The 111,788-nt window shown below is 73.1% G+C and carries 118 protein-coding genes (1 of these 118 running past the window's edge); 73 read left to right on the top strand and 45 right to left on the bottom strand.

Annotated elements, in window-relative coordinates; all coding sequences use genetic code 11:
• Both WBN91_RS06560 and WBN91_RS06555 read right to left on the bottom strand, forming a co-directional pair.
• Window positions 1–1,325, bottom strand: the 5' portion of a protein-coding gene (locus tag WBN91_RS06560) for an MFS transporter (protein WP_337722223.1). It extends 73 nt beyond the left edge of the window; only the first 1,325 of its 1,398 coding nucleotides appear in the window; it begins with the start codon at window positions 1,323–1,325; its stop codon lies off the left edge, out of view.
• 64 nt (window positions 1,326–1,389) lie between these two features.
• Entirely contained in the window at window positions 1,390–2,166 is a 777-nt protein-coding gene (locus tag WBN91_RS06555) for a glycerophosphodiester phosphodiesterase family protein (protein ID WP_337722222.1), read from the bottom strand.
• A gap of 69 nt (window positions 2,167–2,235) precedes the next feature.
• Here WBN91_RS06555 and WBN91_RS06550 point away from each other — a divergent pair, with 69 nt between their 5' ends.
• Entirely contained in the window at window positions 2,236–2,595 is a 360-nt protein-coding gene (locus WBN91_RS06550; protein ID WP_337722221.1) for a hypothetical protein, read from the top strand.
• Window positions 2,596–2,625: 30 nt separating this feature from the next.
• Here the strand turns inward: WBN91_RS06550 and WBN91_RS06545 are convergent, their stop codons facing one another.
• On the bottom strand, window positions 2,626–2,775 hold the full coding sequence (locus tag WBN91_RS06545) for a hypothetical protein (protein WP_337722220.1): 150 nt from the start codon (window positions 2,773–2,775) through the stop codon (window positions 2,626–2,628).
• Between the two features lie 53 nt (window positions 2,776–2,828).
• The gene (locus tag WBN91_RS06540; protein WP_337722219.1) at window positions 2,829–3,740 is read right to left on the bottom strand and encodes a S66 peptidase family protein; all 912 of its coding nucleotides are present in this window, start codon (window positions 3,738–3,740) and stop codon (window positions 2,829–2,831) included.
• A gap of 148 nt (window positions 3,741–3,888) precedes the next feature.
• Between WBN91_RS06540 and WBN91_RS06535 the strand changes: the two genes are divergently transcribed.
• Window positions 3,889–4,176 carry a hypothetical protein gene (locus tag WBN91_RS06535; RefSeq protein WP_337722218.1) on the top strand — a complete coding sequence of 96 codons (288 nt, stop codon included), beginning with the start codon at window positions 3,889–3,891 and terminating at the stop codon, window positions 4,174–4,176.
• A gap of 67 nt (window positions 4,177–4,243) precedes the next feature.
• On the opposite strand, the gene WBN91_RS06530 is transcribed toward WBN91_RS06535, so the two are convergent.
• Complete coding sequence (locus WBN91_RS06530; RefSeq protein ID WP_337722217.1) at window positions 4,244–6,169, bottom strand: S9 family peptidase; 1,926 nt, start codon at window positions 6,167–6,169, stop codon at window positions 4,244–4,246.
• A 130-nt stretch (window positions 6,170–6,299) separates the two neighbouring features.
• Between WBN91_RS06530 and WBN91_RS06525 the strand changes: the two genes are divergently transcribed.
• The 8 genes from WBN91_RS06525 (at window position 6,300) to WBN91_RS06490 (ending at window position 13,010) form a co-directional block, all read left to right on the top strand.
• The gene (locus WBN91_RS06525) at window positions 6,300–6,866 is read left to right on the top strand and encodes a DUF3090 domain-containing protein (RefSeq protein ID WP_121217561.1); all 567 of its coding nucleotides are present in this window, start codon (window positions 6,300–6,302) and stop codon (window positions 6,864–6,866) included.
• A 9-nt stretch (window positions 6,867–6,875) separates the two neighbouring features.
• Entirely contained in the window at window positions 6,876–7,670 is a 795-nt protein-coding gene (locus WBN91_RS06520) for an SCO1664 family protein (protein WP_337722216.1), read from the top strand.
• A gap of 70 nt (window positions 7,671–7,740) precedes the next feature.
• Window positions 7,741–8,193: a GNAT family N-acetyltransferase gene (locus WBN91_RS06515; RefSeq protein WP_337722215.1), complete on the top strand. Its 453-nt coding sequence runs from the start codon at window positions 7,741–7,743 to the stop codon at window positions 8,191–8,193.
• 18 nt (window positions 8,194–8,211) lie between these two features.
• Window positions 8,212–8,949: an aminoglycoside phosphotransferase family protein gene (locus tag WBN91_RS06510; protein WP_337722214.1), complete on the top strand. Its 738-nt coding sequence runs from the start codon at window positions 8,212–8,214 to the stop codon at window positions 8,947–8,949.
• 465 nt (window positions 8,950–9,414) lie between these two features.
• Entirely contained in the window at window positions 9,415–10,236 is an 822-nt protein-coding gene (locus WBN91_RS06505; protein ID WP_337722213.1) for a DUF3097 domain-containing protein, read from the top strand.
• 40 nt (window positions 10,237–10,276) lie between these two features.
• The gene (locus WBN91_RS06500) at window positions 10,277–10,699 is read left to right on the top strand and encodes an NfeD family protein (RefSeq protein ID WP_337722212.1); all 423 of its coding nucleotides are present in this window, start codon (window positions 10,277–10,279) and stop codon (window positions 10,697–10,699) included.
• A 12-nt stretch (window positions 10,700–10,711) separates the two neighbouring features.
• Window positions 10,712–11,932, top strand: coding sequence for an SPFH domain-containing protein (locus WBN91_RS06495; RefSeq protein ID WP_337722211.1), 1,221 nt, complete (start codon window positions 10,712–10,714; stop codon window positions 11,930–11,932).
• 214 nt (window positions 11,933–12,146) lie between these two features.
• Window positions 12,147–13,010: a hypothetical protein gene (locus WBN91_RS06490; RefSeq protein ID WP_337722210.1), complete on the top strand. Its 864-nt coding sequence runs from the start codon at window positions 12,147–12,149 to the stop codon at window positions 13,008–13,010.
• Window positions 13,011–13,014: 4 nt separating this feature from the next.
• On the opposite strand, the gene WBN91_RS06485 is transcribed toward WBN91_RS06490, so the two are convergent.
• The 3 genes from WBN91_RS06485 to WBN91_RS06475 are packed head-to-tail and all read right to left on the bottom strand — an operon-like array spanning window position 13,015 to window position 15,301.
• A complete protein-coding gene (locus WBN91_RS06485) occupies window positions 13,015–13,431 on the bottom strand; it encodes a hypothetical protein (RefSeq protein ID WP_337722209.1) in 417 nt (138 codons plus the stop codon).
• A 57-nt stretch (window positions 13,432–13,488) separates the two neighbouring features.
• Window positions 13,489–14,862: an amidase family protein gene (locus tag WBN91_RS06480; protein ID WP_337722208.1), complete on the bottom strand. Its 1,374-nt coding sequence runs from the start codon at window positions 14,860–14,862 to the stop codon at window positions 13,489–13,491.
• Between the two features lie 37 nt (window positions 14,863–14,899).
• The gene (locus WBN91_RS06475) at window positions 14,900–15,301 is read right to left on the bottom strand and encodes a DUF1707 SHOCT-like domain-containing protein (protein WP_337722207.1); all 402 of its coding nucleotides are present in this window, start codon (window positions 15,299–15,301) and stop codon (window positions 14,900–14,902) included.
• 101 nt (window positions 15,302–15,402) lie between these two features.
• Here WBN91_RS06475 and WBN91_RS06470 point away from each other — a divergent pair, with 101 nt between their 5' ends.
• Complete coding sequence (locus tag WBN91_RS06470) at window positions 15,403–16,278, top strand: pentapeptide repeat-containing protein (RefSeq protein ID WP_337722206.1); 876 nt, start codon at window positions 15,403–15,405, stop codon at window positions 16,276–16,278.
• Between the two features lie 194 nt (window positions 16,279–16,472).
• Here WBN91_RS06470 and WBN91_RS06465 read toward each other — a convergent pair whose 3' ends face one another.
• A complete protein-coding gene (locus WBN91_RS06465) occupies window positions 16,473–16,985 on the bottom strand; it encodes a CGNR zinc finger domain-containing protein (RefSeq protein ID WP_337722205.1) in 513 nt (170 codons plus the stop codon).
• Between the two features lie 26 nt (window positions 16,986–17,011).
• Here WBN91_RS06465 and WBN91_RS06460 point away from each other — a divergent pair, with 26 nt between their 5' ends.
• Window positions 17,012–17,188: a hypothetical protein gene (locus tag WBN91_RS06460; protein ID WP_337722204.1), complete on the top strand. Its 177-nt coding sequence runs from the start codon at window positions 17,012–17,014 to the stop codon at window positions 17,186–17,188.
• A complete protein-coding gene (locus WBN91_RS06455) occupies window positions 17,185–17,856 on the top strand; it encodes a TetR/AcrR family transcriptional regulator (protein WP_337722203.1) in 672 nt (223 codons plus the stop codon). Before WBN91_RS06460 ends, WBN91_RS06455 begins: the two co-directional genes overlap by 4 nt.
• Here WBN91_RS06455 and WBN91_RS06450 read toward each other — a convergent pair.
• A complete protein-coding gene (locus WBN91_RS06450; protein ID WP_337722202.1) occupies window positions 17,761–18,645 on the bottom strand; it encodes a sucrase ferredoxin in 885 nt (294 codons plus the stop codon). The two genes, WBN91_RS06455 and WBN91_RS06450, sit on opposite strands and share 96 nt — an antisense overlap.
• A gap of 117 nt (window positions 18,646–18,762) precedes the next feature.
• Here WBN91_RS06450 and WBN91_RS06445 point away from each other — a divergent pair, with 117 nt between their 5' ends.
• Window positions 18,763–19,455 carry an alpha/beta fold hydrolase gene (locus WBN91_RS06445; RefSeq protein WP_337722201.1) on the top strand — a complete coding sequence of 231 codons (693 nt, stop codon included), beginning with the start codon at window positions 18,763–18,765 and terminating at the stop codon, window positions 19,453–19,455.
• Window positions 19,440–20,174 carry an SDR family oxidoreductase gene (locus tag WBN91_RS06440; protein WP_337722200.1) on the top strand — a complete coding sequence of 245 codons (735 nt, stop codon included), beginning with the start codon at window positions 19,440–19,442 and terminating at the stop codon, window positions 20,172–20,174. Before WBN91_RS06445 ends, WBN91_RS06440 begins: the two co-directional genes overlap by 16 nt.
• A gap of 4 nt (window positions 20,175–20,178) precedes the next feature.
• Here WBN91_RS06440 and map read toward each other — a convergent pair whose 3' ends face one another.
• Window positions 20,179–20,970, bottom strand: a complete 792-nt coding sequence (map, locus tag WBN91_RS06435; RefSeq protein WP_337722199.1) for a type I methionyl aminopeptidase — start codon at window positions 20,968–20,970, stop codon at window positions 20,179–20,181.
• Between the two features lie 74 nt (window positions 20,971–21,044).
• Here map and WBN91_RS06430 point away from each other — a divergent pair, with 74 nt between their 5' ends.
• From WBN91_RS06430 to WBN91_RS06420, 3 genes are read left to right on the top strand one after another with little or no spacing between them, the layout of a single operon-like run.
• Window positions 21,045–21,302 (top strand): helix-turn-helix domain-containing protein, encoded by a 258-nt coding sequence (locus tag WBN91_RS06430; RefSeq protein WP_337722198.1) that lies wholly within the window; start codon window positions 21,045–21,047, stop codon window positions 21,300–21,302.
• Window positions 21,303–21,902, top strand: coding sequence for a class I SAM-dependent methyltransferase (locus tag WBN91_RS06425; RefSeq protein ID WP_337722197.1), 600 nt, complete (start codon window positions 21,303–21,305; stop codon window positions 21,900–21,902).
• 48 nt (window positions 21,903–21,950) lie between these two features.
• Window positions 21,951–22,715 carry a class I SAM-dependent methyltransferase gene (locus tag WBN91_RS06420; RefSeq protein WP_337722196.1) on the top strand — a complete coding sequence of 255 codons (765 nt, stop codon included), beginning with the start codon at window positions 21,951–21,953 and terminating at the stop codon, window positions 22,713–22,715.
• A 60-nt stretch (window positions 22,716–22,775) separates the two neighbouring features.
• Here WBN91_RS06420 and pip read toward each other — a convergent pair whose 3' ends face one another.
• Window positions 22,776–23,726 carry a prolyl aminopeptidase gene (gene pip / locus WBN91_RS06415; RefSeq protein ID WP_443217669.1) on the bottom strand — a complete coding sequence of 317 codons (951 nt, stop codon included), beginning with the start codon at window positions 23,724–23,726 and terminating at the stop codon, window positions 22,776–22,778.
• A 45-nt stretch (window positions 23,727–23,771) separates the two neighbouring features.
• Here pip and WBN91_RS06410 point away from each other — a divergent pair, with 45 nt between their 5' ends.
• Entirely contained in the window at window positions 23,772–24,251 is a 480-nt protein-coding gene (locus WBN91_RS06410; RefSeq protein WP_337722194.1) for a MarR family winged helix-turn-helix transcriptional regulator, read from the top strand.
• On the opposite strand, the gene WBN91_RS06405 is transcribed toward WBN91_RS06410, so the two are convergent.
• Window positions 24,239–25,180, bottom strand: a complete 942-nt coding sequence (locus WBN91_RS06405; RefSeq protein ID WP_337722193.1) for a helix-turn-helix transcriptional regulator — start codon at window positions 25,178–25,180, stop codon at window positions 24,239–24,241. The genes WBN91_RS06410 and WBN91_RS06405 overlap by 13 nt on opposite strands.
• A gap of 749 nt (window positions 25,181–25,929) precedes the next feature.
• On the opposite strand from WBN91_RS06405, the gene WBN91_RS06400 reads away from it, so the two are divergent.
• On the top strand, window positions 25,930–26,913 hold the full coding sequence (locus tag WBN91_RS06400) for a tyrosine-type recombinase/integrase (RefSeq protein ID WP_337722192.1): 984 nt from the start codon (window positions 25,930–25,932) through the stop codon (window positions 26,911–26,913).
• A gap of 28 nt (window positions 26,914–26,941) precedes the next feature.
• On the opposite strand, the gene WBN91_RS06395 is transcribed toward WBN91_RS06400, so the two are convergent.
• Window positions 26,942–27,844, bottom strand: coding sequence for a hypothetical protein (locus WBN91_RS06395; protein ID WP_337722191.1), 903 nt, complete (start codon window positions 27,842–27,844; stop codon window positions 26,942–26,944).
• Here WBN91_RS06395 and ku (WBN91_RS06390) point away from each other — a divergent pair.
• The 6 genes from ku (WBN91_RS06390) (at window position 27,843) to WBN91_RS06365 (ending at window position 35,795) form a co-directional block, all read left to right on the top strand.
• Complete coding sequence (ku, locus tag WBN91_RS06390; RefSeq protein WP_337722288.1) at window positions 27,843–28,655, top strand: non-homologous end joining protein Ku; 813 nt, start codon at window positions 27,843–27,845, stop codon at window positions 28,653–28,655. The two genes, WBN91_RS06395 and ku (WBN91_RS06390), sit on opposite strands and share 2 nt — an antisense overlap.
• A 42-nt stretch (window positions 28,656–28,697) precedes the next feature.
• Window positions 28,698–29,693: a non-homologous end joining protein Ku gene (ku, locus tag WBN91_RS06385; protein WP_337722190.1), complete on the top strand. Its 996-nt coding sequence runs from the start codon at window positions 28,698–28,700 to the stop codon at window positions 29,691–29,693.
• 10 nt (window positions 29,694–29,703) lie between these two features.
• Window positions 29,704–31,152, top strand: a complete 1,449-nt coding sequence (ligD, locus tag WBN91_RS06380; RefSeq protein WP_337722189.1) for a non-homologous end-joining DNA ligase — start codon at window positions 29,704–29,706, stop codon at window positions 31,150–31,152.
• The gene (ligD, locus tag WBN91_RS06375) at window positions 31,145–32,050 is read left to right on the top strand and encodes a non-homologous end-joining DNA ligase (protein ID WP_337722188.1); all 906 of its coding nucleotides are present in this window, start codon (window positions 31,145–31,147) and stop codon (window positions 32,048–32,050) included. Before ligD (WBN91_RS06380) ends, ligD (WBN91_RS06375) begins: the two co-directional genes overlap by 8 nt.
• 44 nt (window positions 32,051–32,094) lie before the next feature.
• Window positions 32,095–32,655 carry a GrpB family protein gene (locus WBN91_RS06370; protein ID WP_337722187.1) on the top strand — a complete coding sequence of 187 codons (561 nt, stop codon included), beginning with the start codon at window positions 32,095–32,097 and terminating at the stop codon, window positions 32,653–32,655.
• A gap of 104 nt (window positions 32,656–32,759) precedes the next feature.
• Window positions 32,760–35,795 carry a BTAD domain-containing putative transcriptional regulator gene (locus tag WBN91_RS06365; protein ID WP_337722186.1) on the top strand — a complete coding sequence of 1,012 codons (3,036 nt, stop codon included), beginning with the start codon at window positions 32,760–32,762 and terminating at the stop codon, window positions 35,793–35,795.
• A 15-nt stretch (window positions 35,796–35,810) separates the two neighbouring features.
• Here WBN91_RS06365 and WBN91_RS06360 read toward each other — a convergent pair whose 3' ends face one another.
• Complete coding sequence (locus WBN91_RS06360) at window positions 35,811–36,650, bottom strand: alpha/beta fold hydrolase (protein WP_337722287.1); 840 nt, start codon at window positions 36,648–36,650, stop codon at window positions 35,811–35,813.
• 27 nt (window positions 36,651–36,677) lie between these two features.
• Between WBN91_RS06360 and WBN91_RS06355 the strand changes: the two genes are divergently transcribed.
• The gene (locus WBN91_RS06355; RefSeq protein WP_337722185.1) at window positions 36,678–37,139 is read left to right on the top strand and encodes a PPOX class F420-dependent oxidoreductase; all 462 of its coding nucleotides are present in this window, start codon (window positions 36,678–36,680) and stop codon (window positions 37,137–37,139) included.
• Here WBN91_RS06355 and WBN91_RS06350 read toward each other — a convergent pair.
• The gene (locus tag WBN91_RS06350; RefSeq protein ID WP_337722184.1) at window positions 37,129–37,770 is read right to left on the bottom strand and encodes a VOC family protein; all 642 of its coding nucleotides are present in this window, start codon (window positions 37,768–37,770) and stop codon (window positions 37,129–37,131) included. The two genes, WBN91_RS06355 and WBN91_RS06350, sit on opposite strands and share 11 nt — an antisense overlap.
• Before the next feature lie 28 nt (window positions 37,771–37,798).
• Window positions 37,799–39,829, bottom strand: a complete 2,031-nt coding sequence (locus WBN91_RS06345) for a putative bifunctional diguanylate cyclase/phosphodiesterase (RefSeq protein WP_337722183.1) — start codon at window positions 39,827–39,829, stop codon at window positions 37,799–37,801.
• Window positions 39,830–40,018: 189 nt separating this feature from the next.
• Here WBN91_RS06345 and WBN91_RS06340 point away from each other — a divergent pair, with 189 nt between their 5' ends.
• From WBN91_RS06340 to WBN91_RS06325, 4 genes are read left to right on the top strand one after another with little or no spacing between them, the layout of a single operon-like run.
• Complete coding sequence (locus WBN91_RS06340; RefSeq protein ID WP_337722182.1) at window positions 40,019–40,528, top strand: DUF6886 family protein; 510 nt, start codon at window positions 40,019–40,021, stop codon at window positions 40,526–40,528.
• Window positions 40,529–40,573: 45 nt separating this feature from the next.
• On the top strand, window positions 40,574–41,236 hold the full coding sequence (locus WBN91_RS06335; RefSeq protein WP_337722181.1) for an HAD family hydrolase: 663 nt from the start codon (window positions 40,574–40,576) through the stop codon (window positions 41,234–41,236).
• Entirely contained in the window at window positions 41,233–42,237 is a 1,005-nt protein-coding gene (locus WBN91_RS06330) for a phosphotransferase family protein (protein WP_337722180.1), read from the top strand. Before WBN91_RS06335 ends, WBN91_RS06330 begins: the two co-directional genes overlap by 4 nt.
• Window positions 42,237–43,448: an acyl-CoA dehydrogenase family protein gene (locus tag WBN91_RS06325; RefSeq protein ID WP_337722179.1), complete on the top strand. Its 1,212-nt coding sequence runs from the start codon at window positions 42,237–42,239 to the stop codon at window positions 43,446–43,448. Before WBN91_RS06330 ends, WBN91_RS06325 begins: the two co-directional genes overlap by 1 nt.
• A gap of 48 nt (window positions 43,449–43,496) precedes the next feature.
• On the opposite strand, the gene WBN91_RS06320 is transcribed toward WBN91_RS06325, so the two are convergent.
• The 3 genes from WBN91_RS06320 to WBN91_RS06310 all read right to left on the bottom strand — a co-directional run bounded on the left by WBN91_RS06320 (window position 43,497) and on the right by WBN91_RS06310 (window position 45,901).
• Entirely contained in the window at window positions 43,497–44,075 is a 579-nt protein-coding gene (locus WBN91_RS06320) for a dihydrofolate reductase family protein (RefSeq protein ID WP_337722178.1), read from the bottom strand.
• 69 nt (window positions 44,076–44,144) lie between these two features.
• Window positions 44,145–44,966 carry a helix-turn-helix domain-containing protein gene (locus tag WBN91_RS06315; RefSeq protein WP_337722286.1) on the bottom strand — a complete coding sequence of 274 codons (822 nt, stop codon included), beginning with the start codon at window positions 44,964–44,966 and terminating at the stop codon, window positions 44,145–44,147.
• Window positions 44,967–45,055: 89 nt separating this feature from the next.
• Window positions 45,056–45,901 (bottom strand): helix-turn-helix domain-containing protein, encoded by an 846-nt coding sequence (locus WBN91_RS06310; RefSeq protein WP_337722177.1) that lies wholly within the window; start codon window positions 45,899–45,901, stop codon window positions 45,056–45,058.
• A 62-nt stretch (window positions 45,902–45,963) separates the two neighbouring features.
• Between WBN91_RS06310 and glyA the strand changes: the two genes are divergently transcribed.
• On the top strand, window positions 45,964–47,307 hold the full coding sequence (glyA, locus tag WBN91_RS06305) for a serine hydroxymethyltransferase (protein ID WP_337722176.1): 1,344 nt from the start codon (window positions 45,964–45,966) through the stop codon (window positions 47,305–47,307).
• On the opposite strand, the gene WBN91_RS06300 is transcribed toward glyA, so the two are convergent.
• On the bottom strand, window positions 47,294–48,250 hold the full coding sequence (locus WBN91_RS06300; protein ID WP_337722175.1) for a helix-turn-helix transcriptional regulator: 957 nt from the start codon (window positions 48,248–48,250) through the stop codon (window positions 47,294–47,296). The two genes, glyA and WBN91_RS06300, sit on opposite strands and share 14 nt — an antisense overlap.
• A 64-nt stretch (window positions 48,251–48,314) precedes the next feature.
• On the opposite strand from WBN91_RS06300, the gene WBN91_RS06295 reads away from it, so the two are divergent.
• Genes WBN91_RS06295 through WBN91_RS06280 form a run of 4 tightly spaced genes read left to right on the top strand, consistent with a single transcriptional unit; the run spans window position 48,315 to window position 52,157 of the window.
• Window positions 48,315–49,403 (top strand): epoxide hydrolase family protein, encoded by a 1,089-nt coding sequence (locus tag WBN91_RS06295; RefSeq protein ID WP_337722174.1) that lies wholly within the window; start codon window positions 48,315–48,317, stop codon window positions 49,401–49,403.
• Window positions 49,400–50,455 (top strand): winged helix DNA-binding domain-containing protein, encoded by a 1,056-nt coding sequence (locus WBN91_RS06290; RefSeq protein WP_337722173.1) that lies wholly within the window; start codon window positions 49,400–49,402, stop codon window positions 50,453–50,455. The genes WBN91_RS06295 and WBN91_RS06290 overlap by 4 nt, the downstream gene beginning before the upstream one ends.
• A gap of 53 nt (window positions 50,456–50,508) precedes the next feature.
• Window positions 50,509–51,030: a TetR family transcriptional regulator gene (locus WBN91_RS06285; protein ID WP_337722172.1), complete on the top strand. Its 522-nt coding sequence runs from the start codon at window positions 50,509–50,511 to the stop codon at window positions 51,028–51,030.
• Window positions 51,027–52,157, top strand: coding sequence for an FAD-dependent monooxygenase (locus WBN91_RS06280; protein WP_337722171.1), 1,131 nt, complete (start codon window positions 51,027–51,029; stop codon window positions 52,155–52,157). Before WBN91_RS06285 ends, WBN91_RS06280 begins: the two co-directional genes overlap by 4 nt.
• A gap of 16 nt (window positions 52,158–52,173) precedes the next feature.
• Here the strand turns inward: WBN91_RS06280 and WBN91_RS06275 are convergent, their stop codons facing one another.
• The 3 genes from WBN91_RS06275 to WBN91_RS06265 form a co-directional block, all read right to left on the bottom strand.
• Window positions 52,174–53,409, bottom strand: coding sequence for a hypothetical protein (locus WBN91_RS06275; protein ID WP_337722170.1), 1,236 nt, complete (start codon window positions 53,407–53,409; stop codon window positions 52,174–52,176).
• Between the two features lie 104 nt (window positions 53,410–53,513).
• Window positions 53,514–54,383: a hypothetical protein gene (locus tag WBN91_RS06270; protein WP_337722169.1), complete on the bottom strand. Its 870-nt coding sequence runs from the start codon at window positions 54,381–54,383 to the stop codon at window positions 53,514–53,516.
• A gap of 8 nt (window positions 54,384–54,391) precedes the next feature.
• Window positions 54,392–54,811, bottom strand: a complete 420-nt coding sequence (locus tag WBN91_RS06265; RefSeq protein ID WP_337722168.1) for a hypothetical protein — start codon at window positions 54,809–54,811, stop codon at window positions 54,392–54,394.
• Between the two features lie 218 nt (window positions 54,812–55,029).
• Between WBN91_RS06265 and WBN91_RS06260 the strand changes: the two genes are divergently transcribed.
• Window positions 55,030–56,430, top strand: coding sequence for a helix-turn-helix domain-containing protein (locus tag WBN91_RS06260; protein WP_337722167.1), 1,401 nt, complete (start codon window positions 55,030–55,032; stop codon window positions 56,428–56,430).
• Between the two features lie 11 nt (window positions 56,431–56,441).
• Here the strand turns inward: WBN91_RS06260 and WBN91_RS06255 are convergent, their stop codons facing one another.
• Both WBN91_RS06255 and WBN91_RS06250 read right to left on the bottom strand, forming a co-directional pair.
• Window positions 56,442–57,104 (bottom strand): response regulator transcription factor, encoded by a 663-nt coding sequence (locus tag WBN91_RS06255; protein ID WP_337722166.1) that lies wholly within the window; start codon window positions 57,102–57,104, stop codon window positions 56,442–56,444.
• A gap of 52 nt (window positions 57,105–57,156) precedes the next feature.
• On the bottom strand, window positions 57,157–58,380 hold the full coding sequence (locus WBN91_RS06250) for a sensor histidine kinase (protein WP_337722165.1): 1,224 nt from the start codon (window positions 58,378–58,380) through the stop codon (window positions 57,157–57,159).
• Window positions 58,381–58,591: 211 nt separating this feature from the next.
• On the opposite strand from WBN91_RS06250, the gene WBN91_RS06245 reads away from it, so the two are divergent.
• Window positions 58,592–59,305: a hypothetical protein gene (locus tag WBN91_RS06245; protein WP_337729364.1), complete on the top strand. Its 714-nt coding sequence runs from the start codon at window positions 58,592–58,594 to the stop codon at window positions 59,303–59,305.
• Here the strand turns inward: WBN91_RS06245 and WBN91_RS06240 are convergent.
• Window positions 59,302–59,883, bottom strand: coding sequence for a helix-turn-helix domain-containing protein (locus tag WBN91_RS06240; protein ID WP_443217666.1), 582 nt, complete (start codon window positions 59,881–59,883; stop codon window positions 59,302–59,304). The two genes, WBN91_RS06245 and WBN91_RS06240, sit on opposite strands and share 4 nt — an antisense overlap.
• Before the next feature lie 83 nt (window positions 59,884–59,966).
• Between WBN91_RS06240 and WBN91_RS06235 the strand changes: the two genes are divergently transcribed.
• Complete coding sequence (locus WBN91_RS06235; RefSeq protein WP_337722163.1) at window positions 59,967–60,437, top strand: DinB family protein; 471 nt, start codon at window positions 59,967–59,969, stop codon at window positions 60,435–60,437.
• A gap of 52 nt (window positions 60,438–60,489) precedes the next feature.
• Here WBN91_RS06235 and WBN91_RS06230 read toward each other — a convergent pair whose 3' ends face one another.
• Window positions 60,490–61,563 (bottom strand): DUF5937 family protein, encoded by a 1,074-nt coding sequence (locus WBN91_RS06230; protein ID WP_337722162.1) that lies wholly within the window; start codon window positions 61,561–61,563, stop codon window positions 60,490–60,492.
• A gap of 100 nt (window positions 61,564–61,663) precedes the next feature.
• Here WBN91_RS06230 and WBN91_RS06225 point away from each other — a divergent pair, with 100 nt between their 5' ends.
• Window positions 61,664–62,932, top strand: coding sequence for an MFS transporter (locus tag WBN91_RS06225; RefSeq protein WP_337722161.1), 1,269 nt, complete (start codon window positions 61,664–61,666; stop codon window positions 62,930–62,932).
• Here the strand turns inward: WBN91_RS06225 and WBN91_RS06220 are convergent.
• Window positions 62,916–63,800 (bottom strand): LysR family transcriptional regulator, encoded by an 885-nt coding sequence (locus WBN91_RS06220; RefSeq protein ID WP_337722160.1) that lies wholly within the window; start codon window positions 63,798–63,800, stop codon window positions 62,916–62,918. The genes WBN91_RS06225 and WBN91_RS06220 overlap by 17 nt on opposite strands.
• A gap of 88 nt (window positions 63,801–63,888) precedes the next feature.
• Here WBN91_RS06220 and WBN91_RS06215 point away from each other — a divergent pair, with 88 nt between their 5' ends.
• A complete protein-coding gene (locus WBN91_RS06215; protein WP_337722159.1) occupies window positions 63,889–65,136 on the top strand; it encodes an MFS transporter in 1,248 nt (415 codons plus the stop codon).
• On the opposite strand, the gene fxsT is transcribed toward WBN91_RS06215, so the two are convergent.
• Together fxsT and WBN91_RS06205 are read right to left on the bottom strand one after the other, a co-directional pair.
• Window positions 65,084–67,279, bottom strand: a complete 2,196-nt coding sequence (fxsT, locus tag WBN91_RS06210) for an FxSxx-COOH system tetratricopeptide repeat protein (protein WP_337722158.1) — start codon at window positions 67,277–67,279, stop codon at window positions 65,084–65,086. The genes WBN91_RS06215 and fxsT overlap by 53 nt on opposite strands.
• A complete protein-coding gene (locus WBN91_RS06205) occupies window positions 67,276–67,773 on the bottom strand; it encodes a hypothetical protein (protein WP_337722157.1) in 498 nt (165 codons plus the stop codon). Before WBN91_RS06205 ends, fxsT begins: the two co-directional genes overlap by 4 nt.
• 251 nt (window positions 67,774–68,024) lie before the next feature.
• Between WBN91_RS06205 and WBN91_RS06200 the strand changes: the two genes are divergently transcribed.
• From WBN91_RS06200 to WBN91_RS06170, 7 genes are all read left to right on the top strand, one after another.
• Entirely contained in the window at window positions 68,025–68,891 is an 867-nt protein-coding gene (locus WBN91_RS06200) for a helix-turn-helix domain-containing protein (protein ID WP_337722156.1), read from the top strand.
• On the top strand, window positions 68,888–69,100 hold the full coding sequence (locus tag WBN91_RS06195; protein ID WP_337722155.1) for a DUF397 domain-containing protein: 213 nt from the start codon (window positions 68,888–68,890) through the stop codon (window positions 69,098–69,100). Before WBN91_RS06200 ends, WBN91_RS06195 begins: the two co-directional genes overlap by 4 nt.
• Window positions 69,101–69,177: 77 nt before the next feature.
• The gene (locus tag WBN91_RS06190; protein WP_337722154.1) at window positions 69,178–69,726 is read left to right on the top strand and encodes an NUDIX hydrolase; all 549 of its coding nucleotides are present in this window, start codon (window positions 69,178–69,180) and stop codon (window positions 69,724–69,726) included.
• Window positions 69,727–69,883: 157 nt separating this feature from the next.
• The gene (locus tag WBN91_RS06185) at window positions 69,884–70,693 is read left to right on the top strand and encodes a nitroreductase/quinone reductase family protein (RefSeq protein ID WP_337722153.1); all 810 of its coding nucleotides are present in this window, start codon (window positions 69,884–69,886) and stop codon (window positions 70,691–70,693) included.
• Window positions 70,690–71,142: a GNAT family N-acetyltransferase gene (locus WBN91_RS06180; RefSeq protein WP_337722152.1), complete on the top strand. Its 453-nt coding sequence runs from the start codon at window positions 70,690–70,692 to the stop codon at window positions 71,140–71,142. Before WBN91_RS06185 ends, WBN91_RS06180 begins: the two co-directional genes overlap by 4 nt.
• A gap of 67 nt (window positions 71,143–71,209) precedes the next feature.
• Window positions 71,210–72,289, top strand: a complete 1,080-nt coding sequence (locus tag WBN91_RS06175; RefSeq protein ID WP_337722151.1) for an epoxide hydrolase family protein — start codon at window positions 71,210–71,212, stop codon at window positions 72,287–72,289.
• 5 nt (window positions 72,290–72,294) lie between these two features.
• Window positions 72,295–73,371, top strand: coding sequence for a winged helix DNA-binding domain-containing protein (locus tag WBN91_RS06170; protein WP_337722150.1), 1,077 nt, complete (start codon window positions 72,295–72,297; stop codon window positions 73,369–73,371).
• A gap of 18 nt (window positions 73,372–73,389) precedes the next feature.
• Here the strand turns inward: WBN91_RS06170 and WBN91_RS06165 are convergent, their stop codons facing one another.
• A complete protein-coding gene (locus WBN91_RS06165; RefSeq protein ID WP_337722149.1) occupies window positions 73,390–74,538 on the bottom strand; it encodes an MFS transporter in 1,149 nt (382 codons plus the stop codon).
• Between the two features lie 97 nt (window positions 74,539–74,635).
• Here WBN91_RS06165 and WBN91_RS06160 point away from each other — a divergent pair, with 97 nt between their 5' ends.
• From WBN91_RS06160 to WBN91_RS06145, 4 genes are all read left to right on the top strand, one after another.
• Window positions 74,636–75,070: a MarR family winged helix-turn-helix transcriptional regulator gene (locus tag WBN91_RS06160; RefSeq protein WP_337722284.1), complete on the top strand. Its 435-nt coding sequence runs from the start codon at window positions 74,636–74,638 to the stop codon at window positions 75,068–75,070.
• Window positions 75,067–76,029 (top strand): zinc-binding dehydrogenase, encoded by a 963-nt coding sequence (locus WBN91_RS06155; protein WP_337722148.1) that lies wholly within the window; start codon window positions 75,067–75,069, stop codon window positions 76,027–76,029. The genes WBN91_RS06160 and WBN91_RS06155 overlap by 4 nt, the downstream gene beginning before the upstream one ends.
• Window positions 76,030–76,107: 78 nt before the next feature.
• The gene (locus tag WBN91_RS06150; RefSeq protein WP_337722147.1) at window positions 76,108–76,461 is read left to right on the top strand and encodes a YciI family protein; all 354 of its coding nucleotides are present in this window, start codon (window positions 76,108–76,110) and stop codon (window positions 76,459–76,461) included.
• Window positions 76,461–77,723: an RNA polymerase sigma factor gene (locus tag WBN91_RS06145; protein ID WP_337722146.1), complete on the top strand. Its 1,263-nt coding sequence runs from the start codon at window positions 76,461–76,463 to the stop codon at window positions 77,721–77,723. Before WBN91_RS06150 ends, WBN91_RS06145 begins: the two co-directional genes overlap by 1 nt.
• Here the strand turns inward: WBN91_RS06145 and WBN91_RS06140 are convergent.
• Window positions 77,680–78,720: a threonine aldolase family protein gene (locus WBN91_RS06140; protein WP_337722145.1), complete on the bottom strand. Its 1,041-nt coding sequence runs from the start codon at window positions 78,718–78,720 to the stop codon at window positions 77,680–77,682. The genes WBN91_RS06145 and WBN91_RS06140 overlap by 44 nt on opposite strands.
• Window positions 78,721–78,817: 97 nt before the next feature.
• On the opposite strand from WBN91_RS06140, the gene WBN91_RS06135 reads away from it, so the two are divergent.
• Window positions 78,818–79,363 (top strand): antibiotic biosynthesis monooxygenase, encoded by a 546-nt coding sequence (locus tag WBN91_RS06135; RefSeq protein ID WP_337722144.1) that lies wholly within the window; start codon window positions 78,818–78,820, stop codon window positions 79,361–79,363.
• On the top strand, window positions 79,347–79,925 hold the full coding sequence (locus tag WBN91_RS06130; protein ID WP_337722143.1) for a pyridoxamine 5'-phosphate oxidase family protein: 579 nt from the start codon (window positions 79,347–79,349) through the stop codon (window positions 79,923–79,925). Before WBN91_RS06135 ends, WBN91_RS06130 begins: the two co-directional genes overlap by 17 nt.
• 3 nt (window positions 79,926–79,928) lie before the next feature.
• On the opposite strand, the gene WBN91_RS06125 is transcribed toward WBN91_RS06130, so the two are convergent.
• The gene (locus WBN91_RS06125; RefSeq protein ID WP_337722283.1) at window positions 79,929–80,864 is read right to left on the bottom strand and encodes an NADP-dependent oxidoreductase; all 936 of its coding nucleotides are present in this window, start codon (window positions 80,862–80,864) and stop codon (window positions 79,929–79,931) included.
• A 74-nt stretch (window positions 80,865–80,938) separates the two neighbouring features.
• The gene (locus tag WBN91_RS06120; protein ID WP_337722142.1) at window positions 80,939–81,670 is read right to left on the bottom strand and encodes a metallophosphoesterase; all 732 of its coding nucleotides are present in this window, start codon (window positions 81,668–81,670) and stop codon (window positions 80,939–80,941) included.
• A 103-nt stretch (window positions 81,671–81,773) separates the two neighbouring features.
• On the opposite strand from WBN91_RS06120, the gene WBN91_RS06115 reads away from it, so the two are divergent.
• The 7 genes from WBN91_RS06115 (at window position 81,774) to WBN91_RS06085 (ending at window position 90,712) form a co-directional block, all read left to right on the top strand.
• Window positions 81,774–83,030 carry a hypothetical protein gene (locus WBN91_RS06115; protein WP_337722141.1) on the top strand — a complete coding sequence of 419 codons (1,257 nt, stop codon included), beginning with the start codon at window positions 81,774–81,776 and terminating at the stop codon, window positions 83,028–83,030.
• Entirely contained in the window at window positions 83,027–83,998 is a 972-nt protein-coding gene (locus WBN91_RS06110; protein WP_337722140.1) for a glutamate ABC transporter substrate-binding protein, read from the top strand. The genes WBN91_RS06115 and WBN91_RS06110 overlap by 4 nt, the downstream gene beginning before the upstream one ends.
• Window position 83,999: 1 nt before the next feature.
• A complete protein-coding gene (locus tag WBN91_RS06105) occupies window positions 84,000–85,076 on the top strand; it encodes a hypothetical protein (protein WP_337722139.1) in 1,077 nt (358 codons plus the stop codon).
• Window positions 85,077–85,116: 40 nt separating this feature from the next.
• Entirely contained in the window at window positions 85,117–87,486 is a 2,370-nt protein-coding gene (locus WBN91_RS06100) for a serine/threonine-protein kinase (protein ID WP_337722138.1), read from the top strand.
• Between the two features lie 77 nt (window positions 87,487–87,563).
• On the top strand, window positions 87,564–88,532 hold the full coding sequence (locus tag WBN91_RS06095; RefSeq protein ID WP_337722137.1) for a PP2C family serine/threonine-protein phosphatase: 969 nt from the start codon (window positions 87,564–87,566) through the stop codon (window positions 88,530–88,532).
• Window positions 88,522–89,805 (top strand): vWA domain-containing protein, encoded by a 1,284-nt coding sequence (locus tag WBN91_RS06090; protein ID WP_337722136.1) that lies wholly within the window; start codon window positions 88,522–88,524, stop codon window positions 89,803–89,805. Before WBN91_RS06095 ends, WBN91_RS06090 begins: the two co-directional genes overlap by 11 nt.
• A 4-nt stretch (window positions 89,806–89,809) precedes the next feature.
• A complete protein-coding gene (locus tag WBN91_RS06085) occupies window positions 89,810–90,712 on the top strand; it encodes an FHA domain-containing protein (RefSeq protein ID WP_337722135.1) in 903 nt (300 codons plus the stop codon).
• A 5-nt stretch (window positions 90,713–90,717) separates the two neighbouring features.
• Here WBN91_RS06085 and WBN91_RS06080 read toward each other — a convergent pair whose 3' ends face one another.
• Complete coding sequence (locus WBN91_RS06080; protein ID WP_337722134.1) at window positions 90,718–91,578, bottom strand: SDR family oxidoreductase; 861 nt, start codon at window positions 91,576–91,578, stop codon at window positions 90,718–90,720.
• Window positions 91,575–92,393 (bottom strand): NAD(P)H-binding protein, encoded by an 819-nt coding sequence (locus tag WBN91_RS06075; protein ID WP_337722133.1) that lies wholly within the window; start codon window positions 92,391–92,393, stop codon window positions 91,575–91,577. Before WBN91_RS06075 ends, WBN91_RS06080 begins: the two co-directional genes overlap by 4 nt.
• A gap of 55 nt (window positions 92,394–92,448) precedes the next feature.
• Here WBN91_RS06075 and WBN91_RS06070 point away from each other — a divergent pair, with 55 nt between their 5' ends.
• Complete coding sequence (locus WBN91_RS06070) at window positions 92,449–92,928, top strand: MarR family winged helix-turn-helix transcriptional regulator (RefSeq protein ID WP_337722132.1); 480 nt, start codon at window positions 92,449–92,451, stop codon at window positions 92,926–92,928.
• Window positions 92,929–93,049: 121 nt separating this feature from the next.
• Here the strand turns inward: WBN91_RS06070 and hrpA are convergent, their stop codons facing one another.
• Together hrpA and WBN91_RS06060 are read right to left on the bottom strand one after the other, a co-directional pair.
• Window positions 93,050–96,952 (bottom strand): ATP-dependent RNA helicase HrpA, encoded by a 3,903-nt coding sequence (gene hrpA, locus WBN91_RS06065; RefSeq protein ID WP_337722131.1) that lies wholly within the window; start codon window positions 96,950–96,952, stop codon window positions 93,050–93,052.
• An 82-nt stretch (window positions 96,953–97,034) separates the two neighbouring features.
• A complete protein-coding gene (locus WBN91_RS06060; protein ID WP_337722130.1) occupies window positions 97,035–97,778 on the bottom strand; it encodes an isocitrate lyase/PEP mutase family protein in 744 nt (247 codons plus the stop codon).
• 47 nt (window positions 97,779–97,825) lie between these two features.
• Here WBN91_RS06060 and pdxR point away from each other — a divergent pair, with 47 nt between their 5' ends.
• Complete coding sequence (gene pdxR / locus WBN91_RS06055) at window positions 97,826–99,178, top strand: MocR-like pyridoxine biosynthesis transcription factor PdxR (RefSeq protein WP_337722129.1); 1,353 nt, start codon at window positions 97,826–97,828, stop codon at window positions 99,176–99,178.
• Here pdxR and WBN91_RS06050 read toward each other — a convergent pair.
• Complete coding sequence (locus WBN91_RS06050; protein WP_337722128.1) at window positions 99,168–99,602, bottom strand: YybH family protein; 435 nt, start codon at window positions 99,600–99,602, stop codon at window positions 99,168–99,170. The two genes, pdxR and WBN91_RS06050, sit on opposite strands and share 11 nt — an antisense overlap.
• A 96-nt stretch (window positions 99,603–99,698) precedes the next feature.
• Between WBN91_RS06050 and WBN91_RS06045 the strand changes: the two genes are divergently transcribed.
• Window positions 99,699–100,070: a YciI family protein gene (locus WBN91_RS06045; protein ID WP_337722127.1), complete on the top strand. Its 372-nt coding sequence runs from the start codon at window positions 99,699–99,701 to the stop codon at window positions 100,068–100,070.
• Window positions 100,067–101,239: an RNA polymerase sigma factor gene (locus WBN91_RS06040; RefSeq protein ID WP_337722126.1), complete on the top strand. Its 1,173-nt coding sequence runs from the start codon at window positions 100,067–100,069 to the stop codon at window positions 101,237–101,239. Before WBN91_RS06045 ends, WBN91_RS06040 begins: the two co-directional genes overlap by 4 nt.
• Before the next feature lie 192 nt (window positions 101,240–101,431).
• On the opposite strand, the gene WBN91_RS06035 is transcribed toward WBN91_RS06040, so the two are convergent.
• Window positions 101,432–101,839 carry a VOC family protein gene (locus tag WBN91_RS06035; protein ID WP_337722125.1) on the bottom strand — a complete coding sequence of 136 codons (408 nt, stop codon included), beginning with the start codon at window positions 101,837–101,839 and terminating at the stop codon, window positions 101,432–101,434.
• 154 nt (window positions 101,840–101,993) lie between these two features.
• Between WBN91_RS06035 and WBN91_RS06030 the strand changes: the two genes are divergently transcribed.
• The 5 genes from WBN91_RS06030 to WBN91_RS06010 all read left to right on the top strand — a co-directional run bounded on the left by WBN91_RS06030 (window position 101,994) and on the right by WBN91_RS06010 (window position 105,256).
• Window positions 101,994–102,968 (top strand): hypothetical protein, encoded by a 975-nt coding sequence (locus WBN91_RS06030; protein WP_337722124.1) that lies wholly within the window; start codon window positions 101,994–101,996, stop codon window positions 102,966–102,968.
• Window positions 102,969–103,003: 35 nt separating this feature from the next.
• The gene (locus WBN91_RS06025; protein WP_337722123.1) at window positions 103,004–103,726 is read left to right on the top strand and encodes an MBL fold metallo-hydrolase; all 723 of its coding nucleotides are present in this window, start codon (window positions 103,004–103,006) and stop codon (window positions 103,724–103,726) included.
• A gap of 37 nt (window positions 103,727–103,763) precedes the next feature.
• A complete protein-coding gene (locus WBN91_RS06020; RefSeq protein WP_443217664.1) occupies window positions 103,764–104,129 on the top strand; it encodes a VOC family protein in 366 nt (121 codons plus the stop codon).
• A 66-nt stretch (window positions 104,130–104,195) separates the two neighbouring features.
• Window positions 104,196–104,690: an RNA polymerase sigma factor gene (locus WBN91_RS06015; RefSeq protein ID WP_337722122.1), complete on the top strand. Its 495-nt coding sequence runs from the start codon at window positions 104,196–104,198 to the stop codon at window positions 104,688–104,690.
• Window positions 104,691–104,887: 197 nt separating this feature from the next.
• Complete coding sequence (locus tag WBN91_RS06010) at window positions 104,888–105,256, top strand: hypothetical protein (RefSeq protein WP_337722121.1); 369 nt, start codon at window positions 104,888–104,890, stop codon at window positions 105,254–105,256.
• A 3-nt stretch (window positions 105,257–105,259) separates the two neighbouring features.
• Here the strand turns inward: WBN91_RS06010 and WBN91_RS06005 are convergent, their stop codons facing one another.
• Window positions 105,260–105,577 carry an ArsR/SmtB family transcription factor gene (locus WBN91_RS06005; protein ID WP_337722120.1) on the bottom strand — a complete coding sequence of 106 codons (318 nt, stop codon included), beginning with the start codon at window positions 105,575–105,577 and terminating at the stop codon, window positions 105,260–105,262.
• An 87-nt stretch (window positions 105,578–105,664) separates the two neighbouring features.
• Here WBN91_RS06005 and WBN91_RS06000 point away from each other — a divergent pair, with 87 nt between their 5' ends.
• The gene (locus WBN91_RS06000) at window positions 105,665–106,819 is read left to right on the top strand and encodes a site-specific integrase (protein WP_337722119.1); all 1,155 of its coding nucleotides are present in this window, start codon (window positions 105,665–105,667) and stop codon (window positions 106,817–106,819) included.
• A gap of 376 nt (window positions 106,820–107,195) precedes the next feature.
• On the opposite strand, the gene WBN91_RS05995 is transcribed toward WBN91_RS06000, so the two are convergent.
• Genes WBN91_RS05995 through WBN91_RS05985 form a run of 3 tightly spaced genes read right to left on the bottom strand, consistent with a single transcriptional unit; the run spans window position 107,196 to window position 109,766 of the window.
• Entirely contained in the window at window positions 107,196–107,885 is a 690-nt protein-coding gene (locus tag WBN91_RS05995) for a histidine phosphatase family protein (RefSeq protein WP_337722118.1), read from the bottom strand.
• A gap of 10 nt (window positions 107,886–107,895) precedes the next feature.
• On the bottom strand, window positions 107,896–108,720 hold the full coding sequence (locus WBN91_RS05990) for an undecaprenyl-diphosphate phosphatase (RefSeq protein ID WP_337722117.1): 825 nt from the start codon (window positions 108,718–108,720) through the stop codon (window positions 107,896–107,898).
• Complete coding sequence (locus tag WBN91_RS05985; protein ID WP_337722116.1) at window positions 108,717–109,766, bottom strand: LLM class F420-dependent oxidoreductase; 1,050 nt, start codon at window positions 109,764–109,766, stop codon at window positions 108,717–108,719. Before WBN91_RS05985 ends, WBN91_RS05990 begins: the two co-directional genes overlap by 4 nt.
• Window positions 109,767–109,883: 117 nt before the next feature.
• Between WBN91_RS05985 and WBN91_RS05980 the strand changes: the two genes are divergently transcribed.
• Complete coding sequence (locus tag WBN91_RS05980; RefSeq protein ID WP_337722115.1) at window positions 109,884–110,849, top strand: aldo/keto reductase; 966 nt, start codon at window positions 109,884–109,886, stop codon at window positions 110,847–110,849.
• Window positions 110,850–110,952: 103 nt separating this feature from the next.
• Window positions 110,953–111,672, top strand: coding sequence for a carbonic anhydrase (locus WBN91_RS05975; RefSeq protein ID WP_337722114.1), 720 nt, complete (start codon window positions 110,953–110,955; stop codon window positions 111,670–111,672).
• The last annotated feature ends 116 nt before the right edge of the window (window positions 111,673–111,788 follow it).

Genomic DNA, 111,788 nt, shown 5'->3' with positions numbered 1-111,788 from the left:
AAGCCGATGACGAAGAAGATCACCAGGCTGATGATGGCGAGGCGGAAGGAGCCGGTGGCCTGGCCGACGCCGGCGAACACCAGGGGGCCGAGCCAGGAGGTGGAGCGCTCGCCGACCTCGTAGAGGCTGAAGTACTGGGCTTCGCGGCCGGGCGGGATCATCTGGGAGAACAGGGAGCGGGACAGGGCGTTGGTGCCGCCGAGCACGATGCCGATGCCGACCGCGAGCGCGTAGAACTGGAACTGCTGGCCCTGCTGGACGAAGTAGGCGGCGGCCAGGACGACGATCCACACCACCAGGCTGATCATGATGGTGCGCTTGGCGCCCCAGCGCTTGGCCATCCAGCCGTGCAGCATCGCGCCGCCGAAGGCGACGAACTGGACGATGAGGATGGTGGCGATCAGGACGGTCTCGTCGAGCTTGAGTTCCTCGCGGCCGTACTGGGCGGAGACGTTGGCGACGGTGGCGATGCCGTCGGTGTAGATGAGGTAGGTGCCCAGGAACGCGAGGGTGAGGGGGAAGCCCAGGGCCAGGCGCATGGTCTGGCGGAGTTCCTTGAACCCGGCGGTGATGACCGAGGCACCGGATTCGCCGCCGTGGGGTTGCTGGTGGCGCTTGAGGCGGGTCAGCGGGATGAAGGTGAAGGCGGCCCACCAGATGCCCGAGAGGACGAAGGCGACGCGGACGGCGGCGGCTTCGGACAGGCCGAGGGCGTCGTGGCCGAGGAACAGTCCGAGGTGGACGGCCAGGGCGAGGCCGCCGCCGAGGTAGCCGAAGGCCCAGCCGCGGCTGGAGACGGCGTCGCGTTCGTCGGCGGTGGCGATCTCGGGCAGGAAGGCGTAGTAGACGACGATCGAGGCGCCGTAGCAGATGTTGGCGAGGATGAACAGGACGACGCCGAGCTGCCAGTTGCTGCCGGCGACGAAGGCGAGGGCGGCGGTGGCGGCGGCGCCGGTGAAGGCGAGGCCGCCGAGCATGGCGCGCTTGTTCTGGGTGCGGTCGGCGATGGCGCCCATGACGGGCAGGACGACGACCTGGACGACGGTGGCGATGGACAGCAGGAATCCCCACAGGGAGCCGGCGGGGAAGTGCGTGCCGAAGGCGGAGATGTCGCAGTTGGTCAGCGAGCTGGTGGCGCAGGCGTCGGGGCCGTTGTGGGCGGTGTCCTCGCGGGCGGCCTGCTTGGCCACGGCCGTGAGGTAGCCGGAGAGGAACACCGTCGTGACGGAGGTCGTGAAGACCTGGTTCGCCCAGTCGTACCAGACCCATCCGCGTTGTTCCCGTTTGCGGTCGATCGCGGGTGCTGGGGTGTCGGCCACGCTCATGGGGGCGGACTGTACTTCCCCGCATCGCCGGTTGTGGTGATCACGTCCCAACCTGTTGTGAAGTTCAGGTGGACGGCCACTGGTCGCGGGCGCGCAGGACGTCGCGGAGGCGGTCGGGGCGGTCGGTGACCAGGCCGTCGACGCCCATGTCGAGCAGGCGGGTCATGTCGTTCTCGTCGTCGATGGTCCAGACGTGGACTTCGAGGTGGCGGCGGTGGGCGGCGCGGACGAAGCGGGGGTCGACGACGACGAGGCGGCCCTGGGTGGCGGGGACTTGGGCGATGAGGCCGGCGACGGGGAGGCCGATGAGGGGTACGCGGCCGGCGGCCCAGAGGGCGCCTGCGGAGCGGGGTCCCATGCTGGTCATGAGCTGGGGGCCGGCGAGGCGGCGCAGGCGGGCGAGGCGTTTGTCGCTGAAGGAGGCGAGGCAGACGCGGTGGAGGCTGTTGGTGCGGCGCAGGAGGGTGATGACGGGGTCGACGGCGTGGTCGGATTTGACGTCGATGTTGAGCTTGGCGTCGGGGAGTTCCTCGAGGAGGTCTTCCAGGCGGGTGATGGGTTCGCGTCCGCCGACGTTGGCCTTCTTGACGGTGGACCAGGGTTGGGTGGCGACGGGGCCGGTGGCGTCGGTGGTGCGGTCGAGGACGTCGTCGTGGTGGACCACGACCACCCCGTCGGAGGTGGCGTGCACGTCGGTCTCCAGGTAGTGGAAGCCTTCGGCGGCGGCGCGGCGGAACGCGGCGAGGGAGTTCTCCATGCCGGTGAGGTCGTCGAGGTGCCAGCCGCGGTGGGCGAAGGCCCGGGGGTGGGGTCCGGAGAGGTAGGGGTGGTTCGTGGTCACAGCGGGAGAGTGTGCCTTGGCGGCGTGGCGCGGGGGTGACCGGTGGGTAGCGGGATACGGTCGCGCGTCATGGAGTTGGTGACCGGGGAGGCTGTTTCGCCGCGCCGGGAGGAGGCCAGGCATTGTGCCTGGTGTGGTCGTCGGCTGCCGGACAGCGGCCGGATCGGCCGGCCTCGGCGGTATTGCGCGCAGCCGTGTCGGCAGCGGGCGTACGAGCGTCGGGCGGCGGTGCAGCGGGGTGGGTTGCCGGAGGACGCGGTGGTGTTGTCCTCGGGTGAGTTGGGGGACCTCCAGGACCGGTTGTTCCAGGTGCGGTGCGCGGCGGAGGACGTGGCGACGGCGGCGTCGGACGGTGCGGGGCGGGCGGAGTTGCGGCGGTTGGCGGAGGAGTTGGTGGAGGCGGCGCGGAGTCTGGAGCGCATCCGCTAGGCGGTGGGACGAACGTCCACCCGGGTCCGGTCACTCCTGGTCGTCGGGGTCCTCGGTCGCCGCGTTCTGCGCCTCGCGCTCGTCGACCGAGGCGAGCGGTCCCTCGGGCACTGGAGGGTTGGGCGCGTCGGACCACTTGGTCAGCGCGTCGAACACCGATTCCAGGAACTCGAAGACCACGCGCACCACCCCCTGACGGCGATTGTGCCCGAACCCGGCGTTGCTGCGGCTCGCTAGGCGGTGGTGACGGTGCCGTTGTCGAGGTGGACGGTGGCGCCCAGGGGGATGGTGCGTTGGGCGGCGCAGTGTCCGAAGGGGATGTCGGCGGCGATGGGGACGCCGAGGTGCGCGAGGCGGTCGTGCAGGACGGCGTGGACGTCGGCGTGGTCGCCGCAGTCGGTGAAGGAGCCCAGGACGATGCCGGCGACGTCGGCGAACCAGTCGCGGCGCAGCAGCGCGGTGAGCAGGCGGTCGAGGCGGTAGGGCTTCTCGTCGACGTCTTCGATCCAGACGATCGCGCCGGACGGCGGTGGGGCGTCCAGGAGGCTGAGGGTGCCGCCGGTGGCCGGTCCGGTGGCGGTGCCGGGGACCAGGGTGGTGCCGCGCAGGGGGCCGGGGTCGCCGGTGAACAGGGCTTTGCGCAGGTGGTCGCGGGCGGGTCCGTCGTGGACGAACGCGCGGGTGGCGGGCATGGGGCCGAACCAGGTGCGCAGGCCCCGGCGGTTGAGCCGGTCGTGCAGGGTCGTGGTGTCGCTGGAGCCGACGAACACCTTGGGGCCGGTGGCGGCGAGGGCGTCCCAGTCGACCAGGTCGAGGATGCGTTGGGTGCCGTAGCCGCCGCGGGCGGCGAAGACGGCGGTGATGGACGGGTCGGTCCAGGCGTCGGTGAGGTCGGCGGCGCGGTCGGCGTCGGTGCCGGCGAGGTGGGGCAGGGTGGGGTGGGTGTCGGTGACGTGCTTGCCGTGCACGACTTCCAGTCCCCAGGCTTCGAGCCAGGCGGTGCCGGCGCGGAGCATGCCGGGGGCGACGGGGCCTGCGGGTGCGACGAGGGCGACTCGGTCGCCGGCGCGCAGGAGGCCGTCGCCGGGGGTGGCGGCTTGGGTGCTGGGTTCGGGGTGGGTGGGTGCGGAGTGGACCAGTCGCAAGGCGCGCTCCCCCGACGGCTCTGTGGTGCGGTCGCGGTGGCCTCCGGCCCCCGACACCATTCTCCCACGCGGGTACGACAGCGGTGGGCGTGCGGCGGGGTGAGGAGTTGGCGGGGTCTCGGGCTGCGGCGGGGCTGCGGTTGGCGGCGTGGTGGTCCCGGTCGGCTGGGCGGTGGTCGTGGCCAGCCGTGCGGTGGCCACGATCGGCTGGGCGGTGGTCGTGGCGGGCCGGGCGTCGGTGGCGATCGGCTGCGCAGTGGTCGTGGCAGGCCGGGCGTCGGTGGCGATCGGCTGCACAGTGGTTGTGGCCGGCTGGGCGCTGGTTGCCGCCGGTTGGGCGGTGGGTTCGGGCTCTCGTGCGGTGGGAGCGGCCGGCTTGGTGGCGCTCGCGGGAGTGCGAGCGGTCGGTTGGGCGGCTGTGGGCGCGGGGGTCTGAGTGGTCGGGGTGGGGTGTGGTGCGCCCGCCGGGGTCGGGGCGGCGGGCGTCTTCGGGGTGGGTGGGGTCACCGGCGCAGGGGCAGGACGGGGACGTCGGGCGGGGTGAAGCCGAGGACCTGGCCGTAGAAGGACAGTTCGGCCTCCAGTGCGGCGATGATGGACTCCGCCTTGCGGAACCCGTGCTGCTCGCCCTCGAAGGTCAGGTAGGCGTGCTGGATGCCGGTGCCGTCCAGTGCCGCGACGAACCGGTCGGCCTGCTCGGGTGGGCAGATCTCGTCCTCCAGGCCCTGGAGCAGCAGCACCGGTCCGGCCAGGCGGTCGACGCGGTGGGAGGGGGAGCGTTCGGCGTACAGGTCCGCCGCCTGGGGCCAGGGGCCGACGAGGCCTTCGACGTACTGGGACTCGAAGTCGTGGGTTTCGCCGCCGTCGCCGGTCCAGCCGCGCAGGTCCAGGATCGGGAAGGCGACCATGCCGCACCGGTAGGTCTTGACCGAGGTCATGGACGCGGCGGAGGTCCAGCCGCCGGCGCTGCCGCCGCGGATGCCCAGGCGTGCCGGGTCGGCGGTGCCCTCGTCGGCGAGGGCTTGGGCGACGGCGGCGCAGTCGTTGACGTCCACGACGCCCCACTGGCCGCGCAGGCGTTCGCGGAAGGCGCGGCCGTAGCCGGTGGAGCCGCCGTAGTTGACGGCGACGACGCCGATGCCGCGGCTGGTGAAGTAGGCGATGTCGATGTCGAGGACGGGGGCGCTGCGGCCGGTGGGTCCGCCGTGGACGTGCACCACGTACGGCGGGCGCTCGTCGTCGGGACCGGCGAAGTCGGGGTTGGTGGGCGGGTAGACGTAGGCGGGGACGTCCTGTCCGTCGGGGCCGGTGAAGACGCGTTCGGTCGGCACGGGCAGGTAGTCGGCGGGCGGGAGGGTGGCGGGGGCGTCGGTGAGGCGGGTCAGGTCGCCGGTGGACAGGTCCAGGCGGACCACGGCGGCTTCCTCGCGGGGTCCGGCGGCGCTGCTGACCACGATGCCGTCGTGCGTGGCCAGGTGCGCGCCCCACACGGGCAGGTCGTTGTCGACGTCGGTAACGGTGCGGGTGCGTTCGTCGAGGACGGCCAGGGCGCCGGAGCGCAGCACGAGGTGGCGTCCGCCGCCGAGGGTGGCGAACCAGCGGTTGCCCAGCCGCCACATGGGGCCGCCCAGTTCCTCCTCGCACGGCGCGAGGTTGGTCCGGGTGCCGTCGGGGGTGATGCGGAACAGGTTCCACCAGCCGTCGGGGTCGGTGAGGGCGAGCAGGTCGGGTCCGTCCCACTCGACCTGGCACACGGCCTCCTGGGGGCCGCCGGCGACGACCTGGTGCTCGCTCGACCCCACCGCGGCGACGCACAGCTGGGTGCCGTCCCACGGCATGTTGGGGTGGTCCCAGCCGATCCAGGCGAACCGGGTGCCGTCGGGGGACAGGCGCGGGCCGGTCATGAAGTGGTGGCTGGCGGCCAGCACGCGGGGCTGCGAGCCGTCCAGGGGGATGGCGACCAGGTCGCGGCGGATGTCGGTGCGCTTGTCGCCGGTGACGGTTTCCCGCACGCACCACACCTCGGCGTCGCCGGGGCCTGCGGTCAGGTCGGCGTAGCGGACACCGTGGTGGCGGGCGGGCGCGTCGGTGATGGGCACCGGGGCGGGTTCGGCGGCGTCGGGGTCGAACAGGTAGACGCGCTGGTCGTCCCAGTTGGTGAAGGCCACGCGGGGACCGTCGGCGGTGTCGAGCACCACCCAGGGCCGGCCGCCGTACTCGTGGACGCGGTTGCGCACGTTCCACGGCGGCGGCAGCAGGTCCCGCCCCTCGCGCACCAGCGCCACCCGGCCGCCCTCGGCGGGTCGTCCCTCCGCCCACCAGGCCGAACCCGCGTGCAGGTCCACCCAGTGCAGGCCGCCTCCGGCCGCGGCGGCGTCGGCCGCGGCGATGGGCGATGTCCACGTTCCGTACGGTGCGATCTTCACCACGCCCGCGACCTTAGCGGGGCGCCCGTCGCGCCGGTCAGCACCGATCGGGCGCGGCGGGCACTCCACAGATGACGGAAAACCCGGGGGAGGGCTGCCGATCTTGGCGCGGTGGCCTAGGGTCGTGGGTGTCATGGCACGCGTCATCCACGTATTCCGCCAACCCGACCGGTTCGTAGCCGGGACCGTCGGGCAGCCTGGCGAGCGCACGTTCTACTTGCAGGCGGCCGAAGAGGCGCGCCTGGTGAGCGTGGCGCTGGAGAAGCAACAGGTCGCCGTCCTCGCCGAGCGCATCGGGTCGCTGCTGGAGGAGGTGCACCGGCGGTTCGGGGCGGAAGTGCCCGAGTCGGTGCCCGAGGACCTCCGGGACACCGAACCGCTGTCGGTGCCGGTGGAGGAGGAGTTCAAGGTCGGCACGATGGGGCTGGGGTGGGACGCGGAGTCCCGCGCGGTGGTCATCGAACTGCTGGCGATGACCGAGGAGGAGGTCGACGAGGCGGTGGTCCTCGACGACACCGAGGAGGGTCCGGACGCGGTGCGGGTGTTCCTGAGCCCGTTGGAGGCGCGGGCGTTCGCCGAGCGCGCCGACCGGGTGGTGCGGGCGGGCCGCAAGCCGTGCCCGCTGTGCTCGGAGCCGCTGGACCCCGACGGTCACGTGTGCCCGCGGCAGAACGGCTACCGGCGCTCGGACGAAGGCTGACCGGCAGCCGTGCGGCCGGGTGACGACGGGGTGCTCGACCTGCTCACGCGCGGGCGGATCGAGGTCGAGGGCAGGCTGGTCGACGCGTCCAACGCGACGCTGTTCTGCGCGATCAGCCTGGACGGGGTGAACGCGCAGTGCGTGTACAAGTCGGTGCGCGGGGAGCGCCCGCTGTGGGACTTCCCCGACGGCACGCTCGCCGGCCGCGAGGTGGCCACCTACCTGGTGTCGCAGGCGGCGGGGTTCGGGCTGGTGCCGCCCACGGTGCTGCGGCCGGGTCCGTTCGGGCCGGGCATGGTGCAGCTGTGGGTGGACACCCGTGAGGACGACGACCTGGTCGACATCGTCGCCGTGGACGAGGTCCGCCCCGGGTGGCGGGCGGTGCTGCGCGCCCACGACCGGCACGGCGACCCGGCGGTGCTGGTGCACGCCGACCACCCGCGGGTGCGGCTGATGGCGGCGTTCGACGCGGTGGTCAACAACGCCGACCGCAAGGGCGGGCACGTCCTGCACGCCGACGACGGCGCGGTCTACGGCGTGGACCACGGCATCTGCCTGCACAGCGACGACAAGCTGCGCACCGTCCTGTGGGGTTTCCTGGGCGAGCCGCTGCCCGAGCCGGCGGTGGAGGGGTTGCGGCGGGTGCGCGAGCAGCTGTCGGGACCGTTGGGCGAGGCGCTGCACGAGCACCTGACCCGGGCCGAGATCGCGGCGCTGGCCGAGCGGGCGGACAAGCTGCTGGCCGCCGGCGTCTACCCCGAGCCCTCCGACGACTGGCCCGCGATCCCCTGGCCCGCTTTCTGAGGCGGTCCTGCGGCGTCGGGGTCGTCGATGGGGTGTAATCGGGCGGGTGAGCGGCGTTCACCTTCGCGATGTGACCGAGGCCGACGTGCTGGTGTTCTTCGAGCACCAACTCGACCCCGAGGCCAACCACATGGCGGCCTTCGGCGCGGCGGACCCCACCGACCGGGCCGCGTTCCTGGTGCGGTGGGCGCGGATCCTGGCCGACGACACCGTGGTCGTCAAGACCATCGAGTTCGACGGCCGGGTCGTCGGCCACATAGGGCGGTTCACCCAGTTCGGTGAACCCGAGGTGACGTACTGGATCGACCGCGAGTACTGGGGGATGGGCCTGGCCACCGCCGCGCTGGACGAGTTCCTCGAGCTCGACCCGACCCGTCCCCTGTACGCGCGGGCCGCGGTGGACAACCTGGGTTCGCTGCGCGTGCTGGACAAGTGCGGTTTCGTCGCCGTGGGCGAGGACGTCGGCTACGCCGAGGGCCGCGGCGAGGACGTGGAGGAATTCATTTTGCGGCTCGACGCCTGACCGGGAGAGGCTGGCGCGGTGACCGCGAAGCTGATCACCCGTTTCGGCCCCGGCGTGCAGGAGTGGATCGACGCCCTGCCCGCCCTGGTCGACACCCTCACCGGCCGCTGGGACCTGGAACCGGTCCGGCAGCTGTCCGGCGGCACCTCCCACACCCTGCTGTGCCGCCGCGCCGGCGACCCGGTGGTGCTCAAACTGACCCCCGACCCGGACATCGCCCGCCAGGAACTGGACGCCCTGCGCGCCTGGGAACCGTCCCCGCGCATGGTGCGCGTCCTGTCCGCGGACGTCGAGCGCGGCGCACTGCTGCTGGAAGGCCTCGACCCCGGCACCCCGGCCACCTACGACCCACCCCGCATGGCGGAACTGCTGGACGCCCTGCACATCCCGCCCCGAGGCGACTTCCCCACCCTGGCCGACAGGGTCGATTTCGTCTTCACCCTCCTGGCCCGCCGCCGCCCCGGCGACTACTCCGCCGGCCACGCGGCAGCCGCCGCCCTGGCCCGCGACAAGGTCGAGGCGACCCTGCTGCACGGCGACCTGCACCTGGAGAACGTCCTGGACGCCGGCAACCGGGGCCTGGTCGCCATCGACCCGAGACCCTGCATCGGCGACCCGGCCAGCGACGCCATCGACTTCGCCTACTCCGCCCCGGACCTGGCCACCGGCATCGAGGCCCTGTCGGGAGTCGTGGACGGCGACCGCCTGGCCGCCTGGTGCCAAGCCTTCGCCGACTTCTTCCCCAACCACCACTGACACCCTGCTAGCCGCACCACGCGGGGCCACCGGCGCGTGTCTTGCCCCCGGGTCCGCGCTGCACAGGCCACGGTCGTGAAGCTGGGCAGCGGCCGGGCCGCGACTGGGTTGCGAACGGGCACCGGGCTGGGCGTCGGTTCGGTTGGGCCGTCGTGAGTTCGGCCAGCGTGGGTGCGGGTGGGGTGCGCTGGGCTCGCGTGGTGTGGGCCGGTGTCGCTCGGGGCAGGTGCAAGGGTTTGTGTGGTCGGGCGTGGCCTCCGGCCCCCGAATCGATCATCGCACGAGCCACCGACATTCCCAGGCGTCGTGCCGGGCGGAGCGTTCCTCGGCACCCTGGGCAACTGCTCGGCGCGGGGCCGGACATTCGCTCGGCGAGGCGTCGGAAAGCTGCTCGGCGCGGGGATCGGGGGGTGTTCGGCGTGGCAGGGGGTCATGCGGTCGGGTGACGGGATAGCGTCGCCGGTCGTGCGATCACAGGACTACGGGCGGGACGTGCTGGCGGGGACCAGGAAGCGCAAGGTGCCCGAGGTGGTGGCCGAGGTCGGGGTGGTCGCCGAGGATCCCGCCTCCGGGTTTTGCGGTGCCGTCGTCCGGTTCGAGCACGGGCAGGTCGTGTTGGAGGACCGGCACGGTCGGGAGCGGCTGTTCCCGCTGCGTCCCGCCGGGTTCCTCGTCGACGGACGGCCGGTGACGCTCGTGCGTCCCGCGCCCGCGCCCGTCGCGCCGGTGCGGTCGGCGTCGGGCTCGGTCCGTGTCGAAGGGCTCAAGGCGCGCACCGCCCGAGACTCCCGCATCTGGGTCGAAGGCCTGCACGACGCCGAGCTGGTCGAACGCGTCTGGGGGCACGACCTGCGCGTGGAAGGCGTCGTGGTGGAGCCGCTGGACGGCGTGGACGTCCTGGCCGACCGGGTCGCCGAGTTCGGCACCGGGCCCGGCCGCCGACTGGGCGTCCTGGTCGACCACCTCGTGCCGGGCAGCAAGGAGTCCCGGCTGGTTGCCGCCATCCGTGACGAGCACGTCCTGGTCACCGGTCACCCGTACGTGGACGTGTGGCAGGCGGTGAAACCGGCGTCGGTCGGGATCGCCGCCTGGCCGGTCGTGCCGCGTGGTGTGCCGTGGAAGGAAGGCGTGTGCGCGGCGCTGGGCTGGGGTGAACCGGCGGCCGGGTGGCGGCGTGTGCTGGCCGGTGTGCGGGGGTTCCGAGACCTGGAGACGCCGTTGCTGGGCGCGGTCGAGCGGCTGATCGACTTCGTCACCGAGGGGCAGGGCGACGAGCAGGACGGGTGAACCGGTCACGCCGGGTGCCCGCAGGTGCGAGGATGGCACCGTGGCCGCGTTGATCTGGTTGATCGTCGGTGTCGCCCTGGTGGCGGCCGAGATCCTCTCCGGCGACTTCGTCCTGGTCATGCTCGGCGCGGCGGCGTTGGGCGCGGCCGGGGTGTCGGCGTTGGGGGCGGGTGAGCTGGTCAGCGCGGTGGTGTTCGCGGTGCTCGCGCTGGGGTTGGTCGTCGGGGCGCGGCCGGCGCTCAAGCGCAGGCTCACCTCGGGGCCGGACCACCGGTCCGGGGTGGAGGCGCTGCTGGGCAGCACCGCCGTCGTGGTGTCCACTGTGGACGCGCACGGCGGTAGGGTGCGCATCGGCGGCGAGGTGTGGTCGGCGCGCTCGCTGGACCACAGCGTGCTCGAACCCGGCGCGGAAGTCACGGTGGTCGAGATCCAGGGCGCGACCGCTGTCGTGCTCGGAGTCTGAAAGGGGAGAGGCGTGACCACGACGTTGATCGTCATCGCGGTCCTGGTGTTGTTCGTGCTCATCGTCGCGGTCAAGTCGGTGCTGGTGATCCCGCAGGCCACCGCGGCCGTGATCGAGCGGCTGGGCCGCTACCGCACCACCGCCGCGCCCGGCCTGAACATCCTGGTGCCCTTCTTCGACCGGGTCCGGGCCCGCATCGACCTGCGCGAGCAGGTCGTGTCGTTCCCGCCGCAGCCGGTGATCACCCAGGACAACCTCACCGTCTCCATCGACACGGTGGTGTACTTCCAGGTCACCGACCCGCGCGCGGCGGTCTACGAGATCTCCAACTACATCGTCGGCGTCGAGCAGCTGGCGACCACGACCCTGCGCAACCTGGTCGGCGGCATGAGCCTGGAGGAGACGCTGACCTCCCGCGACCAGATCAACAACCAGCTGCGCGGCGTCCTGGACGAGGCGACCGGCCGGTGGGGCATCCGCGTGGCGCGGGTGGAGCTCAAGGCGATCGACCCGCCGCCGTCCATCCAGGACTCGATGGAGAAGCAGATGCGCGCCGACCGCGAGAAGCGCGCCATGATCCTGACCGCCGAGGGCCAGCGCGAGTCGGCCATCAAGTCCGCCGAGGGCCAGAAGCAGGCCGCGATCCTGTCCGCCGAGGGCGCCAAGCAGGCGGCGATCCTCGCGGCCGAGGCCGAGCGCCAGTCCCGCATCCTGCGCGCCCAGGGTGAACGCGCCGCCCGCTACCTCCAGGCCCAGGGCCAGGCCAAGGCCATCGAGAAGGTGTTCGCCGCGATCAAGGCGGGCAAGCCGACCCCGGAGGTGCTGGCCTACCAGTACCTCCAGACCCTGCCGCAGATGGCGCAGGGCGACGCCAACAAGGTCTGGCTCGTGCCCTCGGACTACGGCAAGGCCCTCGAAGGCTTCGCCCGCATGCTCGGCGCCCCCGGCGAGGACGGCGTGTTCCGCTACGAGCCGCCCGCCGACGAACCCGCCCGCTCCACCCCCGAGGAGGACGACGCCTCGGTCGCCGACTGGTTCGACACCGCCCCCGACCCGGCCGTCGCCGAAGCCGTCCGCGCGGCCGAGGCGGTGGCCCGCAAGGAGGTCCCCGGCCCGCTCGACACGCCCCGGGCGTCCCTGGGCGAGGCCGCGCCCGACACGACCGCCGCTCTCGGCGCCGGCGCCCCCGCCGTCCAGGACGAGGCCGAGCCGCCGCGCTCCCTGCACGAGTAGCCCTCCGGCCCGGGAGGTAGGTACCTGTTTTTGTCGGACGCTCGCGACGTTTTCTCGCCGGAAACTTCGCGAGCGTCCAACACATTCAGGTAGTCGGTTCCGGCACAAGGCCCGGGTGACGCGGTGATCGTCACACCTTCGGGCACCGGGGTGGAGCAGCGTCACGCAGCGTGCAGTGCGGTTGGATGTGCCGGTGCACCCATTACCCGATCGAGTGAAGGACTGGTTGGGTCGTCCGGACGTGCCGTGGGAGCGGCGGTGGGAAGGCCTGGCCGCCGCCGTGGCCGAACTGTCGGCGGCGGTGCTCGCGGGACCGGGTGGACGACGGGTCGCCGAACAAGTCGCCGAGGCGCTGGTCGCCGGGATCGGGGAGCACCGCGGGCACCGGGCCGAACTGGCCGGGCTGGTCGACCGGGTGCTGGACCTGCACGCCGTGGCCTGCGCGGCCGACCCGCCCGAACCCGAGCAGCTCGCGCGGTGGCTGCTGCACGTGCAGACCGGGTTCCCCGAACCACCCGACGTGCGGCTCGCGCCCTACGCGGCGGCGCTGGGCCCCGACGGGCTCGCCTGGTACCGGGACGAGGCCGTGGCGCGGTTCCAGCGGCTGCCCGTGATCGAGTACGGCCGGACCGGGCACTACGACCGCGAGCGGTGGGCGCTGCTGCGGGTGGTGGAGGAACTGGCCGAGCACACCCGCGACGTCGACCTGCACGTGCTGGTGCTGGCCCGCGACCTGTCCTCGGGGTGGCACTACCTCCAGGTCGCCACCGTCCTGCGCGACGCCGGGCGCTCCGAGGAAGCCCTGGAGTGGGTGGCGCGGGGGCTGACCGCCACCGGCGGCCGGGGCGCCGCCGGTCGGCTGGTGGACCTGGCGGTCGACGAGTGCCTGCGGGCCGGCGCCCCCGAACGGGCGGTGGGGTGGCTGCGCGAGGCGTTCCTGGCGTCGCCGACGCCGGAGAACTACGCGCGGCTGCGCGGACTGGCGGCCTCACGGGGCGTGTGGCCTGCCGTGCGGGACGAGGTGCTGGCCTCCGTCACCGACACCGACCTGCGCGACCAGCTCGCCCGCCAGGGCTGAACGGTCATCGCGTCGTGGGTCGCCGCTTGAGGCTGTCCCGCCACTGGGCGGCCTGCCGGTAGTACTGGTTCGACGCGGGGCGGTAGACCAGGACCGCGCCCACCACGAACAGGGCCGTGCCGAGCAGGGTGTAGGCCACCGGCTCGGTGTCGACGCGCGGGTCGCCCACGGAGGCGATCGCGCCCGGCAACCACAGCACGGTCAGGAACGCCAGCAGCACCACCGACGCCGTGCGTGCCCCGGTGAAGCGGATCGCGAACAGGGAGATCAGCAGGGTCAGCGACGGCAGGGTGGTGTTCGGACCCGACGAACCGCCGAGGTTCGTGGCCGTCATGCCGAACAGCAGGGCCGCCAAGGGCAGCATCACCAGGGCGGCGATCAGCGCCGGAGGGCGCTTCGGGCGGGGTACGGGCTCAGTCATGCGCTCACTGTGCCGAGACCCGCGGGGACCGGTCCCTGCGCCTGCCCGCCGGCCGGGTCACGCCCCCAGGGGTGGGCGGCGGTCGGTCCAGGGGCGGGCGCGTTCCAGTTGGGCTGCGGTGGCCAGGACGGTGTTCTCGCCGTGGGGCGGGCCGACCAGCTGCACCGCCAGCGGCAGGCCGGTGCCGGTGTGGCCCGCCGGGACGGCGGCGGCCGGGTTGCCGGTGACGTTCCACAGGTGCAGGAACGTCGTCATGCGCGAAGCCGCCAGCAGGGCCGCCACGGTCGGGCGGCGACGCCACTCGGCGACCCTCAGCGGCGGGCGGGTCAGGACCGGGGTCAGCAGCAGGTCGTGGTCGGTGAACACGCGGTTGGCGTGCGCGGTCAGCGACTGCTCCTGCTCCAGGGCTCGCTGCACCGCCGCCCGGGGCAGGGACCGGCCCAGCGCGGCGACGCGGCGGGTGCGGGGGTCCAGGCGGTCGGGGTGGTCCAGCGCGGCCTCGCTGATCGCCGCGCAGTGCAGGTAGCGGGCGGCGAACCCGGCCGACCCGGAGACCTCCCGCATCTCCGGGTCCAGGCGCACCACGTCGTGACCCAGGTCGGACAGCAGGCTCGCGGTGTCCAGGACGGCGTCGCGGACCTCCTCCGCGATCGGGATGCCCGGACCCCACGGGCGCAGCGACACCGCGATCCGCAACCGGCCCGGGTCACCGGACGCGGCGGCGGTGTGGCCGTGGCCCGGCGCCAGGACGTCCAGCAGCAGCGCGGCGTCGCGGACGTGCCGGGTGATCGGCCCCGCAGCGACCAGACCGGTCCACACCTGCTCCTCCAGCGGCACGTGGTCGCGGTGCGGCTTGAGGCCGAACACGCCCGTGCACGCCGACGGGATGCGCACCGAGCCCGCGCCGTCCGTGCCCACCGCCGCGCCCACGAGACCCGCCGCGACCGCGGCGGCCGAACCGCCGCTGGACCCGCCGGGGGAGTGCCGCGGCGACCACGGGTTGCGGGTCGGGCCCGCCCAACTGCTCTCGGTGTAGGGCCACAACCCCAGCTCCGGCATCCGGGTCCGGCCCACGACCACCGCCCCCGCCGCGCGCAGGCGGGCCACGACCGGCGAATCGGCGGTGGCGACCGTCTCGACCGCCGCGGTGCCGTTGGTGGTGGGCAGACCGGCGATGGCCAGGTCCTCCTTGACCGCGACCGGCACACCCAGCAGGGGCGCGTCCTCGCCGCGGGCGCGTCGGGCGTCGGCCTCGGCGGCGTCGCTCATCGCCCGCTCGGTGAACACCAGGCGGAACGCGTTGAGGCCGCGGTCGTGGAGCTCGATGCGGCGCAGGCACTCGGCGACCAGGTCGCGGGAAGTCAGCTCGCCCGCGCGCAGCAACTCGGCTTGCCGCGCCGCACCCGCGAAGCACGCGTCGGTCAGGTCCATGTGCCGCACCCTAGGGCAACGGGCGACCCGAACCGGCTCAGGTCGGCCGGTGACGCGCGCGGTGGCGCAGCACGAGGAATGCAACCAGCAGCAGCGGCCAGGGGAACGGCAGCGGCGAGGCGATCCACGCCACCACCGCGATCACGCCCACGACCGCGAGGACGGGCGGGCGGCGGCCGTCCCACCACGGGTGTGGTGCGCGACCCGGGCGGTGGGTCGGTTCGAGCGGTGAGGGACCGGGTGGTGGGGGCAGGTCGACGGTCAGCGGGGCCAGGTCTGAGCGGTGCACGGCGGCGTAGGCGGCGGCGATGCGGTCCTCGGCCTCGGCCAGGGTCAGCCTGCCCTCGCCCACGGCGTCACGCAGCCGGGCGGCGACCGCGTCGCGCTCGGCGTCGGAGACCCGGACCCCGTCGGCGGGCGGTGGGATGGGGTGCGTCATGGCGTCGATGGTGTCCGCGGGGAGCGGGTCCCCGCATCGGTCGTGGGGCGGTGATGCGGACTACGCCCCCCGACGTACGCGGTGAGGGCATGATCGGTGTCATGCCGACGTGGGTGCTGTGGCTGGCGGTGGCGCTGGTCGTGATCGTGATCGTCGCGCGGCACCGGCGGCGCGCGCAGGCCGAGGTGCTGCTGGACGAGCACGCCCGCCGCCGCACCCAGCGGGAACTGCCCTCGCCGGTGTCGGTGTGGCGGGAGGCCAACCGGTTGTTCCGCGCCGGCGACCGCGAGGGGTTGCTGCTGCTGGCGGAGATCGGGCGGGAGCTGCCGTCCCGGCGGCAGGACGTGGTGGACACGTGGCTGGCCGCGCTGCGCGGCGGGGTCAGCCGGGGCTTGGACGCCGAGTGGCGCACGGCGGTGCAGAGCGAACTGGTCGCGCACCTGCGGCCGGGGGAGGACTACTGGCCGGGCATGGACGTGCGGGCCGCCGGCGCGATCCTGGTCGAGGTGGACCTGTCGGGGTGCCGGGTCGGCCGGGTGGACTTCACCGGGGCGGTGTTCGTCGGGGACGCCAAGTTCGAGGCGATGACCGTGACCGGCGCGGCGGTGTTCGACGGAGCCCGGTTCCTGCGGCACGGCCTGTTCACCGACACCCTGTTCGCGCGGTCGCTGTCGATGGCCGCCGCGGTGTTCACCGGCAACCTCGGGCTGTCCGGGGTGCAGGTCGCCGACGCCGCCCAGCTGGCCGGGGCGAAGGTGTCGGGGCGGGCGGACCTGCGGCGGGCGGAGTTCGGCGGGCCGGCCGGGTTCGAGGCGGTGTTCTTCGGCGGGCGGGCGCTGTTCGGCGACGTGGTGTTCCACCGGGACGCGCTGTTCACCCGCGCCTGGTTCCGGGGGCGCACCGACGTCACCTCGGCGCTGATCGGCGAAACCGCGGACTTCGGCGGCGCCCGCTTCGGCCGCCGCGTGATGCGCTGAACCCGGCCGGCGCGCACGCGAGAAACGTCGCGGCGGCCGTCGCGCGGTGCCTGCGAGATCGCCGCCTGAGCCGCCGTCGCCGCGGGGTTGGGTGCCGGCCTCCGGCCCCCGACTCCATTGTCCCAGAGGGGTACGACAACGTCAGGCGGTGCGGCGGCGGGTGCCGGTGGGCGGTGTTGGTGGTCGGTGCCGGGTCAGGCGGTGCGGCGGCGGTGGCGGGCCACCTGTTCGCGGTTGGCGCAGCGGGTGGTGCAGTAGCGGCGGCGGCCGTTGCGGGAGGTGTCCACGTACACCGTGCCGCAGCCGAGGCGGGCGCAGTGGCCCAGCCGGCCCGGGTCCTCGCACACCACGTGCGCCAAGCCGGCGGCGGTGAACGCGCGCACGCGGTCGGGGGTGGGCGCGTGTTCGGGCGCGAAGTGCAGGTGGGGCGCGCGGTCGTCGTGGGTGGAGACGTAGGGGCGGGCGGCGGCCTCGGCCAGCAGGGTGTTGACCCCCTCGACCAGGTCGACCTCGCCGGTGAACACCGGTTCCAGCCGCCGCGCCCACGCCAGCAGCTCCACCGCCTGCGCCTCGCTCAGGGTGCCCAGCGGCTTGTAGCCGTGGTCGCGCAGCAGGTCCAGCAGCTCCGCGGCGCCGGCCGCGCGGTCGGCGTTGACCAGGGACGCGGCCAGTTGCGCCGCCGCCCCGCCGTAAGGGTTGAAATGCACTGAACCATGACACCACGCTGGGGCGTGTGACGACCAGCTGCCCTTCCTGCTCGTGGCCCACCACCGACCCCGTCCACCCCGTCTCCGTCCACGGCCGCACGGCCTACCTGCGCTGCGTGTGCGGCGTGTGGCTGGTCCTGGACGCCGGACGGGTGGTCGCCACGGCCGGATCCCCAAGATCGGCTATCGTCCCGTCCCCGTGACCTCCCGCCGCGAGCTGCTGTGCGACACCGTGATCTCCGTGCTGGCCGCCGAGGGCGGCCGGGGGCTCACGCACCGCGCGGTGGACCGCGCCGCCGGCGTCCCGCTGGGCACCACCAAGAACTACTTCCCCACCCGGGAGGCACTGCTGCGCGCGGCGGCCGAACGCATGACCCTGCTGCACGCCGACGCCGTGGCCGCGCTGCGCGACACCACCCCCGCCGACGTCACCCCGACCCGGGTCGCGCAGCTGTACCCGGCGCTGCTGCGCCGCGCGGTCCTGGACGACCCCACCCACCTGCTCGCGATGGCCGAGCTGTACCTGGAAGCCGTGCGCCGGCCCGCCGTGCGCGAGGCGCTGGGACGCATGGTGGTGTCCAACGCCGAGGCGGGCGCGTCCCTGCACCGCACCGCCGGCCTGCCCTCCACGACCCGGGACGCCGGTCTGCTCGACGCCTACTTCCTCGGGGTGGCGGTGTCGCTGCTCGCGCTGCCCGCCGAGGCCCTGCGCGCCACCGGCCTGGACGACCCGGACGCGCTGGGCCTGGGCCTGTTCCGCGCCGCCGTGCCCGCGTCAGGGCACGGGGACCAGCCGCTGCACCCCGGTGGCGACCAGCCGGGTGGGCACGGCGGGGACCGCGCCGCAGCTCGCCGGCCGCGCGGGCGGTAGCTCCTCGTTGCCGACCGCGACCCGCCACGCCCGGCCGTCGGCGTGCCGCACGGTGGTGCCCCGCACGGTCAGCACGTCCCGCCGCTCGCCCAGGCGCTCCCGCACCGCCAGCTCCGCGACCTGCCCCTCCTTGGGGAACGTCGACCGGCCCCGGCAGCGCTCCACCACCACCCGGCCCGCCGCCGCCTCGGCCAGCAGGTGCCGGGCGAACGGCGCGTCCAACCGCCCGTACAGGTAGCCGGTGGGCAGCAGCACGCCGGTGGGGGAGAAGCGGTGACCCCCGGTGTGGGTGCACTCCCACACCGCCTCCGGGTGCGTCCGCGCCAACTCGGCCACCACCGGACGGCCCCACAGCGCGCAGCACACGTCCCGGCGGCTGTTCGTGCACACCATCAGCAGCGGCTCGGCCACCGGCTCCCCGAACCCCGGCCGCACGCCCGCGGCCAGGGCGGCGAAATCCAAGTCCAGCAGCCGCCGGGGATCGGTGTCGGCGCGTTCCAGCCAGGACGCGCCCGGCGCCGTGGACGCCACGTACACCCGGCGCGGCGCGGGCCGGTGGGTGTCGGCGTGGTGGCCGGGGCGGCGGATCAGCAGCACCCGCACCCCCGCAGCGTCGGCGCGCCGCGCCAACTCCGCGCCCAGGATGGGGTCCAGGTGGCTGTCGGTGAGCGCGTCGGAACCCCACGGTCCGGGCTGCTCCAGGCAGATCCACGCGGCGGCGGTGGCGGCGGTGCCCGCCTGCGGCTCGTGCAGGGCCGCCGACACGGCGGCACAGCGTGGCTCGGTCACCACCCAAGGGTGCACCCGCAGGGCCGTTCGGGTGACATCGGGGTGCCCTGCGGTCGCCGATCCGCTCACAGCGGAACGCACCGCGGCCCCACCGGGCCGCCCCGTACGGTGGCGGTCGTGATCACCGGAACCGCGGCCGGCGTGCCGTACGTGGCCCTGCCACCCCGCACCGGCAACCGACTGGTCCTCGTGTGGCACCTGCTCGGCGAACCCGGCACCCCGCACGACATGGCCGCCACGCTGCCCCTGCCCGACGTGGACGCCTGGCGCGTCTACCCGGCCCTGCCGCTGCGCGACCCCAGCCCCGACTTCCTCCTCGACGGCTACGCCCCGCTGGTCACCGAAGCCGCCGACGCCGTGCCCGACCTGGTGACCGCGCTGCGCGGCGAACTGGGCTGCGCCGGACCGGTCGACGTCGTCGGCGGGTCGGCCGGCGGGCACGTGGCGCTGCTGACCGCCGTGCGCGGGGACGTGCCGGTGCGGCGGGTGGCCGTGGTCAACCCGGCCGTGACCGCGGAATCGGTGGTCGAGGCGTCGGTGTCCGCCGGGTTCCTGCCCGCCTACGACTGGACCCCGGCCGCCCGCGCCGCCGCCGCGCCCCTGGACGTCCTGGCCGCCGCCGACCAGCTCACCGCGCCCCTGCTGGTGGTGCGCGGCGAACAGGAGTACCCGGCGTTCCGGCCCGTGCAGCACCAGCTGTGCGAGGCCGTGCCCGGGTCGAAACTGGTCGACGTGACCGGCCTGGCGCACATGCTCGTCACCCGGACCGACGAAGTGGCGGCGGAGGTGGGCGCATGGCTGACCGCGTGACCGGGACCGACCGCCTGACCGTGGTGACCGGCGGCAGCCGGGGCATCGGCGCGGCCACCGTGCGCCGGCTCGCCGCCGAAGGCCACCGCGTCGTCCTGGGCTACCGCGCCGCCCGCGACGAAGCCGAACACCTGGCCGCCGAGGTCGACGGGCTCGCCGTGCGCTGCGAGGTCTCCGACCCCGACGACGTCGACGCCCTGTTCACCGCCGCCGCGGGACTGGGCCGCGTCACCGGGGTGGTCATCAACGCCGGCGTCACCAGCCCCGCAGGCCCCCTGGCCGACACGGAGGTCGCCGACCTGCGCCGCGTCCTCGACGTCAACGTCCTGGGCGCCCTGCTGTGCGCCCGCCGCGCCGCCCGCGACCTCACCGAGGGCGGCGCGATCGTCTCGGTGTCCTCCGCCGCCGCGACCCTGGGCAGCCCGGGGGAGTACGTCCACTACGCCGCCAGCAAGGCCGCCGTCGACGCCATGACCATCGGCCTGGCCAAGGAACTGGGCCCACGCGGCATCCGCGTCAACGCCGTCGCCGCCGGCACCGTCCACACCGACATCCACCACCTCTCCGGCATCCCCGACCGCCCCGACCGAGTGGCCCCGCTCATCCCCCTGCGCCGAGCCGGCCACCCCGACGAGATCGCCGCCGCCATCACCTGGCTGCTCGGCGACGACGCCTCCTTCACCACCGGCGCCGTCCTGCGCGTCGCCGGCGGCCTGTGACACCTCACGCCCCCGACGTCACCGGCAGCCGGGGAGCGGTCAACACCCGGGGCCCCGAGTCGGTGATCGCCACCGTGTGCTCCACGTGCGCCGCGCGGCTTCCGTCGATCGTGCGCAGCGACCACCCGTCCGGGTCGGTGGTGTAGGCGTCACGGCCGCCCGCGTGGACCATCGGCTCGATCGCCAGCGCCACGCCCGGACGCAGCGTCATGCCCCGGCCCGGACGGCCCTCGTTGGGCACGCCCGGCGACTCGTGCATCGCCCGGCCGATGCCGTGACCGCCGAAGTCCTCCGGCATCCCGTAGCCCGCGCCGCGCACGATCCGGCCGATCGTGGCCGACACGTCACCCAGCCGGGCGCCCGGCACCGCCGCCGCGATGCCCGCCGCCAGCGCCCGCTCCGCCGTCTCGATCAACGCCAGGTCCGCCGGGTCGGCCTGCCCCACGACGAAGCTGATCGCCGAGTCGCCGTGCCAGCCGTCCACGTGCGCCCCGCAGTCGATGCTCACCAGGTCGCCCTCCCGCAGCCGGTAGCCGTCGGGGATGCCGTGCACGATCACGTCGTTGACCGACGCGCAGATGTAGCCGGGGAACGGCGTCGGCGCGAACGAGGGCTGGTAGTGCAGGAACGACGAGCCCGCGCCCGCCGACCGGATCACCTCCGCCGCCACCTCGTCCAACTCCAGCAGCGACACCCCGACGCGGGCGTGCGCGCGCACCGCCGTCAACGCGTCGGCCACCACCAGGCCCGCGACGCGCATCGCGTCGAACTCGCCGGGGGACTTCAACTCGATCACCGACACCAACTCCTCGACCGTGATACCTATACCGGTATAGATATCACAGCGACGGCGGTATTACTATCACGGACATGGTGCGACAGCCGCTCACCCAGTCCGACCGCGACCGCGGCGAACGCCTCGGCGACGCCCTGCGCGCAGCCCGCGGCGACCGCAGCATGGTCCAGATCGCCGCCGCCGCCGGCATCTCCGTGGAAACGCTGCGCAAGATCGAACGCGGACGCATCCCCACCCCGGCCTTCTTCACCGTCGCCGCCCTCGCCGACGCCGTCGGGCTCTCGCTGGACGACCTGTGCCGCCAACTGGCCGCCGAACGCCCCGCCGCCTAGATGCCCGACCACACCACGCCCCAACCCGTCCCACTGGTCCCCGAGATCACCCTGCACACCGCGCAGGACATCACCGCCCTCTGGGAACACACCGGCAAACCCGACCCGCCCTTCTGGGCCTTCCCCTGGGCCGGGGGACAGGCACTGGCCCGCCACCTGCTCGACCACCCCCGCACCACCGCCGGCCGCACCGTCCTCGACCTGGCCACCGGCTCCGGCCTCGTCGCCATCGCCGCCGCCCGCACCGGCGCCACCCACGTCACCGCCAACGACGTCGACCCCCTCGCGGGCGAAGCCGCCACCCGCAACGCCCACGCCAACCACGTCACCATCACCGTCGACGTCGCCGACCTCCTCGACACCGACACCGACCACGACGTCGTCCTCGCCGGCGACGTCTTCTACGACCGCGACATGGCCGCCCGCGTCCTGCCCTTCCTCCACCGCGCCCACACCCGCGGCGCCCTGGTCCTCATCGGCGACCCCGGCCGCACCCACCTGCCCCGCACCGGACTCACCCACCTCGCCACCCACGACGTCCCCGTCCCGCACGACCTCGAAGGCACCACCCTGCGCACCACCCGCGTCTGGCGCCTCTAGCGAAAACGGCTACCCGCCGCGCACACCACCCCAGTAGCGTCCGCGATCATGCGCGAGCCCGTCACCAGCGAGCACACCACCCGCAACCGCAAGCACTGGGAAACGGTGGCCGCCGCCGCCCACGGCCCCCTCGCCCGCGCCCACTGGGCCCGCACCAGCCCCGCCTGGGGACTGTGGGCCACCCCCGACACCGACCTCCACGTCCTGCCCGACGACCTACCCGGCCAGGAGGTCGTCGAACTGGGCTGCGGCACCGCCTACATCTCCGCCTGGCTCACCCGCGCCGGCGCCCACCCCGTCGCCCTGGACATCTCCGCACCCCAACTCGCCACCGCCCGCGCCATGCAGGACGAGTTCGACCTCCGCTTCCCCCTCCTGCTCGCCGACGCCGAACACACACCCCTGGCCGACAACACCTTCGACCTCGCCATCAGCGAATACGGCGCCAGCCTCTGGTGCGACCCCCACCGCTGGATCCCCGAAGCCGCCCGCGTCCTGCGCCCCGGCGGCCTCCTGGTCTTCCTGCGCCGCACACCCCTCTACGCCCTGTGCGCCCGCCCCGACCAACCCGCCGCCACCACCCTCCAACGCCCCCACGCCACCCTCGACCGCGTCCACAGCGCCGACGCCATCGAATTCACCCTCCCGCACGGCGCCATGCTCCGACTCCTGCGCGACAGCGGCTTCGACGTCGAAGACCTCATCGAGATCCACGCCCCCGCCGACCACCACGACTACCCCGAGGTCACCGCCGAGTGGGGCCACAACTGGCCCAGCGAAGAGATCTGGAAAGCCCGCCTACGCCCGGCCTGACAAGCTCTCGCACCCGGTGACACGCCCACGCGCGCCGTGAGTTCACGTGCGCCGTGACGCTTACGCGCGGTGTGACGCGAACTTCGCGGTGGCCGCCACCACCGCCTCCGCCATCCCCGGATCACCCGCGCTGTGCGAAGCGCCCCGCACCACCACCAACTCCGCACCCGGCCACGCCCGCGCCACCTCCCACGCCGTCGCCACCGGACCCTGCATGTCCCACCGCCCGTGCACCAACACCGCCGGGATCCCGTGCAACCGCGGCATCTCCCGCAACACCCGCCCGTCCTCCAGCCACGCCCCGTGCCGGAAGTACCGCGCCGTGATCCGCGCGAACGCCGACCGCCACCGCGGGTCCAGCTCACGCGGCGAGGGCACCCGGTCCGGGTCCAGCGTCAGGATCGACGACTCCCACGCCACCCAGTCGTCCGCCGCCTTGCGCCGCACCGCCGGATCCGGGTCGTTCAGCAACTCGTCGTAAGCCGCCACCAGGTCCACCGCACCCTTCGGCGCCCCCGCCCGGAACCGCGCCCACTCCTCGGGGAAGAACCGCCCCAACCCGTGGTACAGCCACTCGATCTCCGCACGCCGGCTCGTCGTCACCGCCACCAGCACCACCTCGGTCACCCGCTCCGGGTACGACTGCGCGTAGTGCAACCCCAGCGTCGACCCCCACGACCCGCCGAACACCATCCACCGCTCCACACCCCGGTCCACCCGCAACCGCTCGATGTCCCGCACCAGGTGCGCGGTGGTGTTCACCGACAGGTCCGTCGCGAAATCCGCCGCGTGCGGCGTCGAACGACCCGAACCCCGCTGGTCGAACAGGATGATCCGGTACGCCTCCGGATCGAACTGCCGCCGCATGCCGGGGGAGCAGCCCGTACCCGGACCACCGTTCAGGCCCACCACCGGCTTGCCCTCCGGGTTCCCGCACTCCTCCCAGTACACGAGGTTCCCGTCACCGACGTCGAGCATCCCGCGCGCGTACGGCTCGATCTCCGGGTACAGCACCACGAACCCCTCAAGAAACAACAGTGCTGTTACATTAGGGGAGTGGACGACAACCCCACCACCGATTACCTCGGCACCCGCCTGCGCCACCTGCTCGACCTGCTCGACGACGGCGTGGCCCACGCCTACACCCGACTCGGCCTCGACGGCTTCCGACCCCGCTACAACCCGATCATCCGGCTCGTCCACCGCCACGGACCCCGCTCCATCCGCGACCTCGCCACCACCATCGGCGTCACCCACTCCGCCGTCAGCCAGACCGTCAACCAGATGCACCGCGACGGCCTCGTCGAGCTCCACCCCGGCGCCGACGCCCGCCAACGCATCGTCCACCTCACCCCACGCGCCCTGGAACTCCTCCCGATCCTGGACGCCGAGTGGACCGCCACCGTCGCCGCCGGCCGCGAACTCGACGCCGAACTCCCGTACCCGCTCAGCGACCTCGTCGACCACGCCCTACGAGCACTGGGGGAGCGGCCCATGCCCGACCGCGTCCAACCCCACCTGCCTCACGCGCCGTAACGGTCCACCAGCTCCGCACCCAACCGCGCCAACTCCGCCCGCACCACGTCCGACTCCACCACCTCGGCCAACGCACCCCACCCCGCCAGGTGCTGCGCCACCATCAACGGCGTCGGAGCCGACACCCGCACCCGCGCACGACCGTCCTCCACACCCTCCACCACGCAGTGCCGACCGAACTGGGCCCGCAACACCCGCACGTGCCGCTCCGCCACCACGACCGTCGCCGACGTCCGCCGCTGCCACCCCTCGACCTCGGACACCACCCGCCCCCAGGCCGCCGACAACTCGAACCCCTCCGGCCGCACCGCCTCCTCGTCGGTGACCTCCGCCTCGACCACCCGGTCCACGCGGAACGTCCGCTGCCCCTCCGGCGTGCCCGCGACCAGGTACCAGACCTCGTCCTTGTCCACCAACCCCAACGGGTCCACCACGCGCACCGACCGCTGCCCGGCCCGCTTCACGTAGTCCAACCGCACCTTCCGCCGCCGCACCACCGCGTCCTGCAACACCCCGACGACCCCCGGCCGCTCCTGCTCCCGCTGCCCCCACCGAGCCGGATCCACCACCACGGCGTCCGCCGCCGCCTCGGCATCCCGCCGAAACGTCTCCGGCAACGCCCGCACCAACTTCCGCAACGCCGCCCGCGCCTCCGGGTTCACCGCCGCCGCCGGCCCCAACAACACGAACAACGCCCGCGCCTCGGGCGCACTCAACCCACTCAGATCCGTCCGCGCGCGGCCGACCAACTCCCAACCGCCACCACGACCCGGCTGCGGGTAGACGGGGATACCGGCCGCCGACAGCGCTTCGAGATCACGGCGCGCGGTCGCCACGGACACCTCCAACTCGCCCGCCAACTCCGCCGCCGTCACCCGTCCCCGCGCCTGCATCAACAACAGGGCAGCCACCAGCCGGTCCGCACGCATGGGGCCAGTGTCGTCCCTGAAGTGCTCACCTGGTGCGCACTTTGACCGGATTCGAACACGTGGTCGAACAGGCCGGGGGAGCAGTGCCAAACGTGGCGACTGGTGCTGTGGATCGCGCGTCGGCCGGGGCCCGACAGCGTCTCGGGCGGCGCGTTGGGCTTGAGGCGGCGTGGCCTCCGGCCCCCGGAACGATCATCGCACGAGCCACCGACAACCCGACGCGTGCGACCGGAGGAGGAAATCGGTCGGCGCGGGCATCGGCATCGCGGGACATCGGCGCGGCGGCGGTGTCGGTGGGCGGATCGGGTCCGGCAGAGGCCGTTGGAGGGCCGCCGAACTGCTTACTTAACATAATGTAGATTATCGGCACTCTGTGGAAGCCTGGTTATGGCGCTGCACAAACGTCACGTGACGTATCTACGGGTGGTGTCGCCGGATGGTCGCTGGCTGCGCCCGCCGGTGCCTCGGGCCGATGATCAAGCTCCTGGGCCGGCTCGCTGGCGATGCTGACGTGTCCCAGCGCGCGCCGGGACGCTCCTGGCGTGTGCGTGCGTATGAGCGAGGGGTTGAAGGCGGGCCGGAAGGTGCTGAGTGTGGCTCGGGAGTGGTGATCCCCCGGTTGTGGGTCGGCCCCAGGTCGGCCCCTCTCCGCACCGCTCTTTGATGGATAATCGCCATTATCCATGAGTTGGTCATGATGCTCGGGCGCGCTGAGCGGAATTGTCGGTGTCGTGCGCTAGGAAGATCACATGCGTGTGCTCGACGCCCAGGAGTCGTTCTTCCTCGCCCGCCGTCCGCGCAAGGACTCCCCCCACACCACGGCGGCCTACCGGCGGGACCTCGCCGGGGTCACCGCGTTGCTCTGCGACGTCGTGGGCACTCCCCCGGACCGGTTGCTGGTCGCCGATCTGACGGCCGGGAACCTGCGCAAGGCGTTCGGGGTGTTCGCGGACTCGCACGCGAAGTCCTCGGTGTTGCGGGCGTGGTCTACCTGGAACCAGTTCCTGACCTTCTGCGTGGCGGAGGACCTGGTGCCGGGCAACCCGATGGGTGCGGTGGCCCGGCCGAAGACGCCGCCGTTGGTGCCCAAGCCGTTGCGTGGCGAGGACACGCCCGAGCGGTTGTTGGCGGCGGCGGCCGAAGGGGCGCGCAAGGCGCGTGACCCGTGGCCGGAGCGGGACGTGCTGGTGTTGGCGTTGGGGCTGGTGGCGGGGTTGCGGTCGGCGGAGATGCGGACGTTGACGCTGGCGTCGGTGGTCGGGCGGCCCGGTGAGCGGCGGCTGCACGTGGCGGGCAAGGGCAACCGGGACCGGTCGGTGCCGATCGAGCCGGCGATGGACCGGATCATCGAGCAGTACCTGGTCTCGTGCCGGGCGCGGTTCCCGCAGGGGCGGTTCGACCGGGGTTCGGCGCTGCTGCGGGATCGGCACGGCGAGCCGATCGGGAGGGGCGGGCTGGAGTACCTGGTGCGGTCGTGCTTCCGGTGGGCGGGGCTGCACGACCGGGTGCCGTCGGGGGCGAACCTGCACGCGTTGCGGCACACCTTCGCCACGCGGCTGGCCGAGGACGGCGCGTCGGCGTCGGAGATCATGGCGCTGCTGGGGCACGCCTCCCTGGCGACGTCGCAGAACTACATCGAGGCGACGGCGCGGGAGCGGCGGGCGGCGGTGGCGGGCAACCGGACGTACGTGTCGTTGGCGAACCTGCCGTCGTCGCGGCGGGAGGACGACTGACCACTCCCCTGTGCCTTTGCTGGTGCGGTCAGGCGATCGCTGGGGTGAAGTAGGTCTTGCGGTTGCCGAGTGCTTGGTGGCCCACCCAGTCGCCGCTGGTGGTGGTGCGGGTCCAGTAGAGCTGGCCGTGTCCGTCGCTGGGGGTTTGTTCGGTGTAGACGAGGTAGACGGTGTCGCCGTCGGCTGCCAGTTCGGGGCCGGTGACCGACCAGCCGTCGAGTGGTCGCTGGGGTGCCCAGCCGGCGTCGTAGCGGGACCACCAGAGGCGGGTGTCGTCGTGGTCGGCGGTGGTCTGGCCTCGCCAGGCCATGTAGATGTGGCCCCAGGTTCCGACGAGTGCCGGGGCCGCGGCGCTCCAGCCTTCGTAGCGGCGCGGTTGGCCGTCGAACCACCCGATCCGGGGGTTGTACTGGATCCAGTGCAGTTGGTTGTCGGGTGACTGGCCCTTCCAGGCCATGACCATGCCGCCGAAGAGGGCGGCGCCGAGGGCGGGGCCGTGGCTGGTGCGCCACGGGGTGGCGACCTGGGCCTCCCAGCCGGCGCCCGTGCCGCGGGCCCAGTGGATGGTGCCTTCGGTCTTGTCCTTCCAGGCCAGGAAGAGGTGGTTGTCGTAGGAGGCGAGCGTCGGGTTCTGGGCGGTCTGGAACCCGGAGTTCCTCGGTGCGGACCACACGGTGCCGTGCTGGTCGGCGATGGGTGAGTCGCCGAGCCTCGAGGTGTGGATGTAGTGGTCGGGTCCCACCCATGCGGCGTAGAGGCCGTCGATGTGCCTGGTCAGGGCGGGCGCGGTGACCGCGCGGCGTTCTGCTCCCCAGGAGATCTCCTGGTCGGACCAGGTGTCGGGCCGGTCGGTGACGACTCCGGTCCGGCTCCACCTCATCGTGTTGGTGCCGTCGTTGTGGACCCACAGCATCGCGGGTGTGTACCCCATGTGCTCCACCGTCCCTTCGCCTGGTTGTCGTCCGCCGCTGGTTCTCGTTACTCGGCGGACGCCTGGCGGGTTGGGCTGTTCGAGTGATGCCGGCGTGACCTTGTTCGAACGGGTGTACGCAGGTGTCATGAGGGCGGTGTGGCGTGGGGTGTTGGTGTTCGGGTTGGTGACCTTCCCTGTGCGGTTGTTCCCGGTGGTGCGACCGCATGGGGTGCGGTTCCGGTTGGTGCATCGGGACGATTCGGGGCGGATTCGGCATCGGCGGGTGTGTGAGGTGTGTCGGGAGGAGGTGGGGTTGGCCGATGTCGTGCGGGCCGTGGAGACGGCTCAAGGGCGCGTGGTCGTGGTGGAGGACGAGGAGTTGGCTCGGGTGCCGGTGGCGCCGCAGCGGGTGATCGACGTGGTGCAGGTGGCTCGGGTGGACGAGGTGGATCCGGTGGTGTTGGGGCGGGCGTTCCACGTCGAGCCGGAGGTGGCGGCGGTGGGGTCGTACGTGGTGGTGCGGGACGCGTTGGCGCGGGCGGGGCGGGTCGGGGTGGCTCGGGTGGTGTTGCGGCGGCGGGAGCGGGTGGCTGTGGTGCGTCCGCGGGGTGCGGGGTTGGTGGTGCAGACGGTGTTGTGGGAGGACGAGGTGCGGGAGCCGGATCTGGGGTTCCTGGACGGGGTGGGGGCGGTGTCGGGGTCTGCGGAGCGGATGGCGTCGGAGTTGGTGGAGTCGATGACTGCGCCGTGGGACCTGTCGGTGTTCGAGGACCGGTTCGCGACGGCGGTGGCGGGGCTGGTGGCGGAGAAAACTAGCCCGTTCGAGTGATGCCCTGGTGCGGAAACCGCAGTTGGCGGGTACTCACGTGGAATGAGGTCCGTGTGGCGTGGGGCGATCTCCTTCGGGCTGGTCACGATCGGTGTCCGGTTGTACACGGCGACGGAGGAGCACGACTTCCGGTTCCACCAGGTGCACCGCGAGGACGGTGGGCGCATCCGCTACAAGCGGGTGTGCCAGGTGTGTGGCGAGGAGGTGGCGTTCGCCGACATCGCCAAGGGCTACGAGCTGGACGACGGTCGTGTGGTGGTGATGGACAACGAGGACTTGGACAAGTTGCCGATCAACACCGATCACGCGATCGACGTGCTGGAGTTCGTGCCGGCGGAGGAGATCGATCCGATCTACTTCCAGAAGTCCTACTACCTGGAGCCGGACAAGGCGGCGACGCGGCCGTACGTGTTGTTGCGGACGGCGTTGGAGCAGAGCGGGCAGTTGGCGGTCGTGAAGATCACGATCCGGCAGCGGGAGACGTTGGCGATGCTGCGGGCCCGCGAGGACCTGCTGGTGATGCACACGATGTTGTGGCCCGACGAGATCCGCAAGCCGGAGTTCGACTTCCTCGACGGCGAGACCGAGGTGCGCCCGCAGGAGTTGAAGATGGCGTCGTCGCTGGTGGAGAGCATGGCGGGGTCGTTCGACCCGGGCGATTTCACCGACGACTACACCGAGGCGATGCAGAAGTTGATCGAGGCGAAGGCGGAGGGCGCGGAGCTGCCCGAGCAGCCGGAGGCCGAGGACACCGGTGAGGTCATCGACCTGATGACGGCGTTGGAGCGCAGCGTGGAGCAGGCGCGGTCGGCGCGGGGTGAGTCGGCGCGAGGTCAGTCTGGGCGGGGTGAGGGCAAGTCGGCGGAGAAGAAGCCGGCCGCGCGGTCGAGGGCGTCGTCGGGTGGGTCCCAGTCCCGGGCGTCGCAGTCCCGGACGTCGCGGTCGAGGGCGTCGGGTGGGTTGGCGGCGAAGGACGCTGCGAAGGCGAAGGAGACCAAGGAGAAGGCGCCGGCGAAGAAGAGGGCGAAGCCCGCGTAGGGGGTGGCCGGTGGGTGGTGACCTGTCGGAGTACCGGCGCAAGCGGGATGCCGGGCGGACGCCGGAGCCGGTGCCGGGTGAGGGGGCGCCGCTCCCCCGCGGTGACGACGACACGTTCGTGATCCAGGAGCACCACGCGTCGCGGCTGCACTGGGACGTGCGGTTGGAGCGGGGTGGGGTGTTGGTGTCGTGGGCGGTGCCGAAGGGGTTGCCGCCGGAGCCGGGGACGATCCGGTTGGCGGTGCGCACGGAGGACCACCCGTTGGAGTACGCGTCGTTCGAGGGGACGATCCCGAAGGGCGAGTACGGCGCGGGCGAGATGCTGATCTGGGACCGGGGTCGGTACGAGACGGTGAAGTGGAGCGACCGCGAGGTGGACGTGGTGCTGCGCGGGTCCCGGGTCGAGGGTGAGTTCGTGTTCTTCCGGCGCGAGTCGGGTGGGGACGGCAAGGACTGGATGGTGCGGCGGCGGCACGAGGCGGTGCGGCCGGACTGGGTGCCGTTGCCGGAGGTGGTGGCGCCGATGTTGGCGACGGCGGCGGAGGGGTTGCCGGAGCGCAACGGGGACTACGCCTACGAGTTCAAGTGGGACGGAGTGCGGGCGGTCGCCCGGGTGGAGGGTGGCCGGGTGACGTTGGTGTCGCGGGCGGGCAACGACGTGACGGGGTCGTACCCGGAGTTGCAGGGGTTGGGCGAGTCGCTGGGGTCGACGCAGGTGTTGTTGGACGGGGAGATCGTCGCGTTGGAGGGTGGGCGGCCCAGTTTCGGGGCGTTGCAGCAGCGGATGCACGCCGGTGGGGCGCAGGCGCGGCGGTTGGTGTCGCGGGTGCCGGTGACCTACCTGGTGTTCGACGTGCTGCACCTGGACGGGTCGTCGACGCTGAACATGCCGTACGCGCGGCGGCGGGAGTTGTTGGAGGGGTTGGACCTGCGGGGTGCGCATTGGGCGACGCCGAAGGCGTATCCGGGTGCGGGGCCGGAGGTGTTGGCGGCGTCGCGGGAGCAGGGGTTGGAGGGGGTGGTGGCCAAGCGGCTGGATTCGCCGTACACGCCGGGGGTGCGGTCGCCGCACTGGGTGAAGATCACGCGGGTGGCGACGCAGGAGGTGGTGGTCGGCGGGTGGCGGCCGGGTGAGGGCAAGCGCAAGGGGGTGGTGGGCGCGTTGCTGTTGGGGATCCCGGAGGGTGGGGGGTTGGCGTTCGTGGGGTCGGTGGGGACGGGGTTCGGTGAGGCGGAGTTGCGGGTGTTGACGGCCCGGTTGGAGGGGTTGGCGGCGAAGGAGTCGCCTTTTGTGACGCCGGTGCCGCGGGAGCGGGCGAAGGGTGCGCGGTGGGTGCGGCCGGAGTTGGTGGGTGAGGTGGTGCACCGGCAGTGGACGGCGGACGGGCGGATGCGGTTCCCGACGTGGCGGGGGTTGCGGCCGGACGTGGCGCCCGCGGAGGTGCGGCGCCTTGGTTGAGTCGGCGGTGGTGCGGGTCGGTGATCGGCGGGTGAAGCTGACCAACCTGGGCAAGGTGCTGTACCCGGAGGTGGGGTTCACCAAGGCGGAGGTGATCGACTACTACACGCGGATCGCGCCGGTGCTGCTGCCGCACCTGGCGGGGCGGCCGTTGACGGTGCGGCGGTTCCCGGACGGGGTGGACGGGGAGTCGTTCTTCGAGAAGAACGCGCCGTCGCACGCGCCGGCGTGGGTGCGGCGGGTGCGGGTGGAGACGCCGGGGTCGTCGCGGGGGTCGGAGTACCTGGACTTCGTGGTGGTGGACGACCTGGCGACGTTGGTGTGGTTGGCGAACCTGGCGGCGTTGGAGTTGCACGTGCCGCAGTGGACGGTGGGGCCGCGGGGTGGGCGCCGCTCCCCCGACCTGGTGGTGTTCGACCTGGACCCGGGGCCGCCGGCGACGGTGGTGGAGTGCGCGCGGGTGGCGGAGCTGCTGCGGGAGGTGCTGGTCGCGGACGGGTTGGCGCCGGTGGTGAAGACCAGTGGCTCGAAGGGGTTGCAGGTGTACGCGCCGGTGGAGGTGTCGGACCCGATGCGGCCTTCGGAGTACGCGAAGGCGGTGGCGCGGCGGTTGGCGCGGGAGCGGCCCGAGCAGGTGGTGTGGCAGATGGCCAAGGCGCAGCGCACGGGGAAGGTGCTGATCGACTGGTCGCAGAACAACCCGGCGAAGACGACGGTGGCGCCGTACTCGCTGCGGGCGCGGGCGTTGCCGTCGGTGTCGACGCCGGTGACGTGGGAGGAGGTCGAGGGGTGCCATCAGGTGTCGGACCTGGTGTTCACCGCCGACCAGGCGCGGGAGCGGGTGGACCGGTGGGGTGACCTGTTCGCGGTGGAAAAGGCGTCGCCGCTGCCGGGCTGATCGCCTTATCCTGGCCTGCTTTTCCGACGGTGAAAGGGGGCGGGGTGGATCTGACGGCGGTGTTCGTGGACGGGCGGCCCGATCCGGGGCGGCGCATCGAGCTGGTCGACTACGACCCGGCGTGGCCGGGGTTGTTCGAGCGTGAGGCGGCGCGGGTGCGGGCCGCGTTGGGTGCGGCGGTGCTGGGGTTGGAGCACGTGGGGTCGACGTCGGTGCCGGGGTTGGCGGCCAAGCCGGTGGTCGACGTGGTGCTGGCGGTGGCGGAGCCCGCCGACGAGGCGGCGTACGTGCCGGCGTTGGAGGCGGCGGGGTACGTGCTGCGGATCCGGGAGCCGGGGTGGCACGAGCACCGGATGTTCAAGGGGCCGGAGGCGAACGTGAACCTGCACGTGTTCGCGGTCGGGTCGCCGGAGATCACGCGGATGGTGCTGTTCCGGGACCGGTTGCGGGCGCACCCGGAGGACCGGGCGCGGTACGAGGCGGTGAAGCGGGAGCTGGCGGCGCGGTCGTGGACGTACTTGCAGGGGTACGCGGACGCGAAGAGCGACGTGGTGGACGAGATCCTGGCGCGGGCCGATCCGGCCGCGCCGCCGCGGGTGGGGTGATCGGGCGTGGCCTGCGGCCCCCGGGTCGATCGTCGCACGGGGCACCGACAGTTCCCGGCGAAGTGGTCTCGGGGGCGGGGGCCGGTGCGGGAGAATTCCCCGTCGTGAGGTTCGGGGTGCTCGGCCCGGTGGTGGCGCGGCGTGCGGACGGGTCGGAGGTCCGGGTCGGCGGCGCGGGGTTGCGGGCGTTGGTGGCGGTGCTCGCGGTGGACGCCGGGCGGGTGGTCGGGGTGGACCGGCTGGTGGAGGCGTTGTACGGGGATCGGCCGCCTTCGCGGGTGGGCAACGCGGTGCAGTCGCAGGTGTCGCGGTTGCGGGCGTTGCTGGACGTGGAGATCGAGCGGTCGGCGGCCGGGTACCGGCTGGTGGTGGACCCGTGGGACGTGGACGCGCTGCGGTTCGAGGAGTTGGTGGCGCGCGGTCTGCCGGGTGAGGCGTTGGCGTTGTGGCGCGGCCCGGCGTTGGCGGACGTGGGTGACGCGCCGTTCGCGGCGGTGTTGGCGGCGCGGTGGGAGGAGTTGCGGCTCAAGGTCGTGGAGGACCACGACGTGGCGCCGGTGGCGGTGTTGCGGGAGCTGGTGGCGGCGCACCCGTTGCGGGAGCGGTTGGTGGCCCGGTTGGTGCGGGCGCTGCACGGGCAGGGGCGGCAGGCCGAGGCGTTGGCGCTGGTGGACCGGACGCGGCGGGTGCTGGCCGAGGAGCTCGGGGCGGACCCGTCGCCGGAGCTGGTGGCCGCGCACGGCGAGGTGGTGCGGGGTGAGCGGCCTGCGGGTCGGCGGGTGCTGCCCGCGCAGCTGACCAGTTTCGTCGGGCGCGGCGAGGAGGTGCGGCTGGTCGGGAAGGCGTTGGACGAGGCGCGGCTGGTGACGCTGCTGGGTCCGGGTGGGGCGGGCAAGACGCGGTTGGCGGTGGAGGTCGCGGCGACGCAGCCGGGTGATGTGTTCTTCGTGGACCTGGCGCCGTTGGGCGCGGGCGGGGACGTGCCGTTGGCGGTGGTGACGGCGTTGGGGTTGCGGGAGGACGGGCGGCGGGCCGCGCGGGCGCCGCGGGAGCGGTTGGTGGCGGCGCTGGCGGGCCGGGAGGTGCTGCTGGTGCTGGACAACTGCGAGCACGTGGTGGAGGACGCGGCCGGGTTGGCCGGTGCGCTGCTGACGGCGTGCCCGGGGTTGCGGGTGTTGGCCACGAGCCGGGAGGCGTTGGGGGTGACCGGGGAGACGGTGCGGCCGGTGCCGCCGCTGCCCGCGGCGGACGGCTCCTCCCCCGCCGTGGCGTTGTTCGCCGACCGGGCGGTGGCGGTGGACCCGTCGTTCCGGCTGGCCGCGGACACGGTCCCGCTGGTGGTGGCGATCTGCCGGGCGTTGGACGGGATGCCGCTGGCGATCGAGCTGGCGGCGGCGCGGGTGCGGTCGTTGTCGCTGGCGGAGGTGGCGGCACGGTTGGACGACCGGTTCCGGTTGCTCTCGCGCGGCAACCGGGCCGCCGCGCCGCGGCACCGGACGCTGCACGCGGTGGTGGAGTGGAGCTGGGACCTGCTCACCGAGGCGGAGCGGGTGGTGGCGCGGCGGCTGACGGTGTTCTCCGACGGGGCGACGCTGGAGTCGGCGGGCGCGGTGTGCGGGGTCGACGGTGCCGGTCTGGACGGCGTCGATCCGGACGACGTGGACGAGATCCTGCCGTCGTTGGCGGACAAGTCGCTGGTGGAGGTGTCCGGGGGCCGGTACCGGATGCTGGACACGATCCGGGCGTTCGGCGCGGCACGGCTGGAGGAGGCCGGTGAGCGGGAGTCGGCGCGGCGGGCGCACGCGGAGTGGTTCCTGGAGGTGGCGTGCCGGGCGACGCCGCACCTGCTGCGCGGTGAGCAGCTGGAGTGGCTGGCGGCGTTGGGAGCCGAGCACGAGAACCTGAAGTCGGCGATCCGGTGGGCGGTCGACCACGACGTGGAGCTGGCGTTGCGGCTGGTGGCGGAGCTGGGCTGGTACTTCTGGCTGCGCGGGCTGCGCACGGAGGGCGCGGTGCTGGCCGCCGAGGTGCTGCGCGCGGCGGGTCCGGTGGCGCCGGCGGGGTTGGCCGAGGAGTACCTGCTGTGCGCGTTGTCGGCGTCGGCGTCGGGCACCGGTGAGGCGGTGCCGGGCGGGTTGTCGCCGCGCCAGGACGTGCCGGAGGGGTTCACCGGGCCGCCGACGCGGCCGTTCCTGACCATGCTGTGGGGCATGGCCTACGGGGTGCCGGACCTGGGCGAGCCGACGCTGGACGCGCGGCGCGGGCACCTGGTGGGGCCCGACCCGTGGTCGCGGGCGCTGTCCGAGGTCGGGTTGGGGTTGCAGTACCAGTACGCGGGGCGGCCGGCGCAGGCGCGGGCGGCGCACGTCGCGGCGCTGGCCGGGTTCCGGGCGCTGGGTGAGCGGTGGGGCCAGTCGGTGGTGCTCTCGCAGCTGGCGGAGCTGTCGCGGACCGAGGGCGACCTGGACGCGGCGGTGGTGTTCCTGGACGAGGCGCTGGCGTTGAGCGAGCGGTTCGGCGCGACCGAGCACACCGCGGGGATGCTGGTGCAGCGGGCGGAGTGGCACCGCCGGCGCGGGTCGTTCGAGGAGGCGTGGGCGGACCTGGAGCGGGCGGCGGTGATGGCCCGGTCGCAGGGCGCGGTGGAGATGCTGGCCCAGGTCCGGCACGGGATGGCGGAGCTCGCGCGGGCACGCGGGGACCTCGCCGGGGCGCGGGCGTGGTGCGAGGAGGCGCTGCGGGTGTGCCCTCGGGGGTGGTTCGGTCCCGAGGAGGTGCGGGCGCACGTGCACGTGGCGGTGGGTCGGCTGGAGCTGGCCGGCGGGGACGTGGCGGCGGCGCGGGCGGTGTGGGGGCGGGCCGTGGAGTCGGCGGCGGAGTGGGGCAACCCGATGGTGCTGGCCGCCGTCGCGGAGGCGTGGGCGGGGTCGTGCGTGGTCGAGGGTGAGGCGGTGCGGGCGGCGGAGCTGCTGGGCGCGGCCCGGGCGTTGCGGGGACTGCCCGCGGTGCTGGTGGACGCCGATGTGCTCGCGGCCGAGGACGCGGCGCGGGCGGCGTTGGGGGTCGAGGGGTTTGCGGCGGCGTCGGCCCGGGGCGCGGGGTTCGGGCGGGACGGCCTGCTGGCCGCGCTGCGCGCCTGAACCCCGCGGCCGGGGTCAGGTCAGGAAGGCGGCCAGGCGCTTGACCAGGAACTCCGGGTCGTCGATCCACGGGAAGTGGCCCGCGCCCGGCTGCTCGGCGTACTCCGCGCCCGGGATCAGCTCCGCGAGTTGCCGCACCAGGTGCGGCGGGGACACCGGGTCCGCGCCGCCCGCGTACACCTGCACCGGGATGGACAGGTCGGCCAGGGCGCGGCGGGTGTGGCCGGGGCTGAAGGCGCCCTCCGCGGAGTAGCCGCGCTGGGCCTCCGCGGAGCGTTCGGCGTCCTCGGCCGCCGCGTGGGCCTGGGCCGCCGGGGTCCACGAGCCGTAGAACAGCGGGGCGGCGGTGAGGCGGTTGGTCAGGGAGTCGTCGCCGGCCGACCACGCCCGCAGGGCGCGGACCGCGTCGGCGTGCCAGGGCTGGTCGGCGTGCACGGCCAGGTGCTCGGCCCAGTCGTCCTCGGTCGGGCTCAGGCCCACCGCGCGCAGCGCCGGGGTCAGCAGCACCAGACCGGACAGGTAGTGCGGGAAGTGCTCGGCGTAGGCCATCGCGATGCCCGCGCCCGCCGAGTGCCCCAGGACGTCCAGGCGCTCCAACCCCAGGTGCTGCCGCAGGGCCTCCACGTCCAGGGCCAGGCGGTCGCGGCGGTAGGAGGACGGGTCGGCCGGTGCGTCGGAGGAGCCGGTGCCTCGGTTGTCCAGCAGCACCAGGGAGCGGTGCGCGGACAGGCCGCCCAGCTCGCCCAGGTAGGACACGGCACGCCCGGCGCCGCCGGGCAGGCACACCAGCGGCTCGCCGGAACCGATCACGCGGTAGGCCAAACCGGTGCCGTCGTAGGAGGAGAAGCGGGGCATGGTCACATCCTCTCCTACGCTGACCCGATGCCGAGGACCGCCACCGCGCACACCCCCGACCGCGCCGGACTGCTGGAGTTCCTGCGCCCCCGCCACCGCGCACTGCTGATCACCACCCGCCGCGACGGGCGGCCCCAGACCTCGCCGGTGACGTGCGGGGTCGACGACGCCGGCCGGGTCGTGGTGTCGACTTACCCGCAGCGCGCCAAGTCCCGCAACGCCCGCCGCGACCCGCGGGTGAGCCTGTGTGTGCTCTCCGACGACTGGGACGGCCCCTACGTCCACCTCGACGGCCGCGCCGAGGTGATCGACCTGCCCGACGCCCTGGAACCGCTGGTCGACTACTACCGGTCGATCTCCGGCGAGCACCCCGACTGGGACGACTACCGCGCCGCCATGCTGCGCCAGGGCAAGGTGCTGCTGCGGGTCACCATCGAGGACTGGGGTCCGATCGCCACCGGCGGCTTCCCACCCGAACTCACCCGCTGAACCAGGTGCCGCCCCACCCGCGCGGGTCCTGGAGCACGGCGAACACCGCGCCCGCCGGGTCGGCGATGGCCGCCACGACCCCGGTGGGCACCTCGGACGGCCCGATCGCCACGGTGCCGCCGATCTCCGCCGCCACCTCGCACACCTTGGCCACGTCGGGCACGGAGAAGTAGCACACCCACCGCTGCTGCTCGCCCACCAGCCGGCCCGCGACCGCGCGCGTGTCGATGTCGTAGACGGTGAACGGCTCGTCCGGGGTGCGCGCCGCCCACCCCAGCTCACCGGTCCAGAACTCGTCGTCGGCGGCGCCCATGAACTCCACCCAGCACGGCTCGCCCGACCGCGGTTCCGGTGCCCACGGCCCGTGCAGCACCCGACCGGAGTCCACCGCAGCGCCGTCACGCAGCTCACGCGGCTGCGTGCCGGCGAACACGACCCGGTAGCCGTCCTGGCCTGGTCTCACGCGCAGCGCGAGCCGGTCGCCGACCCAGCCGCTGAACACCCCGTCCGGCTCGGGGATCACCACCCAGCCCAGCAGGTAGGCGTAGAAGTCGGCGATCGGCTCGGGATCGGCGGCGGCCAGTTCGACGCGGCGCACACCGCGCGAAGGGCTCGGGGAAACTCCGGACACGGCGGCGGTCCCATCGGCGGGGAGGTGATCAGGAACGCGCCCCATCCTCCGCACCCACCCGGGGTGACGACAATGCTCCGTTCGGACTCACGCCATCACCCGAAAGGAGCTGTGTCAGCGGGATCGGGCGGCCCAGGTGGAAACCCTGCCCGACCCGCACCCCCAACCGGGTCAACGTCTCGACCTGCGCCGGCCGTTCCACCCACTCCGCCACCGCCGACAGGCCCAGGCCGCGGGCGATCTCCACGATCCCCGACACCAGCACCGCGTCGGTGGAGCGCTCGTCGATGCCGCGCACGAACTCGCCGTCGATCTTGATCCCGGTGATCGGCAGGTGCTTGAGGTGGACGAACGAGCCGAACCCGGACCCGAAGTCGTCCAGGGTGATCCGGCAGCCGAACCCTCGCAGCTGCAACGCCAGCGCCCGCGCCGCGTCCAGGTTGGTCACCGCCGCGGTCTCGGTGATCTCCAGGCCCAGCCGGCCCGGCGCGACCCCGGCGGTGGCCAGCCGGTCGAGCACGAACCCGCCGAAGTCCTCGTCCTCCAGCGTGCGGCCGGAGATGTTGACGTTGAACTTCAGGTCCCGGGACGGGTGGCGCACCAGCGCGTCGATCGCCGTGGACAGCACCCACCGGTCGATGTCGAGCACCAGGTTGGACCGCTCCGCCTCGACCAGGAACTCCGCCGGCCCCAGCGGCGGGTCCTGGTGGTCCTCCAGGCGCAGCAGCAGCTCGTGGCCCAGCGTCCGCCCGGTGGCCAGCTGCACCATCGGCATGGCGTGCAGCGCGAACCCGCCGTTCTCCAGCGCCGCGCGCAGCCGGTCCATCACCGACACCCGTTTCGCGGTGTCGGCGTAGTGACCCGGCTCGTAGACGGTGACCCGGTTGCGGCCCGCGGCCTTGGACGCGTAGAGCGCCAGGTCGGCGTTGGCCAGCACCAGCTCCCACGTGTCCCCCACGCCGTACTCGGCCACCCCGGTCGACACCGTCACCCGCGCGGACACCGCGACCAGCGGCAACGCCGCCACCGCGTCGCGCAGGCCCTCCGCGACCGCCTGCGCCTTCTCCGGCGGGCAGCCCGGCAGCACCACCGCGAACTCGTCCCCGCCCAGCCGCCCGATCAGCCCCGACCCCGACAGCCGCGACCGCAGCGTCCCGGCCAGCGTCTTCATCAGCCGGTCGCCCACGGCGTGGCCGCGCAGGTCGTTGACGTCCTTGAAGTTGTCCAGGTCCAGCAGCAGCAACGACCCCTGCCCGCCCGAGGCCAGCTGCCGCTCCAGCTCACGGGTCACCGCGCGCCGGTTGGCCAGGCCCGTCAACGGGTCCTGCTCGGCCAGCGCCAGCAACTCGTCGTGCACGCGGCGCGCGTTGGTGATGTCGTGCGCGGTGCCCAACGCGCGAAGCGGGGTGCCGTCCTCGGCGGTGATGATCTCGCCGAAGCACTCGAACCAGCGCTCGGTGCGGCGGTCGGCCAGCATCATCCGGTGGGTGTAGGAGAAGCCCGCGCCGGTGCGCATGGCCTCCTCCAGGGTCGCCTGGATCATCGACAGGTCGTCGGGGTGCACCAGCTCGGCGTAGCCGTCGAAGTCCAGCTTGGTGTCGGGCGGGAACCCGAACATCTCCAGCAGCGTGTCCGACCACACCACCCGGTCCTCGGCGATGTGCCACTCCCACGTGCCCATCCGGCCCAGCACCTGGGCGCGGCGCAACGCGTCGGCCTCGTGCGTGGCCTCCAGCTCCCGGTCCCGCCACGCCGTCACGTCCGCGACGCGGTAGAGCAGCTCGTCGTCGGAGCCCAGCGGCTGGCAGGTCACCTCCAGCCAGCGGTGCCCCTTGCGGTAGGCCGAGGGCGTCAGCAGCGCCAACCCCGAGCGGGGCCGTTCCGGGGCGCCGGGCAGCAACGCGGGCAACGACCTGCCCGCCACCCGGTCCACCGCGACCCCGAGGATCTCCGCCAGCGCCGGGTTCACCCAGCGCAACACGCCCTGCCCGTCGGTCACACCGAAACCGACATCGGCCCGGTCCAGCACCTCCCGGTGCAACCCGCCGTTGCCGCTCACGCGCCCTCCTCGCCACCCCGCGCGCAATGATGGTGGAGTCCACGCACCACGGGCAAGCCGACCCCCTCACCTTCAGCACCCGTACAGGTACCGGCAGTGCGCTTTCCGCACGCCTGCGGTCGCCGGGTCCTTTTCGCCGCCGCGAAACCCGCTGGCCCCCGCCACACGCCCCCGCGACACTGCCACACCATGCGTCCCGCACCCGGCGAACTGCTGCACTTCTCCGAAGACCCCGACATCACCCACTTCGTGCCCCACGTCGCCGCCACCGCCCGCCAACCGGAGGCCTACGTGTGGACCGTCGACCACGTCCAGGCTCCCGCGTACTGGTTCCCCCGCCAATGCCCCCGCGCGATGGCCTGGACCACCCCCGACACCCCACCCGCCGACGCCGAGTGGCTGGGCCCGAACCGCGTCCACGCCATCGAGTACGGCTGGCTGGAAGCGATGCGCACAACCCGCCTCTACGCCTACCGCTTCGCCGCCTCCGACTTCCGCCCCTTCGGCGACAACGCCCACGTCGCCACCACGCCGGTCACGCCGCTGGGTCCGCCGGAACCCGTCCCGGATCTGTTCGGGCTGCACGAGGAAGCCGGCATCGAACTACGGGTACTGCCGACGCTGTGGCCGTTCTGGCACCAGGTCACCGCCCGTGACCTCGGTTTCTCCGGCATCCGGCTGCGCAACGCAAAGCCCTGACCTCCGGCCATTGCCTACATACCGACCGGTCGGTACCCTCGCGGCGTGGCTGAAATCGAGCGGCGGGTTGATGCGGTGGTGTTGGACTGGGGTGGTGTGCTCACCGTCTCCGTGCCGGCGTTCATCGAGGACTGGCTGACCCGCGAGAACATCGACCGCGACCGCTACTCCGCGACCATGCGCGGCTGGATGGGAAGGGACGCCGTTCCCGACAACCCCGTCTTCCGGCTGGAGACCGGGCAGCTGTCCGCCGAGGAGTTCGAGGCGTTGCTGGCCGCCGAGCTGACCACCCTCGACGGACGCGAGATCGCCGCCAAAGGCCTGCTGCGCCGCATGTTCGGAAGCGCCACCCCCGACCCGGCGATGGTCGACCTCGTCCGCACGATCCGCGCCCGGGGCGTGCCCACCGTGCTGCTGTCCAACAGCTGGGGCGAGGGCTACCCCGAGGACCTGCTGCTGGAGCTGTTCGACACCATCGTGATCAGCGGGCGCATCGGGCTGCGCAAACCCGACCCGCGCATCTTCACCCACACCCTGGACCTGATCGGCCTCCCGGCGCACCGCTGCGTGTTCCTCGACGACGCCCCGGTCAACGTCGAGGGCGCCCGCGCCGTCGGACTACACGCCCACCGCCACACCGACGCCGAGACCAGCCGCGCCGTGCTGGCCGACCTGCTCGGGCACGACCTCCTGGGAGCCGCGCTGTGACCGACCTGCCGGGCCTGGACCTGCACAAGCTGGCCGCCCACCTCCACACCCCGCCGCTGACCGGCGAGCTGATCCCCGGCGGCCGATCCAACCTCACCTACCGCGTCACCGACGGCGCCAACCGGTGGGTGCTGCGCCGACCGCCGCTGGGCCACGTCCTGGCCACCGCCCACGACATGGCCCGCGAGCACCGCGTCATCTCCGCGCTGGCCGGCACCGCCGTCCCGGTGCCCGAGGTCGAGCACCTGTGCCAGGACCCCGACGTCATCGGCGCGCCGTTCTACCTCATGCAAGAAATGCCCGGCACCGCCCTGCGCCACCGCGACCAGTGCCCCTGGCTCACCCCCGACAAGGCCGCCGCCCTGTCCCACCGCCTGGTCGACGTGCTGGCCGACCTGCACGCCGTGGACCCGCACGCCGTCGGCCTGGCCGACTTCGGCCGACCCGACGGGTTCCTCCACCGCCAGGTCACCCGCTGGGGCAAGCAGCTCGACGCCTCCCGCAGCCGCGACCTGCCCGGCATCGACGAGCTGCGCGACCGGCTCGCCGCCACCGTCCCCGCCTCGGCGCGCGCCGCGATCGTGCACGGCGACTACCGCCTGGACAACGTCCTGGTCACCGCCGAACCGACCGACATCAGCGCTGTCCTGGACTGGGAGATGGCCACCCTGGGCGACCCGCTGGCCGACCTCGGCCTGCTGCGCGTCTACTGGACCGGCGTCGGCCTGGACGACGACCCGGTCACCGGCACCGTGCTGGGCCTGCCCGGCTTCGCCGACGCCGACGAGCTCACCGAGCGCTACGCCACCCGCAGCGGCGCCGACGTGTCCCGGCTCGGCTGGTACACCGCGTTCGCCTACTTCAAGCTCGCCGTCATCCTCGAGGGCATCCACTTCCGCTTCACCACCGGCAAGACGGTCGGGGCGGGCTTCGACCAGATCGGGAACCTCACCCTGCCGCTGGTGCGGCAGGGACTCGCCGCCACCGGAGGAGTGCGCTGATGGACTTCGCCTACGACGCCAGGACCGAACAACTGCGGGAGCAGCTGCTGCGGTTCATGGACGAGCACGTCTACCCCGCCGAACAGCTCGCCCACCGCCAGCTGGAGGAAGCCGCCGACCCGTGGGCGCGTCCGCCGGTGATCGAGGACCTCAAGGCCGAGGCCCGGCGCCAGGGCCTGTGGAACCTGTTCCTGCCCGACGCCGAGCACGGCGCCGGCCTGACCAACCTCCAGTACGCGCCGCTGGCCGAGATCACCGGCCGCAGCCCGCACCTGGCCCCGGAGGCGCTCAACTGCGCCGCGCCCGACACCGGGAACATGGAGGTGCTGGCCATGTTCGGCACCGAACAGCAGAAGAAGCAGTGGCTGCAACCCCTGCTGGACGGCGAGATCCGCTCCGCGTTCTGCATGACCGAACCCGACGTCGCCTCCTCCGACGCCACCAACATCGCCACCCGCATCGAACGCGACGGCGACCACTACGTCGTCAACGGCACCAAGTGGTGGTCCTCCGGCGCGATGGCCCCCCACTGCGCCATCTTCATCGTGATGGGCAAGACCGACCCCGACGCCGAACGCCACCGCCAACAGGCCATGATCCTCGTCCCGCGCGACACCCCGGGCGTGCACGTCAAGCGCGGCATGCACGTCTTCGGCTACACCGACGCCTCCCACGGCGGCCACGCCGAGATCGTGTTCGACAACGTCCGCGTGCCCGCCGAGAACCTCATCGCCGGTGAGGGCGAGGGCTTCGCGATCGCCCAGGCCCGCCTCGGCCCCGGCCGCATCCACCACTGCATGCGGCTGATCGGCATCGCCGAACGCGCCCTGGAACTGATGTGCCGCCGCGCGGTCTCCCGGGTCGCGTTCGGGCAGCCCATCGCGCGGCAGGGCGTGGTGCAGGAGTGGATCGCCGAAGCCAGGGTCCGCATCGAACAGGCCCGCCTGCTCGTGCTCAAGACCGCGTGGCTGATGGACACCGTGGGCAACAAGGGCGCGCACACCGAGATCCAGGCCATCAAGATCGCCACCCCGCTGATGGCGGAGTGGGTGCTGGACAAGGCCATCCAGGCCCACGGCGCGGGCGGGGTGTCCCAGGACTTCCCGCTGGCCGACCTGTGGGCCCAGGCCCGCACCCTGCGCCTGGCCGACGGCCCCGACGAGGTGCACCGCATGTCCCTGGCCAAGCGCGAACTGAAGAAGTACCTCTGACCCTTCGCGCCGGTCGCGCCCGCTCGAGGCGCGACCGGCGCGAACCGGTCAACGGCGCACTGGAAAGCGCAGGTGGAGCACCCGATCGCCCTGAAGCACCTCGGGATCCTCCAACAGGTGCTGCGCGTCGACCGACCCGAAATAACGCTTGCCCGACCCGAACACCACGGGCGCGACGTCCATGCGCACCTCGTCGACCAGCCCCGCGGCCAGCGCCTGCCCACCCACGTCGCCCGCAGCGACCTCGACCACGCGGTCACCCGCGAGCTCCCGCGCCCTGGCCACGGCCGCCTCCACACCGTCGACGAAGTGGAACGGAGCCTCGGGGTCCCAGCCCTCCGGCGGCGGCCGGTGCGTCACGACGACCACGTGGGGCACCCCGGCCGGGGGCTTCCCGTCCCAGCCGTCGGTCAGGTCGAACACGTGGCGGCCGGCGATCGTCGCCCCGATCCCGTCCCAGTACGACCGGGTGTAGTCGTAGGACACCCGCGACACCTTCAGCACGCCGCTGTCGTCCAACGGGACGTCACCGCTGACCAACCAGTCGAACAACGGTCCGGGCTGATCGTTCTCGTCCGCGACGAAACCGTCCACCGACACCGAGCCGTACATGACCACCTTGCCCACGGGGCTCTCTCCTCTGCTTCGGGCCGCCCCCGAAACTAGCGGGCCGTGACCTGCCGCTCTTGTAAGAAATCACTCGGCCGGCAGCGACCAGCCCTCGATCACGTGGCCGGGGTGCTCGCGCAGGAACCGCCGCCGGACCTCGAGGTACCGGGTCGGCGTGAGCCCGGTGAACTCCCGGAACTCGTGGCCGAAGTGCGCCTGGTCGAAGTAGCCCGCGGCACTGGCCACAGCACTCCAGTCGACCGGTCCGGTCGGGTCGATCGCGAACACGGCGGCGGTGAAGCGGTAGCCGCGGGCCAACCGCTTCGGCGTGACACCGACCAGCTGCTTGAACCGCTGTGCCAGGTGGGTGCTGCTCACACCGGCCGCCGCGCCCAGCTCGCCGATCGCCACCGCCCCGCCGGCCGCCGCGATGACGCTGCCGACATGGCGGACCAGCCCCAGGCCCGAGGTCTCACGCAGCCGCCGCAGCAGCTCCTCCTCGAACAGCGTCAGCACCTCGTCCGGTCCGTCCGCCGTGGCCAGCCGGTCCCGCAGCCCGGCGACGGCGGACCGGCCCCACACCTGCTCCAGCGTCACCGGCCGGTCGCACAGCTCGACCGCGGGCATCGGCAGGAACGACGCAGGCCCCCACGGCTTGAAGTGCACGCCGACCGACCGGGTCCGGGCCGGGTAGCCGAACTCGAACGCGCGGGTGGGCGTGGTGATCACGCAGCCGTCGGCGTACTCGGCCGTCTCGATGTCGGCGCCGGCGCGGATGCGGAACGGCGCCCCGAGGTTGACGACGAGCAACGCCGCGGGCGACGGCGGCAGCGTCAACCGCGCGTAGGGCGGCGCACCCGCCAGGTAGTAGATGTCGTCGATCAGCCCGTCCAGCGGCGGTCGCGGCACTCTGGACACGTACTCCACGCGCACAGCATCGCCGACGCCCCCAGGCCGCGCGCGCCGGGAGGGTCACCCGTTGTGGAAGGTGTCGACGGCTAGCGGCGACGCGCCAACCGGGCCAGCTTCAACGCCAGGTGCAGCTCCAGCCGCGCCCGCCCGTCCGCCGGATCACGGCCCGTCACCTCCGCGATCCGACCAAGCCGGTAGTACAGCGACGTCCGGTGCAGGTGCAGCGCCTCCGCCGTGGCCCGCGCGTCGCACCCCGAGTCCAGGTAAGCCTCCAAAGTGGACAGCAGCGTCGGCGACAACCCCGCCAGCACCTCACCCGCCGAAGCGCCCAGCAGCAGCCGGTACGCGCCCAGCTCCGACCACCGCGCCACCCGCGGCAGCGACGGGTCCAGCGCCGACAGCTCCGCCGCCGCCACCGCCTGCTGGTAGGCCGCGCCCGCCCGCTCCGGCGGGTGCGGGTCGCTGACACCCACGTGCCCGGCCAGGTCGGGCACCGGCTCGCCCGACTCCACCGTCCGCACCACCCGCGGCTCCCACCCGACCACCACCCGCACCGGCGCGGAGTCCCCGACCCGCACCGCCGCCGCCAACGCGGGCAGGTAACCGGCCACGACCCCGGCGTCGACCTCCGCGCCCAACACCCACAGGAACCCCACCAGCACACCGCCGCGCCGCAACGGGAACCCCACCCGCTGCGCGAACCCCAGCTCCGCGTTCGCCGGCACCCGCACCGGCCCGGTCGCGTCCGCCACCCCGTGCCGGTCCTGCCACGCCGCCACCTCCGGCGGCACCCGCCGCGCCAGGATCGCCCGCACCCGCGCCGGGTCCACCTCCTCGGTCTGCGCGCTGTGCGCCACCACCCGGCCGGACACGTCGTCCACCGACACCCCGCGCCCCAACGTCCGCGACAGCTCGTCCAGCAGCTCCTGCATCCGACAAATGTAGGAAAACCTCGCGACCCGCCGCGCACCCCGCCACGCCTACCGTCGGCACCGTGACCACCAGCAGGATCGCCCCGTGGGCCTCGCCGCGCGCCCAGCGCCGCCTCGCGCAGGTCGAAGCCGCCGTGTCCGCCGACCTGAGCCCCGCCGGCGTCGCCGACACCGTCCGCAAGGCCCTCGACGCGCACGCCGCGCAGGTCGACGACGACGGCATCGTGCTCTACGCGGGCACCAACGTGCTCAGTCCCGCCGCCGCCGCGGCCACCCTGCCCACCCTGTCCAACCGGCCCAGCATGGGCTGGCCGGGCGAGAAGTACCAGGTCGGCCTCGACCACCTGGACACCCTGGAGGTCCTGGCCCCGCTGCTGGTCGCCGACCTCGTGGAAGGCGCGCACGCCGAGGTCCGGCTCCAGAGCGCCACCCTGGCCAACCTCGCCGTCTACACCGCCTTCGCCCAACCCGGCGACACCATCGCCGTGCTGCCCGAGGCCGCCGGCGGGCACGCCAGCCACCACGCCCAGGGCGTCCCGGCCGTGCGCGGCCTGACCGTGGTGGACCTGCCCTACGACCCCGCCCGCCTCGACCTGGACTACGACCGCCTCCCCGGGTTCCTGCGCGAACACCGGCCCAAGGTCGTCGTCATCGGCGCCAGCATGATGCTGTTCCCGCACGACGTCGCCGCCGTCCGCGCCGCCGCCGACCAGGTCGGCGCGATCCTGCTCTACGACGCCTCCCACATGGCCGGACTCGTCGCCGGCAAGCTGTTCCAACGCCCGCTGCACGAAGGCGCGCACGTGCTGACCTTCTCCACCTACAAGTCCTTCGGCGGACCCTCCGGCGGCTGCGTCGTCACCCGCGACCCCGACCTCGCCCGCCGCGTCTCCACCGTCGCCTACCCCGGCATGCTGGCCAACTACGACGCCGGCCGCCTGGGCGCGCTCGCCGTCACCGCCGCCGAACTCGCCGCCCACGGCACCGACTACGCCCAAGCCTGCATCACCAACGCCCAAACCCTCGCCGCCGCCCTGGCCGCCGAAGGGTTCGCCGTCGTCGGCCGCGACGGCGAGCACACCCGCTCCCACCACGTCGCGATCGACGCCCACGACCTCGGCGGCGGCGAGGCCGCCGGCCTGCTGCTCGGCGACGCCGGGATCTACCTGTCCGGCATCGGCCTGCCCTGGCAGGGCGCCGACGAAGGCCTGCGCGGCCTGCGCATCGGCACCCAGGAGATCACCCGACGCGGCTTCACCCCCGCCGACCAACCCCGCATCGCCACCCTCGTCCGCCGCGCCCTGCTCGACCGCGAAACCCCCGACCGAGTCCGCGCCGACGCCGTCGCCCTGCGCCGCGAAGTCAACAACCGCCAGGTCGTCGGGGCAGGGATCACCGCCCGGTAGGCCTCCCCACCGCACGCGCGAACCGGTCCGCCAGCACACCCACCCGCTCCACCAGCTCCGGCGGGCCGGTCACCGTGAAATCCGCGTCCAACATCCCCAAGTAGACCGCCAACAACCCCGGCGTGTCCGACCCGACCCGCAGCACGCACCGCCCCTCGTCCACCACCTCCACCACCGCCTCGGGCACCTTCGCCGCCACCTCCTGCGCCGGCGCCTCCACCAGCACGTCCGCCCGGAACTTCCACGTCGCCGTCACCAACCCCCGCGACACGAACGCCACCAGGTCCGGCGAGGGCAGCTCACGCGGCGCGAACCGCGGCCCCGTCGGCACCCGCGGCGCCACCCGGTCGGCCCGGAAGGTCCGCCAGTCACCGCGCTCCAGGTCCCACGCCACCAGGTACCAGCGGCCCCGCACGTGGACCAGCCGGTAGGGCTCCACCCGCCGCACCGACACCGCGCCCTCGTGCGAGGAGTACTCGAACCGCAGCACCTCCCGCGCCCGGCACGCCGCCGCCAACGCCGTCACCACCTCCGCCGGCACCGAAGGACCCGCCGACGACACCGGCTCCACCGCCCCGACCAGCCCGTTCACCCGGTGCCGCAACCGCGACGGCAGCACCTGCTCCAGCTTGGCCAACGCCCGCGCCGAGGTCTCCTCGATCCCCGACACCCCGCGCGCGGTGCGCAGCCCGATCGCCACCGCCACCGCCTCCTCGTCGTCCAGCAGCAACGGCGGCAGCGCCGCGCCCGCGCCCAACCGGTAACCACCGGCCCGACCCGGGCTCGCGTGCACCGGATAACCCAAGCCCCGCAACCGCTCCACGTCGTTGCGCACGGTCCGCGTGGTCACCGCCAACCGCGCCGCCAACTCCGGCCCCGACCAGTCCCGCGGGGTCTGCAACAGCGACAGCAGCCGCAACAGCCGCGCCGAGGTGTCCGCCATACCCGTGGATTCTGCCCGACAATGCGGAACGAACCTTTCCGCAATGCCTCCTAACGTGGACACCATGACGATCACCGAGTTCCGCATCGACATCGCGCAGACCGACGTCGACGACCTGCGCCACCGCCTCACCCACACCCGCTGGCCCCGCCAGACCACCACCGGCTGGGAGCGCGGCGTGCCCGTCGAGTGGCTGCGCGAGACCACCGAGTACTGGGCCGACGGCTACGACTGGCGGGCCCGCGAAGCCGAACTCAACGCCTTCCCGCAGTTCACCACCGACGTCGACGGCCGCCGCGTCCACTTCCTGCACGTCCGCTCCGCCGACGCGAACGCCCCCGCCCTGCTGCTCGTGCACGGCTGGCCCGGCTCCCCGGTCGACTTCACCCGCCTGATCCCACTGCTGCCCGACTACCACCTGGTCGTCCCGTCCCTGCCCGGCTTCGGGTTCTCCGACCCCGGCGGCGGCGTCACCCAGGCCGCCCACGCGCTCGGCGTCGTCATGGACCGCCTCGGCTACACCGAGTACTTCGCGCAAGCGGGCGACGCCGGCGCGGGCGTGGTCGGCGCGCTGAGCGCCCTGCACCCCGACCGGGTGCGCGCCCTGCACGTCAACGGCCCCAGCCCCATGCCCTTCGGCCCGCCCCTGGAACCCGAGCAGTTCACCGGACGCGACCGCGAACGGGCACAGCGGTTCAACACCCTGCGCGAAACCGGCCTGGGCTACCTCCAACTCCAGACCACCCGCCCGCACACCCTGGGCTACGGCCTGCACGACTCCCCGGTCGCCCAGTTGGCGTGGATCGCCGAGAAGTACGGCGAGTGGACCGACCCCGCCCACCCGCTGCCCGACCAGGCCGTCGACCGCGACCTGCTGCTCACCAGCGCCACCGTCCACTGGTTCACCGGCACCGGCGCCACCTCCGCCCAGTTCCTGTACGAGAGCATGAACTCCGGCGACCCGTGGGCCACCCCCGCCGCCCCGACCGGGTTCGCGGTGTTCGCCGGCGACTTCGGCATCCGCGCCCTGTTCGACCCCGACGGTGTCCTGCCGCACTGGAACGAATACGACCGCGGCGGTCACTTCCCCGCGATGGAGACCCCCGAGCTGTTGGCGGAGGATGTGCGACTGTGGCTCGGGAACTTCAAGTGATCACGCGACGCGGTCTCAACCGCACCTTCCTGCACCGGCAGTCCCTGCTGGAACGCTCCGACCTGACCGTCACCGGCATGGTCGAGCAACTGGTCGGACTGCAAGCCCAGGAACCCTTCTCCGCCTACTACGGCCTGTGGTCACGCATGCGGGACTTCACCCCCGCCGACCTGGGCGACCTGCTCACCGACCGGACCGTCGTGCGGGCGCCGCTGCACCGCGCCACCATCCACCTCGTCACCGCCGCCGACCACGCCCGCGTCGAACCGGTCCTGCGGGACCTGCTGCGCCGCCGGTTCACCTCATCCCCGTTCAAATCCATCCTGCCCGGCCTGGACCTGGCCGAGTTCACCACCGTCGCGCACGCCCTGCTCGTCGAACAACCCCGCACCCGTGCCGACCTCGGCCGCCTCCTCGCCCCGCACTGGCCCGACCGCGACCCCGAATCCCTCGGCACCGCCGTGTCCTACCTGCTGCCCGTGGTCCAGGTCCCGCCCCGCGGCGTGTGGGGGCGTTCGGGCCGCGCGATGTGGGCGGCGGCCGACGACTGGCTCGGCGCCCTCGGCTCCGACGCCGACCCGGAGGCGTTCCTGCGCCGCTACCTGGCCGCGTTCGGCCCCGCCACGATCAAGGACATGACCCTGTGGTCCGGCCTGACCCGCCTCAAGGACGTCGTGCGCGGCATGGACCTGAAGGTCGTGCACAACGACAAGGGCGACGAACTGTTCGACCTGCACGACGCACCCCTGATCGACCCCGACACGCCGGCGCCGGTCCGGTTCCTGCCCGAGTTCGACAACCTCCTGCTCGGCCACCACGACCGCACCCGCGTCATCTCCGACGAGGACTACCGGCGGGGGATCGTCATCGGCGGCAAACCCACCGTGCTGGTCGACGGGTTCGTCCACGGCACCTGGAGCCTCCGCGACGGCCTGGACGTGCAGGTCTTCCGGCCGCTCACCGACGCCCAGCGCGAGGACGTCCTGGAGGAGGGCACCCGGCTGCTGAAGTTCGCCGAAGCCTCCGGCGAAGTCCGGATCACCCCCGCCTGACCCGGTTTGGACGATCGTCCAGTACGATCGTCCAAACGATGGTGGAGGTGGGGATGACGGTCCGGGACCGGCTGCTCGCGGCAGCCGCCGAACTCATCGCGGAGAAGGGCTGGGGCGCGGTCAGCACCCGCGTGCTGGCCGACCGGGCGGGCGTGGGGTCCGGGGTGGTGCACTACCACTTCGACTCCACGCAAGCCGTCCTCGTGCAGGCGTCGGTGGGGGCGCTGCGCGCGGCCCTGGCCGGACTGCCCGAGCTGCTGGAGTCGTCCACCGACCCCGCGTCGGCGCTGGACGCCCTGCTCGCCGCGCTCGACGAGGCCGGCGGGCAGGAGCTGTTCATCGAGACCTTCCTGGCCGCCACCCGCAACGACGAGCTGCGCGCGGCCGTCGCCGACGTGCTCGCCGAGTTCCGGGCGACCCTCGCGGCATGGCTCGCCCAGCGGGACGTGCCCACCCCCGAGGCGACCGCGGCCGTGCTCGCGGCGGCCGTCGACGGCGTCCTGCTGCACCGCGCCCTGGACCCGGAACTGTCCCGCGCGGTCGTCGTGCCGGTGCTGGGGAGGGTGCTGCGGTGAAGGTCGTCGTCTGCGGGGCCGGCATCGCCGGACTCACCCTCGCCTGCCGCCTCGGTGCCGCCGGGCACACCGTCGTCGTGGTCGAACGCGCACCCGGCCCCCGCCCCGAGGGCTACATGATCGACTTCTTCGGCCCCGGCTACGACGCCGCCGACCACCTCGGCCTGCTGCCGCGCATCCGGGAACTGGGCTACACGTTCGTCGAAGCCGGTTACCACGACGAGACCGGCCGCCGCCGCGCCGGCCTGAACTTCGAACGGTTCGCCCGCGCCCTGGACGGCCGGATGACCAGCATCATGCGCCCCGACGTCGAACGCGTCCTGCGCGAAGCCCTGCCGCCGACCGTCGACCTGCGCTACGGCGCCGCCCTGGTCGCGGTGGACAACCGCGCCGACGGCGTCTCCGTGGCGTTGTCCGACGGAACATCACTAGAGGCGGACCTGCTGGTCGGCGCGGACGGCATCCATTCCACCGTGCGGCGCCTGGTCTTCGGCGAAGGTTTCGTGCGGCACCTGGGCTTCCACACCGCCGCGTTCACCTTCACCGACCCGCAGGTGCACGCCCTGGTCGCGGGCCGGTTCTGCCTCACCGACACCGTGGGCCGCCAGGTCGGCTGCTACGGGCTGCGCGACGGCCGGGTAGCGGCGTTCACCGTGCACCGCACCGACGACCCGAGGTTGCCCGACGACCCCCAGGCGGCCGTTCGCGAGGCCTACGCGGGCTTGGGGTGGATCGTGCCGCGCGTGCTGGAGCACTGCCCACCGCGGTTCTACTACGACCAGGTCGCCCAGGTCGTCATGCCGCGCTGGCACTCCGGCCGGGTGGTGCTGGTCGGCGACGCGTGCGGAGCGGTGTCACTGCTGGCCGGGCAGGGCGCGTCCCTGGGCATGGGCGGAGCGTTCGTACTGGCCGACCACCTGGACGACCCGGCGGCGTACGAACGGAGGTGGCGACCGGTGGTCGAGGACAAGCAACAAGTCGCCCGCGCCGGCGCCCGCTGGTTCCTCCCGTCCACCACCACCCGCCTACGCGCCCGCCGCATCGCGATGCGCCTGTCCCGCCTACCGTGGATCGACCGCCGCATCGCCGTAAGCCTGGTAGGCAAACCCACCGCCCTGCTCTCCTAGCCCTCTTAACCGGGGGCTAGCCCTTCCCACGCAGGGCGGCCAACTCCGCCGAGGCCCGATCCCACTGGGCCTCGGCACGTTCGGCCCGAGCCAAGGTCTGCGCCCGAGCCTCCTCCAACGCCGCAACCCGCTCCCCGGTGACCCGCTCGACCTGCTCCACCCGCTCCCGCGCCACCCGCCGCTCCTCAGCCGCCTCGACCCGAGCCCGTTCCGCCTCCCGCTCGGCCCGAGCCACCGCTTCACGCGCCTGAGCCACCTCGGCTTGCGCCCGCTCGACTTCGACCCGGGCGCGCTCCACTTCCTCCTGCACCCGCCGAGCCGCCTCAACCCGAGCCGCCTCTACTTGCGCCCGCGCGGCGTCCTCCGCCTTCTCCACCAACTCCCGAGCCTCACCCCGCACCCGCTCGACCACCGCTTCGGCCTCGCCGCGCGCGCGTTCCACCTCACCCCGGGTTTCCGCCCGCACGCGCTCGACTTCGGCGTCCGCCTCGCCCCGCACCCGCTCGATCTCTCCGCGCGTGGCGTCGCGAACCTGCTCGACTTCCTTCACCGCCTGCCTACGGGCCTGTTCCGCAGCCCGCACGGCGTCCGCCTGCGCCTGCTCGATGCGCGCGTCGGCGTCCCGGCGAATCTCCTCGACCACAGCGGCGGCTTCCGTACGGGCGGCGGCAATCGCGGCCTCAGCCCGCTCTACTGCGGCAGTGGCCTCGGCCCGCGCCGCGTCCCGCTGCTCGAACGCCACAGCGGCATCCCGCTCAGCCTGCTCGGCCGCACGCACCGCGTCCTCGGTGGTCTCCTCGGCCGCCCTCCGGGCCTGCTCGGCATCCCGCCGCCGCCGTTCGGCCTTGGCAACGGTCCCTTCCGCCTCGGCTACCTTCCGCGCTGCCTCGGCTTCAGCGGCCTGCACCTGTGCCTCGGCGACCGCCGGGTCGGCAATGGCCGACAACTCACCCACGGCAGACCCCAAGGTCGCCGACAGCTGCTCGGCCAACACCCGAAACCGCTCCAGCAGCTCCTCAGCCTTGATCTTGCCCGCAGTCATCCCCTGCGGCACTTTCGTCACGGTGACGCTTTCCGCACCCCCGCTCTCCTCCACCTGAGCCAACCGCTGCCGCTCCCGCCAAGCCCGCCACCGCGTGTGCTCCGGCAGATCGCAGTACTCCGCAGGCCGCCCCGGCCCACCACCCCTCAACACCGGCCGCGTGCATCCGGGGTAGTTGCAGGTCGTCGCGGGGCTCTCGGTCGTCGTCACGGCAATATCGTAGCGCCATTTCGTCATCTCAAACGTTACGACACGCAACGCAACGCTATTGAGTGCGGAGAAGCTGACTTCCGATAAGTGAACCTTATCGGAAGTCAGCTTGCCGCCCTCCTCACGATCTCTGTCGCGCGGGCGGCGAGGTTTCGGTGATCCGCCAGTGCTTTGATCAGGCGATCCCCGAGTTGGGCGATCGCTCGCCGTTGGTAGGCGGAGTCCACGGCGTGCCAGATACCCACGTAGTTGACGCGCCGAGCACAGGTGGCGTCGAGCTTCGCCATCGCACGTTGCTGGTCGGGCGGCGCGGTGCCGACCGAGTCCGCCGCGTCCCAACGGTGGCGGAAGTCGTGGCCTGCCTGCCTCATGCACTCGATCCAGGACGCCTCGGCGGCACGAGCGCGGCTGTCGGCGCGGGTGTGCGTCCACGTCTTGTTGAGCAACTCCACGATCAGCGGCACGAGTTCGTCGTCATCGCCGCGCAGCCGCCGCCAGGCCTCCCCCGCGCAACCACCCGCCGGGACCGGTGCTCCGTCGCCCGCCCGCACGGTGGCCGGCCCGCCGGTGGGGCTTCGCCCCGTGACGACCTCGTACTCGAGTCCGGAAGGACTCCACCGCTCGCCGCCGTCTTTTTCCTTGCCGGGACGCGCATAGCCCCATCGGGCTGCTTCGTCCACATCGACCACGCCGTAGCGGCGGTCCGTGCCCTCGAGAACGCCCGGCTGCTCGACGGAGCGGACGGTGTAGTGCACCCCGAAGCGCCGGGCGCAGTTTTCGGTGAGGACGACGGCGGCCCGTCCGATCACCTCGTCTTCTGCGGCGGACGGCACGTAGTCGGCGATCGGCAGGCGCAGCTGGGCGGCGTTCTCGATCGTGGCTATGGGATGGGACAAAGCGGGCTCACCCGTGTCCTCCGCCGCACAGCCGACGGCGGAGGAGATTGCGGTCGCGGCTGCCGCGACCGCAATCAACCTCATCCTCAACTGAGCGCGAATGACGAGGCCTTGTTGTCCCAGTTCGGACCGACGTACACGCCGGCCGACCCGCCGTCGATCCACCCGGTCTGCGTGTCGTCGGGGTCCGCGCCGCCGTTCAGGTACAGCTTCGTGAGACACGCGGCAGAGTCGTACACCCGCGAGATGGCGTCATTCCAGCCGGGCGGTACTACACGGATGACGTTGTCACGGTCCGTTATCGTCGCCGAACACGGCGAACTGCCGTAGACCTTGATCCAGTTGCCTGAGCCGTCGGCGTTCTCGGTGAGGGTCGCCCGGAACACGTTCCCGTATTGCCTTCCGAGTTCGTGGTTCGTCGTCGGTGTGTCGGCATGTGCCGCGGGGGTCATCAAGGCCAGTAGGCCTGCCATGACCGCGCCGACTGAGACAATGCGCTTCAACATGGTTTTTCCTCGAATGGTTCATCGGAAACCGTCGATATTGTCGACGGTTCACATCATCTTCCTGCGGAACAACCATGTCGGGTGAAGGGCAGTGGCGGCAAGGGTTGCCGGAGCGGGTGGCGTCCCGGCATGCGTGAAACGGTCCTGAGCAGGGGTTTCCCGAGGAATGTGGGACGGTGCCATACTGGCTCGTTGCACTGGAGACCTGGGGAGGGTCGATGGAGGTGCCGAGCACGCGCAGCGAGCTTGCGCGACTTCTCGCCGCGCTCAAGGAGCGCAGTGGGCTGAGCTATTCGGATCTTGGCCGAAAGGCGCATGTCAGCAGTTCCACCCTGCATCGGTACTGCTCTGGAGCAACGGTTCCACCCGACTACCGGACGATTGCCGCAATCGCCACCGCGTGTGAGGCGACCGACCAGGAACTCGCCGATCTGCTACGGCACTGGCATGTGGCAAACGGTCGGATCACAGTCGAGAAACCGGTTTCCTCGGTGGAAGCTCCGGTCCTGGCCTCCGGCTCTGGAGAGAGACGCCCACGATCACTCACGGCCGTCGCTGCGGTCCTCGTGGCATTCGTGATCCCGTCGAGCACGGTGTTCAACGACGCAAATCCCTCCACCCCCGCGCCCGCCGCCGCGCCCACCGACGCCGTGATCCGAACCGACTTCGAGCCCCGTCGCATCCTTGCGCCGCGAATGCCCAAGGCAGTGCCTGGCGGATCCTGGAAGCCCGATCACGAGGTGGTGGCGCTGGGCAGCGTCGAACTCGAGATGTCGACGACGCAGACCGCGTACGTGGTGTCGGTGATGCGCGCGAGCTCGGCGACCCACCGCTCGCAGTTCGACAACGAGGTGCGGTGCAGGTGGCCCGGCGGTGAGCAGAACTTCGTGACCGGGCAGAACATCCTGCAAGAAGGCGCGTCGTCGGAGCGGGAGAAGGAAGAGGTCCAGCTGACCACACGCTTCCTGCTCCATCCCGGTGTGGCCACCAGAGTCGCGTGCACCGCCTACGTCCGCGCCGCCGCGCTCAGCGAAGACCTCGACGCGCAGTTCCGACTGGACAGCGGGCGGATCGAGGTCGCCGACACGTCCGTGGAGAACATGACGACAGGCGTGCCTGCCCAGCGAGCGGTGCCGCGTGGCCTCCTGCGCGTGGGATCGGATCCCAGCGTGATGGTTCGGGAGCCGCAACTGCAACCCTTCACCTTCGGACCGGGGTTCACCCACCTCAGCGTCGTCGCCGACACCCAATTCCAGGTCTGCTATCCAGAGAGGGACAAGCACTGCGACCCGCCAGACCCGGCCGCGACGACGGCCACCTTCACCCTGTACGTCACCCAGTGGAAGGGCGATGAGGTCTGCCACAAGAACCGGGCCACCGGGGAACTCCGCGAGCTGTCCTACGCGGTGCACCGCCATCACGTGCCACTGCACCTGCCCGACTTCTCCATCCGCGCCGACTGTGACCCGCGGTTCAGCGCCTACGTCCTGGTGCGGTGGATAAGCGGGATGGACGGCGGGGTTCAGGGCGCCGTGGAAGACCTGACCGACTCACGCGGATCCACCTCGACGCACAGCGCCGACATGAGCCACATTTTCATGGTCCCCTACAAGGGCTGAACCTTCCGGTGTCAGTCGGTGAGGCCGGCGTCGTGGGCGAGCAGGGCGACCTGGGTGCGGTTGTTGAGGTCGAGTTTGGCGAGGATGCGGGAGATGTGGGCTTTCACGGTGGCCACGCTCATGAACAGCTCGCCCGCGATCTCGGCGTTGGACTTGCCCCGCCCGACGGCGATGGCGACCTCGCGTTCGCGTCCGCTGAGCTGATCCAGCGCGGTGGTGGCGTGCCGTTGACGGGCGGCGGCGCCGGTGTCGCTGAGGTGGGCGATGAGCTGTCGGGTCACGGTCGGCGAGAGGACCGGGTCGCCGGCTGCGACCCGTGCAATCGCGCGCAGGATCTCGGCGGGTGGGGTGTGTTTGAGCAGGAAGCCGCTGGCCCCGGCGCGCAGCGCGCGCAGGACGTGCTCGTCGGCGTCGAAGGTGGTCAGGACGATGACCTCGGGTGGGTCGGGTCGGGCACGCAGCTGTTCGGTGGCGGCGAGGCCGTCGAGGGTGGGCATGCGGATGTCCATCAGCACCACGTCCGGGGCGCAGGCGTCGACGGCGGCGGCTACTTCGCTTCCGTCGCCGGCCTCGCCAACCACGATCAGGTCGGGTGAGCCGCCGATGACCATCGCCAGGCCGGCCCGCACGAGCGGGTCGTCGTCGACGACGAGGACCCGCACCGCTGCGTCCACGTCGGGCTCCCCCTCTCCGCCCAGCCGGGCCGGCGACCGACCCTGGCCGCGATCAGAGGGTAGGCCACGGTAGCCAGGCCCAGAGCCGGAACTCACCGGCCGGGGTGGGTCCGTGTTCGAGGCGTCCGCCGGCGAGGGCGGCCCGTTCGGTGAGCCCGATGAGGCCGATGCCGGCGCCGGGAATCGCGGTACCACCGCCCATCGGGCACGGGTTGCGGATCTCGACGGTCACGCCGTCGCCCGGGGTTGCCCGGACGGTGACGGCCACCTCGTCGTCGGGGGCGTGCTTGCGGGCGTTGGTCAGCCCTTCCTGCACGATCCGGTACGCGCTGCGCCCCACGCCCGCCGGTACGGCGGACAGCGCGTCGGTCTGCCAGTCGAGCCGTACCCGCATCCCGGCGCGCCGCGATTGGTCGACGAGGTCGGGGAGGTCGGCCAGGGTGGGCTGCGGCCGTTCCGGCGTCTCGTCGGACCGGTCGACACCGGCGCGGAGGACGCCGATCACCTCCCGAAGGTCCTCCAGCGCCCGGTAGGCGCTGTCGCGGACCACCCCGGCGGCACGGGCGACCTCCTCGGGCGCGGCGTCGGGGCGCAGCTCCAGCGCCCCGGCGTGCAGGCTCAGCAGGGTCAGGCGGTGGGCGAGCACGTCGTGCATCTCCCGGGCGATCCGGTTGCGTTCGCCCTGGCGGGCTTCGGCGACGCGCAGTTCCTGTTCGGCCTCGACCCGCCCGGCCCGCTCCCGCAGCGACTGGCGTCGGGCCCGTACGAACATGCCCCAGGCGAGCACCGCGACGCCGAACACGGTGCCCAGCACGGTCTCCGCCGGGGACCCGACCGGGACGTCGGGCCGAACCAGGTGCTGGAGGAACGGCACGAGCGCGCTCCCAGCTGCGATCGGGGCGACCACCGCGAAGCGCCGGTGCACCGCGACGGTGAACAACGCGACGAGCGCCGCGCCACCGGCGGACGTCGCGTAGACGCTGACCAGACCCGCGGCCACGGCGAAGCCGACCGGCCATCGCCGGCGCAGCCACGCCCCCAGACTGCACAGGCCGCCGAGGACGAGGTCGACGGTGAGCGGTCCCGGCGCGATGTGCTGCGCGCGGCTGTCGGCCAGGGTCAACACCACCACCCCAGCGGCCAGCAGGAAGCACGCGGCGTCGACCACCCGGTCGCGGACCGTGCGCTCGGCCGGGCGTACCGGATCGTGGTCGGCATCGCTGATCACGCCCACCGGCAGCGGGCTCCGATCCTGCGGGTCCGCAGGGCCCATCATGATCAAAGGGTAGGGCCTGGTCGTGCCCCACGGCATCCGACCAAAGTCGAACCCGAGGTGTAGACCTTCGGCCCGCCGCCCTCGACTTTGGCTCGTAGCAGCGCATGCCGCCGCTCCAGCAATCTTGTTCCACACAACCGGAACGGACATTCCGACCATTCCTGCGCCCACGAATGGCGCGGAAGTTAAGTGGGAAACGATGAGCGACGAGATGAGATCCTCGCAGGACACCGCCACCACGCCGGCCCGCAGTCGACCCGTTCGAGGCCGGCTCGTCGGCGCCGCGGCGATCGCGTTCGTGGTGGCGGTGGTGGTGGAGAACGCGGTGTTAGCGGCAACGGGCGCACTGTCCTTCGACGCTCCGATCGAGGAGGTTCTGGCCTACTACGCGGCCAACCGCGACTCGGTCGCGATCGCGTCCGGTCTGGTGGCCCTGTACCTGCCGCTGCTGCTCGTGTTCGTGACGGGCTTGCACGGCCTCGTGGAGCGGCGCGGCGGGGCGGGCGCCGACTGGTCGTGCCTCGCCGTGGCCGCCGGCGCGGCGCTGTCGGCGATCTTCGTGCTGGTCAACGTCCTGCAAATCGGGCTCGCGCTTTCCGCCGGCGGGCTCGCCGGGCCGACGCCCGAGTTCGAGCTCGTCTGGCGGGTTCACGCGGCGGCGTTCGCGCTGGCGCTGCCGACGCTCGGCACCACCTCCATCGGCGCGGCTCTCGCCACGCACGCGAGCGGGCTGACTCCGGCTTGGCAGCGCCTGCTGGGCCTGGTGGGCGGGAGTCTGCTGCTCGCCGCGGGCCTCGGCAACCTCGCGATCGCCGACGGCTCGCCGCTGCTCTTCGTCGGGCTGCTGGGGTTCGCCGCCTGGCTCGTCTGGCTGCTCGCCACCGGCGTGCGCCTCGTCCGGTCGCCCTTGAAGCCGGGAGCCTAAGTGGTGGGGAGGTGGGTGCGGATGCCTTGGGGGTCGAACAGGACGAGCAGTTCGACCGCGTGGCCGTCGGCGGTGCCCAGCCAGTGGGGTGTGGAGGTGGCGAAGTCGGCGGCTTCGCCGGCGACCAGGGTCAGGTCGTGGTTGCCCAGGACCAGGCGCAGGCGGCCGTTGAGGACGTAGAGCCACTCGACGCCCTCGTGGGTCTGCGGGGTCGGGTCGAGCGGGGCGGGTTGGGCCGGGAGCAGGAGCTTGAACGCCTGTACCCCGCCTGGGCGGCGGGACAGCGGGACGAAGGTCATCCCGAAGCGCCGGATCGGGGTGAGGTGGATGCGCGGGTCGCCGGTGCGTGGTGCGCCGACCAGGTCGTCCAGGGGCACGCCGTAGAGGCGGGCCAGCGGTAGCAGCAGTTCCAGGGTCGCTCGGCGTTGGCCACTCTCGAGCCGGGACAGGGTGCTCTCCGACACGCCGGTGGTCGCCGCGAGGTCGGCGAGGGTGAGGCCCCGGTGCCGGCGCAGCGTCCGCAGTCGCGGTCCGACCGCGTCGAGTACCTGGTCGGTGTCGCGGTCCACCCGGCTCATCTTGCCGGAACCGCAAGGATCCGTGCCGGAGCGGGGCACGGCCGCCGACACTGGCCGCGAACCGACACCAGAGGAGACACGTCGTGCGCCGTGACACCCCGCCGCCCAGGACCGGTGGCAGCGAAGCCGAAGTGCTGCGCGGGTTCCTGGACTACCTCCGGAACTCGATCGCCGCGAAGGTCGACGGCACGCCCGAACCGCAGGTGCGGACGGCCGCGGTGCCGTCGGGCACGACACTGCTCGGCCTGCTCACGCACCTGACCCACGTCGAACGCGCGATCTTCCTCGGCGACCACGTCACCGACTGGCAAGCCACCTTCCGGCCCGCCCCGACCGACACGGTGGCCGACGTGATCGCCCGCTACCGCGACACCGTCAAGCAGGCCAACGACGTACTCGACACCTGCACTGATCCCGCCGCTCCCCTCCCCCGGCCCGGGCGGCCCGCGCCGAGCGTCCGCTGGGCGCTGACCCACCTGATCGAGGAGACCGGCCGGCACGCGGGCCACGCCGACATCCTCCGCGAACTCGTCGACGGCACCACCGGGCGCTGACCCGCTCGCCGGCGTGGTCGTCGAGTCGGCTCGCTTCGACCTCGGCTGGAAGTCAGCGCAGGACGGCGGCGAGCAGGTCGGTGCCCAGGGCGGTCAGGTCGGGCAGGTTGAGGGTGTAGCGGACGTAGCGGCCCTGTCGGTGTGGGGTGAGCAGGCCGGCGCGGCGCAGGACGGCCAGGTGGCGGGAGACCTCCGGTGGGGTCAGGTGCCAGGTGTGGGCCAGTTCGCCGGTGGTGTGCGGGCCTCGGGCCAGGGTGCGCAGCAGGCGCAGCCGCACGGGGTGGGCCAGGGCTTCCAGGCGCAGGGTGACGGTGTCCAGGGACACCGGGTCGGCCGGACCTGCCTCGGTGACCGGGTACTGGACGACCGGCTGCCAGCCCGGCGCGTGGACGACGACCAGGTGGGGGCTGTTGAACACGCTGGGGATGAAGGTGACCCCGGTGCGCTGGGCGGAGGTCGCCTTGTCCTGCACCTTGTCGACCACCAGGCAGTCGCCGTCCAGGGTGATCGCGCCCGACACCGAGGCCAGCGCCGCACCCACACCCAAGCGGGTGAGCAGGTCGTTCTTCAGCCGCAGGTCGGCGGTCAGGCGGGCGGCGACGCCCGTCCACGCCGCGTCGAAGAAGGCTTCGGCGCACTGTTCGAGGGTTTCGCGGACCCGGGCGCGCACGGCGGCGGGGTCGGTGAGCAGGCGTTCGGCGAAGGCTTCCTGACGTGCGCCGCGGGCCTGGGCCAGTTCCAGGGCGCGGGCGCGTTCGGTCGGGTCGGTCAGCGGCGAGCGGGTGGGGGCGCGGTGGCCGCCGCACGTGGTGACCAGCGCGGCGGTCGCGTAGGTCTCGTCGTCGAGGCGGTCGACGTCGTCCAGTTCCTCGCGCAGGGTCGGCCGGGGGCGCGCGGGGAGCAGGAAGTCGGCTTGGGAGGACCGCCAGAGGAACTCCGCTTCGCGCAGCCGTTCGGCCAGGTGCGGGGGCAGCCCGGCCCACACGTCGGCGGCCCACCCGGCGCGCCGCGGGTGGTGGCCCGGTTCGGCCAGCACGTGCAGCATCGCGGTCAGCTCGGCCAGCGGGGACGCGGCGAACCGCAGCCCCTGGGCGGGCAGTCCGCTGATGTCGATGCGCACGCTCACCCGCACAGCATCGCCGACCGGGTGGCGGGCGCCCGCGCCGGTTGACGGTGTCGGTCAATCGACGTGCTCGGGCGGGGTGGCGGGCCGCACCGTCACCGGCATGGTGACCAAGATCGACCCCCGTGCACTCGTCCGCGCCTCCGGAGGTCCGCGCTACGCCGTCGCGCTGGCCGTGGACGCGCTGGGCACCGGCCTGCTGCGGCCGTTCCTGCTGCTCTACGGCGTGACGGTGCTGGGGTTGTCCGCTCCGGCGACCGGTGTCGCGATGACGGTCGGGATCGTGGTGGGGCTGGTGTGCATGCCAGGGGTCGGGCGGTGGCTGGACCGGGGCGCGCGCAGCACCGTGGTGGCCGCGTCGATGCTGGTGCGGGTGCTGGGGGTGGCGTTGCTGCTGGCCGCCCCGACCGGGGACGTGTGGGTGTTCGGGGCGGCGGCGTTGTTCCTCGGCGTGGGCAACCAGGCGTTCCCCGCCGCGCACGCCGCTCTCGTGGCGACGGTCGCCCACGGGCGGGAGCGTGACGCCGCGTTGGCGGGTGGCCGGTCGCTGCGCAACGCCGGGCTGGGTGTCGGGGCGTTGGTGGCGACGGTGTGCCTGGCGGGTGGGGCGAGTGCGTTGCAGGTGCTGGCGGCCGGCACGGGCGTGGCGTACCTGGTGGCGGCGGTGTTGGCGTGGTCGGTCCAGGTGCACGCCGATCCGGCCGGAGCCACGGTGCAGGACGACGCGCCCGCGCCGCGGATGAGGGGGCTGCTGGCGGCGAACGTGGTCTACGTGTTCTGCCTCAACGTCCCCGAGATCGCCCTGCCACTGATCCTGGTCACCCAGCTGGACGCGTCGCCGGTGTGGTCGGCGGCGATCTTCGTGGCCAACACGGTGCTGGTGGTCACCTTGCAGGTCCCCGTCACGGTCGCGATGGCCCGTTTGTCGCGGCGGACCGTGCTGGTGGTGGCCGGTGTGGTGCTCGCCGGGTCGTACTTGGGTTTCCTGGTGGCCTCGTCGTCGGGGCAGTGGGGTGCCGCGGCGGTGGCCGTGGTGTCGGTGGTCTGCACGATCGGCGAGATCCTCTACGCGGGCAGTGCGACGGCCCTGGTCACGGCGTTGGCCCCGCCTCGGGTGCTGGGGCGCACCCTGGCCCGGTTCGAGCTGTCGAGCGGTTTCGGGTTGGCCGTCTCGCCGGCGGTGATCACCGGGCTGGCCTCCCGCGGCCCGGCCGCGCTGTGGGGTTCCCTGGCGACGGCGACGCTGCTGTCGGCCGCCGCCGTGGCCCGAGACCGCTCGGTCGGCGACGGATCACCCAGCGGTGGGCGGGCCGGCGGCCGGTCGGTCGGCGAAGGGCGGTTGAGCGACAGGCTGTTCAGCGGCAGGCGGTGAGGACGGTGGCGCGCAGCCAGCGGTGGGCCGGGTCGGTGTCCAGGCGGGCGTGCCAGAGCAGGGACACCGTGACCCGCGGAGCGGGGAAGGGCAGGGCGAAGGTGTGCAGGCCGGCGCGCAGCGGGGCGGTGTGCCGGTCGGGGACGGTGGCGACCAGGTCCGACGCGCGGGCCAGCGCCACCGCCGCGCCGAAGCCGTCCACGACGGTCACCACGTCCCGGTGGTGGCCGGTCGGGTGCAGCGCCTGGTCGACCAGGCCCTCGGTGAGGCCGCGGCGCGAGACGTTGACGTGACGGGCGGCGGTGTACCCGGCGGTGGTGATCTCGCCGGCCGCGAGGGGGTGTTCGGGGCGCACGACGCCGACGAACGTGTCGGAGAACAGCGGGGTGCTCAGGACCTCCGGCGGCAGCGGGTCCTCCACCACGGCGGTGTCGAGGTCGACGGTGTGGCGCAGCGGCGCGGTGTCCTTGCTGGTCTTGCGCAGGAACCGCAGCCGCACGCCGGGGGCCTGCGCGCCGACGTCGGCGACCAGGCCGGGCCCGAACGCCTCCACGAAACCGTCGCTGCCGCGGATGGTGAAGGTCCTGGACAGCGTGGGCAGGTCCAGGTGGTGCGCCGGGCTCAGGACGTCCTCGGCCTCGCGGACCAGGGCGCGGACGCGGTCGCGCAGTTCCAGGGCACGCGGGGTCGGGACCAGGCCCCGACCGGCCTTGACCAGCAGGGGGTCGCCCGTCGCGCGGCGCAACCGGGCCAGGGCGCGGCTCATCGCCGACGGGCTCAGGGCCAGGCGCCGCCCGGCTCGGGTGACGCTGCCCTCCTCCAGCAGGACGTCGAGGGTGATCAGGAGGTTGAGGTCGGGGCGGGCCATGCGGCGGACGATACCTGGCGTCGCGTGCACAGGTCCGTTGCGATCTGTGCGCCTTCCGCCAGGCCTGGGCCGGACTTACGTTGCGGGCATGAGATCACCCGCCGCCGCGCTCACCGCGCTGTCGTTGTCGATGTTGTTGCCGTCCTTGGGGATCAGCATCGCCAACGTCGCCCTCCCGACCCTGTCCACGGCGTTCGACGCGCCCTTCACCGCCGTGCAGTGGGTGGTGATCGGCTACCTGCTGACGATCACCGTGCTGGTGGTGGCGCTGGGCCGGCTCGGGGACGTGGTCGGCCGGCGGCGGCTGCTGGTGGGCGCCATCGCGGTGTTCGCCGTCGCGACCCTGCTGTGCGGGCTGGCGCCGTCGTTGCCGCTGCTGGTGGCCGGTCGGGCGCTCCAGGGCGTGGGTGCGGCGGGCATGATGGCGCTGACCGTGGCGTTCGTCGGCGAGACCGTGTCGAAGGGCCGCACCGGCAGCGCGATGGGCCTGCTGGGGACGATGTCGGCGGTGGGCACCGCGACCGGTCCGGCGCTGGGTGGCCTGCTGATCGCGTGGTCGGGGTGGCGGGCGATCTTCCTCGCCGTCGTGCCGCTGGCGGTGGTCGCGCTGGTGCTGGCCCACCGGGTGCTGCCCGCGAGCCCGCCGCGCCCGGCGCAGCGCACCGGCGCGGTGCTGCGCGAGGTGGTGCGGGACCGGGTGCTGGTGGCCGGGTTGGCCACGAGCGCGCTGGTGTCGACGGTCATGATGACCACGCTGGTGGTGGGTCCGTTCCACCTGTCGGGGGTGCTGGGGCTGGAGCCGGCGCTGGTCGGTCTGGTGATGTCGGCGGGTCCGGCCGTGGCGGCGCTGACCGGGGTCCCGGCGGGCCGCGCCACGGACCGGTTCGGCAGCCGCGCGATGGTCCTGGCCGGGCTGGGCGGCATCGTGGTCGGGGCGCTGGTGCTGGCGTTCATGCCGCCCGCGTTCGGGGTCGCGGGGTACGTGCTGCCGCTGGTCACGGTGACCGCTTCGTACGCGGTGTTCCAGGCGGCGAACAACACCGGCGTGATGAAGGACGTGCCCGCCCGCGACCGCGGCCTGGTGTCGGGGATGTTGACGTTGTCGCGCAACATCGGGTTGATGAGCGGCGCGTCGGTGATGGGCGGGGTGTTCACCTTCGCCGCCGGCACCGCCGACGTCACCGGCGCTGCGGCGGCGGAGGTGGCGCGGGGGACGCGGTGGACGTTCGTCGTGGCGGCGGGGCTGGTCGCGGTGGGTGTGGTGGTGGCGTTGCGGGCGCGGGTCAGGACGAACGCAGCACCCCGCGCCAGCGGGCGAGCGCACGCCGGGTCATGACGGTGTGCGGGTGTTCCGCGCCCAGCACCCGGGACCGGTCTTCCAGCAGCTGTTCCAACGCCGTCACCGCGGCGGTCGGGTCGCCCGCGTCGCCCCGCGAGTAGGCGATGTTGTGGCGGGTGGTGAAGGTGTGCGGGTGTTCGGCGCCCAGCACGCGCAGGTGGTCGTCCAGCAGTGCCTCCAGGGCGGCCACCGCGCCGACGTGGTCCCCGGCCCGGCCGCGCAGGAAGGCGATGTTGCCCCGGGTGGTCAGCGTCTCGGGGTGGTCGGCGCCCAGCACGCGGGACCGGTCGGCCAGCAGGTCCTCCAGCGCGGCGATCGCGCCGGTCGGGTCGCCGGCCGCCCCGCGCCAGTAGGCCAGTTCGTGCCGCGAGGTGAGGGTGAGCGGGTGGTCCGGGCCCAGCAGGCGCGACCGCAGCGCCACCAGTTTCTCGAACTCGGCGACGGCCTCGGCCGGGCGGCCGGCCGCGCCTTCGCGGCGCGCGATGTTGTGCCGGGTCCGCAGGGTGCTCGGGTGTTCGTGGCCCAGCACGCGCCGCTGGTCGCGCAGCACCTCCTCCAGTCCGCGCAGCGCGCCCGCGGTGTCGCCGGCCTCGCCCTGCCAGTACGCGGTGTAGTAGCGGACGGCCAGCGCGTCGGGGTGGTCGCGGCCCAGCCGGTGGGCGATCGCCGGGTGCAGGGTGCGGTAGTAGGTGTGCGCGGCGGTGACCTGCCCGCTGTCGCCGAGGCTGTTGCCGTGCCGGAACACCAGGTTGTGGCACTCCGACGACCACAGCGCCGGTCCGGCCACGTCGATGACGGTCGTCGCGTTCGCACGCAGGGTCTTGGCCAGCGCCGCGTCGTGCTCGACGGCCGGCCACGCGTGCAGGAGCGCGTCGGCCACCACCCGGGCGAGGGTGTCGGCGAGGTCGGCGGGGCACTCGTCGCGGACCGCCCGCTGGACCAGGGCGTGCACGCGGACCGACGCGCGGGGTGAGGCCGGGTCGAAGGTGACCAGGCTGAGGCGGTGCAGGCAGGTCAGCGCGTCGCGGGCGCGTTCGGCGTCCACCGCGCCGCCGCCGATGCGCGACAGGTGGGCGAGGACCGGCGGGGTGGTCAGGACGTCGAGCGGCACCCCGTTGGGGTCGAGCAGCGCGAGCGCGGCCAGCAGCGGCGCGGCCAGTCCCGCGGGTTCGAGCCGGTCGGCCAGTTCGACGCTGAGCGACCAGGTGGCGGCCACGGTGGTGCGGTGCCGGTCGGGCAGGGTGGACTCCTCGGGCAGCACGGAGGCCAGGGTGCGCCGCCGGTCGTGGAACCGCGCCAGGTACTCGGCGCAGGTCAGGTGGCGGTCGGCCAGGTACGCGGCGGCCTGGGCCAACGCCAGCGGGAGGTGCCCCAGCGCGTGGGCGAGTTCGGGGGCGGCGCCGGTGCGGCGGGGGTCGGCGGCGAGCTTGCGCTCCAGGTAGGCGACCGACTCGCGCGGGTGGAACAGGCCGACGTCCCACACCCGGCAGCCACCGCGGCGCAGGGCGGCGTCCCGGCGGCGGGTGGTGACGATGGTCTGCCCGGAGGGTGTCTCGGGCGGCCACAGCTCGTGCAGGTCGGACGGGCGGCGCACGTCGTCGAGGACCACCAGCCAGCGGGCGGTGGTCGTGGCCAGCCAGTCGAGGAAGCGGCGGGCGCACACCTCCTCCGAGCCCCGGTGGACCCCGGTCAGCTCGGCGCCCAGCCGGGCGTAGTCGGTGACGACCTCTTCGCGTGACGCGGCGGTGATCCACACCAGGAGGTCGAGCTCGCCGCGACTCCAGGCGCGTTCGGCGTGCTCGGCGGCCAGTTGGGTCTTGCCCACACCGCCCAGGCCGGACAACACGGCGGTGTGGAGGCGGGCGGGTGGCGCGGCGCCCAGCGCTTCGCTCAACTCCGCGCCGACGGGGCGGTGCTGGAACGCCTCGGCGCGCGGGGGCAGGCGGGCGGTGCGGAAGGGCAGGCCGACCGCCGGGTGCGGCGGCGACGGGCCGTGGCCGGACTGGACGACGTCGCCGTAGATCGCGCCGGCCTGCAAGACCGGGGCGCGGGGAGTGCCCCGCGCGGTGTTGGCCACCCCGCCGTCCCGGCGACCCCGCCTCCGCTCCGGCCGCGACGCCCCAGGCCACCGGTCGGTCATGTCGCGTCGGCCGTCGTGGAGGGCAGGCCGGCACAGGTCGTGGCGGCGGTCGTGGAGGGCCGGTCGGCGCATGTGGCGGCGGCCGTGGCGACAGTCGTGGCGAGCCGGTCGGCAGGCGGCGCGGGCCGGTGTGCTCCGCGGGTCGGCGGGCCATCCCTGGGCGTGGGCCAGTGTGCTCCGCGAGTCGGCGGGCCGTCCCCGTCCGGCGGGTCGGGCCAGCTCAGCACCGCGGCGACGACCTCGACCACCGTCCCGGCGACCTCGCGGTGCGGCTCGATCTGCCCCAGCGAGTCGTCCGCGCGGTAAGCCTCGGCGTCGTCCTCGGCGCGCACCAGGACCACATCGGCCCCGCCCACCCAGTCGTGCCGGTAGCGCAGGCCGGCCAGGCCGTGGTCGTCGCGGATCTCCCGACCCTGGAAGCCTCTGTCGTGCAACGCCTTGAGCGCCGTGATCGCATCGGGGCCCGGCTCGGGGGACTCCGTGTCCGACCGCATCGCCCACCTCCTGCTCACCAGCCGGGCAGGCGATCGACCGCCTGCCGTCGCGAGGGCAGGGGCGGGGTCTCCCGACCGGACGTGCCGCTGGGTGCCCGCCCCGGGCGCGGTGGACCGCGCGCCGGTCGGGAGCGACCCGCCGCTGACCTATCCAGGTCTATGTGATTATCACAGTTGTGATAATCACATAGGCTTGGTCCGTTCAGGTGGAGTTGCCCGACCGCTGCTCCACCCGGCGGAGACGAGGACCCATGTCGGTACCGATGAACCCGCGCCTGCTGCGCAGGCTGATCGCGCTCAAGATGGTCCACTTCCGGACCCGGGCGGGACTGACGCAGGCGGAAGCGGCCCGCATCCGCGGCTGCACGCAGTCGCGCATCCACTACATCGAGAGCCGGCGCACCCTGCCCAACGAACAGGACCTGCGCCTGCTGCTGCCCGAGTACCACGTCGACCGGACGACCATCGACAGCTTCGTGGACCTGCTCCCGGTCGCCCGCAAGCGCAACTGGTACGACAGCCTGCCCGAGGCGGTGATGCCGAGCTGGTTCGGCGACTTCGTCGCCTTCGAGGAAGCCGCGACGGAGATCGAGACCTTCCAGGGCCTGCTCATCCCAGGCCTGCTCCAGACCCAGGACTACGCGCGAGCGGTGCTGCGGACGCTGAAACCCCAGCTGTCCGACGACGAGGTGGGACGCCGGGTCGAGGTGCGGATGCGGCGGCAGGCCACCGTCCTGGCCGCCGAGCGATCGACCACGCGCGTCCGGGCCGTCGTGAGCGAGGGCGCGCTGCGGACCGCGGTCGGCGGTCCGCAGGCGCACCGCGCTCAACTGCTGCACCTGCTGGAGCGGGCGCGGCACCCGCGGGTCGAGTTGCAGGTCGTCCCGGCAGACATCGGAGCACACGCTGGTCTCGACGGTTCCTTCACCATTTTCCGGCTGCCCATCGAGGACGACCCTGGACTGGTCTACATGGACGACCAGTTGCGTGGCCATTTCTACGAAGAGATCGAGGCGGTGGACGAGTACACCTCGGTTATGCGGAGCCTCCGCCGGTCCGCGCTGACCCCACGCCTAAGCTCGGCGATGATCAGGTCCATCGCGGAGGAGGGTTCGTGACCGGAGACAGTGGGATCGCCGTGCTCAGCAGCGTTGTCGGCCGCAAGAGCAGCTACAGCGGGGGCGGCGACTGCGTGGTGGTGGCCGCGGTTGCCCACTGTGCCTGGGTCGGGATCCGCGACTCGAAACTCACCGGTGCCGACGAGGTCGAGCAGACGGTCGTGGTGCCGCTCGACCGGTTCCGCCAGTTTGTGAACAGCTTGCGTTGAGGGTGTCGCCGGCGCGCTGAACGGCTGCACTCAGGAGCCTGAGACCTCCGAGCTCTGTGTTCGGGATGCTGGAGGTCATGGACATCAGGACCGTGTCGTCGAAGGTCGTCTACGAGAACCGGTGGCTGTCGGTGCGGGAAGACCGGATCGAGTTGCCCGACGGTTCTCCTGGGCTGTACTCGGTGGTCGACAAGCCCGACTTCGCGCTCGTCATCCCCCTCGAGAACGACGGGTTCCACCTGGTTGAGCAGTTCCGGTACCCGATCGGGCGGCGGTCGTGGGAGTTTCCGTCGGGGTCGGTGGCCGGGGTGGGTGCGCCGGAGGAGATGGCGGCCGTCGAGTTGGCGGAGGAGACCGGGATCGGGGCCGCGCGGTGGGAGCGGTTGGGGTTCTCGCACTGTGCCAACGGGTTCTCCACCATCGGGGTGCACGTCTTCCTCGCCACCGAGCTGACGCACGGTGAGCCGGCGCGGGAGGTGACCGAGCAGGACATGCGGCAGCGGTGGTTCGCGCGCGGCGAGGTGGAGGAGATGGTGCGGGGTGGGGTGATCACCGACTCCCCCACGCTCACGGCCTTGCTCCTGCTGTCGTTGCGCGAAAGATCGTTGCGAGACACGAACGGGTGAAGCTAAGGTCGGTGCCGTGACTGCCGGGTCGGCCTTGGGCCACTACCGAGACGGGCACCCGGCTCAGGTTTGAGCAGCGGGCGGGCCAGGGGTCCGCCGCACCTCCGGGATCTGCGACGACTGTCCTTTTCGCACTTCTCATCCCGGAGAAACCTTTATGCCACTTGATTTCAACCAGCAGGTCGTCGACGAGTTCCGCGCCAACCACGGCCGCGTCGGCGGGTACTTCGAAGGCGCACGCCTGATCCTGCTGACCACCACAGGCGCCCGGTCCGGCCGCCCGCACACCGTGCCGCTGGGCTACCTGCCCGACGGCGAGCGCATCCTGGTCATCGGCTCGGCGGGCGGGTCGGACCGGCACCCTGCGTGGTTCCACAACCTGGTGGCCGACCCGAAGGTCACCGTGGAGGACGGCGTCTTCACCTACGAGGCGAAGGCGACCGTCCTGCGCGGCGCGGAACGCGACGCCGTGTTCGCCCGCGCGGTCGAGGCCGAGCCCGGGTGGGGCGAGTACCAGGCCAAGACCAGCCGCGTGATCCCCGTGGTCGCGCTGGAGCAGGTCGCGGGCGGCCCGCCCGACGCGTCCTCGTTCGGCGAGGCGCTCAAGCTGCTGCACGACGCCTTCCGCCGCGAACTGGCGCTGATCCGGGCCGAGGCGGCGAAGGCCGGGCCGCGGATCGGGGCGCAGCTGCGGGTCAACTGCCTGACCCTGTGCCAGGGCCTGGAGTTCCACCACCGGTCCGAGGACGCCGGGGTGTTCCCGGCGCTGGCCGACCGGTACCCGGAGCTGGAACCGGTCATGGCGCGGCTGCGCGAGGAGCACGCCACCATCGCCCGGCTGCTGGAGGAGTTGCGGGCGGCGCTGGACGGGGACGGTGTGCTGGCCGAGGTGGACCGGCTCGTCGCGGAGCTGGAAGCCCACCTGGTCTACGAGGAGGAGCAGCTCATCCCGCTGCTGGACACGTGACCGTGCGCGCCCTCGACCTCGCCGACGAGGCCACCGCCGTCGCCGTGCACCGCATCGGCCTGCGGTCCTACGCGGTGGAGGCGGCGTTGATCGGGTCGGACGCGATCCCGGCGCTGCACGAGACCGTGGCCGACGTGCGCGCCCTGCCGCTGCGGTGGCTGGGCGCGCACGTGGACGGCGTGCTCGCCGGGTTCATCGCCTGGACCCGCGAGGACGACGGCCTCGACGTGGACCGCCTGTGCGTGGACCCGGACCACTTCCGGCGCGGCCTGGGGCGGCGGCTGGTGGAGGCGGTGCTGGCGTTCGGCGACCCGGTGACCGTGTCCACGGGCGCGGCCAACGCACCCGCGGTGGCCCTGTACGAGGGGTCGGGGTTCACCCGCGTGGGGACGTTCGAGCCGGAACCCGGCCTGGTGCTGGCCCGGTTCCGCCACCCGGGAACGCGCTAGCCGTGTCCACGACACCCAGCGGCGATCGAGGACCGTTTCTGTCCTCGATCGTGCCTAGCGTGGTGTCATGACCGAGGTTCGAGAGTTCCGCATCGACGTTCCGCAGGCCGACTTGGACGATCTGCACGACCGGCTCGACAGGACCCGCTGGGCGCCGCAGCTGCCCGGCGGGTGGGCGCGTGGGGTGGAGTCGGGGTGGTTGCGGGAGTTGGTGGCGTACTGGCGGGACGGGTTCGACTGGCGGGCTCAGGAGGCTCGGCTCAACGGGTTCCCGCAGTTCGTCACCGAGGTCGACGGGCTCGACGTGCACTTCCTGCACGTCCGCTCGGAGGACCCGGGGGCGGTGCCGTTGTTGCTGGTGCACGGCTGGCCGAACTCGTTCGTGGAGTTCGTCGAGGTCGTCGGGCAGTTGCGGCACTTCCACCTGGTCATCCCGAGCGTGCCCGGGTTCGGGTTCTCCCAGGCGCCCGCGGGCCGGTTCACGGTGGCCGACGCCGGTCGCATGTTCGCCGCGCTGATGGACCGCCTCGGGTACACCCGGTACGGCGTGCAGGGCGGTGACCTGGGCGCCTACATCGCGCCGGAGGTCGCCAAGGCCGCGCCGGACCGGGCGGTCGGGGTGTACGTCAACGGCGGGCTCGGGTTCCCGAGCGAGCAGGACGAGCTGACCGACGAGGAGCGGCAGGGGCTGTCGTGGATGTCGGAGTGGTCGAGCGGGGCGGTGGACCACCACGGGTTGCTGCGTGCCGCGCCGCAGACCTTCGCCTACGGGTGGCACGACTCGCCGGTGGGGTTGTTGGCGTGGATGATGCAGAAGTTCCGGGAGTTCGCGGTGACGGTGGACCTGCCCGAGCAGGCCATCGACCGTGACCTGCTGTTGCTCAACACCGCCGTGTACTGGTTCACCGGCACGTCGGGCTCGTCGTCGTGGTTCATGTACGACACCGAGCGGTTCGCCTGGCCGGTGGGGCAGGACCTGGTGCCGACCGGCGTGTACAGCGGCCCGCCCGGCATCCGGCGGTTGGCCGAGCGGCACAACCGGGTCGTGCACTGGCCGGAGGGCAACCCCGGCGGCCACTTCGTGGCGATGGAGGAGCCGGTGGTGTTCGCCAAGGACCTCTCGACGTTCTTCGGCGGCCTGCGGTGAGCGTCGTGGCACGGCGGATGGCCCGGCACCACCTGACGGCGCCGGGCTCGTCCGCCGCCGAGGTGGTGCGGGCGATGTGCGGGGCGCACGCGCAGATCGCCTCGGCGGCGGAGCTGTCGGTCGGCATCCGGCTGGCCGACGCGACCCGCCAGACCGTCCGGGACGCGCTGTGGGTGGACCGGACGCTGGTCAAGACCCGCGGCCCGCGCGGCACGGTGCACCTGCTGCCGGCGGCGGACCTGCCGATGTGGCTGGGCGCGCTGGAACAACTGCCCGTCAAGCTGAGCATGCTCACGCCGGAGCAGACCGACCAGGTGGTGGCGGCGATCGCGGGCGCCCTGGCCGACACCGAGCTGACCGCGGCGGAGCTGACCGACGAGGTCGTGGCCCGGACCGGGCCGTGGGCCGGTGACCCGGTGCTGGAGGCGTTCCAGGGCAAGTGGCCGCGGTGGATGGAGGCGCTGGGCGTGGCGGCCAACCGGGGCGCGCTGTGCTACGCGCCGAACAAGGGCCGCAAGACCGCCTACACCAGTCCGGCCCGGTGGCTGCGCGGGGTGCGACCGGACCCGGACGGCGGCGTGCGGCTGCTGGAGCACTACCTGCGCTCCTACGGCCCGGCCCTCCCCGAGCACTTCGCCCGGTGGCTGGGCGCGCCGAGACGGTGGGTGGACGGCCTGTTCGCGCGGGCGGAGGTCGAGGAGTGCGCGGGCGGGTTCGTGGTGCGGGGTGACACGGAGTTCCCGGCGGAGCCGCCGCGCGGGGTGTGGCTGCTGCCGTACTTCGACGCGTTCGCGGTGGGCTGCCACCCCAGGGAGGAGCTGTTCCCGGGGCGGGCGGCGCAGCGGGCGCTCAGCGGCGGGCAGGCCGGGAACTTCCCGGTCGTGCTGGTGGACGGCGTGGTCGCCGGGGTGTGGCACCAGCGGCGGTCGGGGAAGCGGATCGCGGTGACCGTGGAGACCTTCGCCGAGCTGTCCTCCGGCCGGCGCCGTGAGCTGGACGAACGGGTGGAGCGGGTGGGGGCGGTGATGGAGGGGCGCGCGGAGTCGACCCTCGGCCCGGTCACGGTCGGCGCCCACGCCTAGTCGGCCGGGGGCGCAGGCCTAGGCGGCCAGGGTCACGCCGATCGACGCCCCGACCTGCATGCTGACCGGCACCGCCGCTCCCGCGACGCCGGCGTCGGGTCCCGCGTCCCGGGTGGCGGTGTTGTTCGCGTGGGACATCACCCAGCCACCGCCCAACCCCAGCAACACCATCGTCGGCAGGGCGGAGGTCCAGTAGCTGCCCTCGCCCAACAGCACCACCGCCACCCCTGCCACGACCAGGCCGCTGACCAGCGGGAACGGCACCCGGATGTGGGCCGCGAGCAGGATCGCCGCCGTGTAGGGCAGGAAAGCCAGGCCCGCGAGGGCGGGGCCGAGCCCCAGGGTGGTCTGGAGGTGGAAGGTCAGGTCGTACAGGGCTCCGAACGACGCCGTGGACAGGGCGAGGACCGCCAGGTAGGCGCCGGCGCGGGCCGGGTGGCGCAGGACCCGGGGCGGCAGGAGCGGGTTGGGGGTCCGGTGCTGGTGCCACCAGAACACCACCAGGAGCACGGCGCCGAACCACCAGCCGTGGACGATCGCGGCCAGGCCCGCCGTGGCGAGCACCGCGCCGACCCAGTCGACGCGGCCACCGGTGCCGGGGGTGGGAACGACCGTGGTGAGGATGCCGACCAGGGCGGCGGCGGCCAGGGGCAGTCCCAGGTACATGCTCCAGCGCCAGTCCAGCGCCTGGGTGAGGGTGCCGCCGAGGACCAGGCCCAGGCCCGACGAGCTGCCCATGATCGTGCCCCAGATCCCGAACGCCCTGGCCCGGTCCTGCGGCGTGGTGAACGAGGTGCCCAGCAGCGCTAGGGCGGCCGGGGCGTAGAGCGCGCCGAACAGGCCTTGCAGGACCCGGGCGGTGATGATCGTGGCGGCGTCGACGGCCAGGCCGCCCAGCAGGGAGGCGGCGGCGAAGCCGAGGACGCCGACGACCAGGCACCGGCGGCGGCCCAGCAGGTCGGACAGGCGGCCCCCGACCAGCAGGCACCCGCCGAAGGCGAGGGCGAACCCGGCGACGACCCAGCGCGTGGCGTCGTCGGACAGGCCGAGGTCGTGGCGCAGGGACGGCAGCGCGATGGTCACGATGGTGGCGTCCACGGCGATCATGAGCTGGCCCAGGCCCAGGGCGAGGAGTCCCCACCAGCGGCGGGTGTCGGTTCGGAGCACGTCTCCCCCAAAAAGGTTGGTCAAGCCAATGTTGGCGGGACCAACGCTAGTGGATCGTTGGCGCGACCAACAAGTGGGTAGACTGCGGCGCATGGAGATGACAGGGGCGCCCGCTCGGCTGCGCGGCAGGCCCAGTTGGCTGCTCAACTCGGCGGCCCTGCAAGCCACCCGCCTGGTCAACGACGGGTTCGCCGCGGTCGGCGCGCGTCGCTACCACTACAAGCTGCTGGCCACGCTGGAGGAGTTCGGGCCCGCCAGCCAGGCCGACCTCAGCCGTCGCGGCGGGGTGGACCGCAGCGACGTGGTGGCCGCGGTCAACGAGCTGGCCGAGCGCGGGTTCGTGGAGCGCGCGGTGGACCCGGCCGACCGGCGGCGCAACATCGTCACGATCACCGAGGCGGGCACGCGGCACCTGGAGCACCTGGACGAGGTGCTCGCCGGGGCGCAGGACGCGCTGCTGGCGCCGCTGTCCGCCGCCGAACGGGAGGAGCTGGTGGGCATGCTCGGCCGGATCGTGGAGCACCACTCGTGAGGGCCGTCGTGCTCAGCGGGCCGGGGCCGGTGGAGAACCTGTCGGTGGTGGAGCTGCCGGTGCCCGAGCCGGCGGAGGGCTGGGTGCGGATCCGGGTGCGGGCGTTCGGGCTCAACCGGTCCGAGCTGCACAGCCGGCTCGGGCTGGCCGAGGGCATGGTGTTCCCGCGCGTGCCCGGCATCGAGGCGACCGGCGAGGTCGACAGCGACTGCGACCTGCCGCGCGGGCAGCAGGTGGTGGCGATGATGGGCGGCATGGGCCGGGTGTTCGACGGCGGGTACGCCGAGTACACCGTGGTGCCGCGCGCCAACGTCGTGCCGTTCCGCTCCGAGCTGCCCTGGGACGTGCTGGGCGCGGTGCCGGAGACCCTCCAGACCGCCTACGGCTCGCTGACCACCGGCCTGGACCTGCGCGGCGGGCAGACCCTGCTGGTCCGGGGCGGCACGTCCGCCCTCGGGTTCGCCACCACCGCCCTGGCCAAGGACCTCGGCGCGACCGTCCTGGCCACCACCCGCTCCCCCGACCGCCTGGACGTGCTGCGCGCGCACGGCGTGGACGTGCCCCTGGTCGACGACGGGAAGGTGGCGGCGCAGGTCCGGGAGCTCTACCCGGACGGGGTGGACGCGGCGCTGGAACTGGTCGGCACCCCGACCCTGCCCGACACGCTCGCCGCGACCCGCGTGCACGGCACGGTGTGCTTCACCGGGATGCTGTCCGACGAGTGGCTGGTGCGCGACTTCTACCCGATCGGGTACCTGCCCAAGGGCGTGCGGCTGACCGCGTACGGCGGCGAGGCCTCCGACCTGCCCGCCGAGGTCCTCCAGCGCTACCTCGACCAGCTCGCGTCGGGCGAGATCGCGCCCGGCCCGACCACGGTCTACCGGCTGGAGGACATCCGCGCCGCGCACGACGACCTGGAGCACAACCGCCGGGTCGGCAAGCTCGTCGTGGTGCTGTAGCGAACTTCTCCGGCGGAGGTGTCGATCCGGCGGCCGGCCGTTCGTGTAGGGGGCGAACCGACCCAACGGGAGGACGTCATGACGCACTACCTGATCAGCGTGATCGAGCCGAGCGGCTACGACATCCCGGAGCCGGAGGTGCTGGAGAAGATCATGCACGACGTGGAGGCCGTCGACGCCGACATGCGCGAGAAGGGCGTGTGGGTGTTCGCCGGCGGCCTGCACGGGCCGGAGGCCGCGACCACGCTCCGGCCGCAGGGTGACGAGGTGCTGGTCACCGACGGGCCGTTCACCGAGGCCAAGGAGCACATCGGCGGGTTCTCCATCATCGACGTGCCCGACCTGGACGCGGCGCTGGAGTGGGGGCGGCGGATGAGCGTGGCGTGCACGCTGCCGGTCGAGGTGCGGCCGTTCCACACCCTGCCGGGCTGATGTCGGCCGGGGTCGAGGAGGTCTTCGGCCGCGAGTACGGGCGTTCGGTGGCCGTCCTGGCCCGTGTGTTCGGCGACCTCGACATCGCCGAGGAGGCGGTCCAGGACGCGTTCGCCGAGGCGGTGCGGCGCTGGCCGGAGACCGGCACGCCGCCCAGCCCGGCGGGCTGGATCATCACCACGGCCCGCAACCGGGCGGTGGACCGGCTGCGCCGCGAGGCCCGCCGGGAGGACAAGCACGCCCAGGCGGCGCTGCTGCACGCCCGCGACGAGCCCGAGTGGGACGACCAGGGGGTGGACGTGGTGGCCGACGACCAGGGGGTGGACGTGGTGGCCGACGACCGGTTGCGACTGATCTTCACCTGCTGCCACCCCGCGCTCAACCTGCCCGCCCGGGTCGCGCTGACCCTGCGGCTGCTGGGCGGGCTGAGCACGGCGGAGATCGCGCGGGCGTTCCTGGTGCCCGAGGCGACCCTGGCGCAGCGGCTGGTGCGGGCCAAGAACAAGATCCGCACCGCCCGCATCCCCTACCGGGTGCCCGGCGAGGCCGAGCTGCCCGACCGGCTGCGCTCGGTGCTGGCCGTGGTCTACCTGGTGTTCAACGAGGGCTACGCGGCCTCGTCCGGCGAGCACCTGGTGCGCCGGGACCTGTGCGCGGAGGCGATCCGGCTGGGCCGCCTGCTGGTCGAGTCGATGCCCGACGAGCCGGAGGCGGTCGGGCTGCTGGCGCTGATGCTGCTCCAGCACGCCCGGCTGCCCGCCCGCGTGGACGAGCACGGCGCGCTGGTGCGGCTGGCCGACCAGGACCGGTCGCGGTGGGACGCCGGGCTGCTGGCCGAGGGCCGCGCGCTGGTGCGGTGGTGCCTGCGCCGCGGCCGGCCGGGCCCCTACCAGATCCAGGCGGCGGTCAACGCCGTGCACAGCGACCCGCCGCCCACCGACTGGCGGCAGGTCGTGGCCCTGTACGACCAGCTCATGGCCTGCGCGCCGTCTGCCGTGGTGGCGCTGAATAGGGCGGTCGCCGTGGCAGAGGTCGACGGGCCGGAGGCCGCAATGGGCCTTGTGGACGCGCTGTGTATGGATAGCTACCACCACTACCACGCTGTCCGGGCGGAACTGCTGCGCAGACTGGGTCGCGTGGCCGAGGCGGCAGGGGCCTACCGGCGGGCGTGGGAGCTGGCCGGGAACGCGGCGGAACGGGAGCTGTTGGCGCGCGCACTCAGCGAAGTCGGCGGACCAGGTCCGCCACCTCCTCCGGCGTGAACTCCAGCGCGAGGTGCCCGATCGTCAGCTCCAGCGCGCACACGCCGGGGGCCACCGACTTGGGGAAGCGGGGCAGCTCGACGCCGGTCTCCTCCAGCAGTTTCTCCGCCGCCGGCTGGACCGCTTCGCGCGGCACCGGCAGGTGGATGTGGAACAACGGTGTCTGCGGCACGTGCGGCACGGTACGCGCATAGCCGTCGGCGTTGACGGCCGCCGCCACCGCACGGGCGTGGGCGAGGAACTCCGGCATCCTGGGCAGGGTCTCGTCGAGGCCCAGGTCGGCGGCCACTGCCAGGGGCCACAGGTCGGGCAGGTTGCCGCCGAGTCGCGTTCGCCACACTCCGGCCTGGTCGACGGTTTCCCGGTCGCCGGCCAGCACCGCGCCGCGCACGCCTTCCAGGCCCTTGTAGAGCGAGACGTAGACGGTGTCGAACAGGGCGGCGATCTCGGCGTGCGGCCGGTCGTAGTAGGGCTGGGCCTCCCACAGGCGCGCCCCGTCGAGGTGGGTGGCCGCCCCGCGCCCGGCGGCCCACTTGGTCTGGGCGACCAGGTCGTCCCACTCGGGCAGCAGGCCGCCGATCTCGCGTTGGGGCAGTTCCAGCAGCAGGGTGGACACCGGTTCCTTGACCTCGGCGAGGTCGTCGGTGGTGAGCAGGCCGTTGGGGTCGCCGACCGGGCGGTGCACGAGGTGGTGGACGGCGTTGTAGCCCTGCTGCTCCCACAGCGCCACGTGCGCGGTGGGGTGGGCGGCGAAGGTGCGGCGGCCGGTGCGGTCGGCGTGCACGCGCAACGCGACCTGCTGCGCCATCGTGCCGGAGGGGAAGAACAGGGCGGCGGGCTTGCCGAGCAGCTCGGCGATCCGGGTCTCCAGGTCCTTGACCGGCTGGTCGGGGCGGGTGCCCGGCGGGACGCGGTCGAGCAGGCGGCGCAGCGTGGCGTGCGGGTCGCGGCGCAGCCGGGAGTGCTGGACGAGGGACCGGCGGATCTCGGGTGCCATGCGCGCGAGTCTGTTCGGTGCTGCCAGGGTCTGGCAACACGGTTTCCAGTCGATCGACTGATTCGGCGACGGACGTCCGGTTCGTAGCGTCCTGATCATGAGACCTGATCTGAGCCGTGCGGACGCGGACGTGGTGCTGGTGGCGCCGTTCGCCGACGAGTTCGACGACCGGCCCGCCGGTCTGGTGGCCGCGCACCGCCTGGCTGGCGAGGACGGCGACGAGGTGACCGTGGCCCAGTTCGCCGGCGCCGCCGCGCGGGAAGGGTTCACCGCCTACCGCCGGTACCGGTCGCTGTCCCGGTCCGACCGCGCGCCCGGGTGCGTGGTGCTGGTGCGGGTCGAGCTCGAGCCGGGGACCGGCGCGCAGTGGGTGGACCTGGTGGTGGCCGCGCTGGCCGAGTCGGCGGACCTGCCGCCGGGCGGGATCTCCGGGCACTTCCACGTCAGCGACGACGGGTCGCAGGTGCTCAACTACGCGGAGTGGGAATCGGCCTCGGCGCACCGCGAGGCGGTCGAGCGGGGCGGCGGGTCGGTGGCCGTGGGTACGGCGTGGCAGCGGGTGCACGCGTTCCACGGGTTGAAAAGTTCTACCGTCCAGCGCTACCGGCACACGGATACTGGTGATCATGGGCAAGGTCTATGAACGCATCGACGGGCGGCTGCGGGAGTTCATCGAGGCACAGCCGGTGTTCTTCACCGCGACCGCACCGCTGGCCGCCGACGGTCACGTGAACGTCTCCCCGAAGGGCCGCGCCGGCACCTGGCGCGTCCTGGACGAGCAGCGCGTGGCGTACCTGGACTTCGGCGGGTCGCACGCCGAGACCATCGCCCACCTGCGGGAGAACGGCCGGATCACGCTCATGTGGTGCGCGTTCGACGGCCCGCCGAACATCGTGCGGGTGCACGGGACCGGCGAGCCGGTGTTCCGCGACGACCCGCGCTTCACCGAGCTGGTGGCGGGGTTCGGGGAGGCGGACGGGCCGGCGGTGCGTGCGGTGGTGGTCGTGACGGCGAAGCTGATCAGCGACACGTGCGGGTTCGCCGTGCCGTTGATGGACTACCGCGAGGACCGGACCCTGCACGCCGACCACTTCGGCCGCAAGACCGACGAGCAGTTCCGCGCCTACTGCGAGTCCAAGCCGCACAACCACGCCAGCATCGACGGCCTGCCCGCGCTCCCGCTCCCCCTGCCCCAGCGCCCGTGAGGGTCAGGCTTCGACGGTGAGCACGATCTTGCCGCGGGTGCGGCCGGTCTCCAGCAGTTCGTGGGCCTTCACGGCCTGCTCCAGCGGCAGGACGGTGTCCAGTTCGGTGCGCAGGAGCCCCCGGTCGACCAGGTCGGCCAGGGCGAGCAGGCCGTGGCGGTCCGGTTCGCACAGCACGGCCGCGGTGCGGACGTCCGTGCCCGACGCGGCGGCGTCGAGGGTGTCCAGGGATTTGCCCAGGATGGTGACGACGAGACCACCGGGCTTGACCGTCGGCACGGACCGGGCGCCGATGTCCCCGCCGACGGTGTCGTAGGCGACGTCGACGTCCCGCACGACCTCGGCGAAGTCCACGGCGGTGTAGTCGACCACCTCGTCGGCGCCCAGGGATCGGACGAAGTCGTGCTTGGCGGCGCCGGCGGTGCCGATGACGTGCGCGCCGCGGGCCTTGGCGATCTGGACGGCGACGTGCCCGACCCCGCCGGCGGCGGCGTGCACGAGCACCCGCTGACCGGGCCGGATGTCGGCGGTCTCGACCAAGCTCTGCCACGCCGTCAGGCCGACCAGCGGCAGCGCGGCGCCGTGCGGGTGGTCCAGCGCAGCGGGCTTGCGCACGAAGTGCCGGGAGGGGGCGACGACGTACTCCGCGTACGCCCCGGCCTGGCGCGGGAACAGCGGCATGCCCACGACCTCGTCGCCGGGCGCGAACAGGGTCACGCCGAGCCCGACCTCCTCGACCACGCCGGACACGTCCCAGCCCAGCACGAACGGCGGCGTGCCAAGCAGACCGCCGGAGGCGCGGGTCTTGGCGTCGACCGGGTTGACGCCGGCGGCGTGGACGCGGACCAGGACCTCGGTGGGTCCGGGGGTGGGCTTGGGCAGGGCGACCTCGTGCAGCACGTCGGGTCGGCCGAGTCGGTCCTGGCTGATGGCGCGCATGGTGCTCATGGCCCCGATCCTCATCGACGCCTCCGGCGGCGGGCCACCCGGGACCGGGCCAAGATCCGCAAGGTTCAGGCCACGACCCGGTAGTGGGTGGTCAGGCGCAGGTCGTCGGACAGCACGTGGAACGCGACGGCGGGCGGCAGGTCCAGGTCGATGACCTCGTCCGACTCCCAGGGCAGCAGCAGCGTGTTGACCACGCCCGGCGCCACGCGCAGCGGCAGGCCCGCGAAGGTGGAGGCGGCGGCGGTGTGGGCGTGCCCGCACAGCAGTCCCACGACGTTGGTGTGGCGGGCCAGCACGGCGGCCAGGCGGTCCTCGCCGAACTGGCGGATGGCGTCGATGCTCGGCTGGTGCACGGTCACCGGCGGGTGGTGGAAGCACACGAACGTCGGCGCGCCCTGCGCCAGCACCCCGTCCAGCCAGGCCAGGGTCTCGTCGTCCAGCAGGCCCTCGGAGCGGCCCGGGATGGACGAGTCGCACAGCGCGAAGACCACGTCGCCGATCTTCTCGACCTGGTTGACCGGGCCGTCGCCGGCCGGGCCGCCCAGCAGGACCCGGCGGAAGTTTCCGCGGTCGTCGTGGTTGCCCGGCAGCACCAGGACCGGGACCTTCGACCTCAGGTGCTCGCGCGCGAGCTCGTACTCGGAGGTGAGGCCGTGGTCGGCGATGTCGCCGCTGACGAGGATCGCGTCCAGCGGACCCGGCAGCCCGTCGAGGTGCTCCAGGACGCGACGCGCCCGGGCGGTGGCGCGGGCTCCGCCGTCGAAGTGGGTGTCGCTGAGGTGCGCGAAGACCAACACGGCGTCGAGCCTAACCGCACCCGAACGGGCACCGGGCCGATCACGTCCGCTCTACGCTAACGGTGCGGCGTGTGGCGCCGATCACCTCGGAAAGGGGGCGGTCGTGCTGGTCGAGGCTCAGCGGAACCCCGTGCGCCGGGTGACCGGGCTGGCGCGCAGCACGCCGGGCCGGCTGACGTTGCTGGCGCTGCTGCTGGTGGCGTTGACGCTGCTGGTCGGCGCGTTGACGGCGACCTCGGTGCAGCGGCGTTCCGACGCGCTGACCGCGTTGGCCGACCGCAGCGAGCCGCTGGCGTTCGCCGCGCAGGAGGTCTACCGGGCGATGGCCGACGCCGACGCCACGGCGGCCAGCGCGTTCCTGTCCGGCGGGGTGGAGTCGGCGGCGCTGCGGCAGCGCTACGAAGCGGACGTGGCCAAGGCCGCGGCGGCGTTGTCGACCGCGACCAGCGAGATCACGCGGTCGCCGGAGCTGGGTGAGGCGCTGTCGACGCTGTCGCAGCAGCTGCCGGTGTACACGGGGCTGGTCGAGACGGCGCGGGCGCACAACCGGCAGGGCAACCCGGTGGGCGCGGCGTACCTGCGGGAGGCCTCGACGCTGATGCGCGACCGGCTGCTGCCCGCGGCGCACTCGCTGTACCGGGCGGAGAACGCGAACGTGGTGCGGGACCTGGGCGGGGCGACGGCGTTGCCGTGGTTGGAGCTTCTGTTGGGCGCGGTGCTGCTCGGGGCGTTGGTGGCGGCGCAGCGGTTCCTGACCCGCAAGACCAACCGGCTGCTCAACGTGGGGCTGGTCGCGGCGACGGCGGCGGCGGTGCTGTCGCTGCTGTGGGTGCTGGGCGCGTCGGTGGTGGCGGTGTCGGGGGCGTCGTCGAGCCGGGACGACGCCGAGGTCGTCGACGTGCTGGCGCAGGCGCGGATCCAGACCCTGGCCGCGCGGCGCGACGAGACGTTGACGCTGGTGGCGCGGGGCAGCGGCGGTGAGTACGAGAAGGGTTTCGTGGCGGCGTCGGACGAGCTGCGGGGGTTGCTGGACCGGGCCGGGTCGGGGGCGGCGGTGACGCACTTCGAGGCGTGGCAGCAGGCGCACCAGCGGGTCCGGGAGGCCGACGACCGCGGCGACTACACCGCGGCGGTGGGGTTGGCGCTGGGGTCGCGGCCGGACGGGTCGGCGGTGGCGTTCGAGGCGTTGGACGGCGACCTGCGCGAGTCCTTGGGGGCGGCGAGGGCACGGTTGACCGACACGATCGCGGGCGCGCGCGGCGCGTTGACCGGTGCGGTGCCGGCGGTCGTGCTGTTGGCGCTGGTGGCGGCGGTCGCGGTGGCGGCGGGGTTGTGGCAGCGGTTGAAGGAGTACCGATGAGGAGCGTGCGGGCGGTGTTGACCGGCGTGGTCGCGGCGGTCGCCGTGGCGTGCGCGCCCGTCCCGAGCGGGGCGCCGGACATCGGGGGCGGGTCGGCGGTCGTGCCTCGCCCGGACGACGCGTCGGAGTTGACCGCGCCGCCGAGTTCGGCCGCGGCGGCGGTGCCCTCGTGCGACGCGACGGCGAGCCTGCGCCCGCAGGGAGCGCCGCCGGCGGCGGGGCAGATGCCCGCGGGGTCCACGATGGAGCGGATCGTGCGCAGTGGCCGGTTGCGGGTCGGGGTGGACCAGAACACCTACCTGATGGGGTTCCGCAACCCGTTCTCCGGGCAGTTGGAGGGCTTCGACGTCGACATGGCGCGCGAGGTCGCGCGGGCGTTGTTCGGCGACCCGGAGAAGATCCAGTTCAAGGTGCTGACCTCCGAGCAGCGCATCCCGGCGCTGGAGAACGGCGAGGTGGACGTCGTCGTCCGCACGATGACGATCAACTGCGAGCGGTGGCAGAAGGTGAACTTCTCCACCGTCTACTACCAGGCCGGGCAGCGGGTGCTGGTGCCCTCGTCGTCGGAGGCGACGGGGATCGAGTCGCTGGGCGGGAAGAAGGTGTGCGCGACCAAGGGGTCCTCGTCGCTGGCCAACGTCGCCAACGCGCCGTCGCGGCCGATCGCGGTGGAGGTGCCGAACTGGACCGACTGCCTGGTGATGCTCCAGCAGGGCCAGGTGGACGCGATCTCCACCGACGACACGATCCTGGCCGGGTTCGCCGCCCAGGACCCCTACACCAAGGTCGTGGGGCCGAAGTTCACCGCCGAGCCGTACGGGATGGCGATGCCCAAGGCGTCGGAGGACTTCGTCCGGTTCGTCAACGCCCTGCTGGAACGGCTGCGCGCGGACGGCACGTGGGCGTCGATCCACCGGCGGTGGCTGGGTGAGCCGCCCCCGCCGCCGGTCGCGAAGTACCGGGACTGACGTGGACACCGGCGCGGAGGTGGCGCGGCTGCTGGCGGAGAGCGACCGGGTGGCCCAGGCGCTGCTGGCGATGGAGGACCACCCGGGTCACCTGCTGCTGCGCGGCTCGGGGGTGACCGGGGCGACGGCCGCGCGGTGGGCCGGCGCCGAGGCGGCGGTGGTCGTGCTGTGGGAGTGGTTCGACACCTACCGGGTGTTCCTGGACCGGGTGCGGGCGGCGAAGGACGAGGCGGTGCTGGTGCGGCTGCTGACCGGGGCGGAGGTGGTGTTGTCGGCGGCGGTGCCGGTGCGGACGTTGACCTCGCCCGCGGTGGCGGCCGAGCGGGTGACCGTGGCGGAGCTGGTGGCGCGGATGAAGGCGCACTACGCCGAGGTGACCGCGTTGTTCGAGGAGGTCCACCGGGCGTGGTCGGAGCGGCTGGCGGTGCTGGACCCGCTGGAGCGGCGGCTGGCCGGGTTGGTCTCCTGCGACGAGGTGGAGGGGCTGCGCCGGGAGGTGGCCGCCGCGCGCGCCCGCGCGGTGTCCGACCCGCTGGACCCCGACCCCGGCGTGGACGACCTGGCGCGCCGGGTGGTGCAGGTCGCGGCGCTGCACGAGGGTTTCCCCGCGCGGGTCGAGGCGGTGGCGCGGCGGTTGGCGGAGGCCGAGGAGCTGCGGGCGCGGGCGCTCGCGGTGCGCCGCGAGGTGGTGGCGACCATCGTCGGCGATCATCCCAGGGTACCGGAAGTTTCCGGGCCGCGCGGGGCACTGGAGGCGCTGCGGGTGCGTTTTCCTGAGGTGCGGGAAGCGGAGGTGGCCGGGGTGGAATCGGCGGCGGAGGCCGTGGTGGCGCGGGCGCGGGCGGTGCTGGAGCACCTGTCCGGGTCGTTGGCGCGCCGCTCCGAGCTGCGCGGACGCCTCGACGGCTACCGCGCCAAGGCCACCGCCCGCGGTCACGCCGAGGACGCGGAGCTGTCCGCGCTGCACCGGGCGGCGCGCGAGGTGCTGACCGCGGTGCCGTGCGACCTGCGGGCGGGGACGGTCGCGGTGGGCCGCTACCAGCGCGCGGTGCTGGACCGGACGGAGGGGGCGCGATGACGGCGCTCGACCGGCGGCCACGGGAAGCGGAGGGGGCGCGATGAGGACGTGTCCGCGGACGGGCTGCGGCGGGCGGATCGAGGACGACGGGTTCTGCGACCGCTGCGGCCTGGAAGCGCCTGTGCTGCCCGAGACCGCCCCCGCTCCGGTGCCGGCGGGAGTGGCCCGCGCGGGCGGCCGGGCGGCGGGAGCCGGCGCGGGCGGTGGTTCGGCGGGCTCGGCGTCGGTGAAGGGCTCGGCGGGGACAGCGGCTTCCACGGGGTCGGCGGGGTCGTCCGGTACCGCTGCGGCGGCGCCGGAGTTCGACTCCGGGCCGGGTACCGCGCCGTGGTCGGCCACGGCGTCGACCTCGTCGGCGGGGCGGTCGCGTCCGCTGTCGACCCGGTCGTCGGGGCGTGGCCGGTTGGGCGCGGGTCTGGTGGAGGTGCCGCGGGTGCCCTACCGGGACCCGAAGACGGCCGTGCTGGACGACCCGGAGGTGCCCGAGGCCAAGCGGTTCTGCTCCTCGTGCGGCAAGGAGGTCGGCCGGGGCCGGGACGGGCGGCCGGGTCGGGTGGAGGGGTTCTGCCCGCACTGCGGCCACCACTTCTCCTTCACCCCGAAGCTGGAGCCCGGCGAGGTGCTGCACGAGCAGTACGAGGTGCTGGGGTGCCTGGCGCACGGCGGGCTGGGCTGGATCTACCTGGCCGCCGACCACGCGGTGAGCGACCGGTGGGTGGTGCTCAAGGGCCTGTTGGACTCCGGGGACGCCGACGCGATGGCCGCGGCGATGGCCGAGCGGCGGTTCCTGGCCGAGGTGGAGCACCCGAACATCGTCAAGATCCACAACTTCGTGCGGCACGCCGACCGGCGCACCGGCGAGCTGGTCGACTACATCGTGATGGAGTACGTCGGCGGCACGTCGGTCAAGGACATGATCAAGGCGATGCGGGCGGCGGGCACGGGGTCGGAGTCGCTGCCGGTGGCGCAGGCGATCGCCTACGCGCTGGAGGTGCTGCCCGCGTTGGGCTACCTGCACGGGGTGGGCCTGCTGTACTGCGATTTCAAGCCCGACAACGTGATCCAGACCGAGGAGCAGCTCAAGCTGATCGACCTGGGGGCGGTGCGGCGCGCGGACGACCGGCACTCCCCCATCTACGGCACGATCGGCTACCAGGCGCCCGAGATCGGCACGGTGGGTCCGTCGGTGGCCTCCGACCTGTACACGGTGGGTCGGGCGCTGGCGGTGATGTGCTTCCAGTTCGACTTCCGGGGCCGGCACAAGGAGTCGCTGCCGGAGGACCAGCCGGTCCTGGTGCGGCACGACTCGTTCCGCCGGTTCCTGCTGCGGGCCACGCACCGCGATCCCGAGCAGCGGTTCGTCTCGGCGGAGGACATGGCCGAGCAGTTGACCGGGGTGCTGCGGGAGGTGTTGGCGCAGCAGGACGAGGTGCCGCGGCCGGGGTTGTCGCGGCAGTTCACGCCGGAGCGGCGGGCGTTCGGCACGGAGGGCGCGCCGGGGGCGTGCGCGGTGGCGGGGTGCCTGCCGGTGCCTCAGGTGGACACCGCCGACCCGGCGGCGGGGTTCCTGGCGACCGCGACCACCGGCGACCCCGACCAGCTGGTCACGGCGTTGCGGGCGGCGCCGGTGCAGACGGTCGAGGTGCGGTTGCAGGTGGTGCGGGCGTTGGTCGAGGCCGACCGGGCGGCCGAGGCGGTGGCGGAGCTGGACGAGCTGGAGTCGCCGCCGCTGCCCGACCCCGACGACCCGCAGGTCCCGGCCCCGGGTGACTGGCGGCCCGGCTGGTACCGGGGGTTGGCGGCGCTGGTGGGCGGGGACGCGGCGGCGGCGCGGGAGCGGTTCGAGCAGGTGTGCGACGTGCTGCCGGGTGAGGCGGCGCCGAAGCTGGCCGTGGCGGTGGCGGCGGAGCTGGCCGGTGACCGGGGTGCGGCGGAGGCGTTCTACCGGGTGGTGTGGCGCACCGACCACGCCTACGTCAGCGCGGCGTTCGGGTTGGCGCGGGTGCTGCTCGCGGCCGGTGACCGGGAGTCGGCGGTGGCCGTGCTGCACTCGGTGCCGGAGACCTCCAGCCACCACGTGGCGGCGCAGGTGGCGGCGGTGCGGGCGCAGGCCGGGGGCACGCCCGACGACGTGGTCGCCGCGGGCGCCCGGTTGTCGGGGTTGGAGTTGGACGTGGCGCGCCGGGTCGGGTTGACCGCGGAGCTGCTGCGCACGGCACTGGAGTCGTTGCCGCGCAACGGATCCGCGCCGCCGGCGGAGGAGTTGCTGGGCTGCGACTTCACCGAGCAGGGGCTGCGGCTGGGCCTGGAGCGCTGCTACCGGCAGCTGGCGCGGCTGGCCGACACGCCGGAGGAGCGGATCGCGCTGGTGGACCGCGCGAACGCGGTCAGACCCAGGACGCTGGTGTGACCGGACCGCCGCAACCGCCCGACACCGGCCCCGCCGAGGACCACCCGACCGACGATGACCCCCGAGAAGAGCACCGAATGAGCATGGAGACCTGCCCGGAGTGCGCGGCCCCGGTGTCGCCGCAGGACCGCTTCTGCGAGGAGTGCGGACGCAACCTGCGCGTGCAGCGGACCACCGTGGGCGGCCCGGAGACCGTGGCGCGCTGCGCGTGCGGCGGGGAGGTGTTCGACGCCGACGGGTTCTGCGGCAACTGCGGCCGGGCGCGGCCCTCGGCGCGGGACCGGGTGGAGTTCGTGCTGCCGGGGCTGGCCGGGGTCAGCGACCGGGGCAAGCGGCGGCAGCGCAACGAGGACTCGATGGCGTTCGGCCGGGTCCGGGGGCGCGGGGTGGCGGCGGTGGTGTGCGACGGGGTGGCGTCCTCGGAGCGCGCGGAGCAGGCCTCGCAGGTCGCGGTGGACACGGCGGTGGACGTGCTGCTGACCGCCGTGCAGTCGGGCACCGACCCGGAGGCGGCGACGAAGGACGCGGTGCTGGCGGCGGACGCGGCGGTGGCGCGGTTGGCGCGGCCGGGCGCGGACGCCGTGGCGCCGTCGTGCACGTTCGTCTCGGCGGTGGTGGCCGACGACACCGCGACGGTGGGCTGGGTGGGCGACTCGCGTGCCTACCTGGTGGCCGAGGCGGGCGCGGCGCGGTTGACCACGGACGACACGTGGGCGGCGCAGCTGGTCGCCGAGGGGGTGCTGACGGAGGAGGAGGCGCTGACCGACCGGCGGGCGCACGTGCTGTCGCGGTGGCTGGGCGCGGATTCGGGGCTGGAGGGGCCGCAGGCGGTGACCTTCCGGGTGGAGACGCCGGGGCTGCTGGTGCTGTGCAGCGACGGGCTGTGGAACTACCTGCCCGAGCCGGAGGACCTGCTGGCGGTGCTGCCGCGCGGGGTGCCGCCGATCGAGGTGGCGCGGGAGCTGGTGGAGGTCGCGTTGAAATCCGGTGGCCACGACAACATCACCGTCGTGGTCGTGACGCTGCGGGGTGGGCATGGGGCTTGATTTCGGCGTCGAGGTGTTCCAGAACGAGTACCTGCCCGAGGGGCAGGCGCAGGTCGACGCGATCGTGACGGTGACGGCGACCGGGACCGCCGCGCCGGCCCCGGTGGAGGGGGCGGCGGAGGTGCTGATCATCGACACGTCCGGGTCGATGCGGTACCCGCCGACGAAGCTCGCCGCGGCCAAGCAGGCCACCGAGGTCGCCATCGACACGTTGCGCGACGGGGTGATGTTCGCGGTGGTGCAGGGCACCGACGAGGCCGAGGTGCTCTACCCGAGGGGGTCGGGCCTGGTGGCGGCGTCGCCGCACACGCGGGCGGGGGCCAAGCAGGCGGTGGCGCGGTTGCGGGCCGACGGCGGGACGGCGATGGGCCGGTGGCTGATGCTGGCCGACCGGGTGCTGGCCACCCACACCGGCGGCGGGCCGCGGCACGCGATCCTGTTGACCGACGGGCAGAACCAGCACGAGACCTCGCAGCAGCTGGCCCGCACGCTGGACAAGGTGGCGGGCCGGTTCACGGTGGACTGTCGGGGTGTGGGCACCGACTGGGAGGTCGCGGAGCTGCGGCGGATCTCCGAGGCGATGCTGGGGACGGTGGACATCGTCGCCGACCCGGCGGGGCTGGCGGAGGACTTCCGGGCGATGACGGCGGCGGCGATGGGCAAGGCGGTGGCCGACGTGTCGCTGCGGCTGTGGACGCCGGAGGGCGCGGAGGTGGTGTTCCTCAAGCAGGCCGCGCCGGGGTTGCTGGACCTGACCGGGCGGCGGACCGAGTCGGGGGTGCGCACCGGGGACTACCCGACCGGCGCGTGGGCGGCCGGGGAGAGCCGGGACTACCACGTGAGCGTGCGGGTGAAGCCGGCGAAGGTCGGCGACCGGATGCTGGCGGCGCGGGCGAGCCTGGTCTCCCCCGGCGGCGAGGTGCTGGGGCAGGGCCGGGTGCTGGCGGTGTGGACGGATGACACGGCGTTGTCCACGCGGATCAGCCCGGAGGTCGCGCACCACACCGGCCAGGCGGAGCTGGCGTCGGCGATCCAGGAGGGCCTGGAGGCCCGCAAGACCGGCGACACCGACACCGCGACCGCCCGGTTGGGCCGCGCGGTGAAGCTGGCACACGAGTCGGGACGCACGGACACGGCGAAACTGCTGGCCAAGGTCGTGGAGGTGCAGGACCCGGCGACGGGGACGGTGCGCCTGCGCGCGGGGGTGGCCGACGCCGACGAGATGACCCTGGACACCCGCTCGACGGTGACCCGCCGGGTCGGGAAGGGCTGACGGGATGGCCACCTGCCCGTCCGGCCACACCTCGGCCACCGACGACTACTGCGACGTGTGCGGCGCGGCGATCACCGCCCCACCCCCACCTGCAACGGCTCCGACTCCCGCTCCCGTCGAGGCCCAGGCGGAGGAGACGTGCGCGGCATGCGGCGCTCCACGGGTGGGCCGCTTCTGCGAGGACTGCGGCCACGACTCCCTCACCCCCATCCCACCCGCCCCTCCTGCCCCGGGTCCGGCCGGCTCGGGTTCCGCCGCGTCGGGTCCGGCGGGCTCGGGTTCCGTCGGCTCGGGTGCGGCCACCCTGGGCTCGGCCGCATCGGGTCCGCCCGGTTCGAGTTCCGTCGGCTCGGGCGCGGCTGGGTCGGGCGCGGCTGGGTCGCCGGAATTGTCGTACCCCGGTGGGACAATGGAAGCGGGGGCCGGAGGCCGCGCCGCCGCAGGCAGCGCGGGCGGTGCGGCGCAGGTCGCCGCGGGTGTGGAGCGCGCAGGTGTGGAGCGCGCGGGCTGGCACGTGACCGTGGAGGCCGACCGCGCCTACTACGACCGGGTGGTCGCGGAAGGCGGTCCGGACGCCACCGCCGTCGCTTTCCCGGAGTTCTGCCCGCCCCGCCGCTTCGACCTGGTCGGCACGCAGGTCACGATCGGCCGCCGCAGCCGGTCACGAGGCATCTTCCCCACGGTCGACCTGGTCGGCCCGCCCGAGGACGCGGGCGTCTCGCACAGCCACGCCCTGCTGGTCCCGACCGGCGACGGCTGGTCGGTGGTGGACCTGGGTTCGACCAACGGCACGACCGTGAACGACGACCCGAAACCGTTGCGCCCCAACACCCCGCGTCCGCTGGAGGCCGGTGACCGGGTCCACGTGGGGGCGTGGACGACGATCACCCTCCATCGAGCGCCCTGAGGAGGTCAGCTCGTGGGCCGGAAGGCGTCGGCGTGTTCGGCGGCCCACTGGGCGAAGGTGCGGGCGGGGCGGCCGGTGACGCGTTCGACGGTGTCGGTGGTGGTGCGCCCGGCTTCGGGGATCCGCCCGTACAGGCCGACGACGAACGCGGCCTTCTCCGCCGGCCCGCCCGGTGCGACCTGGAAGATCCGCAGCGCGGGTGGCTGCTCGGTCCAGAGGGCGCGGGCCTGGTCGGGGGTGAGTTCCTCGAAGACCAGGTCGCGGCCGGTGGCCTCGGCCAGGTGCCGGACCTTGTCGCGGGGTGTGATCACCTCCGGTCCGGTGAGCGGGTAGGTGCGGCCGTGGTGGCCGTCCCGGGTGAGGGCGGTCGCGGCGACGGCGGCGATGTCGGCTTCGTGCACGGGTGCGCTGGGCCGGTCGCCGTGGGGTTCGCGGACCACGCCCTCGGTGCGCAGCGGCGGTCCCCAGTCGGCGAGGGTGTTGGCCATGAACTCGCCGGGCCGCAGCTGGGTCCACTCGAGGGTGGAGGCGCGGACGGCGGGTTCGAGGGTGCCTTCCTCCCAGCCGCCGAGCATGGTCACGCGGCGGACGCCGGCTTGTTCGGCCAGGGCGGCGATGGCGGTGCCGTTGTCCAGCGGGCGGTAGGTGTGGCCGAAGTTGATCAGGTGGGCGGCGGTGACCCCCGTGAACGCGGCCCGCAGGGACTCGGCGTCGGTGGTGTCGCCGCGCACGACCTCGACGCCAGCGGGCAGATCGGCGCGGTCGGGGTCGCGGGTCAGGGCGCGGACGCGGTGGCCGGCGGCGAGGAGTTGGTCGACGAGGTGGCGGCCGACGGTGCCGGTGGCGCCGGTGACGAGGACGGTCATGCCTGCTCCCGGAAGAGGTGGAGGTGGTCGGTGAGCCAGTCGCGGTAGGTGCGGGCGCGGCCCAGCGCGCGGGTCACCTCGTCGGTGACCTGGGCGGGTCCGGTGCCGCGGGCGTAGCGGGCCATGAGGGCGGTGACGAACGGTTCGGGCAGGCCCGCGCGCAGCAGGTGGTCGGCGGCGGCGTCGGGCGGGGTCTCGGCGTAGGTCAGCGGACGGCCCAGGGCGTGGCCGATGAGGGCGACGAGCTCGCGGTGGGTGTGGGAGTGCGGGCCGGTGAGGTGGACGCGGCGGCCGTCGAGCCGGTCGGTGGTCAGGGCGAGGGCGGCGACCTCGGCGAGGTCGCGTTCGTGCAGGAGCGCTTCGGCGAACTCGGCGTAGGGGCCGCGGACGGTGTCACCGGCGCGGATCTGGGCGGCCCAGGCGGTGGCGGTGTTCGAGGCGAAGGACGACGCGCGCAGGCTCACCCAGGGCAGTCCGCTGCCGACCACGGCGTCCTCGGCTTCCTTGTTGCGGTCGCCGCGGAAGCGGGAGGGCTGCTGGTCGGGCGGGTCGTCGACGTTGGCGGCGGACAGCGCGACCACCTTGGCGACTCCCGCTTCCTTCGCGCGGCGGACGAGGTCGAACGGGTCGGCGACGGCACGCGGGTGCACGAACACGGCGGTGACGCCGTCGAGGTCGGGTTCGGCGACCGGGCGGACGTGGGCGGGCAGGTCGGTGCGGTCGGGTCGGCGGGTCAGGGCGTGGACGGGGCCGGGCAGGGCGTCGAGCAGGTGGCGGCCCACCGTGCCGGTCGCGCCGGCGACGAGGACGGTCATGGGTTCTCCGGATACGATTTCGTGCGAGACGGATACGATACGGAGAACATATCATATGAGTTCCATAGGAGATCGTGAGCGGCGGCGGTCGGTGACCGGGATCAAGCAGTCGCTGCGGGAGCTGCGCAACCAGTTGTCGCTGCTCAACCACCAGGTCGGGGCCCGGCTGCGGCTGCGGGACGTGGACCTGGACTGCCTGGAACTGGTGCTGGAACACGGCCCGCTGACCCCGTCGGCACTGGCGCGGCGAGCGGGCCTGCACCCGGCGACGATGACCGGCGTGCTGGACCGCTTGCAGAAGGGCGGCTGGGTGACCCGCGAACGCGACCCGGACGGGCCGGACCGGCGGGCGGTGCTGGTGCACGCGGTGAAGGACCGCAACGCCGAGGTGTTCGGGCTGTACGCGGGGATGAACTCGGCGATGGACGACCTGCTCGCCGACTACGACGAGGAGCAACTGGCCCTGCTGGCCGACTTCCTGCAACGCACCACGGCAGCCGGCCGCGCGGCGACGGAGGACCTGGCGCAGGAGTGACGTGAGGGCTTAGCGGCTCGTCGTGGCGCGGCCTCCGGCCCCCGCTTCCATTGTCCCACGGGGGTACGACAAGAAGCCGCGCGTACGACGGGAAGCCGAGGGTACGACGGGAAGCCAGGGGTCAGCGTGGGATGGCGTCGAGGGCTTTGTAGACGCGTTTGTCGGAGACGCTGCCGCGGGTGGGGATGGTTTGGGCGAAGTAGCTCAGTCTCAGTTCCTCGATCATCCACCGCACCTCGTCCAGCTCCGGTTGCGGCTCGTCGGCGGGCAGTGAGGCGCGCAGGTCGCGGTATTCGGCGTGGACCTGGTGGATGCGGTCCATCCACTCGCGGTCGCGGGCGAGGTTGGTCGGGAGTTTTTCCAGGCGGCGGGAGATGCCCTGGAGGTAGCGGTGGGTGTCGGAGAGGCGGGCCGCGCCGGCTTCGGTCACGAAGCCCTTGTGGACCAGGCCGGCCAGTTGAGCGCGGATGTCGGCCAGGGAGTCCTCGTAGGGGCCGCCGCGTACGCCGGACAGGCGCAGTTCGGCGTCCTGGGCCGCGTCCAGGACGTTGCGGACCTCGCGGACCACGTCGAACACCGTCTCGCCCAGGTATTTGCGGACGTAGTCGGACAGGCGGGTGAAGCCCCGGGCGTTCCACGCCGGGCCGCCGGCGGAGGTGACGAGGTGGTCGACGGCGGCGGAGATGCAGTCGGCCAGCAGGGGGGCCACGCCGCCGTGCGGGTTGCGGGTCAGGGTGAGCTTCTCCGCGTTGGTCAGGCCGCGTTGCAGCATCTTCACCGGTGAGGGCACGGTGAGCAGCAGCAGGCGGCGGGTGCCGGCGCGCATGGCGTGGGCTTGGCGGCCGGGGGTGTCGAGGATTTCGATCGCGACGCTGTCGCCCTTGTCCACCAGCGCCGGGTAGGCGGTGACGGTGATGCCGGACTGCTGTTCCCGGACCGTCTTGGGCAGCTCGTCGAAGTCCCAGGTGGTGATGCCGGTGCGGGTCAGGCTCGCCGCGGCGGCGGCCAGGGTTTCGCGCAGCCGGCCGCGCAGTTGCTGCTTCAACGCGGCCAGGTCCTTGCCCTGGGCCAGTTCCCGGTCCTGCTCGTCGACGACCTGGAAGGTGAGCTTGAGGTGCTCGGGCACCTGGTCGAGCTGCCAGTCCTCGCGCTGCACGACGACGCCGGTGAGCTGGGTGAGCCGGCGTTCCAGGGCGGGCAGCAGGGGTTCGTCGGGGCTGATGCCGGTCAGCGCGGCGGCGGCGACGTCGGGCACGGGCACGAAGTTGCGGCGGATGGTCTTGGGCAGCGACCGGATCAGCGCCACCACGAGGTCGGTGCGCATGCCGGGGATCTGCCAGGACAGCGAGTCGTCGGGCAGGGTGGTCAACGCGGGCAGCGGCAGCCGCACGGTGACGCCGTCCACGGCCGCGCCGGGCTCGAACCGGTAGGACAGCGGCAGGGTCAGCCCGCCCCGGGTCAGCTGGTCGGGGTAGGCGTCGGGTTCGACCTCGGCGCGGTCGTTGACCAGCATGGACCGGTCGAAGGTGAGCAGGTCCGGCTGCGAGGACCGGGTTTTCTTCCACCACGTGTCGAAGTGCCGCGCGGACACGACCTCCGCGCCGACGCGCTGGTCGTAGAAGTCGTAGAGCACCTCGTCGTCCACGACGATGTCGCGGCGCCGCGCCCGGTTCTCCAGCTCGGCGACCTCCTCCAGCAGCGCCCGGTTGTGGTGGAAGAACTTGTGGTGGGTGGTCCACTCCCCCTGCACCAGGGCGTGCCGGATGAACAGCTCCCGGGACGCATCCGGGTCGATGCGCCCGTAGTTGACCCGCCGCCCGGCGACGATCGGCACCCCGTAGAGGGTGACCTTCTCCATCGCCATCACCGCGCCGCGCTTGGCGTCCCACGCCGGTTCGCTGTAGGTGCGCTTGACCAGGTGCTCGGCGAGCTTCTCGGCCCACTCCGGTTCGATGCGGGCCACGATCCGGCCCCACAGCCGCGAGGTCTCGACCAGTTCGGCGGCCATCACCCACTGCGGGGGTTTGCGGAACAACGCCGAGCCGGGGAAGATCGCGAACTTCGCGTTGCGCGCGCCGAGGTATTCGGTGGCCTGCCGCTTGCCCGGTTCCCGTTTGAGCACGTCCTTGACGCCGATGTGGGACAGCAGGCCCGACAGCAGCGAGACGTGGACGCCGCGCGGGTCGGCGGGCTGCTCGTTGACGTGCACGCCCAGGGTCTTGGCGACCTGCCGCAGCTGCTGGTAGATGTCCTGCCACTCGCGCACGCGCAGGTAGTTGAGGAACTCGTTGCGGCACAGCCGCCGGAACTGGTTGGACGACAGCGCCTTCTGCTGCTCGCGCAGGTAGGTCCACAGGTTCAGGTAGGCCAGGAAGTCCGATTCCGGGTCCTTGAACCGGGCGTGGAGCTCGTCGGCGGCCTGCTGCTTGTCCGATGGCCGCTCCCGCGGGTCCTGGATGGACAGCGCGGCGGCGATGACCATGACCTCGCGCACGCAGCCGTTGCGATCGGCCTCCAGCACCATCCGCGCCAGCCGCGGGTCCACCGGGAGCTGGGCGAGCTTGCGGCCCAGCGGGGTGAGCTTCTGCTCGGCGGGGACGATCGCGCCCAGCTCTTGCAGCAGCTGCACGCCGTCGTTGATGTTGCGCGCGTCCGGCGGGTCGATGAACGGGAACGCGGCGATGTCGCCGAGCCCGATCGCGGTCATCTGGAGGATGACGGAGGCGAGGTTGGTGCGCAGGATCTCCGGGTCGGTGAACTCCGGGCGCGCGTCGAAGTCGTCCTCGCTGTACAGGCGGATGCAGATGCCCTCGGAGACGCGTCCGCAGCGGCCTTTGCGCTGGTTGGCCGAGGCCTGGGACACCGGTTCGATGGGCAGCCGCTGCACCTTGAGCCGGTTGCTGTAGCGGGAGATGCGGGCCGTGCCGGGGTCCACCACGTACTTGATGCCCGGCACGGTCAGCGACGTCTCGGCGACGTTGGTCGCCAGCACCACCCGCCGCCCCCGGTGCGGCTGGAACACCCGGTGCTGTTCGCCGAAGGACAGCCGCGCGTACAGCGGCAGGATCTCGGTGGAGGGCAGGTCCAGGGCGGCGAGCGCGTCGGCGGTGTCGCGGATCTCGCGTTCGCCGGACAGGAACACCAGCACGTCGCCGGGTCCTTCGGCCTGCAACTCGCGCACGGCGTCGCAGATGGCCTGGGTCTGGTCGCGGTCCGGGTCGGCGTCGGGGTCGTCGGGGTCCACGATCGGCCGGTAGCGGACCTCGACGGGGTAGGTGCGGCCGGAGACCTCGATGATCGGGGCGTCGCCGAAGTGCCGGGAGAACCGCTCCGGGTCGATCGTGGCGGAGGTGATCACGAGTTTGAGGTCGGGGCGGCGGGGCAGCAGCTGCTTGAGGTAGCCCAGCAGGAAGTCGACGTTGAGGCTGCGCTCGTGGGCCTCGTCGATGATGATCGTGTCGTAGCGCGACAGCATCCGGTCGGTCTGGATCTCGGCCAGCAGGATGCCGTCGGTCATCAGCTTGACCAGCGTGTCCTCGCCGGACTGGTCGGTGAACCGGACCTTGAACCCCACCGCAGAGCCCAGCTCGGTGTCCAGCTCCTGAGCGACCCGCTCGGCGACCGTGCGCGCGGCCAGGCGGCGGGGCTGGGTGTGGCCGATCTGGCCCAGCACGCCCCGGCCCAGCTCCAGGCAGATCTTGGGGATCTGGGTGGTCTTGCCCGACCCGGTCTCGCCGGCGACGATCACCACCTGGTGGTCGCGGATCAGCGCGGCGATGTCGTCCTTGCGCGCCGACACCGGCAGCTCGGCCGGGTAGGTGATCTTCGGCACGGCTTCGCGGCGCAGCGCCACGCGCAGCTCGGCCTGCTCGACCTCGGCGGCGATCTCGGCGTGGACGGCCGCGCGCGCCTTGTCGTCGCGGATCTTCTTCGCGCCCTCCAGCCGCCGGCGCAGCCGCCGCTGGTCCCGGGTCATCAGGTCGGACAGGCGTCGGTGCAGGTCGGGGTGCGCGGTGGTGTTCATGCTGCCGATCAGGATAGTGGTGCCGTCCGGGCGGGTCCTTCGATTATCCGCCCGGACGGCACCGCACCGGCGGCGCGCGCCTCTACCGCCGGTACGGCGAACCCCCGTCGTGGACGACGTCGACCAGCTGCTCCAGCTTGGCCAGCAGCACCCGCTGGAGGCCGGGACCGAAGCTGACCCGGGCCACCCCGAGCCCGCCCAGCTGCGCCGGGGTGGGGCCGTCGGGGGTGTGGGCGACGTTGACCGGGCCGCCGACGGCCCGGCAGAACTCCTCGATCCGGTCGGCGGGCATCCCGATCGGGTACACGCAGTCCGCGCCCGCCGCCAGGTAGGCCCGCGCCCGCTCGACGCCCTCCTCCACGTCCCGGCTGCCGTGCACGAACACGTCGACGCGGGCGTTGAGCACCAGGTGGGGGTCGGCGGCGCGCACCGCGCCCAGGAACTCCACCTGCGCGTCCAGGTCCACCATCGCCTCGGTGGCCGGCACGGAGTCCTCCAGGTTGCAGCCCACCGCGCCGGTCTCGGCCAGGCGGGCGGCGACCTCGGCGGGGGCCAGCGAGTAGCCGCGCTCGATGTCGGCGGTCACCGGCACGTCCACCGCCCGCGCCACGCGCGCCACCGCCGCGAACGCCTCCTCGGCGGGCATGTCCTCGCCGTCGCCGTAGCCCAGGGACGAGGACACCGCCGCGCTCGCCGTCGCGATCGCCGGGAACCGGGCCGCCACCACCTTCGCCGACGCGGCGTCCCACACGTTGGTCAGCAGGACGGGCGTCCCGGGCACGTGCAGGGCGCGCAGCACCGACGCTTTCTCCTCGCGGGTGATCATGGGCGACACCCTAGTGACCCATTGGCACCTTGCTAAGGTCCAATCCCGTGTCACAGTCATGGGCCACTTCGGGTGTGGACCTCCACCTCGACCTCGACCCGGGCACCGGCCGCCGCACCGGCCTGGAACACGCGCTGCGCGACGCCATCCGCGACGGACGCCTGGCCCCCGGCGCGCGCCTGCCCGCCACCCGCCGCCTCGCCGTCGAGCTGGGCCTGGCCCGCAACACCGTCGCCGCCGCCTACGACCAGCTCGTCGCCGAGGGCTACCTGACCGCCCGGCGCGGCGCCGGCACCCAGGTCGCCACCCTGCCCCGACCCGCCACCGACACCCCGGCCACCGGCCGCGACACCACCGCGCCCCGCCTGGACCTGCGACCCGGCAGCCCCGACGTCACCACCTTCCCCACCACCGCGTGGCTGCGCGCCACCCGCCGCGCCCTGCTCGCCGCACCCGCCTCCGCCCACGCCTACGGCGACCCCCGCGGCCTGCCCGACCTGCGCCACGCCCTGGCCGAGTACCTCGGCCGCACCCGGGGTGTCCACGCCGACCCCGAGCACATCGTCGTGACCTGCGGATACGTCCACGCGCTGGCGTTGCTGGCGAGCGTGCTGGACGGGCCGGTCGCCCTGGAGGACCCCGGTCTGCCGTTCCACCGCGAGGTCGTGCGCCGCGCCGGCCGCACCGTCGTCCCCCTGCCCGTGGACGCCGACGGCGCCCACTCCTTCCCCGACGGCGTCGCCGCCGCCGTCATCACCCCGGCCCACCAGTACCCCACCGGCGTCCCCCTCCACCCGCGCCGCCGCCACGCCCTCGTCGACTGGGCCCGCAGCACCGGCGCGGTGGTCGTCGAGGACGACTACGACGGCGAGTTCCGCTACGACCGCCAACCCCTCGGCGCGGTCCAGGGCATGGCCCCCGACCACGTCGTCTACGCCGGCAGCACCTCCAAGACCCTCGGCCCCGGCCTGCGCCTGGGCTGGCTGGTGCTGCCCGCCCGCCTGGTCGACCCGGTCGTGCAGGCCCGCCGCTACACCGACCTGATCACCGCCGCACCCACCCAACTCGCGCTGGCCGACCTGATCACCACCCACGCCTACGACCGCCACATCCGGTCCTGCCGCCTGCGCTACCGCCGCCGCCGCGACCAGCTGCTGGACACCCTCCACGGCCACACCGCCCTGGGCGTCTCCGCCGGCCTGCACGCCCTGATCCCCCACCCCGACGAGGCCGCCGTCCTGGCCGCCGCGAGCGCCGAGGGCCTGGCCCTCGGCGCCCTGAGCGACCACTGGCACGACCCGGCGGGCCGCCCCGGCGGCGTGATCATCGGCTACGGCACCCCCGCCGAACACGCCTGGCGCCCCGCCCTGGACGCCCTCGCGCGCATCCTCAGGACCTGACCCCCTCGGGTTCGAGCCCGACCGCCGCCGCGAACGACCCGTCCATGTGGAACGGCACCGACGTGTGCTCGTGCGCGATCCGCCACGCCCCGTCCACGCGCCGCCAGCACACCGTGGACCGGAACCACAGGTCGAACCGCTCCGGGTAGCCCTTGGGCAGTGCCGACACCCGGTTGAGGCTGTGGCAGAACGCCACGTCCCCGTCCGCCGCCACCACCAGGTCCCGCACCTCATGGTCCACCGGGCCGTCGAAGGTCGCGAACCACGCCCGCAGCGAGTCCGCGTCGGTCATGTCCCGGTGCTCCAGCGGCGGGGCCAACGTGAACCCCACCGCCCCCGGCAGGTAGTCCGCCGCCAACGCCTCCGCGTCCCCCGCCCGCATCGCCTCGACCCGCCGCGCCACCAGGTCCCTGATCTCGTCCACATCCGCCTCCGGCAACACCGGCACCCCCGACGGGCGCCGCTCAACCAGGACGTAGAAGCTGGCACCGGATTCTCGACACGTCCCGCGGAGGCACCGGTGAAATACGTCATCCTGATCTACGGCAACCCCGAGTCCCGCGCCATCTGGGACTCCCTGCCCACCGAGCAACGCGCCCGCGGCCTGGAGGACTACGCCCGCCTCAACGAGGACCTCGCCGACTCCGGCGAACTCGTCGTCACCGAAGCCCTCGCCGACCACGCCCAGACCAAGCGCCTGGTCCTCCGCGACGGCCAACGCACCACCACCGACGGACCTTTCGCCGAGGCCAAGGAACTGCTCGCCGGGTTCTACCTGGTCGACTGCGAGGACATCGACCGGGCCGTGGAGATCGCCTGGCGCGTCCCGGAAGCCCAGCTGGGCCTGGTCGAGGTGCGGCCGGTGATGACCCTCAACGACTTCCTGCTGTGACACCACGTCCCGCGGCCTTCGAACCGCTGCTGCGCGAGCTGGCGCCCCAGGTGCTGGCCATCCTCGTGCACCACCACGGCGACTTCGCCGCCTGCGAGGACGCCGTCCAGGAAGCCCTGCTCGCCGCCGCCACCCAGTGGCCCGCGCAAGGCGTGCCCGACAACCCCAAGGCGTGGCTGGTCACCGTCGCCTCCCGTCGCCGCGTCGAGGCCTGGCGCCAGGACACCGCCCGCGCCCGCCGCGAGCAGACCGCGTTCGCCCTCACCCCACCCGACCCCGACCCGGCCCCCGGCGTCGACGACACCCTCACCCTGTTCCACCTGTGCTGCCACCCGGCCTTGACCCCGCCGTCCCGGGTCGCGCTGACCCTGCGCGCAGTGGGCGGCCTGACCACCGCCGAGATCGCCCGCGCCTTCCTGGTGCCCGAAGCGACCATCGCCCAGCGCATCAGCCGCGCCAAACAACGCGTCAAAGGCACCCGGTTCACCCCGTCCGGCGACCTCGACGCCGTCCGCCACGTCCTCTACCTGATCTTCACCGAGGGCCACACCGCCAGCTCCGGCGACCACCTCAACCGCGTCGACCTCACCACCGAGGCCATCCGCCTGACCCGCCTGCTCCCCCACGACGGCGAAACCGACGGCCTGCTGGCCCTGATGCTGCTCACCGACGCCCGCCGCCCGGCCCGCACCACCCCCGACGGCGCCCTGATCCCCCTGGCCGACCAGGACCGCACCCGCTGGAACACCGACGCCATCGCCGAGGGCACCGCCCTGGTCCACCACGCCCTGTCCACCCACCCGGTCGGCCCCTACCAACTCCAAGCCGCCATCGCCGCCGTCCACGCCGAGGCCCCCACCGCCGCGGACACCGACTGGCCCCAGATCCTCACCCTCTACGACCTGCTGAACAGCATCGCCCCCGGCCCGATGGTCACCCTCAACCGCACCATCGCCCTGGCGATGGTCGACGGCCCCGACCCCGCCCTCGCCGCCCTCACCAAAGCCGAACAAGACCCAGCGCTCAAGACCCACCACCGCCTCCACGCCGTCCGCGCCCACCTGTTGGACCTGGCCGGTCGCCACGAGGAAGCCCGCCCCCACTACGCCCGAGCCGCCACCCTCACCCAAAGCCTCCCCGAACGCCGCTACCTCGAAAGCCGCACCTGACCGCAACTGCCGCCCGACCACAGCCGCCTGACCACCCGAAACTGTCGGTCCCCCGTGGGACAATGGAACCGGGGGCCGGAGGCCACGCCCGCCGCACCCGACGCAGCCACCGGACCCAGTCACCACCAGCGCCGGTCATCGCCCGTGCCTGGTCGCCGTCACCACCAGCGCGCGATCACCGCCCGCGCCCGGTCACCACTCCGCAGGCAGCCCCGGCTGGTGCGTCCCGAACGTCCACTCGAACCCCTCCGGATCCAGCACCCGGCACCGGTAGTTCCCCCACTCCGACTCCTCCGGCTTCCACACCGGCACCGCACCCTCCGCCACCGCCCGCGCGAACACCGCGTCGACCTCCGCCGCCGACGCCACCACCAGGTACGTCCCCTGCCCGCCGGTGTCCCCGCGCCGAGGTGGCCGCGCATACCCGTCCCGATCGCTGAACACCACCAGCGCCGCGTCCCCCAACCGCAGCTCCGAGTGCGCCACCCCGCCGTCGTCGTCCGGGTACCGCATCGTCGCCTCGAACCCGAACGCCCGCCCCAGCCACTCGATCGCCGCACCGGCATCCCGGTACCCCAAGTACACGCTCAACGAAGTCATGCCGACGATCATGACCACGATCGAGGACAGCCACCGCCCTCGATCCGCACCCGACCCACCGGAAACCGCCGTTCGGCGGATACCGAACGGGCCTCACTCTCGGTGAGGTGGTCACGTCGATGCGTCGGGGGACCATCGAGGGGGAGACAACGCTTTGTTCCGTCCTGTGCCGGTGCCCGAACTCCCACCCAGCACCGCACTGGCCGACCTGGCCATGACCCGCGACGACCACGCCTGGCTCGCCGGCACCACCGGCGTGTTCACCAGCCGCCCTTCCACGCCGCTCGTCCTGCGCTGGACCGGGGTCGACTGGACCGAGGAGGCCCTGCCCGACCTGCCCGCCGCCGCCAGCCTCGCCGGCATCTCCGCCGCCGCGCCCGACGACGTGTGGGCCGTCGGCAACACCGCCGGCCACCCCCTCGTCCTGCACTACGACGGCACCCGCTGGCACACCGTCACCACGCCCCGCATCCCGTGGGCCAAGGCCGTCGCCGCCATCACCCCCGACGACGTCCACGTCGTCGGCACCGGCGCCGACACCCTCCACTGGGACGGCACCACCTGGACCCGCGAAACCGTCCTGACCTCCGCCCGCGAAACCCTCCAGACCATCACCGCCTGCGCACCCGACGACGTCTGGGCCGGCGGCGGCGGACTCACCGGAGCCGGACCCGCCACCTACGAGTACCCCGTCCTCGTCCACTGGGACGGCACCGCCTGGAACGACCTGCACGGCCCCCGCCTGGACCACGGCCACATCGCCGCACTCGCCGCCGACGGACCGCACGACGTCTGGCTCGCCCACTCCCGCCACGCCGACGGCCTGCACATCCACCGCTTCGACGGCGAACGCTGGCACCCCGTCCCACCACCCACCGACGACGAGCGCCTCAGCCTCCACGGCGTCGCCGCCCGCTGGACCTGGGGCGTGCGCGCCACCCGCCGCACCTTCGAAACCCGCCCCGCCTACCACCGCTGGACCGGCGACCGGTGGACCGAACACCCCCTGCCCGACAACCTCGCCCGCACCTCCGCCTCCCACGTCGGCCTCGCCACCGACGGCACCACCACCTGGGCCTACCTCAAAACCGCCGCCGGCGTGCACGTCCTGCGCCACACCGCGGCCTGACCCCGCACCACGGGCCTGAACCGGCACACTGCGGCGTGACCTTCACCCTGACCACCCTCGGCACCGCCAGCCCTTACCCGCGCCCCGACCAGGCCTGCTCCGGCTACCTCCTGCGCACCGCCACCACCGCCATCTGGGTCGACGCCGGCCCCGGCACCCTGGCCAACCTCCAACGCCACACCCGCCCCGACCGCCTCGACGCCATCTGGATCTCCCACACCCACGCCGACCACACCGCGGACCTCCTGCCCGCCTACTACGCCCTGCTCTACGCCAACCTCCACCCCGAGGCCCCCATCCCCCTCTACGCACCCCGGGGCCTGGCCGACCGCCTCGACACCTTCCTCGCCGGCGCCCACCCCAACCCCGCGAGCGCCGCCTTCACCGTCCACGAACTCCACGACGACCACCGCGCCGACGTCGGCGACATCAGCCTCCACACCCTCGCCGTCGAACACGGCCTCCCCGCCTACGGCCTGCGCGCCACCCACGCCGGCGCCACCTTCGCCTACTCCGGCGACACCGCACCCTGCACGGCGCTCGACCGCCTGGCCGACCACGCCGACCTGTTCCTCTGCGAAGCCGACACCACCACCCCGTCCCCCCACCACTGCACCCCCGAAGACGCCGCCCGGGCCGCCCGCGGCGCACACCGCCTCCTGCTCACCCACCTCGGCCCCACCCTCACCGAACCCGAAGCCACCGAACGCGCCCAAGCCCCCGCCACCCACCCGAACCAGACCCACCCGATCCGGTGAAACTGCGGCCCGCCCCCACCCCCGCGACACTGGACCGGTGATCAAACTGACCGCGACCGTCCTCGACAGCCCCGACCCCCGCGCCCTGGCCCGCTTCTACAGCGCACTCCTGGGCTGGCCCATCGACCGCGACGACCCCGGCTGGGCCACCGTCCGCCCACCCGACGGCAGCGCCGGCCTGTCCTTCCAAGCCGAACCCGACCACGTCCGACCCACCTGGCCCAGCACCACCACCCACCAGCAGATGCAGATGCACCTCGACATCGAGGTCGACGACCTCGACACCGCCGGCCGCCGCGCCCAGGACCTCGGCGCCACCCCCGCCGACTTCCAACCCCAGGACGACGTCCGCGTCCACCTCGACCCCGACGGCCACCCGTTCTGCCTCTGGATCCGCACCTGACGTCAACCCCCACCCACCCCCGAGCGTGTACCAGGGGAGAACCGCACACACCCGAGGGGGACGCAGGTGTCGTTGACCGCCGACGACGCGCTGGCCGAGCTGTACCGGCGCGAACGACCGGGCCTGCTCCGCCTCGCCGTCCTCCTGCTCGGCGACCGCGCCCAAGCCGAGGACGTCGTCCAGGACGCCTTCCTCAACACCCACCGCAAACGCGCCACCATCGACCACACCACCGCCGCCGGCTACCTGCGCGTCGCGGTGGTCAACGGCGCCCGCACCGCCCAACGCCGCCGACGCCTCACCTGGCGCCACCACCGCACCACGAGCCCCGACGCACCCCCGGCCGACACCGACCTCCTGGTCGCCGAGGAACACCGCGAGGTCCTGCACGCGGTCCGCGCACTGCCCACGCGCCAACGCGAAGTCCTGGTCCTGCGCTACTGGTCGGGCCTGACCGAGGCCGAGATCGCCGACACCCTCGGCGTCTCGAAGGGAACGGTCAAGACCAGCGCCTCCCGCGCCCTAGCCACCCTCGCCCGACGCCTGGGAGACCAGCCATGACCAACCTCGAACACCGCCTCCAATCCGCCTTCACCGCCCTGGCCGACACCGTTCAACCCGACGACACGACCGGTTTTGTCGGTACCTCATGGGACAATGGAACCGGGGGCCGGAGGCCACGCCTCAACCTCGCCCCACACCCCCACCCCGACCCGCGCCCGAGCCGCCAGCGTCCGATCCTCGCGGCAGCAGCGGGCGTGGCACTCATCGCAGGCGCGGCGGCGCTGACCCTCGGACTCCGGGACCCCGCCCCGCCACCACCCGCCACCGAACAGACAGCCGCGACCACCGCGGCACCGACCACGGTCACCGGCCCGGCGATCCCCTACCGCCTCTACACCCACTGCGGCATCGACGAGGCCAAGATCGGCGACACCTACTACGAGGCCCTCACCCCGCTGCACGACGGCGCCCACAACCCACCCCCCGGCTGGGACAACCCCTACCAGGACGGCACGATGACCCTCGTCGGCGACACCCAGGCCGTCTTCCGCGACGCCAAGGGCCACGAGGTCACCTTCAGAGCCCGCCCCAGGGCCACGGCCCCCAAACAGCTGTGCAAGTGACCGTCACACGGCAGCCGCGCCACCGACCGCCCGCGTGATGGAGTCCAGCACCCCGGGGAACCGCTGCTCCATCTCCTCCCACCGCAGCTCGTGCGTGCGGTAGCTGCCCTGCGGCGTCACGCGCAGCACGCCCGCCTCCCGCAGCACCTTCAAGTGGTGCGACAGCGTCGACATGCTCACCGGCACGTCGAACTGCCCGCACACGATCCCGCCGGACCGGGCCAGGTCCGCCACGATCCGCAGCCGCACCGGGTCGGCCAGCGCGGTGAGCACGGTGGAGAGCTGGAGGTCCTCCACAGCGGGGTGTTGTAGCGCGCGCATGACCGCAGATCGTAGCCGCGATCACAGTATTCCAATTCTGTCTGCACTGAAGGAATAGAGATCTTTGAAACTGATAACATCCCGACCATGAGCCTGCCGGAGCCGGTCCGCGCCGAGCTGGACCGCGTCACCCACCCGGTCCTGGTCGACCTGGCGGCGTTGGAGCAGGTCCGCAGCCGCTTCGACGACGAGCAGGCCGCCGCCCTCGCGGGCTACCTGGGCGCCGCCCAGTCCCCCAACACCCTGCGCGCCTACCGCTCGGACTGGGTCGCCTGGGCGGCCTGGTGCCGACAGGAGGGCCGCCAGGCCCTGCCCGCCGACCCGGTCGACGTCGCCGTCTACCTGGCCGTGGCCGCCGAGAGCGCCAAGCCCGACGGCTCCCCCGCGTTCAGCCCGTCCACGCTGGAGCGCAAGTCCGCCGCCATCGCCGCCGTGCACGCCGCCGGCGGACTCCCCTCCCCCACCAGATCGGACGTCGTCCGCCTGACCTTGAGGGGCATCCGCCGCACCCGCCGCGCCCAGCCCCGCCGCAAGCGCCCGGTCCTGCTGGACACCCTGGCCGACCTGCTGGCCGAACGCCCCCCGCCGGGCTGGCCGACCGGCGTCGCACGCCGCCGGGACGCCCTCCTGCTGCTGGTGGGCTTCGCCGGGGCACTGCGCCGCAGCGAACTGGCCAACCTGCGTCTGGAGGACGTGACCGTCGACGTGGACTCCCGCACCCAGGAGCCGTTGCTGCTGGTGGAACTCGGCGTGACCAAGACCGACCAGACCGGCGCGCACCGCCAGCGGGTGGTGCTGCCGCGGGGCGCCCGGCGGCCGACGTGCCCGGTGTGCGCGTTCGCGGACTGGGTGGACGTGCTGACCACCGCCGACCCCCGCGCGCTGCTGGAGGACGAACCGGACCAGGAACCGACCCACCGCTGCCACGGCTACCGGCCGGCCGCGCACGAGGGCCCGCTGTTCCCGGCGGTGAGCCGGTACGGCCGGATCGCGGCCAAGCCGATGTCGGACAAGGCCGTCTCGGACCTGGTGAAGCGGTACGCGCTCAAGGCCGGCCTGGACCCGGCGCTGTTCGGCGGCCACTCGCTGCGCGCCGGGTTCGCCACGCAGGCGGCGCTGGGCGGGGCGAGCGACCGGGAGATCATGCGGCAGGGCCGGTGGACCAACCCGCGCACGGTGCACCGCTACATCCGCACCGCCAACCCCCTCGAGGACAACGCCGTCACCCGTCTGGGCCTGTGAGGACGGGTCCGGAAGTGTGACGCAGAGCGCACGAACGGTTGTTAACTGTAAACAGGCCCCCGCCGGACGGGGTGAACCGAACGGTCCAGCGAAATGCGGCACAAGACCGCTTGCCACCATTTGTTTCCGTGGTGTTTCCACCCGGTTTGAGCTGCGGTTTTGCCAGATTTTGGCGCGTCGTGCAGCGAGCTGACCTGCACTGCTCGGCAACTCGTGAAGCTGTCTCACGTCTTAAGAGGCCATTTACCCGCGCATTAACGGCCATACGATCAGTGCACTTGGTCGGCCCTCGCAACGACCACTGGCATTCCGCCGCCAGGACGTGGCCCCCGGACTACCCTGCACTGTCCGGGGGCCACCGTCACCCGCAGACGTCTCAGGTGGTCCCGCCCACCACCGCGTCCGACGACGGCTCCTCGTCGCGCTTCTCCGGCGGCGGCACGACACCGGACAGGTCGCCGCCGTTGTCGTTGACCCGCAGCACGAACGGCCGGGTCGGCGTGTAGGAGACCACCGACACCGACGCCGGGTCGACCACGATGCGCTGGAAGCCGTCCAGGTGCACGCCCAGCGCGTCCGCCAGGACCGCCTTGATCACGTCGCCGTGGCTGCACGCCACCCACACCGCGCGCGGCCCGAACTCCTCGGTCACGCGGGCGTCGTGGGCGCGGATCGCGGCCACCGCGCGGGCCTGCACCGTCGCCAGGCCCTCACCGCCGGGGAACACCGCCGCGGACGGGTGCTGCTGCACCACCTGCCACAGCGGCTCCTTGAGCAGCTCCTTGATCTCCTTGCCGGTCCACTCGCCGTACTCGACCTCGGCCAGCTCCGGCTCCACCACCGGCGACAGCCCCCGCGCGGCCAGCAGCGGCGCGAGGGTCTGGGCGCAGCGGTCCATCGGGGAGGTCACCACGGCGTCGATCGGCACGCCCGCGAGCCGCTCCACGAGCTTCTCCGCCTGCACCACCCCGCTGTCGGCCAGGCTCACGCCCGGCGCGCGACCGGCGAGGACCCCGGAGCCGTTGGCGGTGGAACGGGCGTGTCGGAGCAGGATCACGGTAGCCACGAAGACCACCCTATGTGGCGTTGATGAGCCCCATCGACAGCAGGCCCATCAGCACGATGCCCAGCGACAGCCGGTACCAGACGAACGCCGAGTAGCTGTGCTTGGACACATACCGCAGCAGCCACGCGATGGTGGCGTAGCCGACGACGAAGGACACCGCGGTCGCCACGATCATCTGCGGCACGGAGGCGGCGTTGGGCTCGGACCGGTCGAGCACGTCCGGGATGCTGAACAGCCCCGCGCCGAACACCGCGGGCAGGGCCAGCAGGAACGAGTACCGGGCGGCGGCGGCCCGCTCCAGGCCCAGGAACAGGCCGGCGGTGAGCGTGCCTCCCGAGCGGGACACGCCCGGGATCAGCGCCATCGCCTGCGCCAGGCCCATGCCGACGGCGTCCTTGAGCTCCAGCCGGGTGCGGATGTGCTTGGCGAACTGGTCGGCCACGCCCAGCAGGATGCCGAAGACCACCAGCACGGTGGCGGTGATCCACAGGTTGCGCAGGGAGCTGCGGATCTCGTCCTTGAACACGTAGCCCAGCACGCTGATCGGGATCGACCCGATGATCACGTACCAGGCCATCCGGTAGTCCTCGGTCTTGCGCGCGGCCTTGCTGAACAACCCCTTGAACCAGGCCGCGACGAAGTTGCCGATGTCCTTGGCGAAGTAGATCAGCACCGCGACCTCGGTGCCCAGCTGGATGACCGCGGTGAACGACGCGCCCGCGTCGTTGCCGAAGAACAGCGTGGAGACGATCCTGACGTGCGCCGACGAGGAAATGGGCAGGAATTCCGTCAAGCCTTGGACGATTCCGAGAACCAGGGCCTGCAACCAGCTCAACTACCCACTCCTGCCAGATCCAGAGCTTCGGTCGCGGTGCGTAGCGCCGCGATCCCCTGCTCGAGATCTTGCAGCATGGGCGAAAGGGTGAGCGTGGTGACCCCCGCTTCGGCGTAGACCTTCATCCGCTCGGCGATGCGCTCGCGGGTCCCCAGCAGCGACGTCGAGTCCAGGAACTCCACCGGCAGGGCGGCCATCGCGCCCTGGTAGTCCCGCGCCAGGTACTTGTCCTGCACCTCGGCGGCCTCGGCGGCGAAGCCCATGCGCACGGCCAGGGCGTTGTAGAAGTTCTTCTCGCGGCTGCCCATGCCGCCCACGTACAGCGCGGCGTAGGGGCGCACGGTGTCGGCGCACGCGCGCCAGTCGTCGCCGACGACCAGCGGCACGGTGGGGACGACGTCGAAGCCGTCGAGGGTCTTGCCGACCTTCTCCCGGCCTCGGCGGATGGCCTCCAGGGAGCCGGCGGAGTGCTCGGGCGAGAAGAACACGCCCAGCCAGCCGTCGGCGATCTCGCCGGTCAGCTCCAGGTTCTTCGGGCCGACCGAGGCCAGGTAGACCGGGATGTGCTCGCGCACCGGGTGCACGGTCAGCGTCAGCGCCTTGCCGGGGCCGCCGGGCAGCGGGAGCTGGTAGTGCTCGCCGTCGTAGCGCAGCTTCTCCCGGCGCAGGGCGGCGTTGACGATGTCGACGTACTCGCGGGTGCGGCCCAGCGGCTTGTCGAAGCGCACGCCGTGCCAGCCCTCGGAGACCTGAGGGCCGGACACGCCCAGGCCCAGCCGGAACCGGCCGCCGGACAGGGTGTCCAGGGTCGCGGCGGTCATGGCGGTCATGGCCGGGGTGCGGGCCGGGATCTGGAAGATCGCGCTGCCGATGTCGATGCGCTCGGTCTGCGCGGCCACCCACGCCAGCACGGTGGCCACGTCGGAGCCGTAGGCCTCCGCCGCCCACACCACCGACCAGCCCAGCCGGTCGGCTTCCTTGGCCAGTTCGAGGTTCGCGGCATCGTTGCCCGCACCCCAGTACCCGAGGTTCAGTCCCAGTCGCACGCACCGGACCCTACCGGCGGGTAACAGGGTGCGCCAGGGCAGGCTATCGGGTTGTTCTCGCCGGACATGCGCGGTGTGCGCCCGCCGGAATGTCGATCACCGTTTAGGCTGCGCCGCGTGGAACAGCGATACCTCGGCCGCAGCGGTCTGCGGGTTTCCCGAATGGCCCTGGGCACCATGACCTGGGGCCGGGACACCGACGCGGACGAGGCCGCCACCCAGCTCATGGCGTTCACCGAGGCGGGCGGCACGCTCGTGGACACCGCCGACGTCTACGTCGAGGGCGAGAGCGAACGCATCCTGGGCGGCCTGATCGGCGAGGTCGTGCCGCGCGACGACCTGGTCGTGGCGACCAAGGCGGTGGCCCGGCGCAACGACGGCCCGTTCGGCGGCGGCGCGTCCAGGGCGGCGCTGCTGTCCGCGCTGGACGGTTCCCTGCGCAGGCTGGGTGTCGAGCACATCGACCTGTGGCAGCTGCACGCGTGGGACGTGGCCGTGCCGCTGGAGGAGACGCTGTCGGCGCTGGACCAGGCGGTGTCCTCGGGCAAGGTCCGCTACGCGGGCGTGTCGAACTACTCGGGCTGGCAACTGGGCACCGCCGCCGCGCTGCCCGGCCACACGCCGATCGTGTCCACGCAGGTGGAGTACTCGCTGCTGGAACGCGGGGTGGAGCGCGAGGTCGCGCCGGCCGCCGAGCACCACGGGATCGGCCTGCTGCCGTGGGCGCCGCTGGGCCGGGGCGTGCTGACCGGCAAGTACCGCAACGGCACCCCGTCGGACTCGCGCGGCGCGTCGGCGCACTTCGCCGGGTACGTCGAGCAGCACCGCACGGAACGAGCGGCCCGGATCGTCCAAGCCGTGGCGACGGCCGCCGACGGCCTGGGCACCAGCCCCCTGTGCGTGGCCCTGGCCTGGGTCCGCGACCGACCGGGCGTCGTGGCGCCGGTGGTGGGCGCGAGGGACACCGGTCAACTGCTCGGCTCCCTGGCGGCGGAGGACATCTCCCTGCCGCCAGCCATCCGCTCGGCCCTGGACGACGTGAGCGCCATCGAATTCGGCTATCCGGAACGTCCGATGGGGTGAGTTCGACCGATTTTCCCGCTTTGGTGACTTTGGGTAACCGAATTTGTGAGCTCTGTTACCCCAATGGCGGTGTTGGTCTGAACCAGGTCTAGCGTTCCCGGCCGTGCGCGATTCAAGTGACACAGCCGCGGTGACGCGGCGCAAGCTGTTCGGCCTCACGGCCGGCACGGCGGCGGCCCTGACCGTCGCGTCCTCCGCCTCCGCCCAGGAGGCTCCGGAATCGAAGTCCCTCGACGCGGAAGGCGCGTGGCGCAAACTCGCCGAGGGCAACCAGCGTTTCGTCAGCGGCCACCAGACCCACCCCCACGAGTCGTTGAAGTGGCGGGAGTCCCTGGTCAAGGGCCAGCACCCGTTCGCGTGCGTGGTCGGCTGCGCCGATTCCCGCGTGCCACCGGAACTGCTGTTCGACGAGGGCTTCGGCGACCTGTTCACCATCAGAGCGGCCGGCGAGGTCTTGGACACCAGCGTCCTGGGCAGCGTCGAGTACGCGGTGGAACACCTCGACGTGCCACTGGTGGTCGTCCTGGGCCACGCGTCCTGCGGCGCGGTGTCGGCGACCATCGACGTCATCCGCGGCCGGGCGGAGGTCAGCGGCGACATCTCCACGCTCGTGCGAGCGATCGAGCCTGCCGTGCTGGCCACGCCGCCGGACAAGGACGAGAAGGCCTTCCTGGCCCGGTGCGTGGACAACCAGGCCAAGCGGGTGGCGGCCCTGATGGTCGAGCGCTCGGTGACCATCCGAACCGCAGTGCGCCACCACGGCCTCAAGGTCGTGGCCGCCAGCTACCAACTCGACACCGGCGCGGTAACCCGCCTGAGCTGACCACCCACACGGTGGCCTTTCTCGCGCGAAGCGCGGCGTGGCAGTCCGCCGAGGGGGACACAACTCAACTTGGGCTTCTTGCTTGTGTCATCCCCGTATGGCCTGCCCGAAGGGCT

This window comes from Saccharothrix sp. CCNWYY140, assembly GCF_037401995.1.
In the GTDB taxonomy this organism is placed as follows: Bacteria; Actinomycetota; Actinomycetes; order Mycobacteriales; family Pseudonocardiaceae; genus Actinosynnema.
Note: the sequence above shows the minus strand (reverse complement) of the source record. Positions and strands in the feature narration are given on the sequence as shown.

Coding starts and splice junctions, on each gene's coding strand:
- WBN91_RS06550 (WP_337722221.1), top strand. CDS start 2,236: ATGGAGTTGGTGACCGGGGAGGCTGTTTCGCCGCGCCGGGAGGAGGCC.
- WBN91_RS06525 (WP_121217561.1), top strand. CDS start 6,300: ATGGCACGCGTCATCCACGTATTCCGCCAACCCGACCGGTTCGTAGCC.
- WBN91_RS06485 (WP_337722209.1), bottom strand. CDS start 13,431: ATGACTGAGCCCGTACCCCGCCCGAAGCGCCCTCCGGCGCTGATCGCC.
- WBN91_RS06480 (WP_337722208.1), bottom strand. CDS start 14,862: ATGGACCTGACCGACGCGTGCTTCGCGGGTGCGGCGCGGCAAGCCGAG.
- WBN91_RS06475 (WP_337722207.1), bottom strand. CDS start 15,301: ATGACGCACCCCATCCCACCGCCCGCCGACGGGGTCCGGGTCTCCGAC.
- WBN91_RS06470 (WP_337722206.1), top strand. CDS start 15,403: ATGCCGACGTGGGTGCTGTGGCTGGCGGTGGCGCTGGTCGTGATCGTG.
- WBN91_RS06440 (WP_337722200.1), top strand. CDS start 19,440: ATGGCTGACCGCGTGACCGGGACCGACCGCCTGACCGTGGTGACCGGC.
- WBN91_RS06430 (WP_337722198.1), top strand. CDS start 21,045: ATGGTGCGACAGCCGCTCACCCAGTCCGACCGCGACCGCGGCGAACGC.
- WBN91_RS06425 (WP_337722197.1), top strand. CDS start 21,303: ATGCCCGACCACACCACGCCCCAACCCGTCCCACTGGTCCCCGAGATC.
- WBN91_RS06420 (WP_337722196.1), top strand. CDS start 21,951: ATGCGCGAGCCCGTCACCAGCGAGCACACCACCCGCAACCGCAAGCAC.
- WBN91_RS06405 (WP_337722193.1), bottom strand. CDS start 25,180: ATGCGTGCGGACCGGCTGGTGGCTGCCCTGTTGTTGATGCAGGCGCGG.
- WBN91_RS06400 (WP_337722192.1), top strand. CDS start 25,930: ATGCGTGTGCTCGACGCCCAGGAGTCGTTCTTCCTCGCCCGCCGTCCG.
- ku (WP_337722288.1), top strand. CDS start 27,843: ATGTGCTCCACCGTCCCTTCGCCTGGTTGTCGTCCGCCGCTGGTTCTC.
- WBN91_RS06395 (WP_337722191.1), bottom strand. CDS start 27,844: ATGGGGTACACACCCGCGATGCTGTGGGTCCACAACGACGGCACCAAC.
- ku (WP_337722190.1), top strand. CDS start 28,698: ATGAGGTCCGTGTGGCGTGGGGCGATCTCCTTCGGGCTGGTCACGATC.
- WBN91_RS06360 (WP_337722287.1), bottom strand. CDS start 36,650: ATGCCCCGCTTCTCCTCCTACGACGGCACCGGTTTGGCCTACCGCGTG.
- WBN91_RS06355 (WP_337722185.1), top strand. CDS start 36,678: ATGCCGAGGACCGCCACCGCGCACACCCCCGACCGCGCCGGACTGCTG.
- WBN91_RS06340 (WP_337722182.1), top strand. CDS start 40,019: ATGCGTCCCGCACCCGGCGAACTGCTGCACTTCTCCGAAGACCCCGAC.
- WBN91_RS06325 (WP_337722179.1), top strand. CDS start 42,237: ATGGACTTCGCCTACGACGCCAGGACCGAACAACTGCGGGAGCAGCTG.
- WBN91_RS06310 (WP_337722177.1), bottom strand. CDS start 45,901: ATGCAGGAGCTGCTGGACGAGCTGTCGCGGACGTTGGGGCGCGGGGTG.
- WBN91_RS06300 (WP_337722175.1), bottom strand. CDS start 48,250: ATGGCGGACACCTCGGCGCGGCTGTTGCGGCTGCTGTCGCTGTTGCAG.
- WBN91_RS06295 (WP_337722174.1), top strand. CDS start 48,315: ATGACGATCACCGAGTTCCGCATCGACATCGCGCAGACCGACGTCGAC.
- WBN91_RS06285 (WP_337722172.1), top strand. CDS start 50,509: ATGACGGTCCGGGACCGGCTGCTCGCGGCAGCCGCCGAACTCATCGCG.
- WBN91_RS06265 (WP_337722168.1), bottom strand. CDS start 54,811: ATGTTGAAGCGCATTGTCTCAGTCGGCGCGGTCATGGCAGGCCTACTG.
- WBN91_RS06260 (WP_337722167.1), top strand. CDS start 55,030: ATGGAGGTGCCGAGCACGCGCAGCGAGCTTGCGCGACTTCTCGCCGCG.
- WBN91_RS06250 (WP_337722165.1), bottom strand. CDS start 58,380: ATGATGGGCCCTGCGGACCCGCAGGATCGGAGCCCGCTGCCGGTGGGC.
- WBN91_RS06245 (WP_337729364.1), top strand. CDS start 58,592: ATGAGATCCTCGCAGGACACCGCCACCACGCCGGCCCGCAGTCGACCC.
- WBN91_RS06240 (WP_443217666.1), bottom strand. CDS start 59,883: ATGAGCCGGGTGGACCGCGACACCGACCAGGTACTCGACGCGGTCGGA.
- WBN91_RS06225 (WP_337722161.1), top strand. CDS start 61,664: ATGGTGACCAAGATCGACCCCCGTGCACTCGTCCGCGCCTCCGGAGGT.
- WBN91_RS06220 (WP_337722160.1), bottom strand. CDS start 63,800: ATGGCCCGCCCCGACCTCAACCTCCTGATCACCCTCGACGTCCTGCTG.
- WBN91_RS06215 (WP_337722159.1), top strand. CDS start 63,889: ATGAGATCACCCGCCGCCGCGCTCACCGCGCTGTCGTTGTCGATGTTG.
- fxsT (WP_337722158.1), bottom strand. CDS start 67,279: ATGACCGACCGGTGGCCTGGGGCGTCGCGGCCGGAGCGGAGGCGGGGT.
- WBN91_RS06205 (WP_337722157.1), bottom strand. CDS start 67,773: ATGCGGTCGGACACGGAGTCCCCCGAGCCGGGCCCCGATGCGATCACG.
- WBN91_RS06200 (WP_337722156.1), top strand. CDS start 68,025: ATGTCGGTACCGATGAACCCGCGCCTGCTGCGCAGGCTGATCGCGCTC.
- WBN91_RS06190 (WP_337722154.1), top strand. CDS start 69,178: ATGGACATCAGGACCGTGTCGTCGAAGGTCGTCTACGAGAACCGGTGG.
- WBN91_RS06185 (WP_337722153.1), top strand. CDS start 69,884: ATGCCACTTGATTTCAACCAGCAGGTCGTCGACGAGTTCCGCGCCAAC.
- WBN91_RS06175 (WP_337722151.1), top strand. CDS start 71,210: ATGACCGAGGTTCGAGAGTTCCGCATCGACGTTCCGCAGGCCGACTTG.
- WBN91_RS06160 (WP_337722284.1), top strand. CDS start 74,636: ATGACAGGGGCGCCCGCTCGGCTGCGCGGCAGGCCCAGTTGGCTGCTC.
- WBN91_RS06150 (WP_337722147.1), top strand. CDS start 76,108: ATGACGCACTACCTGATCAGCGTGATCGAGCCGAGCGGCTACGACATC.
- WBN91_RS06145 (WP_337722146.1), top strand. CDS start 76,461: ATGTCGGCCGGGGTCGAGGAGGTCTTCGGCCGCGAGTACGGGCGTTCG.
- WBN91_RS06140 (WP_337722145.1), bottom strand. CDS start 78,720: ATGGCACCCGAGATCCGCCGGTCCCTCGTCCAGCACTCCCGGCTGCGC.
- WBN91_RS06135 (WP_337722144.1), top strand. CDS start 78,818: ATGAGACCTGATCTGAGCCGTGCGGACGCGGACGTGGTGCTGGTGGCG.
- WBN91_RS06130 (WP_337722143.1), top strand. CDS start 79,347: ATGGGCAAGGTCTATGAACGCATCGACGGGCGGCTGCGGGAGTTCATC.
- WBN91_RS06125 (WP_337722283.1), bottom strand. CDS start 80,864: ATGCGCGCCATCAGCCAGGACCGACTCGGCCGACCCGACGTGCTGCAC.
- WBN91_RS06110 (WP_337722140.1), top strand. CDS start 83,027: ATGAGGAGCGTGCGGGCGGTGTTGACCGGCGTGGTCGCGGCGGTCGCC.
- WBN91_RS06100 (WP_337722138.1), top strand. CDS start 85,117: ATGAGGACGTGTCCGCGGACGGGCTGCGGCGGGCGGATCGAGGACGAC.
- WBN91_RS06095 (WP_337722137.1), top strand. CDS start 87,564: ATGAGCATGGAGACCTGCCCGGAGTGCGCGGCCCCGGTGTCGCCGCAG.
- WBN91_RS06090 (WP_337722136.1), top strand. CDS start 88,522: ATGGGGCTTGATTTCGGCGTCGAGGTGTTCCAGAACGAGTACCTGCCC.
- WBN91_RS06085 (WP_337722135.1), top strand. CDS start 89,810: ATGGCCACCTGCCCGTCCGGCCACACCTCGGCCACCGACGACTACTGC.
- WBN91_RS06080 (WP_337722134.1), bottom strand. CDS start 91,578: ATGACCGTCCTCGTCACCGGCGCCACCGGCACCGTCGGCCGCCACCTC.
- WBN91_RS06075 (WP_337722133.1), bottom strand. CDS start 92,393: ATGACCGTCCTCGTCGCCGGCGCGACCGGCACGGTGGGCCGCCACCTG.
- WBN91_RS06070 (WP_337722132.1), top strand. CDS start 92,449: ATGAGTTCCATAGGAGATCGTGAGCGGCGGCGGTCGGTGACCGGGATC.
- hrpA (WP_337722131.1), bottom strand. CDS start 96,952: ATGAACACCACCGCGCACCCCGACCTGCACCGACGCCTGTCCGACCTG.
- WBN91_RS06060 (WP_337722130.1), bottom strand. CDS start 97,778: ATGATCACCCGCGAGGAGAAAGCGTCGGTGCTGCGCGCCCTGCACGTG.
- WBN91_RS06035 (WP_337722125.1), bottom strand. CDS start 101,839: ATGACTTCGTTGAGCGTGTACTTGGGGTACCGGGATGCCGGTGCGGCG.
- WBN91_RS06005 (WP_337722120.1), bottom strand. CDS start 105,577: ATGCGCGCGCTACAACACCCCGCTGTGGAGGACCTCCAGCTCTCCACC.
- WBN91_RS06000 (WP_337722119.1), top strand. CDS start 105,665: ATGAGCCTGCCGGAGCCGGTCCGCGCCGAGCTGGACCGCGTCACCCAC.